The 113144-nt window shown below is 67.3% G+C and carries 100 protein-coding genes and 10 tRNA genes (1 of these 110 running past the window's edge); 64 read left to right on the forward strand and 46 right to left on the reverse strand.

What is annotated here, in order from left to right:
• The 3 genes from FHY06_RS31930 to FHY06_RS31940 form a co-directional block, all read right to left on the reverse strand.
• Nucleotides 1–1401 (reverse strand): MFS transporter (locus tag FHY06_RS31930; RefSeq protein ID WP_260310815.1); only part of this gene is annotated, 1401 nt, incomplete at its 3' end.
• Between the two features lie 62 nt (nt 1402–1463).
• Complete coding sequence (locus tag FHY06_RS31935; protein ID WP_184607414.1) at nt 1464–3104, reverse strand: GMC family oxidoreductase; 1641 nt, start codon at nt 3102–3104, stop codon at nt 1464–1466.
• 154 nt (nt 3105–3258) lie between these two features.
• Complete coding sequence (locus tag FHY06_RS31940; RefSeq protein ID WP_260310816.1) at nt 3259–4965, reverse strand: methyl-accepting chemotaxis protein; 1707 nt, start codon at nt 4963–4965, stop codon at nt 3259–3261.
• A 275-nt stretch (nt 4966–5240) separates the two neighbouring features.
• On the opposite strand from FHY06_RS31940, the gene FHY06_RS31945 reads away from it, so the two are divergent.
• From FHY06_RS31945 to FHY06_RS31955, 3 genes are all read left to right on the forward strand, one after another.
• The gene (locus FHY06_RS31945; RefSeq protein ID WP_184607415.1) at nt 5241–6062 is read left to right on the forward strand and encodes an IclR family transcriptional regulator; all 822 of its coding nucleotides are present in this window, start codon (nt 5241–5243) and stop codon (nt 6060–6062) included.
• Between the two features lie 89 nt (nt 6063–6151).
• Nucleotides 6152–7366, forward strand: a complete 1215-nt coding sequence (locus FHY06_RS31950) for a DUF2252 domain-containing protein (protein ID WP_184607416.1) — start codon at nt 6152–6154, stop codon at nt 7364–7366.
• A gap of 42 nt (nt 7367–7408) precedes the next feature.
• The gene (locus FHY06_RS31955; RefSeq protein WP_184607417.1) at nt 7409–8176 is read left to right on the forward strand and encodes a barstar family protein; all 768 of its coding nucleotides are present in this window, start codon (nt 7409–7411) and stop codon (nt 8174–8176) included.
• Here the strand turns inward: FHY06_RS31955 and FHY06_RS31960 are convergent.
• From FHY06_RS31960 to FHY06_RS31995, 8 genes are all read right to left on the reverse strand, one after another.
• On the reverse strand, nt 8160–8957 hold the full coding sequence (locus tag FHY06_RS31960) for a sulfite exporter TauE/SafE family protein (RefSeq protein WP_184607418.1): 798 nt from the start codon (nt 8955–8957) through the stop codon (nt 8160–8162). The two genes, FHY06_RS31955 and FHY06_RS31960, sit on opposite strands and share 17 nt — an antisense overlap.
• Complete coding sequence (locus FHY06_RS31965) at nt 8954–10471, reverse strand: AMP-binding protein (protein ID WP_184607419.1); 1518 nt, start codon at nt 10469–10471, stop codon at nt 8954–8956. The genes FHY06_RS31960 and FHY06_RS31965 overlap by 4 nt, the downstream gene beginning before the upstream one ends.
• A gap of 2 nt (nt 10472–10473) precedes the next feature.
• A complete protein-coding gene (gene sauS, locus FHY06_RS31970) occupies nt 10474–11919 on the reverse strand; it encodes an acylating sulfoacetaldehyde dehydrogenase (RefSeq protein WP_184607420.1) in 1446 nt (481 codons plus the stop codon).
• Nucleotides 11920–12046: 127 nt separating this feature from the next.
• The gene (locus FHY06_RS31975; RefSeq protein ID WP_132801170.1) at nt 12047–13045 is read right to left on the reverse strand and encodes a tripartite tricarboxylate transporter substrate binding protein; all 999 of its coding nucleotides are present in this window, start codon (nt 13043–13045) and stop codon (nt 12047–12049) included.
• Nucleotides 13042–13851: an IclR family transcriptional regulator gene (locus tag FHY06_RS31980; RefSeq protein ID WP_184607421.1), complete on the reverse strand. Its 810-nt coding sequence runs from the start codon at nt 13849–13851 to the stop codon at nt 13042–13044. Before FHY06_RS31980 ends, FHY06_RS31975 begins: the two co-directional genes overlap by 4 nt.
• A gap of 141 nt (nt 13852–13992) precedes the next feature.
• On the reverse strand, nt 13993–15729 hold the full coding sequence (locus FHY06_RS31985; RefSeq protein ID WP_184607422.1) for a cobaltochelatase CobT-related protein: 1737 nt from the start codon (nt 15727–15729) through the stop codon (nt 13993–13995).
• Entirely contained in the window at nt 15726–16718 is a 993-nt protein-coding gene (locus FHY06_RS31990) for an AAA family ATPase (RefSeq protein ID WP_184607423.1), read from the reverse strand. Before FHY06_RS31990 ends, FHY06_RS31985 begins: the two co-directional genes overlap by 4 nt.
• A 25-nt stretch (nt 16719–16743) precedes the next feature.
• Complete coding sequence (locus FHY06_RS31995) at nt 16744–17592, reverse strand: IclR family transcriptional regulator (protein WP_184607424.1); 849 nt, start codon at nt 17590–17592, stop codon at nt 16744–16746.
• Between the two features lie 158 nt (nt 17593–17750).
• On the opposite strand from FHY06_RS31995, the gene xsc reads away from it, so the two are divergent.
• Nucleotides 17751–19574: a sulfoacetaldehyde acetyltransferase gene (gene xsc, locus FHY06_RS32000; RefSeq protein WP_019657093.1), complete on the forward strand. Its 1824-nt coding sequence runs from the start codon at nt 17751–17753 to the stop codon at nt 19572–19574.
• Nucleotides 19575–19593: 19 nt separating this feature from the next.
• Nucleotides 19594–20796 (forward strand): acetate/propionate family kinase, encoded by a 1203-nt coding sequence (locus FHY06_RS32005; protein WP_184607425.1) that lies wholly within the window; start codon nt 19594–19596, stop codon nt 20794–20796.
• An 85-nt stretch (nt 20797–20881) separates the two neighbouring features.
• Here the strand turns inward: FHY06_RS32005 and FHY06_RS32010 are convergent, their stop codons facing one another.
• The 6 genes from FHY06_RS32010 to FHY06_RS32035 all read right to left on the reverse strand — a co-directional run bounded on the left by FHY06_RS32010 (nt 20882) and on the right by FHY06_RS32035 (nt 25480).
• Nucleotides 20882–21106 carry an acyl-CoA carboxylase biotin carboxyl carrier protein subunit gene (locus FHY06_RS32010; protein ID WP_184607426.1) on the reverse strand — a complete coding sequence of 75 codons (225 nt, stop codon included), beginning with the start codon at nt 21104–21106 and terminating at the stop codon, nt 20882–20884.
• Complete coding sequence (locus FHY06_RS32015; protein ID WP_184607427.1) at nt 21099–21260, reverse strand: hypothetical protein; 162 nt, start codon at nt 21258–21260, stop codon at nt 21099–21101. Before FHY06_RS32015 ends, FHY06_RS32010 begins: the two co-directional genes overlap by 8 nt.
• Before the next feature lie 25 nt (nt 21261–21285).
• Nucleotides 21286–22263 (reverse strand): 5-oxoprolinase subunit C family protein, encoded by a 978-nt coding sequence (locus FHY06_RS32020; protein ID WP_184607428.1) that lies wholly within the window; start codon nt 22261–22263, stop codon nt 21286–21288.
• Entirely contained in the window at nt 22260–23003 is a 744-nt protein-coding gene (pxpB, locus tag FHY06_RS32025; protein ID WP_132801189.1) for a 5-oxoprolinase subunit PxpB, read from the reverse strand. The genes FHY06_RS32020 and pxpB overlap by 4 nt, the downstream gene beginning before the upstream one ends.
• On the reverse strand, nt 23000–24394 hold the full coding sequence (locus tag FHY06_RS32030; RefSeq protein WP_184607429.1) for an acetyl-CoA carboxylase biotin carboxylase subunit: 1395 nt from the start codon (nt 24392–24394) through the stop codon (nt 23000–23002). The genes pxpB and FHY06_RS32030 overlap by 4 nt, the downstream gene beginning before the upstream one ends.
• Before the next feature lie 153 nt (nt 24395–24547).
• Nucleotides 24548–25480: a LysR family transcriptional regulator gene (locus FHY06_RS32035; protein WP_184607430.1), complete on the reverse strand. Its 933-nt coding sequence runs from the start codon at nt 25478–25480 to the stop codon at nt 24548–24550.
• 171 nt (nt 25481–25651) lie between these two features.
• Between FHY06_RS32035 and FHY06_RS32040 the strand changes: the two genes are divergently transcribed.
• Genes FHY06_RS32040 through FHY06_RS32065 form a run of 6 tightly spaced genes read left to right on the forward strand, consistent with a single transcriptional unit; the run spans nt 25652 to nt 31129 of the window.
• Nucleotides 25652–26437 carry a putative hydro-lyase gene (locus FHY06_RS32040; protein ID WP_184607431.1) on the forward strand — a complete coding sequence of 262 codons (786 nt, stop codon included), beginning with the start codon at nt 25652–25654 and terminating at the stop codon, nt 26435–26437.
• A gap of 45 nt (nt 26438–26482) precedes the next feature.
• Nucleotides 26483–27730: an ABC transporter substrate-binding protein gene (locus FHY06_RS32045; protein ID WP_019657102.1), complete on the forward strand. Its 1248-nt coding sequence runs from the start codon at nt 26483–26485 to the stop codon at nt 27728–27730.
• Nucleotides 27731–27761: 31 nt separating this feature from the next.
• The gene (locus FHY06_RS32050) at nt 27762–28643 is read left to right on the forward strand and encodes a branched-chain amino acid ABC transporter permease (protein ID WP_184607432.1); all 882 of its coding nucleotides are present in this window, start codon (nt 27762–27764) and stop codon (nt 28641–28643) included.
• The gene (locus FHY06_RS32055; RefSeq protein ID WP_019657104.1) at nt 28643–29701 is read left to right on the forward strand and encodes a branched-chain amino acid ABC transporter permease; all 1059 of its coding nucleotides are present in this window, start codon (nt 28643–28645) and stop codon (nt 29699–29701) included. Before FHY06_RS32050 ends, FHY06_RS32055 begins: the two co-directional genes overlap by 1 nt.
• Nucleotides 29698–30432: an ABC transporter ATP-binding protein gene (locus tag FHY06_RS32060; RefSeq protein WP_019657105.1), complete on the forward strand. Its 735-nt coding sequence runs from the start codon at nt 29698–29700 to the stop codon at nt 30430–30432. Before FHY06_RS32055 ends, FHY06_RS32060 begins: the two co-directional genes overlap by 4 nt.
• Nucleotides 30422–31129, forward strand: a complete 708-nt coding sequence (locus FHY06_RS32065; protein ID WP_019657106.1) for an ABC transporter ATP-binding protein — start codon at nt 30422–30424, stop codon at nt 31127–31129. Before FHY06_RS32060 ends, FHY06_RS32065 begins: the two co-directional genes overlap by 11 nt.
• Before the next feature lie 4 nt (nt 31130–31133).
• Here FHY06_RS32065 and FHY06_RS32070 read toward each other — a convergent pair whose 3' ends face one another.
• The gene (locus FHY06_RS32070) at nt 31134–32078 is read right to left on the reverse strand and encodes a LysR family transcriptional regulator (RefSeq protein ID WP_020723278.1); all 945 of its coding nucleotides are present in this window, start codon (nt 32076–32078) and stop codon (nt 31134–31136) included.
• Nucleotides 32079–32160: 82 nt separating this feature from the next.
• On the opposite strand from FHY06_RS32070, the gene FHY06_RS32075 reads away from it, so the two are divergent.
• From FHY06_RS32075 to FHY06_RS32090, 4 genes are all read left to right on the forward strand, one after another.
• On the forward strand, nt 32161–35100 hold the full coding sequence (locus FHY06_RS32075) for a molybdopterin oxidoreductase family protein (RefSeq protein WP_184607433.1): 2940 nt from the start codon (nt 32161–32163) through the stop codon (nt 35098–35100).
• Nucleotides 35097–35933 (forward strand): 4Fe-4S dicluster domain-containing protein, encoded by an 837-nt coding sequence (locus FHY06_RS32080; protein ID WP_221404473.1) that lies wholly within the window; start codon nt 35097–35099, stop codon nt 35931–35933. The genes FHY06_RS32075 and FHY06_RS32080 overlap by 4 nt, the downstream gene beginning before the upstream one ends.
• An 8-nt stretch (nt 35934–35941) precedes the next feature.
• Nucleotides 35942–36874: a dimethyl sulfoxide reductase anchor subunit family protein gene (locus FHY06_RS32085; RefSeq protein ID WP_184607434.1), complete on the forward strand. Its 933-nt coding sequence runs from the start codon at nt 35942–35944 to the stop codon at nt 36872–36874.
• Between the two features lie 118 nt (nt 36875–36992).
• Nucleotides 36993–39191, forward strand: a complete 2199-nt coding sequence (locus tag FHY06_RS32090) for a histidine phosphatase family protein (RefSeq protein WP_184607435.1) — start codon at nt 36993–36995, stop codon at nt 39189–39191.
• A gap of 46 nt (nt 39192–39237) precedes the next feature.
• Here FHY06_RS32090 and FHY06_RS32095 read toward each other — a convergent pair whose 3' ends face one another.
• The 3 genes from FHY06_RS32095 to FHY06_RS32105 form a co-directional block, all read right to left on the reverse strand.
• Nucleotides 39238–40062 (reverse strand): hypothetical protein, encoded by an 825-nt coding sequence (locus FHY06_RS32095; RefSeq protein WP_019658214.1) that lies wholly within the window; start codon nt 40060–40062, stop codon nt 39238–39240.
• Between the two features lie 172 nt (nt 40063–40234).
• Nucleotides 40235–40765 carry an Lrp/AsnC family transcriptional regulator gene (locus FHY06_RS32100; protein ID WP_019658215.1) on the reverse strand — a complete coding sequence of 177 codons (531 nt, stop codon included), beginning with the start codon at nt 40763–40765 and terminating at the stop codon, nt 40235–40237.
• A gap of 130 nt (nt 40766–40895) precedes the next feature.
• The gene (locus FHY06_RS32105; protein WP_184607436.1) at nt 40896–41684 is read right to left on the reverse strand and encodes a DeoR/GlpR family DNA-binding transcription regulator; all 789 of its coding nucleotides are present in this window, start codon (nt 41682–41684) and stop codon (nt 40896–40898) included.
• Between the two features lie 231 nt (nt 41685–41915).
• On the opposite strand from FHY06_RS32105, the gene deoC reads away from it, so the two are divergent.
• The 10 genes from deoC to FHY06_RS32155 all read left to right on the forward strand — a co-directional run bounded on the left by deoC (nt 41916) and on the right by FHY06_RS32155 (nt 56389).
• On the forward strand, nt 41916–42974 hold the full coding sequence (gene deoC / locus FHY06_RS32110) for a deoxyribose-phosphate aldolase (RefSeq protein WP_184607437.1): 1059 nt from the start codon (nt 41916–41918) through the stop codon (nt 42972–42974).
• Nucleotides 42975–42982: 8 nt separating this feature from the next.
• The gene (locus tag FHY06_RS32115) at nt 42983–45412 is read left to right on the forward strand and encodes an aldehyde dehydrogenase family protein (protein ID WP_260310821.1); all 2430 of its coding nucleotides are present in this window, start codon (nt 42983–42985) and stop codon (nt 45410–45412) included.
• Nucleotides 45413–45533: 121 nt separating this feature from the next.
• On the forward strand, nt 45534–45986 hold the full coding sequence (locus tag FHY06_RS32120) for an RbsD/FucU family protein (RefSeq protein ID WP_019658219.1): 453 nt from the start codon (nt 45534–45536) through the stop codon (nt 45984–45986).
• A gap of 5 nt (nt 45987–45991) precedes the next feature.
• Nucleotides 45992–46954, forward strand: coding sequence for a ribokinase (gene rbsK, locus FHY06_RS32125; RefSeq protein ID WP_184607439.1), 963 nt, complete (start codon nt 45992–45994; stop codon nt 46952–46954).
• Nucleotides 46955–46980: 26 nt separating this feature from the next.
• A complete protein-coding gene (locus tag FHY06_RS32130) occupies nt 46981–48033 on the forward strand; it encodes an ABC transporter permease (protein WP_019658221.1) in 1053 nt (350 codons plus the stop codon).
• A 13-nt stretch (nt 48034–48046) separates the two neighbouring features.
• Complete coding sequence (locus tag FHY06_RS32135) at nt 48047–49051, forward strand: substrate-binding domain-containing protein (protein ID WP_019658222.1); 1005 nt, start codon at nt 48047–48049, stop codon at nt 49049–49051.
• Nucleotides 49052–49064: 13 nt separating this feature from the next.
• Complete coding sequence (locus FHY06_RS32140; protein WP_019658223.1) at nt 49065–50654, forward strand: sugar ABC transporter ATP-binding protein; 1590 nt, start codon at nt 49065–49067, stop codon at nt 50652–50654.
• Nucleotides 50651–51703 (forward strand): ABC transporter permease, encoded by a 1053-nt coding sequence (locus FHY06_RS32145; RefSeq protein WP_184607440.1) that lies wholly within the window; start codon nt 50651–50653, stop codon nt 51701–51703. Before FHY06_RS32140 ends, FHY06_RS32145 begins: the two co-directional genes overlap by 4 nt.
• Nucleotides 51704–51771: 68 nt before the next feature.
• Nucleotides 51772–52623, forward strand: a complete 852-nt coding sequence (locus FHY06_RS32150) for an AraC family transcriptional regulator (protein WP_184607441.1) — start codon at nt 51772–51774, stop codon at nt 52621–52623.
• A 157-nt stretch (nt 52624–52780) separates the two neighbouring features.
• Nucleotides 52781–56389: an indolepyruvate ferredoxin oxidoreductase family protein gene (locus tag FHY06_RS32155; RefSeq protein ID WP_184607442.1), complete on the forward strand. Its 3609-nt coding sequence runs from the start codon at nt 52781–52783 to the stop codon at nt 56387–56389.
• 9 nt (nt 56390–56398) lie between these two features.
• Here the strand turns inward: FHY06_RS32155 and FHY06_RS32160 are convergent, their stop codons facing one another.
• Nucleotides 56399–57352 carry a phosphate acetyltransferase gene (locus FHY06_RS32160; protein WP_132756312.1) on the reverse strand — a complete coding sequence of 318 codons (954 nt, stop codon included), beginning with the start codon at nt 57350–57352 and terminating at the stop codon, nt 56399–56401.
• Between the two features lie 394 nt (nt 57353–57746).
• Here FHY06_RS32160 and FHY06_RS32165 point away from each other — a divergent pair, with 394 nt between their 5' ends.
• The 17 genes from FHY06_RS32165 (at nt 57747) to FHY06_RS32245 (ending at nt 70945) form a co-directional block, all read left to right on the forward strand.
• Entirely contained in the window at nt 57747–58229 is a 483-nt protein-coding gene (locus FHY06_RS32165; RefSeq protein ID WP_019658228.1) for an Hcp family type VI secretion system effector, read from the forward strand.
• Between the two features lie 75 nt (nt 58230–58304).
• On the forward strand, nt 58305–61454 hold the full coding sequence (locus FHY06_RS32170; RefSeq protein WP_184607443.1) for a type VI secretion system Vgr family protein: 3150 nt from the start codon (nt 58305–58307) through the stop codon (nt 61452–61454).
• Between the two features lie 44 nt (nt 61455–61498).
• Nucleotides 61499–61936, forward strand: a complete 438-nt coding sequence (locus tag FHY06_RS32175) for a hypothetical protein (RefSeq protein WP_132801235.1) — start codon at nt 61499–61501, stop codon at nt 61934–61936.
• A 25-nt stretch (nt 61937–61961) separates the two neighbouring features.
• Nucleotides 61962–62405: a DcrB-related protein gene (locus tag FHY06_RS32180; protein ID WP_132801238.1), complete on the forward strand. Its 444-nt coding sequence runs from the start codon at nt 61962–61964 to the stop codon at nt 62403–62405.
• A 6-nt stretch (nt 62406–62411) separates the two neighbouring features.
• A complete protein-coding gene (locus tag FHY06_RS32185) occupies nt 62412–66836 on the forward strand; it encodes an RHS repeat-associated core domain-containing protein (protein ID WP_184607444.1) in 4425 nt (1474 codons plus the stop codon).
• 12 nt (nt 66837–66848) lie between these two features.
• Nucleotides 66849–67313 (forward strand): hypothetical protein, encoded by a 465-nt coding sequence (locus FHY06_RS32190; protein ID WP_019658233.1) that lies wholly within the window; start codon nt 66849–66851, stop codon nt 67311–67313.
• Nucleotides 67310–67648: a hypothetical protein gene (locus FHY06_RS32195; protein ID WP_132756302.1), complete on the forward strand. Its 339-nt coding sequence runs from the start codon at nt 67310–67312 to the stop codon at nt 67646–67648. The genes FHY06_RS32190 and FHY06_RS32195 overlap by 4 nt, the downstream gene beginning before the upstream one ends.
• An 8-nt stretch (nt 67649–67656) precedes the next feature.
• Nucleotides 67657–67983: a hypothetical protein gene (locus FHY06_RS32200; RefSeq protein WP_132756300.1), complete on the forward strand. Its 327-nt coding sequence runs from the start codon at nt 67657–67659 to the stop codon at nt 67981–67983.
• 224 nt (nt 67984–68207) lie between these two features.
• Nucleotides 68208–68414, forward strand: coding sequence for a hypothetical protein (locus FHY06_RS32205; protein ID WP_184607445.1), 207 nt, complete (start codon nt 68208–68210; stop codon nt 68412–68414).
• A gap of 172 nt (nt 68415–68586) precedes the next feature.
• Nucleotides 68587–68663 (forward strand) — tRNA-Leu (locus tag FHY06_RS32210).
• Nucleotides 68664–68669: 6 nt separating this feature from the next.
• Nucleotides 68670–68747, forward strand: a tRNA-Pro gene (locus FHY06_RS32215).
• A 25-nt stretch (nt 68748–68772) separates the two neighbouring features.
• Nucleotides 68773–68848, forward strand: a tRNA-Trp gene (locus tag FHY06_RS32220).
• 12 nt (nt 68849–68860) lie between these two features.
• Nucleotides 68861–68936: transfer RNA gene (locus FHY06_RS32225), tRNA-Gln, on the forward strand.
• A gap of 21 nt (nt 68937–68957) precedes the next feature.
• A tRNA-Asp gene (locus FHY06_RS32230) sits at nt 68958–69033 on the forward strand.
• 236 nt (nt 69034–69269) lie between these two features.
• Nucleotides 69270–69346: transfer RNA gene (locus FHY06_RS32235), tRNA-Asn, on the forward strand.
• Between the two features lie 37 nt (nt 69347–69383).
• Complete coding sequence (locus FHY06_RS32240) at nt 69384–70094, forward strand: SIR2 family NAD-dependent protein deacylase (RefSeq protein ID WP_132801410.1); 711 nt, start codon at nt 69384–69386, stop codon at nt 70092–70094.
• Between the two features lie 368 nt (nt 70095–70462).
• Entirely contained in the window at nt 70463–70945 is a 483-nt protein-coding gene (locus tag FHY06_RS32245) for an Hcp family type VI secretion system effector (RefSeq protein WP_126183392.1), read from the forward strand.
• Between the two features lie 197 nt (nt 70946–71142).
• On the opposite strand, the gene FHY06_RS32250 is transcribed toward FHY06_RS32245, so the two are convergent.
• From FHY06_RS32250 to FHY06_RS32275, 6 genes are all read right to left on the reverse strand, one after another.
• Nucleotides 71143–71218, reverse strand: a tRNA-Thr gene (locus FHY06_RS32250).
• A gap of 24 nt (nt 71219–71242) precedes the next feature.
• Nucleotides 71243–72253, reverse strand: a complete 1011-nt coding sequence (locus FHY06_RS32255; RefSeq protein WP_019658239.1) for a class 1 fructose-bisphosphatase — start codon at nt 72251–72253, stop codon at nt 71243–71245.
• Nucleotides 72254–72386: 133 nt separating this feature from the next.
• The gene (pepN, locus tag FHY06_RS32260; RefSeq protein ID WP_184607446.1) at nt 72387–75080 is read right to left on the reverse strand and encodes an aminopeptidase N; all 2694 of its coding nucleotides are present in this window, start codon (nt 75078–75080) and stop codon (nt 72387–72389) included.
• On the reverse strand, nt 75067–75762 hold the full coding sequence (locus FHY06_RS32265) for an HAD family hydrolase (RefSeq protein WP_132756292.1): 696 nt from the start codon (nt 75760–75762) through the stop codon (nt 75067–75069). Before FHY06_RS32265 ends, pepN begins: the two co-directional genes overlap by 14 nt.
• A gap of 5 nt (nt 75763–75767) precedes the next feature.
• Nucleotides 75768–76872 (reverse strand): peptide chain release factor 2 gene (prfB, locus tag FHY06_RS32270; RefSeq protein WP_099047499.1). Its coding sequence is split into 2 segments (ribosomal slippage): nt 75768–76790 and nt 76792–76872, totalling 1104 coding nucleotides; the frame shifts between segments, so codons are not numbered across the junction.
• Between the two features lie 192 nt (nt 76873–77064).
• Complete coding sequence (locus FHY06_RS32275; protein WP_184607447.1) at nt 77065–77877, reverse strand: MetQ/NlpA family ABC transporter substrate-binding protein; 813 nt, start codon at nt 77875–77877, stop codon at nt 77065–77067.
• A 251-nt stretch (nt 77878–78128) separates the two neighbouring features.
• On the opposite strand from FHY06_RS32275, the gene FHY06_RS32280 reads away from it, so the two are divergent.
• From FHY06_RS32280 to FHY06_RS32295, 4 genes are read left to right on the forward strand one after another with little or no spacing between them, the layout of a single operon-like run.
• A complete protein-coding gene (locus FHY06_RS32280; RefSeq protein ID WP_019658243.1) occupies nt 78129–79001 on the forward strand; it encodes a methionine ABC transporter ATP-binding protein in 873 nt (290 codons plus the stop codon).
• Nucleotides 78994–79656: a methionine ABC transporter permease gene (locus FHY06_RS32285; RefSeq protein ID WP_019658244.1), complete on the forward strand. Its 663-nt coding sequence runs from the start codon at nt 78994–78996 to the stop codon at nt 79654–79656. Before FHY06_RS32280 ends, FHY06_RS32285 begins: the two co-directional genes overlap by 8 nt.
• 34 nt (nt 79657–79690) lie before the next feature.
• Nucleotides 79691–80518: a MetQ/NlpA family ABC transporter substrate-binding protein gene (locus tag FHY06_RS32290; protein WP_126183395.1), complete on the forward strand. Its 828-nt coding sequence runs from the start codon at nt 79691–79693 to the stop codon at nt 80516–80518.
• Between the two features lie 24 nt (nt 80519–80542).
• Nucleotides 80543–80893 (forward strand): cupin domain-containing protein, encoded by a 351-nt coding sequence (locus FHY06_RS32295; protein ID WP_145761717.1) that lies wholly within the window; start codon nt 80543–80545, stop codon nt 80891–80893.
• 278 nt (nt 80894–81171) lie between these two features.
• Here FHY06_RS32295 and FHY06_RS32300 read toward each other — a convergent pair whose 3' ends face one another.
• The 9 genes from FHY06_RS32300 to FHY06_RS32340 all read right to left on the reverse strand — a co-directional run bounded on the left by FHY06_RS32300 (nt 81172) and on the right by FHY06_RS32340 (nt 92345).
• Complete coding sequence (locus tag FHY06_RS32300) at nt 81172–82524, reverse strand: LLM class flavin-dependent oxidoreductase (protein WP_184607448.1); 1353 nt, start codon at nt 82522–82524, stop codon at nt 81172–81174.
• Nucleotides 82521–83354 (reverse strand): MetQ/NlpA family ABC transporter substrate-binding protein, encoded by an 834-nt coding sequence (locus FHY06_RS32305; protein ID WP_184607449.1) that lies wholly within the window; start codon nt 83352–83354, stop codon nt 82521–82523. Before FHY06_RS32305 ends, FHY06_RS32300 begins: the two co-directional genes overlap by 4 nt.
• 139 nt (nt 83355–83493) lie before the next feature.
• On the reverse strand, nt 83494–83886 hold the full coding sequence (locus FHY06_RS32310; protein ID WP_019658249.1) for a DUF4150 domain-containing protein: 393 nt from the start codon (nt 83884–83886) through the stop codon (nt 83494–83496).
• Nucleotides 83887–83927: 41 nt separating this feature from the next.
• The gene (locus tag FHY06_RS32315; protein ID WP_019658250.1) at nt 83928–84566 is read right to left on the reverse strand and encodes a DUF3540 domain-containing protein; all 639 of its coding nucleotides are present in this window, start codon (nt 84564–84566) and stop codon (nt 83928–83930) included.
• 64 nt (nt 84567–84630) lie between these two features.
• Nucleotides 84631–85680, reverse strand: a complete 1050-nt coding sequence (locus FHY06_RS32320) for a pentapeptide repeat-containing protein (protein ID WP_184607450.1) — start codon at nt 85678–85680, stop codon at nt 84631–84633.
• The gene (locus FHY06_RS32325) at nt 85677–88280 is read right to left on the reverse strand and encodes a DUF2169 family type VI secretion system accessory protein (protein WP_184607451.1); all 2604 of its coding nucleotides are present in this window, start codon (nt 88278–88280) and stop codon (nt 85677–85679) included. Before FHY06_RS32325 ends, FHY06_RS32320 begins: the two co-directional genes overlap by 4 nt.
• Entirely contained in the window at nt 88277–88741 is a 465-nt protein-coding gene (locus tag FHY06_RS32330) for a hypothetical protein (protein WP_184607452.1), read from the reverse strand. Before FHY06_RS32330 ends, FHY06_RS32325 begins: the two co-directional genes overlap by 4 nt.
• 13 nt (nt 88742–88754) lie before the next feature.
• On the reverse strand, nt 88755–91145 hold the full coding sequence (locus tag FHY06_RS32335) for a type VI secretion system Vgr family protein (protein ID WP_019658254.1): 2391 nt from the start codon (nt 91143–91145) through the stop codon (nt 88755–88757).
• Between the two features lie 273 nt (nt 91146–91418).
• Nucleotides 91419–92345: an alpha/beta fold hydrolase gene (locus FHY06_RS32340; RefSeq protein WP_184607453.1), complete on the reverse strand. Its 927-nt coding sequence runs from the start codon at nt 92343–92345 to the stop codon at nt 91419–91421.
• Nucleotides 92346–92483: 138 nt separating this feature from the next.
• On the opposite strand from FHY06_RS32340, the gene FHY06_RS32345 reads away from it, so the two are divergent.
• The gene (locus FHY06_RS32345; RefSeq protein ID WP_019658256.1) at nt 92484–93545 is read left to right on the forward strand and encodes an aldo/keto reductase; all 1062 of its coding nucleotides are present in this window, start codon (nt 92484–92486) and stop codon (nt 93543–93545) included.
• A 17-nt stretch (nt 93546–93562) separates the two neighbouring features.
• On the opposite strand, the gene FHY06_RS32350 is transcribed toward FHY06_RS32345, so the two are convergent.
• Nucleotides 93563–94216 (reverse strand): hypothetical protein, encoded by a 654-nt coding sequence (locus FHY06_RS32350; protein WP_184607454.1) that lies wholly within the window; start codon nt 94214–94216, stop codon nt 93563–93565.
• Between the two features lie 42 nt (nt 94217–94258).
• Between FHY06_RS32350 and FHY06_RS32355 the strand changes: the two genes are divergently transcribed.
• From FHY06_RS32355 to FHY06_RS32365, 3 genes are all read left to right on the forward strand, one after another.
• A complete protein-coding gene (locus FHY06_RS32355; RefSeq protein ID WP_145762105.1) occupies nt 94259–94753 on the forward strand; it encodes an aminoacyl-tRNA deacylase in 495 nt (164 codons plus the stop codon).
• Nucleotides 94754–94854: 101 nt separating this feature from the next.
• A complete protein-coding gene (gene plsY / locus FHY06_RS32360; protein ID WP_019658259.1) occupies nt 94855–95493 on the forward strand; it encodes a glycerol-3-phosphate 1-O-acyltransferase PlsY in 639 nt (212 codons plus the stop codon).
• A gap of 21 nt (nt 95494–95514) precedes the next feature.
• On the forward strand, nt 95515–95868 hold the full coding sequence (locus FHY06_RS32365) for a RidA family protein (protein ID WP_019658260.1): 354 nt from the start codon (nt 95515–95517) through the stop codon (nt 95866–95868).
• A 115-nt stretch (nt 95869–95983) separates the two neighbouring features.
• On the opposite strand, the gene FHY06_RS32370 is transcribed toward FHY06_RS32365, so the two are convergent.
• Both FHY06_RS32370 and FHY06_RS32375 read right to left on the reverse strand, forming a co-directional pair.
• Nucleotides 95984–96628, reverse strand: a complete 645-nt coding sequence (locus FHY06_RS32370; RefSeq protein ID WP_184607455.1) for a retropepsin-like aspartic protease family protein — start codon at nt 96626–96628, stop codon at nt 95984–95986.
• Nucleotides 96629–96780: 152 nt separating this feature from the next.
• Nucleotides 96781–97266, reverse strand: a complete 486-nt coding sequence (locus FHY06_RS32375; RefSeq protein ID WP_019658262.1) for a YajQ family cyclic di-GMP-binding protein — start codon at nt 97264–97266, stop codon at nt 96781–96783.
• Nucleotides 97267–97313: 47 nt separating this feature from the next.
• Between FHY06_RS32375 and murB the strand changes: the two genes are divergently transcribed.
• Nucleotides 97314–98366: a UDP-N-acetylmuramate dehydrogenase gene (murB, locus tag FHY06_RS32380; RefSeq protein ID WP_145762104.1), complete on the forward strand. Its 1053-nt coding sequence runs from the start codon at nt 97314–97316 to the stop codon at nt 98364–98366.
• Nucleotides 98367–98382: 16 nt separating this feature from the next.
• Nucleotides 98383–99231: a glycine-rich domain-containing protein gene (locus FHY06_RS32385; protein ID WP_126183408.1), complete on the forward strand. Its 849-nt coding sequence runs from the start codon at nt 98383–98385 to the stop codon at nt 99229–99231.
• A gap of 71 nt (nt 99232–99302) precedes the next feature.
• On the opposite strand, the gene argG is transcribed toward FHY06_RS32385, so the two are convergent.
• The 4 genes from argG to FHY06_RS32405 all read right to left on the reverse strand — a co-directional run bounded on the left by argG (nt 99303) and on the right by FHY06_RS32405 (nt 102278).
• Complete coding sequence (gene argG / locus FHY06_RS32390) at nt 99303–100643, reverse strand: argininosuccinate synthase (RefSeq protein WP_019658265.1); 1341 nt, start codon at nt 100641–100643, stop codon at nt 99303–99305.
• A gap of 159 nt (nt 100644–100802) precedes the next feature.
• Nucleotides 100803–101129, reverse strand: a complete 327-nt coding sequence (ppnP, locus tag FHY06_RS32395; RefSeq protein WP_019658266.1) for a pyrimidine/purine nucleoside phosphorylase — start codon at nt 101127–101129, stop codon at nt 100803–100805.
• 125 nt (nt 101130–101254) lie between these two features.
• Nucleotides 101255–101866, reverse strand: a complete 612-nt coding sequence (locus tag FHY06_RS32400; RefSeq protein WP_126183410.1) for a glycine zipper 2TM domain-containing protein — start codon at nt 101864–101866, stop codon at nt 101255–101257.
• A gap of 58 nt (nt 101867–101924) precedes the next feature.
• A complete protein-coding gene (locus FHY06_RS32405; RefSeq protein ID WP_184607456.1) occupies nt 101925–102278 on the reverse strand; it encodes an ArsC family reductase in 354 nt (117 codons plus the stop codon).
• 36 nt (nt 102279–102314) lie between these two features.
• Here FHY06_RS32405 and folC point away from each other — a divergent pair, with 36 nt between their 5' ends.
• From folC to FHY06_RS32450, 9 genes are all read left to right on the forward strand, one after another.
• Entirely contained in the window at nt 102315–103622 is a 1308-nt protein-coding gene (gene folC, locus FHY06_RS32410; protein WP_019658269.1) for a bifunctional tetrahydrofolate synthase/dihydrofolate synthase, read from the forward strand.
• A gap of 81 nt (nt 103623–103703) precedes the next feature.
• Nucleotides 103704–104579: an SPOR domain-containing protein gene (locus FHY06_RS32415; protein WP_019658270.1), complete on the forward strand. Its 876-nt coding sequence runs from the start codon at nt 103704–103706 to the stop codon at nt 104577–104579.
• 21 nt (nt 104580–104600) lie between these two features.
• Nucleotides 104601–105086 carry a CvpA family protein gene (locus FHY06_RS32420; RefSeq protein ID WP_019658271.1) on the forward strand — a complete coding sequence of 162 codons (486 nt, stop codon included), beginning with the start codon at nt 104601–104603 and terminating at the stop codon, nt 105084–105086.
• A 12-nt stretch (nt 105087–105098) separates the two neighbouring features.
• Entirely contained in the window at nt 105099–106601 is a 1503-nt protein-coding gene (gene purF, locus FHY06_RS32425) for an amidophosphoribosyltransferase (protein ID WP_019658272.1), read from the forward strand.
• Between the two features lie 11 nt (nt 106602–106612).
• A complete protein-coding gene (locus FHY06_RS32430) occupies nt 106613–107839 on the forward strand; it encodes an O-succinylhomoserine sulfhydrylase (protein ID WP_132802803.1) in 1227 nt (408 codons plus the stop codon).
• 4 nt (nt 107840–107843) lie between these two features.
• Entirely contained in the window at nt 107844–109232 is a 1389-nt protein-coding gene (gltX, locus tag FHY06_RS32435; RefSeq protein WP_184607457.1) for a glutamate--tRNA ligase, read from the forward strand.
• 35 nt (nt 109233–109267) lie between these two features.
• Nucleotides 109268–109343 (forward strand) — tRNA-Ala (locus tag FHY06_RS32440).
• Nucleotides 109344–109391: 48 nt separating this feature from the next.
• Nucleotides 109392–109467: transfer RNA gene (locus tag FHY06_RS32445), tRNA-Glu, on the forward strand.
• A 69-nt stretch (nt 109468–109536) separates the two neighbouring features.
• Nucleotides 109537–109613, forward strand: a tRNA-Asp gene (locus tag FHY06_RS32450).
• A 169-nt stretch (nt 109614–109782) separates the two neighbouring features.
• On the opposite strand, the gene FHY06_RS32455 is transcribed toward FHY06_RS32450, so the two are convergent.
• Nucleotides 109783–110016: a hypothetical protein gene (locus FHY06_RS32455; protein ID WP_221404474.1), complete on the reverse strand. Its 234-nt coding sequence runs from the start codon at nt 110014–110016 to the stop codon at nt 109783–109785.
• A gap of 254 nt (nt 110017–110270) precedes the next feature.
• Here FHY06_RS32455 and FHY06_RS32460 point away from each other — a divergent pair, with 254 nt between their 5' ends.
• The gene (locus FHY06_RS32460) at nt 110271–110648 is read left to right on the forward strand and encodes an HU family DNA-binding protein (RefSeq protein WP_132756378.1); all 378 of its coding nucleotides are present in this window, start codon (nt 110271–110273) and stop codon (nt 110646–110648) included.
• A gap of 129 nt (nt 110649–110777) precedes the next feature.
• Here FHY06_RS32460 and FHY06_RS32465 read toward each other — a convergent pair whose 3' ends face one another.
• Nucleotides 110778–110987 (reverse strand): hypothetical protein, encoded by a 210-nt coding sequence (locus tag FHY06_RS32465; RefSeq protein ID WP_019658276.1) that lies wholly within the window; start codon nt 110985–110987, stop codon nt 110778–110780.
• Nucleotides 110988–111158: 171 nt separating this feature from the next.
• Between FHY06_RS32465 and FHY06_RS32470 the strand changes: the two genes are divergently transcribed.
• A complete protein-coding gene (locus tag FHY06_RS32470) occupies nt 111159–111629 on the forward strand; it encodes a hypothetical protein (RefSeq protein ID WP_184607459.1) in 471 nt (156 codons plus the stop codon).
• Nucleotides 111630–111731: 102 nt separating this feature from the next.
• Nucleotides 111732–113144: the 5' portion of a bifunctional metallophosphatase/5'-nucleotidase gene (locus tag FHY06_RS32475; RefSeq protein WP_184607460.1), read on the forward strand. It continues 426 nt past the right edge of the window; 1413 of the gene's 1839 nt are visible here — the first part of the coding sequence; its start codon is at nt 111732–111734; its stop codon lies beyond the right edge, outside the window.

Consider the following 113144-nt stretch of genomic DNA (forward strand, 5'->3'; position numbering starts at 1 on the left):
GGGGGGGGGGGGGGGGGGGGGGGGGGGGGGGGGGGGGGGGGGGGGGGGGGGGGGGTGGGGGGGGGGGGGGGGGGCCCGGGGGGGGGGGGGGGGGGGGGGGGCCCCCCCCCCCCCCCCCCCCCCCGCCGCGCTGCGGCCGATCATCCACGCGCACGCCGCCGACACCACGCCCGCGAACAGAACGTACAGGCAGATCTGCCACGGCTCGCCGCCGCCCGACTTCAGCAGCGCGGTCGCGATGATCGGCGTGATGCCCGAGGCGAAGATGCCCGAGAACTGGTAGACGAAGCTGATGCCCGTGTAGCGCACCTTGGCGTCGAACAGGTCGCAGAAGAGGGCGGCCTCCGGCCCGTACACCGACGCATACAGGATGCCGAAGGGCACGATGATCGACAGCCATATGAGCAGCACGCTGCCGCCGCTGTGCGTCATGAGCCAGAAGCCCGGGAATGCCGAGACGGCCGTGATGAGCGAACCCCACATGTACACGCGCGGACGCCCGAGCCGGTCGGACATGCGCCCGAAGAAGGGAATCGCGAAGCACATCACCACTGCCGCGGCCATCACGCCCAGCAGCGCCTCGGTGCGGTTGATCTTGATCGTGCTCGTCAGGTAGTTGATGGAGAACACGCCGAAGATGTTGAAGAACACCCCGTCGATGTAGCGCGCGCCCATGCCCTTGAGCACGTTGCCGGGGTAGCGCCGGATCATGTCCATGAACGGAATGCGCAGCTCGGCGTTGCGGGCCTTCACGGCCGCGAACTCCGGCGTCTCCTTCACGTGCAGGCGGATGTACATGCCCACCATCACCATCGCGCCGGATATCAGGAAGGCGATGCGCCAGCCCCACGACAGGAACTGCTCGTCGGTCAGCAGCCACGACAGCAGCGCCACCACGCCCGAGGCCAGGCACAGGCCGATGGCCAGCCCGATCTGCGGCAGCGAGGCATAGAAGCCGCGCTTTTCCTTCGGCGCGTATTCATACGCCATGAGCACCGCGCCGCCCCATTCGCCGCCCAGGCCTATGCCCTGCGCCACGCGCAGCAGCAACAGCAGCAGCGGCGCCGCGATGCCGATCTGCGCATAGGTGGGCACCAGCCCGATGAGGAAGGTGGCCACGCCCATGATCATCAGTGTGATGACGAGCATGCTCTTGCGGCCGATCTTGTCGCCGAAGTGGCCGAAGATCACGCCGCCCAGTGGCCGCGTGACGAAGCCCACCGCGAAGGTGGTGTAGGCCAGCAGGGTCGACACCACCGGGTCGCTGCCCGGGAAGTAGAGCTTGTTGAACACGATGCCGGCCACCACGCCGTACAGGAAGAAGTCGTACCACTCGATGGTGGCGCCCACCAGGGCCGAAACCACCACCCTGCGAATCGCTTTCTCGTCGCTTGCACTCATGTCTGTCTCCGATGAGGTTTGTCGTGGCGGTCTCTGCGGACCGTGGGGTTCGAAACGGGAACTCAGTGCGCGGCCGCTGCCGCTCTCGCGTCCTCTCTGATCAGGTCGACGGCCTTCTCGGCCATCATCACGGCGGGTGCGTTGGTGTTGCCCGACACCAGCGTCGGCATCGCCGAGCAGTCGATCACGCGCAGCCCCGCCACGCCGTGTACGCGCAGGCGCGCATCGACCACGGCGAGAGCGTCGCTGCCCATGCGGCAGGTGCCGGTGGGGTGGAAGATGGTGGCGCCGTTGTTGCGGCAGAACTCCAGCAGGTCGGCGTCGCTCACCGCGCCTGGGCCGGGCTTCACCTCGCGCTTCACGTAGGGGCGCATCGCGGGAGAGTCGGCGATCGCGCGTGCGGCCTTCACGCCGGCCACGGTGGTCGCGCGGTCGAGTTCGGTAGAAAGATAGTTGGGCTGCATCTCGGGCGGCTCGGCCGCGTCGAGCGAGCGGATGCGCACGTGGCCGCGCGACTCGGGCCGCAGCTGGCACACCGACATCGTGAAGCCCGAGTACGGATGCACCTTGCCGCCCGCCATGTCGGCCGAGAGCGTGGCGACGTGGAACTGGATGTCGGGCGTGGCCGCCACCGGCCGGCCTTCGGCATCCTTCAGCGCGCGCATGAAGCAGCCGCCCTGGTTGATGCCCACGGCCAGCGGGCCGGTGCGGTGCAGCAGCCATTCGAGGCCCATGCCCATCTGTCCGAACCAGGAGTTGAGCTGGTCGTTGGTGGTGATGGGCTTGCTGCATTCGTAGCCCAGGCGGATCTGCAGGTGGTCCTGCAGGTTCTCGCCGACGCCGGGCAGCTCGTGCTGCACCGGGATGCCGAAGCGGTCGAGCAGCACACGCGGACCGATGCCCGAGAGCTGCAGCAGCTGCGGCGACTGCAGCGAGCCGGCCGACAGCAGCACTTCGCCGCGGCAGCGCGCGGTCTTGAGTTCCCCGCCCTGGCGGTAGGTGACGCCGGCGGCGCGCGTGCCGTCGAACAGCAGCCGCTCGGCCATGGCCTCGGTCTCGATGCGCAGGTTGGGCCGCCGCTTCACCGCTGGCGTCAGGTAGGCCTTGGCGGTGCTGCAGCGCCAGCCCCTGTGCGTGGTCAGCTGGTAGTAGCCGGCGCCTTCCTGCTCGGCGCCGTTGAAGTCGTCGGTGCGCGGCACGCCGGTCTGTCCGGCGCCCTCGATGAAGGCTTCGATCAGCTCGTGCTTCGCCGTGATGTCCGACACCTTCAGCGGCCCCTCGCCGCCATGGAAGGCGTCGCCGCCGCGCTGGTTGCCTTCGGAGCGGATGAAGTAGGGCAGCACCTCGTCGTAGCTCCAGCCGGGGTTGCCGAGCGCGGCCCAGTGGTCGTAGTCCTCGCGCTGGCCGCGGATGTAGATCAGGCCGTTGATCGAACTGGAGCCGCCCAGCGTCTTGCCGCGCGGCCAGTAGATGCGCCGGCCGTTCATGTTCGGGTCGGGGTCGGTCTCGAAGCGCCAGTTGTAGGTGGGGCTCCACATCGTCTTGCCGTAGCCGATGGGTAGGTGGATCCACAGCGACCGGTCCGCCGGGCCGGCCTCGAGCAGCAGCACCCGCGTGGCCGGGTCTTCGCTGAGCCGGCCGGCGAGCACGCAGCCGGCGGAGCCCGCGCCGACGACGATGTAGTCGAACTCTTCTTCAGGCATGCAATGGTCCCAGGGAGGTTCTGGAAAGGCGAGCGCCCTCGTTCGAACCGATCCTAGGCCATTGATTTTCGGAACGCAATGTTCCGTTTTTAACGTTTACCCGCATGCCGCACGTCGGCGGCACGGGTGCGGACTCCTTGGCGCTCGCGCCGTCTTACGCCGGACCGCTTTCGGCGGCGAGTCGAAGAGCCGGTTCCACGGCCCGCCGCGGACGCCCGCCCTGGCGCGGGTCGCCGACCCGAAAGGCCGAGACCGCATGCGCCAGCTGCTCGACCTGGAAGTTCATGCTCTGGGCAGCGGCCGCGCTCTGCTCGACCAGCGCGACGTTCTGCTGCGTGGCCTGGTCCAGCTGCATCACCGCTGCGCTGACCTGCGCGACACCGGCGCTTTGCTCCGAGCTGGCCGTACTGATCTCGCCGACGATGTTCGCGACCCGCCTGATGGAATCGACGACCTCCGCCATGGTGGCTCCCGCGCGGTCGACCAGCGCCGAGCCGGCCTCGACGCGATCGACGCTCGCGCCGATGAGGGCCTTGATCTCCTTCGCGGCATCGGCCGATCGGCCCGCGAGACTGCGCACTTCGGAGGCGACGACCGCGAAGCCCCGGCCCTTCTCCCCCGCGCGCGCGGCCTCCACGGCGGCGTTCAGCGCCAGGATGTTGGTCTGGAACGCGATGCCGTCGATCACGCCGATGATGTCGGCGATCCTCCTGCTGCTGTCGTTGATGCTCTTCATCGTCTCCACCACCTGCACGACGACCTCGCCGCCGCGCATCGCCACGCTGCTCGCGCCGTTGGCGAGCTTGTTCGCCTCGGTGGCGCTGGAGGCGTTGCGCCTGACGGTGGCGTTGAGTTGCTCCATGGAGGCGGCAGTTTCCTGCAGCGAGGACGCTTCGGCTTCGGTCCGCCGGGAAAGGTCGTGGTTGCCCTGCGCGATCTCGGAACTCGCGACCGCGATGTTGTTGGCGCAGGAGCGGACCTGACCGATCAGCCTCACCAGCTGGCGCTGCATCGCGACCATCGAGGCGAGCACGCTGCCCTGCGGCGCCTCGTGCGCGCCGTCGATCTCGCCGAGGTCGCCGTCTGCGACCTTGTGGGCCGCCACGCTGAGCATGGCCGGCTCCCCACCGAGCGCCGAGAAGAGTCGGCGCGCGATGAAGACGCCAAGCGCTACCGCCGCGAGCACCGCGAACGAACTCAGCGTGAGCAGCAACGTCAGCTGCCGCGAATAAGCGGAGGCCGAAGACTCGACATCCTTCTGCGAAATTTCCGCGTTGTAGTCGGCGTATTCGACCGAGGCGAGCAGAAGCTGCATGAGCAAGGGCCTGCACACCGTGTTCATTCTTTCGATCGCCTCCTCGCGTTTTCCGGCGGCGGCGAGCTCGACGATCGACAGGGCGACCGGCAGATATTCTTTTTCGATCCTTTCCATCTTTTCGAAGATGGCGCGTTCGCGGTCGGTGACGTCTGCGCCCGTGTCGAGCGCTTTTTTTAGTTCCTTCAACGCGGACCCCAGCTTCTCGTTGCTGCCGACCGCCATCGCCTTGGCTCGGTCTCGCTCCGCGCCCGGGGCCACCAGCACCATCTCGCGCACGCCGATGGCTCGGCGGCTTGCTGCAATGCTGATCTCGCTGGTCAGCGTCTTGCGGTGCGCGATGCCGGCGACGTAGCTGGAGAACCGATGATCGGCTGCATTCAGCGAGCGCAGGGCCAACAGGCTGACGAGCAACACCAGCAACGCGAGGATCGTGAAAGTCCCGGCGAGCAATTTCCGGGTCGAGAAAGTTTTCATAGGTCCGGTATCAGGAGTAGAAAAAAACGAGAGCGCAAGGAGCGCCGGCGGAATTGCCGATTTCTTCAATCGCGCACCAATTCCGTGCTTTTCTTTTCGGATGCAATTGCCATTTCTTGAGGTCGTGCACAGTCTTTTTTTTGATTACAAATTCTTTAAATTTGTTGGCAAATATTGCCAATTCTTTCTCCGGTGATTGCGCCGATGCGTCCCTGAGCCCTTTAAGCGGCAGATGGGAACAGCACAGGCAATGCGAGAGCCGGGCGGTGGAACAATCGCCGGTAGGCCTCCTCTCTCACGGCCATCGGTTTCTGCAACGACTTTCCTTCGCAAGGTTCATCCGCATGCCACGTTCCGCGCGCGCATCCGCCGCAGTGATTCCCACCGCAGCCCCCATTCAGGACGAAGCGGAGTCCGCCGGCCTCTCCGGTTCCTCCGCCGAGCGCAGCCTGCGCCTGCTGGCGCTGCTCGCCAGTGAAGGCCGGGCTCTCACGCTGGCCGACCTGGCCGCGCAGCTCGGCCTGCCCAAGGGCACGGCACACCGCATCTGCACCCAGCTGCTGGCCACCGGCTTCCTGGCCCGCGACGTCGACGAGCGCTCCTTCACCGTCGGCCCCGCGCTGCGGCGGCTGGCCTTCGACACGCTGAACCACGGCGTGGTGCGGGGGCTGCGGCACGAGGTGCTGTCGGCGCTGGTGCGCCAGGTCGGCGAGACCTGCAACCTCACCACCCTCGACGGCGCGCAGGTGCTCTACCTCGACCGCGTCGAGGCGCAATGGCCGCTGCGCCTGACGCTCGACGTGGGCTCGCACGTGCCGCTGCACTGCACGGCCAGCGGCAAGCTGTTCCTGGCGCAGATGCAGGCCAAGGAGCGCGATGCGTTCATCGACGGGCTGCCGCTGGAGCGCATGACGCCCAACACCATCACCAAGGCCGCGGCGCTGCGCGCCGAATGCGAGGCGATCGCGAAGCAGGGCTACTCCTGCGACCGCGAGGAATTCATCGCCGGTCTCGTGGCCGTGGCCGTGCCGGTGCGCGATACGGCCGGCGCGGTGCGCGCCGCGCTGGCCGTGCATGCGCCCACGGCACGCATGTCGATGGACGACGCGCTCGGGCGCATCGATGCACTGAAGGCGGCGGCGCAGAGGATGGCCGGGCTGCTCTGACTTCGGCTTCGGCTTCGTCAGCTTCGAGTGGGCGCGCAGCTGCAGAATCCGCCGCTCGCGACCAACGCAAGAGGAAGAAAGACGAACGCATGCCCAACGCCGCCAAGACCATCCGAAGCTTCAACGCCGGGCGCGATCCCGAAAGGCTGGCGATGAAATACGCCAACCTGCGCTTCAGCCCCTTCGTCTTCCTGCGCGGCACCTGCCACCTCTTCTACGACCGCCTGCCGGCCGGCGGGCTGTTCTCCAAGGCGCCGGCGGCATGGCTGTGCGGCGATGCGCACCTGGAGAACTTCGGCAGCTACAAGGGCGACAACCGGCTCGTCTACTTCGACCTCAACGATTTCGACGAAGCCGCGCTCGCGCCGGTGACATGGGAGCTGGTGCGCTTCCTGTCGAGCATCCTGGTGGCGGGCGAGGGCCTGTGCAAGAGCACCGCCGACGCGGACGCCCTGTGCAAGACCTTCCTCGACTCCTATGCGGGCGCGCTCGTGCTTGGCAAGGCCCGCTGGATCGAGCGCGACACCGCCGGCGGGCTCGTCAGGGACCTGCTCGACACCCTGAAGGCGCGCACCCGCCCCGCGTTCCTCGACCGGCGCAGCGACCGCAAGGGCCGCAGACGCTCCATCCGCTGCGACGGCAGGCATGCGCTGCAGGCCACCGAGGCGCAGCGCGAACGGGTCACCAGGCTCATCGACAACTTCGCCGCCTCGCAGCCCAACCCCGCCTTCTTCAGGGTGCTCGACGTGGCCCGCCGCATCGCCGGCACCGGCAGCCTGGGTGTGGAGCGCTACATCGTGCTGATCGAAGGCAAGGGCTCGCCCGACGCCAATTTCCTGCTCGACCTGAAGCAGGCGCAGCCGTCCTCGCTCGTGCCGCACCTGAAGAAGACCAGGCAGCCCGAATGGCCGTCGGAAGCGCACCGCGTGGTCGGCCTGCAGCGCCGCATGCAGGCCGTGTCGATGGCCTTCCTGCATCCCATCGTCGGCCGCAAGTCGTCGTACGTGCTGCGCGGCCTCCAACCCAGCGAAGACCGCGTGATGCTCGACGTGAACCGCACGCGCCTCGCCGACATCCGCGGCGTGATCGCCGAGATGGGCCAGCTCATGGCCTGGGCGCAACTGCGCAGCTCGGGCCGGCAGGGCTCCGCTATCGCGGATGCGCTGATCGACTTCGGCGCTTCGGCGAAATCGTGGCGCGGGGACTTGCTGGATGCGGCGCGTGAGTGTGCGGCGCAGGTTGTGGAGGATTGGGGGCTCTATTGCGAGGCGTATGACGCGGGGCTGATGGCTCCGCCGGCCTGACAATGCTGGGGAATTCAACGAGCCTACATACCGGATCACATCATGGCAAACGGCTTAAGCGCCACAGAAAAGAACTATCGGATTCGAAGTGAAGCTGATGGGGACGGCACCGTGTTGTGCTTCGATTCGGTGGAAGGATTGCCACACAAAATCATCGGTGATGAAGACGACAGCATGGATGATGTACTGATCGTTCTCGAGGGCCTGGAGGCGCCGAAGAGCCAGCCGACGTTGAAGGAGGGGACGGTTTACACAATCTCCAAGGTCATAGGAGATGTGGAGGTCGATGTGGCGGGAATCTACTGCGTGGAGTTCCTCCTCGACAAGGATTCGCGCCAGCACTATGTAGCGTCGGTAGGGCGGTCCTATGTGCCGGTGGTCCAGATTCTCGATGCATGGACGGAATGCGTTCCTGTGAGTTGGCGAGCGCTCAATCCTTCTTACGGAACTTCCTGGATCGACGCCTGCAGGGCCTTGTCCTCTCCTCGCGATTGGCGGCAGACGCTCGCTACAGACAATGTTGTGCTCGATGTACGAGGCTTGCGAACGCGTGACGAGTTCTATTGCTATATCGGGGAAGCGATTTTTGGCTATCGAGGTTATGCAGGCAGCTGCCTCGACGCATTCGACGAGGTACTGAAGTCCAACAATCCGGAGCGCATTTCTTTTCTGATTTCCGACGAGGCCGAGTTCGATGCGGTTCTGGAAAAGCTCACGGAACGTGCGGACTATGCCCACTTGTTCAAACAAATCCTCATAGAGGCCGGGGCGTCCTTGAGGGTCGAGTCACGGTCTATCCAATCCAGCTGACCACCGACCGCGTCACGCTCATCGCCGCCAACACAAGCAGCAGATTCAACACCAGCCGCCTGAACTGCTCCGGCGACACGCCCTTGAACGAGCGCTGCCCCCACCAGATGCCGGCGAGCATCGCAGGCGCCAGCCACAGCGCCCACTTGAGCGTGTCCGGCCCCAGCAGGTTGCCCGAGGCATGCGCCGACGAGGGCATCAGTGCCGCGCTGATCAGCGACACCACGTCGCTGAAGAGCAGCAGTGCGATCAGCGTGGCGCGCAGCGCGGCGGGGGCCATCTTCGCGGTGCTCAGCAGCACCGCGACCGCGATGCCGCCGATGGCCGCGACGCCGTTGATGAAGCCCGAGGCCAGGCCGGCCGCGAGGCGCAGGCCGCGCGTGGGCTCCAGCGCGACGTGTGCGCCGCCGCGCAGCAGCAATGCGGCGGCCATCAGCAGCACGCCGATCAGGAGGCGCAGCGGCGTCTCCGGCAGCCATGCGAGCAGCGCCACGCCGATGGGAATGCAGATCAGGTTGCCGAGCATCAGCCAGCCCAGCCATGCAAGGTCGACGTCGCGCGCGATGCCGCGCAACTGGCTCAGGCTGGCGAGGATCTCCAGCATGAAGATGGCGGGCACCACGAGCGCGGGCGAGATCACCAGCGACATGCCCGCGACGGTGATGGCGGAGAAGCCGAAGCCCGCGAAGCCGCGCACTATGCCGGCCGCGAACACCACGCAGAGGCTGTAGGCAAGCGTTGCCGGCGCCAGCGGCGGCACCAGCAGGTCGGCGGCCGTCATGCCTGGAAGAGCGGCAGCAGCTTCAGGCGCTGCACCTTTCCCGAAGGGCCGCGCGGGAGGTCCTGCACGAAGCGGTAGTGGCCTGGAGCCTTGTAGCGGCCGAGCACGGTGGCGGCGAACTCGCGCAGCTCTTCCTCGCTGCAGGCGCTGCCTTCGCGCAGCACGATGCACGCGCCGATCTCCTGGCCGTAGTGGCGGTCTGGCACGCCCACCGAGACGGCCTCGAGCACGGCGGGGTGCTTCAGCAGGGCCTCGTCGATCTCGCGCGGCGCGATGTTCTCGCCGCCCTTGATGATGAGTTCCTTGATGCGGCCGGTGACGAAGAAGAAGCCGTCCTCGTCGCGATGGCCCAGGTCGCCGGTGCGCAGCCAGCCGTCGGGCGTGAAGCTCGCGCGGGTGGCTTCCTCGTTCTTGTAATAGCCCAGCATCACGTTGGGCCCTCGAATGACGAGTTCTCCCGTGGTGCCATCGGGCACGGCCGCAAGCTGCGCATCCACCACGCCGGCCATGCAGCCCGAGGCGCGGCCCACCGAGCCGAGCTTGCGCGCGGCCGGGTCCATCGGATTGGAGAACGATGGCGCCGCCGTCTCGGTGAGACCCATGGTCTCGACGATGCCGATGCCGAACATCTGCTCGAACGCGCGCAGGTGCTCCGGTGGCAGCGCGGCCGAGGCCGAACGGCAGAAGCGGATCGACAGCGTCTGCGCGCGCGGCGGCCTGGGGCCTTCGAGCAGGTACGAGATCATGGTGGGCACCACGTTGATCCAGCTGCATTGCGTCTGCGTGGCCTGTTCCCAGAAGCGGCCGGCCGAGAACTTCGGCGGCATCGCGAGGCTGCCGCCGTGCGCCAGTGGCGCGAGCATGGTCACGGTGAATGCGTTGATGTGATAGAGCGGCAGCACCGCCAGCACGCGGTCGGAAGGGCGCAGCTGGTGCTCGATGCTGATGGCATGCGCGTTGGCGGCCAGGTTGCGCTGCGTGAGCATCACGCCCTTGGGATTGCCGGTGGTGCCCGATGTGTACATCAGCAGCGCGACGGCGTCGGGCGAGGGCGGCGGCACGTCGTCGGCGGCTTCTTCCTCGCCGGGCAGCGCATCGCCCTCCGGGTCGACCACCATCAGCTTCACCGGCCGGTCGAAGGCTTCGACGATGCCGCGCACGCGCGACTCCCATTCGGGCGCGACGCAGACCACGCGGCAGTCGGAGTGCGAGAGCACGTAGTGCATCTGCTCGGGCTGCGAGAGCAGGTTGACCGGGTTCACGCGGAATCCGCCGTGCATCGCTCCCAGGAGCAGCCGCAGCGTCTGCAGGCCATTGGGCATGACGACCGAGACGGTGTCGCCCGGCTGCATGCCGAGCCCGCGCAGCACCGCCGAGACGCGGCGGCATCCGCGCGCGAGATCGCCGCAGGTGATGTGCCGTTCCGATTCCGTGGCGCGCGCGTACACCGCGTGCGGCTGCTCTTGTGCCTGCCGCTCGATCAGCGCATGCACGGTGGTCGCGGCCGCCGTCATCTTCAGTTCGCGCCGTGGCTTGCGAAGAAGGCGCCGAAGATGTCTTCCTCGCTTGGCACCACCTCGGGAATCGGGCGCGACACGCGCGTGATGTTCAGGTAGTGGCGGTAGTTCATGTTGTCGGAGAAGTTGTTCCTGCCCCAGGTGCCGCAGCCCATCGACAGCGAGAAGGGCAGCCCGTTGTCGAAGCTGCCGCCGGTGGCGATGCAGTGCGCCTGGTCGACGATCACGCGCGACACCGGCAGCGTGAGGCCGAGCGTGAGCGCTCGATCGGGCACGGCGCTGTGCAGTCCCACCGAATGGCCCGCGCCTTCGTACGAATAGATGCGCGCCACAGCGGCGGCGGCCTCGTCGAAATCGCGCGCCGCGTACACCGCGAGCACGGGGCTGAGCTTCTCTCCGGAGAACGGGTGGTCGTGGCCCACGCCGTCCTCCGCCACCATGAGGATGCGCGGGTCGGCCTCGGCGATCGCCTGCCACGCGGCCCGGTTGGCGCCATCGACCTCGACCGCGCGTTCGGCGATGACGCGCGCAGACTGGCCGATGACGGCGGCAGAGAGCTTGCCCTCGGGCCACATCAGCTTCTGCAGCGTGGCCTTCTGCGCGTCGGCGAGCATGACGGCGCCGCGGTCCTTCAAGGCGGAGAGCATCTTCGCGCGCACCGCATCGACGACCACGAGGCTGTTCTCCGACGAGCAGCTGGTCGCGTTGTCGAAGGTCTTGGAGCGAACGATGCGCTCTGCGGCGGCTTCGACATCCGCCGTCTCGTCGACGATGCCTGCCACGTTGCCTGCGCCCACGCCGAAGGCCGGCGTGCCGCTCGCGTAGGCCGCGCGCACATTGGCCTGCGAGCCGGTGGCCACCACCAGGTCGCACAGCCGCATCAGCTCGGCGGTCGACTGCTTGTTGACCGGCGCCGGCAGCAGCTGCACCAGGTCGCGCGGCGCGCCGATGCGGTCGAACTGCTGGTGGATGAACTCGATGAGCCGCGCCGCCGTCGACCAGCCTTTCGGCGACGGTGCGACGATGACCGCGTTGCGCCCCTTGAGCGCATTGATGATCTTGTTGGCCGGCGTGGCGCCCGGGTTGGTCGACGGGGTGATGGCGCACACCACGCCCACGGGCCGCGCGATCTCGACGATGCCGCGCGCCGGGTCTTCGGCGATCACGCCGACCGAGCGTGCGCCGTGCAGGTCGCGCAGCAGGCCGAAGGTCTTGCGGTGGTTCTTGCGCACCTTGTCCTCGACGTTGCCCACGCCGGTGTCCTTGACCGCCAGCTCTGCCAGTTCGCGGTTGCGCGCCGGCTCGATGATGGCCCAGCCCGCCGCGACCACGGCGGTGTCGACCTGCGCCTGCGACCAGGTCTCGTAGATGCGCTGTGCGGCGCGGGCGCGCGCCACCAGCTCGGCGATTGGGGAGGGCGGAGAGGGATTCATTGAGTTGGCCATGGTTTCGTCGACTTCGATATCTCTTCATTCGGGGAACACCGCGGAACCGGCTTTGCCGGGCCGCTGGTGTTGCGCCCTGGGTAGGAGGTGGCGCAGCGACACGAAGTGCGCGCAGCCTGGGGCGAGCTCAGTCCACCTTGATGTTGGCTTCCTTGGCGAGCTTCTGCCAGCGGACCAGTTCGGCGGTCACGACCTTGCCGAGTTGATCGGGCGTTCCGCCCACGCCTTCGCTGCCCTGGGCGAGCAGCTTGTCGCGGATCTCCGGCTCCTTGACGACGGTGTTGATCACGCGGTTGAGCCTGTCGATGGCGGGCTTAGGCGTCTTGGCGGGCACGAAGACGGCGTACCAGGAGTCGACGTCGAAGTCGGCGATGCCGGCCTCCTGCATCGTCGGCACGTCGGGGAAGGCTGCGCTGCGCCTGGTGGTGGATACGGCGAGCGCCTTGAGCTTGCCGGCCTTCACGAACTGCGCGGCCGCGGGAATCGACACCCACAGCAGCGGCACCTGCCCGCCCATCACGTCGGTCACGGCCGGGCCGCCGCCGCGATACGGCACGTGCGTCATCTGCGTGCCGGTGCGCAGCTTCAGCAGCTCGCCCGCGAGATGGCCGGGCGAGCCGTTGCCCACCGAGGCGAAGGAGATGCTGTCGGGCTTGGCCTTGGCCAGCGCGACCAGCTCTGCCACGGTGTTCGCCGGAAACTGCGTGTTGGCCACCAGGATCTGCGGCAGCGAGGCGACCATGCCCACGGGCGCGAAGTCCTTCGCGGTGTCGAAGCTCAGCTTCGCGTAGATGGCCGGGTTGATGGTGTGCGACGAGAGCGTGAAGAGCACGGTGTAGCCATCCGCTGGCGCCTTCGCCACCAGCTCGGTGCCGATCGAGCCCGCCGCGCCGCCGCGGTTGTCGATGAGCACCTGCTGGCCTAGCAGTGCCGAGAAGCGCTCCTGCACGATGCGCGCGATCACGTCGGTGCCGCCGCCGGGCGGGTAGGGCACGACCAGGCGGATCGGCTTGGTGGGGTAGTCGCCGCCGCTGTCCGCCTGCGCGGCGAGGGGCGATGCAAGGGCGGCGAAGGCAGCGAGAGCCAGCATCCCGGCGCGATGCCAGGGGGCGAAGAGCAACTTCATTCGGGTCTCCTTCTCTTTATGGTGGACATCGGCGACGGTCCGGCCGCTGCAGCGCCCACGCGATAGCCCAGCGTCACGCTGGCATCGCGCGCGCAGGCCATCAGGTGGTCGGCCAGCCCGCGTGCCTGCGTGCGCGCGAAGCGGATCGAGGGCACGCTCATGCCGATGGCCGCCACGGCCTCGCCGCGTGCATTGAGCACGGGCGCGCCGAGGCCGCATACGCCGATGCGCCATTCCTCGCGGTTCTCTGCATAGCCGCGGGTGCGGGAGCGTTCCAGTTCGTTGAAAAGGGTGTCGAAGTCGGTGATGCTGTTCCTGGTGTGCGCCTCCAGCGTGCCCAGGCACTCCTGCAGCGTCGGCACGCCGAGGCCCGCCGCGGCGAGAAGCGCCTTGCCCGAGGCCACGCAGTACGCCGCCGCGCGGCCGCCGATGCGCGAGTAGGCAGCCACAGGCAAGGGGCTGTCGAACTTGTCGAGGTAGACGATCTCCGCGCCGTCGAGCACCGCGAGATGGATGGTTTCGCCCGTGGCCTGCGACAGCCGCGCGAGGTGGGGGCGCAGCAGCGAGCCGATGTCGGATGCCTCGGAGACCATCGCTCCCAGCTCGAAGAGCCTCAGGCTCGGCCGGTAGGCGCTCGTCTCCGGGTCCTGCACGGCCCAGCCGCACTCGACCAGCGTCTGCAGCGTGCGGTGCGCGTTGCTGCGCGCCATGCCGAATGCCTGGGCCAGTTCGCTGACGCGGCAGCCGCGCTGCTGGCGCACCATCCATTCGAGGGCGGCGAGGCCCTTGGCAAGCGTCGAGTCCATGGGGCTGGGGTCTTCATTGGCGTTCCAAATAATGGAACGGCGTTCTTGATTTTGAAACGCAATGATGAACCCGAAGCGCCCTTTGTCAATCGGGGACTTGGATGTAGTCCCAAAGGCTTCAGCAGGCCGCCTGTGCGGCGCTCAACGGCGGTGCCGCCCGGCCATGAGCTCGATGACTTCCCGGAAGATGGCGTTGCCGCTCGCGTTCGCGAGGTCGAGCACGTGGCTGCGGCTGTAGTAAGGGCTCAGGTCGAGGCCCACGCCGATGCCGGCGATCTCGATGTCGCCGCGCTGTTCCTGCCGTGCGATCACGTCGCGCAGGTGATGGTCCAGGTAGTGCGCGTCGTTGGCGAGGTGCGTGGCGCTGTCCATCGGCGAGCCGTCGGAGATCGCCAGCAGCAGCTTGCGCGCTTCACCTCGCTGTCGCAGCCGCGTGCAGGCCCAGTCGATGGCTTCGCCGTCGATGCCTTCGCGGAACAGGTCGGCCTTGAGCAGCGCCGCCATCGCCGGGCGCGCGCGCCGCCACGGCGTGGCCGCGGCCTTGAAGACGATGTGGCAGCGCTCGTTGAGCCGGCCCGGGTGCGGCGACCGGCCCGCGCGCACCCATTCGCGCTGCGGGCGTCCGCCGTTCCATGCGCCGGTGGTGAAGCCGAGCACCTCGCAGGCCACGCCAGCCTGCTCGAGCGCGCGCGCGAAGACGTCGACCATCATCGCGACCGACTCGGCGTGTTCCTTCATCGAGCCCGAGCAGTCGATGAGGAAGGTGACGATGCAGTCGGCGATCGGCTCCATGCGATCGATGCGGAACAGCCGGCGCTCGGTGGGCGAGGCAATGAGTTGCGCGAGGCGGCGTCCATCGACGAGCCCTTCTTCCTGCGCGCCGTCCCAGCCGTCGCGCTCGGGCTCGGCGAGCAGGGCGCGCAGTTCGCGCGCGAGGCGGGCGATGTTGACGCCCTGCGCTGCGATGCGGCGGTCGAGCTTCTCGCGATGGCCCACAAGCACTTCCTTGCGTGCGAGCGCGGCGGCGTCGTGCTCGCGGTCGTAGGCATCGGTGAAGACGCGGTAGGCTCCGCCCGCGCCCTCGAGCACCTCGCTGCGGCCCGACTCGGCGGTGGTGAAGCGCTCGACGATCTCCTGGTCCATGTCGGCCACGAGGCTGAACACGCTGCGCTTGTCGTCCACGTGCGCATCGCGCTGGGCTTCGCCGTCTTCCTCGCCGGCCTCGTGAAGCATCGCGGCGACGGTGCGCGCGATGGCGCGGGCGTGCACTGCGTAGGCGGCCTGGTCGGCGCGGTCCTTGCGCAGGCCGGCCAGCGCATGCCCGATCAGCGGCGCGAGCGCGAAGCGCGTGGCTTCGAGCATGTCCTCGGTTTCTTCCACCACCTGCTGGCCGCTGACGCGTGCACGGCAGATCTGCGCCACGGCGTACAGCAGCAGGCCGCGCGAGGTGTCGGTCAGGCCCGAGTGATGGAAGGCGAGAGACCACTGCTCGTGCCGGTGCCGAAGGTTGTGCCGCATGCCGGCCATGACGTCGGGCGCGAGCGCCTCCACGCGGAACTGCTCCAGCATCTCGAACAGCATGCGCTCGACGGGCTCCTCGGGCCGCAGGCTTTCATGCAGTGCGGCATCCGATGCGGTGAGCCGCAGCGCGAGGCCGTCCGCCACGCCGCGGAACGATGCGAAGTCGTCGGTGTCGGGCGACGGATGCAGGTGCGGCGCGAACCACGGCAGCGCCGTGCGGCCGCGGTGCAGCCGCCGTCCGCGGAAATGCAGGTCGCGCTCGCCGCTGAAGGCACGCACCACGCCCGCGCACAGCTCCGCCACGAGTTCTTCCTGCCGCACGCGGCGCTGCATCGCGCTCGCTGAGCCGCTGTTCATTCGCGCGCGTCCGACGAGAGCTGGTGCGACTCCCTCAGCTCGCGGTCGAAGCAGCGCTGGAAATACTCCGCCACCAGCGGACGCTCCGCGTCGTCGCACTTGTTGACGAAGGAAAGGCGGAAGGCCAGCGCCGGGTCCTTGAAGATCTCGACGTTCTCCGCCCATGTGATGACGGTGCGCGGCGACATCAGCGTCGAGAGGTCGCCGGCCGCGAAGCCCTTTCGCGTGAGGTCGGCCACGGCCACCATCGCTGCGACCAGCTTCGTGCCCGCCTCGTCGGCCAGCGAAGGCACGCGCGCCTGCACGATGGCGATCTCTTCCGCCGCGGGCAGGTAGTCGAGCGAGGCCACGATGTTCCAGCGGTCGATCTGCGCATGGTTGAGCCGCTGCGCGCCGTGGTACAGGCCGTTGAGGTTGCCCAGCCCCACCGTGTTGGCCGTGGCGAACAGGCGGAAGAAGGGGTGCGGCCGCAGCACCCGGTTCTGGTCCATCAGCGTGAACTTGCCGTCGCGCTCCAGGATGCGCTGGATCACGAACATCACGTCGGGCCGCCCCGCGTCGTACTCGTCGAAGATCAGCGCCACCGGCCGCTGCAGCGCCCACGGCACGATGCCTTCCTGGAACTCGGTGACCTGCTTGCCCTCGCGCAGCACCACCGCGTCCTTGCCGACGAGGTCGAGCCGGCTGATGTGGCCGTCGAGGTTCAGGCGCACGCAGGGCCAGTTCAGCCGGGCCGCCACCTGCTCGATGTGGGTCGACTTGCCGGTGCCGTGCAGGCCCTGCACCATCACGCGCCGGTCGCGCATGAAGCCCGCGAGGATGGCGAGCGTCACGTCGGGATTGAAGCGGTAGACCGCATCGACCTCGGGCACGTGGTCGTCGAAGGCTTTGGACGGGCTGAAGGCGGGCACGCGCAGGTCGGAGTCGATGCCGAACACCTCGCGCACGCTGAGCATCCGGTCGGGTCGAAGGTCGGCGGTGTCGGTCATGGCGTTTCCTGCGAAAAGGGTGTCTTCAGGCCCGAGCATGGTCGACGCGGTCGGAGGCCGCGTCGGCGTCGATGCGGCTCAGGGCCTGCGCCGCACGCTGCAGCGCGGGCAGCAGGCTCTTCGCCTTGGCGGCGTCGAGCCGCATCACCGGCGCCTGCACCGCGATGCAGAGGTTCGACGGGGCGTCGTCGCCCGAGGGCACCAGCGTGGCGATGCAAAGGAGGCCCGGCAGGAACTCCTCGTGGTCGATGGCGTAGCCGTCCTTGCGCACGCGCTGCACTTCCTTCTCCAGTGCCTCGGGGTCTGTCAGCGTCCTTTGCGTGTACGGCTCCAGCGGCGCGTGGGACAGCAGCCGGCGGCGCTGCGCCGCGCTCATCTGCGAGAGAAAGATCTTGCCGCTGGCCGAGCAGTGCACCGGCACGCGCGAACCCGAGTGCAGGTAGAAGCGCAGCGGCGCGGCGGTTTCCACGCGGTCGAGGTACACGACCTCGCTGCCCGAGAGGGCGGTGAGGTTGCAGCTCTCGCCGATCTCCTCCACCAGCTGGCGCAGCACCGTGTGGCGCGCGCCGTGCAGGCTGTCGTTGAGCAGCAGGTTCTCGGCCAGCCGCCGCAGCCGCGTGCCGATGCCGTAGTGCCGCCCGTCGCCTTCGCGCTGCAGCAGCCCCGCGCCTTCGAGCTGCTGGAGCATGCGGTGCAGCGTGGGCTTGGGCAGGCCGGTTTCTTCCACCAGGCCCTGCAGCGAATAGCGCTGGTCTTTCGCGGCCATGACTTCGAGCAGCGAGAACAGGCGCATGGTGGGCGAATCACCACCCTGGGTCGCAGGGTCCTGCGCTTCAGGCGTGAGGCCTTTGACGATCTTCATGGCGCGGATCATATGCGTTTTACAAAAAAAGAGACAAGACGTTCCGATTTTTGTAAATTGTTTGACGCGAGCCGGATGCCGTCCTATATTCCGCCGAAACGAATTCCGGAACAAGTCGTTCCGACTTTTAGAGTACAACCTCGCCCCTCATCCTCCCAGGAGACGCCCCCATGAGCCAGAAGCCAGCCGCCGCCCCCGCACGCGAAGCCGTCAAGGGCGTGCAGAAGATGACGCCCTCCGAGGCCTTCGTCGAGACCATGGTCGCCAACGGCGTGACCGACATCTTCGGCATCATGGGCTCGGCCTTCATGGACGCGATGGACATCTTCGCGCCCGCCGGCATCCGGCTGATCCCGGTGGTGCACGAGCAGGGCGGCGCCCACATGGCCGACGGCTATGCGCGCGTGTCGGGCCGCCACGGCCTGGTCATCGGCCAGAACGGCCCCGGCATCAGCAACTGCGTGACGGCCATCGCGGCCGCCTACTGGGCGCACAGCCCGGTGGTCATCGTCACGCCCGAGACCGGCACCATGGGCATGGGCCTGGGCGGCTTCCAGGAAGCCAACCAGCTGCCGATGTTCCAGGAGTTCACCAAGTACCAGGGCCACGTCAACAACCCCAAGCGCATGGCCGAGTACACGGCGCGCTGCTTCGACCGCGCCATCTCCGAGATGGGCCCGACGCAGCTGAACATTCCGCGCGACTACTTCTACGGCGAGATCCAGTGCGAGATTCCGAAGCCCATGCGCGTGGAGCGCGGCGCGGGCGGCGAGCAGAGCCTGGAGGCGGCTGTCGAGCTGCTGGCCTCCGCGAAATTCCCGGTGATCCTTTCCGGCGGCGGCGTGGTCATGGGCGACGCGGTGGAGGAGTGCAAGGCCCTTGCCGAGCGCCTGGGCGCGCCGGTGGCCAACGGCTACCTGCGCAACGACTCCTTCCCCGCGAGCCACCCGCTGTGGGCTGGCCCGCTCGGCTACCAGGGCTCCAAGGCCGCGATGAAGCTGATCGCGCAGGCCGACGTGGTGCTCGCGCTCGGCTCGCGCATGGGCCCGTTCGGCACGCTGCCGCAGCACGGCATGGACTACTGGCCGAAGGAGGCGAAGATCATCCAGGTCGAGGCCGACCACACCAACCTGGGCCTGGTGAAGAAGATCACCGTCGGCATCCACGGCGACGCCAAGGCCACCGCGAAGGAACTGCTCAAGCGCCTGCAGGGCAAGACGCTGGCCTGCGACGCCACCAAGGCCGAGCGCGCCGACAAGATCAAGGCCGAGAAGGTCGCGTGGGAGAAGGAGCTCGACGAGTGGACCCACGAGCGCGACCAGTTCAGCCTCGACGTCATCGAGGAAGCCAAGGGCGAGAAGACGCCCACCGGCGGCAGCTACTTGCATCCTCGCCAGGTGCTGCGCGAGCTCGAGAAGGCCATGCCGCCGCGCGTGATGGTCTCCACCGACATCGGCAACATCAATGCCATCGCCAACAGCTACCTGCGCTTCGAGGAACCGCGCAGCTTCTTCGCGCCGATGAGCTTCGGCAACTGCGGCTACTCGCTGCCCACCATGATCGGCGCCAAGTGCGCGGCGCCCGACCGCCCGGCCGTGGCCTATGCCGGCGACGGCGCGTGGGGCATGAGCATGGTCGAGATCATGACGGCCGTGCGCCACGACATCCCGGTGACGGCGGTGGTCTTCCACAACCGCCAGTGGGGCGCCGAGAAGAAGAACCAGGTCGACTTCTACAACCGCCGCTTCGTGGCCGGCGAGCTCGAGAGCGAGAGCTTCGCGGGCATCGCCAAGGCCATGGGCGCCGAGGGCATCGTGGTCGACAGGCTCGAGGACGTGGGCCCGGCGCTGAAGAAAGCCATCGACATGCAGATGAACGAGCGCAAGACCTGCGTGATCGAGATCATGTGCACGCGCGAGCTGGGCGACCCGTTCCGCCGCGATGCGCTGTCGAAGCCGGTACGATTCCTCGACAAGTACAAGGACTACGTCTGAACGCCACCCATTGCACCCCATGACCGGTTCGCTGCTGACGCTCAACGCGGGTTCGTCGTCGATCAAGGTCGCGCTGTTCGATGCGGCCGTCGATGGCGGCTCCGCGTTGCCGGCGGCGCGCTGGTCGGGGCAGGCCGACGGGCTGGGCGCAGGCCTGAAAGCGCGGCTTCGCATACGCGATGCCGACGGGCAGACGCTGCACGACGTGCCGCTCGAAGGCGCGCAGGCCTCGCACCAGGGGGCGCTCGCGGCGCTGCTGGACTGGCATGCGAAGCAATCGGGAGCAGGGCGCATCGCGGCAGTGGGCCATCGCATCGTGCATGGCGGCGCGGATTTCGTGGCGCCGGTGCGCATCGATGACGGCGTGCTCGAAGCGCTGGCCAAGCTCGAACCACTGGCGCCGCTGCACCAGCCGCACAACCTCGCAGGCGTGCGTGCAGCGATGGCCGCCTTCGATGGCGTCCCGCAGGTGGCGTGCTTCGACACCGCCTTCCATGCGGTGCAGCCCGAGGTCAACCGCCGCTTCGCGCTGCCGCGCGAGTTGCACGACGCAGGTGTGCGTCGCTACGGCTTCCACGGCCTTTCCTATGAATCCATCGTCGCGCAGTTCGCCGGCATCGCACCCGAACTCGCGCAGCGGCGCGTGATCGTCGCGCACCTGGGCAACGGCGCCTCGATGTGCGCGATCGCACAAGGCCGATCGGTCGCGACGACGATGACCTTCTCTCCGCTCGACGGCCTCACGATGGGCACGCGCTGCGGCCACCTCGACGCGGCCGTCGTCCTCTACCTGATGCGCGCGCGCGGCATGTCGGCCGACGAGGTCGAGGCGCTGCTGTTCCGCCGATCGGGACTGCTCGGCATCTCGGGCGTGTCCAGCGACATGCGCGTGCTGGAGGCTTCGGCCGAGCCTGCCGCCGTCGAGGCCATCGGCCACTTCGCCGAGCAGGTGGTGCAGCACATGGGCGGCCTCGCGGCTGCACTGCGCGGCGTCGATGCCATCGTGTTCACCGGTGGCATCGGCGAGAACGGGGCCGCTCTGCGCGAGCGCATCCTCGAAGATTGCGAGTGGATGGGCGTGAATGTCGACGCCGCAGCCAACCGCAGCGGGGCGGCACGGCTGACGACGGCCGAGAGTCCCGTCAGTGCGTGGGTGCTGCGTACCGACGAGGAAGCGGTGATCGCCAGGCACACGGCGCGCGTGCTGCGGGCCGCCGGCTGAAGGGCGCGCTCTCGTCTCTTCGATCTGATCGCTGCAAGGAGCGCGCCGCCCGGGAGTTCAGTGGCGCGTCATCTTGCCGACGAACTCAGGTGGAGCACAACAGGAGCAGGGCTTGGTCTTCTTCGACCATCTGGCCCTCCCGCACGAGGATGGAGGTGACCACGGCGTCTGCCGGTGCCAGCATCTCGATCTCCATCTTCATGGATTCGACGACGACGAGCGGTTGCCCGTTCTGGACCCGCTCCCCTGGCGCGACGAGCACTTTCCAGACCGATCCGGTCACGTCGGACGTCAGGGACACATCACGCATCTTGGGCTTCTTTCAGGAATGGGAGGACGAGGGAAAAAGGACCGCGGCGGCCAGGCTGCGGGTCGCGGTGGGGGAGGTCGATGCCGCCGATGGGGAAGTCGAGGGCGATGCAGGCCGAACTCGGGTGCTTCAGTGCCGCGAGTTCGACGTTCATCGTGATCTCTCCGTATTGCACTGGGCTAGGCGCGCAGCGCCTGGGCCAGGCTCGCCATGGCCGAGGCGCGGCGCTGTAGCAGCCGCTGGGCGGCTTCCAGCGCGATGCGCTCGAAGCGGATCGATTCGCCCGGCATGCGCTGGGCCAGCAAGGGCAGGTCGACGCCCGCGACCTGGGCGATGCGCGGGTAGCCGCCGCTGGTCTGGCGGTCGGCCATCAGCACGATGGGCTGGCCGTCCGGCGGAACCTGCATCGTGCCGAAGGCGACCGCCTCGGACAACATGTCGCGCGGTGCGGTGCGCTGCAGCGCGGGCCCTTCGAGCCGGTAGCCCATGCGGTCCGACTGCGAGCCGATGCGGTAGTCCTCGGACAGCAGGGTGCGGTGCGACACGTCGGTGAACTGGGGCCATTCCGGTCCCTCGACGATGCGGACCGTGGCGCCTGCCGCACCGCGCTCCAGCAAGCCGTGCAGCAGAGCGCTCGCGGTGGGCGTGACGACGGTCGGTGCGCCAGGCGTGAAGGCCGGCAGGGCAATGACATCGCCCTTGCGGAGCGCGCGTCCCTGAAAGCCGCCGAGTGCGCCGCGTAGGTAGGTGCTGCGGCTGCCCATCGCAGCCGGCAGGCCGAAGCCGCCGGCCAGCGCAAGGTAGCTGCGCAGGCCGCCGCGGCGTTTGCCGAACTGCAGCAGTGCGCCAGCCGGCACATGCACGGGCTGCAGCATCGGGATCGGCGTGGCGGCGTCGGTGCCGGCAGGCTGCAGGGTAGGGCTCAGGTCCGCGCCGGCGAGCGCGATGAGGCTGTCGCGGCCGAAGCGCAGCGAGGGCCCCATCAGCGTGATCTCGAGCGTGGCTTCTTCGGCGGTGTTGCCGGCGATCAGGTTGGCGATGCCGTGCGACAGCGGGTCCATGGCGCCGCACACCGGCATGCCGATGGCCTGCGAGCCGATGCGCCCCAGGTCCTGGAAGGTGCTCAGCAAGCCCGGCTTGACCACTTCGAGACTCATGCGGCCTCCATGGCGCGGGCGAAGCTGTCGGGGTCGATCGCCTTGAACCGGATGCGGTCGCCGGGGCGCAGCATGCATGGTTCGGCGCGCGCGGGATCGAACAGCCGCAGCGGGGTGCGACCGATCATGTGCCATCCGCCGGGTGCGGCCACCGGGTAGACCACGGTCTGCCGGTTGGCGATGCACACGGTGCCCATCGGCATGTGGGTGCGCGGCGTCGCGCGGCGGGGGATGGCCAGCGCCGGATCGAGCCGGCCCACGTAGGGGTTGCCGGGCGCGAACCCGATCATGTAGACGCGCTGCTCTTCGCTGGGGTTCTGGTGCAGGGCGATGAGTTCGTCCGGCGTCATGCCACAGGCGGCGGAGGTCTCCTCGAGGTCGGGACCGAACTCGCCGCCATAGCACACGGGGATCTCGATCAGCCGGTCGGTGGCGCCGATGGACAGCCCTTCGCGCTCGGGCAGCAAGGGCGACAGCAGGCGCAACAGCGCTGCGAAAGGGCTTTCGTTGCCATCGGTGGGAATGGCGTCGGCGCGGTAGTGCACGCCGACCACGCTGAAGGCCGGCAGCACATCGGTCACCCCCGGCAGGCGGCCGGCGGCGAGCGCGACGGCGATGCGGTCGGCCAGCGCGCAGACGCGGCGGTTGACGACAGGGTCCAGCGTGTCGCCGAGGACGATGCGCAGCGCGCTGTCGCCAAGTGGCTCGATGCGTGCTGCGGGGGCAGACAAGACGCTCATGACGTCGCCTGCGCCGCGCGGGCTTCCATGGCCTCGAGAACGGCGCCGCGTTCGCGCTCGACGAAACCGGTGTCCATCTCACCGGCCACGAAGGCGGGATGGTCGAGCAAGGCCTGGAGGAACGCCCCGTTGTGCTGGATGCCTTCGATCTCGAGCGCCTGCAGGGCGAGCCGCATGACGGCGATCGCGGTCTCGCGATCGGGGCCGTGCGAGATGAGCTTGGCGATCATCGGGTCGTAGTAGGGCGTGACGGCATCGCCCTGGCGCACGCCGCAGTCGATGCGCAATCGGGTGGATGCGGCCGGCAGCACGAGGCGCTTGAGCAGCCCGGGCGAAGGCATGAAGTTCCTGCGCGGGTTCTCGGCATAGAGCCGGCACTCGATGGCTGCTCCGCTGCCGCGGATGTCGTCTTGCTTCATGGTCGGCAACTCACCCGCGGCCAGCCGGATCTGGGCCTGCACCAGATCCCAGCCGGTGAAGGCCTCGGTCACTGCGTGCTCGACCTGGATGCGGGTGTTCATCTCCAGGAAGAAAAATTCGTGCGTGGCTGCATCGACGATGAACTCGACGGTGCCCGCGCCTGCATAGCGCTGGCTGCATGCAAGTGCGACGGCCGCATCGGCCATGGCGGTGCGCACTCCGGCGGGCAGGTGCGGCGCGGGGCATTCCTCGACGATCTTCTGGAACCGCCGCTGCACCGAGCATTCGCGCTCGAACAGATGGACGGCCCGGCCGTCGCCGTAGCCGAAGACCTGGATCTCGATGTGACGGGCGCGGGCAACGTAGCGCTCCAGGTAGACATCGGATTGCCCGAATGCCTTCTGCGCCATCGTCTGCGCCGACTCGATGGTGGCCTGCAACGCGTCGGCGCCGTCGACGCGCTTCATGCCGATGCCGCCGCCCCCGCCGACCGCTTTCACAAGCAGCGGGTACCCCACGCGTGCAGCTTCCACGTGCCAGCTTGCGGGGTCGCCCTGGGCAAGACTGCTGCTTCCGGGCAGCACCGGCACGCCGCTGTCCACGGCGATCCGGCGCGCGCGGGCCTTGTCGCCCATGTCGGTGATGGTCTGCGGATCGGGGCCGATCCAGGCCATGCCGGCCGCCAGCACCGCCCTGGCGAAGGCAGCGTTCTCCGACAGGAAGCCATAGCCGGGATGCACGGCCTGCGCGCCGTGTTCGAGGGCGGCCTGCAGCACCTTGTCCGCGTCGAGGTAGCTCTGCGAGGCCGCAGCCGCGCCGATGGGCACGGCGATGTCGGCGAGCTCCACGTGCAGTGCATCGGCGTCCGCATCAGAATGGACCGCGATGGTGGCGATGCCCAACTGGCGGCAGGCCCGGATGATGCGGCAGGCAATCTCTCCCCGGTTGGCAATGAGGATCTTCTGGAACACGTTGGCGGTCGTGAATGAAAGGAGGAGGCAGTCTAGGAATGGCCGCCTGCATTGCCAACCCAGAACTTTTGCGCCGATCCATTCAGGAATATTGAACAGGTGGCAACACGCGCCGACGCACCCCTTTGTCTGCCTGTCCGTCCCCGCCCCGGTTCAGGCCAGCAGGGTCACCCAGCGTGCATCGTGGCGCCTGCAGAAGTTGCGCGCTCCCTTGCGCAGGACCTCGGCGGTGCGCACCACCAGGGGTGCGGCATTCCATGGGTACCAGAGCGACATCTTGAAAGCCGGCAGCGGCGGAAGGTCGAGCTCGACCAGGTCGCCGCGCTCGATCTGTTCCTTCACGAAGATGCCCGGCACGAGCGCCACGCCCACGCCTTCGCGCGTCAGCGCCAGCTGGGCGGTGATGCTGGGCGCCGCCGACACCCGCAGTTCGCTCAGCGCCACGCCCTGGCGGCCCGCCATCTGCTGGATGACGTTCATCGCATCCAGGTAGGGCTGTGTGCCGCGCACCTGCGTCAGCAGCTGCTGGCGCAGCACGCTGTGCTGCAGGTCCCGCCTCGGGAGCAACCCCTTGCGGGCCACCCAGTGGACGGGCAGCATCATCAGGTCTTCCACGGTGGCGTGGGAGGGATGCACGGCACTGGATACGCGCATCACCAGGTCGAGGTTGCCCGACAGCATCTGTTCGGCGAGGTTCACGGTGAGGTCCACCTGCAGGTCGAGCTCGACGCCGGGAAGGCTGGAGCGCATGAGCTTCATCAGGTCGGGCAGGCAGGTATGCACGACCGTCTCGATGATGCCCACGCGCACGCGCCCGCCGATCTCTGCGCCGGTGTCGCGCGCGGCGGCCTCCATCTTGCGCGTGGTCTCCAGCAGCGACTCGGCGGGCTGTACCAGCCGTGCTCCCTGCTCCGTCAGGGTCATGCTCCTGCCGTCGTACAGGAACAGCGACACCCCCAGCTCCTCTTCCAGCGAGCGCAGGCGCATCGAGATGGCGCCAGGCGTGGTGTGCATGACCTCCGCGACCCGGCGGACGCTGCCGATGCGGGCCAGAAGAATGAAGGTTTCCACGAAACGGGTGTTCATCGTCGGTATTCCAAATGAGTGCGTGCAGCGCTCCGTCTTGGTGGGCCGTGTTCGATTGTTGTGCGCTGCTGTTCAAGTCTTCTGAACAGCTGCTTCGACAATTCTTCGATGGACGGTGGACCTGCACGCTTCATAAAGTAAGCAACTTCCTTGCTCACACGCCGAAACGCCATGACCGTCGCTTCTTCGCCCCTTGCCTTCAGGCAGCTCGTACGTGCCGGCCGGTTCACCGCACAGACCGCCGGGCAGTGCCCAGGCTACACCCAGGGGAACCTCGCGATCATGCCCGGCGAGTACGCCGACGAGTTCCTGCGCTTCGCTCGGCTGAACCCGAAGTCGTGCCCGGTGATCGGCATCACCAAGGTCGGCGATCCGGCCGTGCCGGAGCTCGGCGAGGACATCGACCTGCGCACCGACGTTCCTGGCTACTGCCTCTTCCGCGATGGCGAGAAGGTCGCCGAAGTGCCCCATCTGCGCGAACTCTGGCGCGATGACCTCGTCGGCTTCGTCATCGGTTGCTCGCTGTCCTTCGAGGAGGCGCTGCTGGAAGGCGGCGTGCCCGTTCGCCACATCGAGCAGAACACCACCGTTCCGATGTACGACACCAACCGCCCCAACGGTACCGCCGGACGCTTCGGCGGCATGGGCGTGGTCAGCATGCGGCCCATGACGGCGGCGCAGGCCATTCGCGCCGTGCAGATCACGTCGCGCTTTCCCAGCACGCACGGCGCGCCGGTGCACCTGGGCAATCCGGCCGAGATCGGCATCGCCGACATCGACGCGCCCGACTACGGCGAGGCCGCGGAGATCCGTCCCGGCGAGATTCCCGTCTTCTGGGCGTGCGGGGTCACGCCGCAGCAGGCGATTCGTTCGGCCCGCCTGCCCTTTGCGATCACCCACAAGCCCGGCCACATGCTGGTCACCGACGTCCGCAACAGCCACCTCGCGGTGTTCTGAAGCGGCTCTCCGATTCCGTCACCCATCCTCACCAGGAGTCATTCGATGAAACGCAGGCAAGTTCTTCTCGGCGCGGGCGCAGCGGCCGTTCTTCAGGGCGCATGGACCGAGGCGCTGGCCCAGGGCAAGGAGGTCGTCGTCGGCGCGATCTATCCGCTGACCGGTTCCAGCGCGCAGGTCGGCATCGACGCCAAGCAGGCCTTCGAGACCGCGCTGGACATCATCAACAACGCCAGTGCGCTCGACCTGCCGACCGCCAGGAATGCCGGCCTGGCCAACCTGGGCGGCGCCAAGGTGCGCGTGGTCTATGCCGACCACCAGGCCGATCCGCAGAAGGGCCGCTCGGAGGCCGAGCGCCTCATCACGCAGGACGGCGTCTGCGCCATCGTGGGCTGCTATCACTCGTCGGTGTCCACCACGGTCAGCGCGACCTGCGAGCGCTACGGCGTGCCCTTCGTCTGCGCCGATTCCTCCTCGCCCAGCCTGAGCCGCCGCAACCTGAAGTTCTTCTTCCGCACGGCGGCGCACGACGAGATGTTCTCCGAAGCGATGTTCGATTTCATGGATGCGCTCAAGGCCAAGGGCCAGAAGATCGGCTCGGTGGGACTCTTCTACGAAGACACCATCTTCGGCACTGACTCCTCCACCGTGCAGCGCAAGCTCGCCACCGATCGCGGCTACAAGATCGCCTGCGACATCAAGTACCGCAACAACTCTCCGTCGCTGACCGCGGAAGTGCAGCAGATCAAGAACGCCAATCCGGACGTGCTCATGCCATCGAGCTACACCACCGACGCAATCCTGCTGACCAACACGATGGCGTCGCTGGGCTACAAGCCGCGCAACATCGTTGCGCAGGCCGCGGGCTTCGTCGAAAAGCCGGCGCTCGACGCGGTCGGCGACAAGCTGGTCGGGATGATCAGCCGCGCGAGCTTCTCCGAGGACATGGGCGAGAAGCGCGCCTCTGCGAAGGCCGTGAATGCGATGTTCAAGGCCAAGGCCGGCCGCGACATGAACGACCAGACATCCCGCCAGTTCAGCGCCCTGATGGTGCTGGCCGAAGCGATCGACCGCGCCGGATCGGTCGACCCGCGCAAGATCCGCGATGCGCTCGCCGCCACCGACATCCCGGGCGAGAAAACCATCATGCCGTGGTCGCGCGTGAAGTTCGATGCCACCGGCCAGAACACGTTCGCCAACCCGGTGCTGATCCAGTGGACCAAGGGCCGCTTCGTCACCGTGTATCCGTTCGAGGTCGCCACTGCCAAGCTGGCGTGGCCGATGAACGCCTGAGCGCCTTGTTCGCAACGCCGCCGTTCGCACCATGACCGCTTCCGCATTGATGCAGATCCTGGCCAGCGGCCTGCTGATGGGGCTGATCTACGGCATGGTCGCCGTGGGCCTGTCTCTCATCTTCGGGCTGATGGACGTCGTGAACTTCGCCCATGGCGAATTCATGATGCTGGCCATGTACGCCACCTTCGGGTGTTTCGTCTTCTTCCACATCGACCCCGTGCTGGCCCTGCCGCTCGTGGCGGCCGTGATGTTCATCTTCGGGGCCAGCGTCTACTTCGGCGTGGTGCGCCATGCGCTGCGGGTGAAGGTCAACGCCGGCATGGTGCAGATCTTTGCCACCTTCGGCCTGGCCACGCTGATCCAGGGCGCTGCGCAGTTCTTCTTCACGCCCGACTACCGCAACATCGGCGACAACGGCTGGCTCGGCGGCAAGACGCTGGAGGTGAGCGGTCTGTTCCTGCCGTTGCCGCAGGTGTTCGGCGCGGTGGTTTCCCTGATCGCCTTCGGCGGCCTGTACCTGCTGATGAAACACTCCGACTTCGGCCGTGCGCTGGAAGCCACGCGGGAAGACAAGGGCGCCGTGGCGCTGGTCGGCATCGACAGCAACCGGGTCTTCGCGCTGGGCTGGGGCATGGGTGCGGCACTGGTCGGCGTGGCGGGCGCGGTGCTCTCCACCTTCTACTACATCCATCCGCAAGTCGGCGCCGCGTTCGGCACCATCGCCTACATCACCGTGGCGCTCGGCGGTTTCGGCAGCGTCTTCGGCGCCTTCGCGGCTGGCATCGTCGTCGGCCTGGTCGAGGCGCTGACGGCCGTCGTACTGCCGCCGGCCATGAAGTCCATGGGCATCTACGTGCTCTACCTGGCCATCATCTTCCTGCGTCCGCAGGGCCTCTTCGGAAGACTCTGATGCAACCGACGATCCTCGCTGCCACCACGGCACCCGCCGTGGCGGCTTCCACGAACGCCGCCGACGACGCGGTGCACAGCTTCGGCCGGCGCCGCCGCATGCAGCTCGTCGTTGCACTGGTGATCTTCGTACTGGCCGCGCTGTCGCCGCTGGTCGTGCAGAACGCCTATCTGCGAAACGTCATCGTGCTCACCTTGATGTACGCCGCCCTGTCGCAGGCCTGGAACATCCTCGGAGGCTACTGCGGCCAGATCTCGCTGGGGCACGCGCTGTACTTCGGAGTGGGTGCCTATGCCACCAGCAAGCTCTACGTCGGCTTCAACCTGCTGCCCTGGTTCGGCATGCTGGGCGGCGGGCTGATGGCCGCGGCATTGGCGGTGGTTCTGGGCTACGGCTGCTTCCGGCTGAAGGGGCACTACTTCTCCATCGCCACCATCGTGATCGCCGAGATGGGGCTGCTCATCGTGCACAACTGGGAATGGTTGGGCGGCGCTTCGGGCATCCAGTGGCCCTTCGGCGAGGACAGCTGGGCGACCCTTCAATTCGCCCGCGACAAGACGCCCTACATCCACTTCGCGGTCGGCCTGCTGGCGCTCACCTGGTTCATCTGCTGGCTGATCGAGGACTCGCGCTGGGGCTACTGGTGGCGTGCAGTCAAGGACAACCCCGAGGCTGCCGAGAGCCTGGGCGTGACGGTGCTCAGCTCCAAGCTGGCGGCAGCGGCCATCTCGGCCTTCCTTACCGCCGTGGGCGGGGGCTTCTACGCGGCCTTCGTTTCCTACGTCGACCCGGACAGCGTGCTGCAGTTCCGCTTCTCGCTGCTGATCGTGCTGCCGGTCGTGCTGGGCGGCATCGGCACGCTGTGGGGTCCGATGCTTGGCGCGGTCATCCTGATTCCGCTGACCGAGCTCTCGCGCAGCTACATGGGCGGCTCGGGCTCGGGCCTCGACCTGATGATCTACGGCGGCCTCGTCATGGCGGTGGCGCTGCTCAAGCCGGAGGGTCTGGTCCGCCTGTGGCCGCTGCGCCAGGGGCGCCGAAAGGAGGTCGCGCCATGAGCGGCGACATCCTCCTGCAGGCTCGCCAGGTGACGCGCCGCTTCGGCGGCCTGGTGGCCAACTCCAACGTCGATGCCCAGATCCGCAAGGGTGAGATCCTCGGCCTGATCGGCCCCAACGGGGCAGGCAAGTCGACCTTGTTCAACCTGATTGCGGGTGCCTTGCCGCCTACCTCCGGCAGCATCCACTTCGAAGGGCGGGACATCACCGCGCTGCCCGCCACGCGACGTTGCGCGCTGGGCATCGCCCGGACCTACCAGGTGCCGCGGTCCTTCGATTCGATGAGCGTGGTCGAGAACGTGATGATCGGCAGCTTCGTGCGCCATGCCGGCGCGTCGGCTGCCCGCCACGCGGCGCTGGAGATGCTCGAGTTCACCGGTCTGGCACGCCAGGCCAACACCCCGACCCACCAGCTCACCCCGCCGGAGAAACGCCGCCTCGAGGTGGCCCGCGCGCTGGCCACCAGGCCGAAGCTCCTGCTGCTGGACGAGGTGCTGACAGGCCTCACGCCCAGCGAAGCGCGGCTGGGCGTGGAGCTGATCCGCAAGGTGCGCGATGCAGGAGTCACCGTGGTCATGGTCGAGCACGTGATGGAAGTCGTCATGCCGCTGGTGGACCGGGCCCTGGTCCTGAACCTCGGGCAGGTGCTCGCCGAAGGATCGCCGCGCGACGTCGTGCGCGACCCCGCCGTCATTTCCGCCTACCTGGGAGAGCGCCACCATGCTGCTTGAAGTCCGCGGGCTCACTTCGGCCTATGCCGGGCTCGTCGCCATCTCCGACATCTCCATCTCGGTGAAGGAGGGCGAGATCGTCGTCGTCGCCGGCGCCAACGGCGCGGGCAAGTCCACGCTGCTGCAGTCGCTGATAGGCATGGTGAAGCCGCGCTCGGGCGAAGTCAGCTTCGCCGGCGAGCGCATCGAGGCGCTGCCGGGTCACCAGATCGCCGCGCGCGGGCTGGCCTTCGTGCCCGAGAGCAAGCGCCTGTTCCCGCGCCTGTCGGTGGCGGACAACCTGCGCCTGGGCAGCTACCTGCACCGCAAGAAGGCCGATCGCGAAGCGCCGCTGGAGATGGTGTTCAAGCTGTTCCCGCGCCTGAAGGAACGGCTGCCGCAGCGCGCCGAGACGCTCTCCGGCGGCGAGCAGCAGATGCTGGCCATCGGCCGTGCGTTGATGACCCGTCCGCGCCTGCTGATGCTCGACGAGCCTTCACAGGGCATCATGCCCAAGCTGGTCGACGAGATCTTCGACGCGGTCGTGGCCATCCGCGATGCCGGCGTCACCGTGTTGCTGGTCGAGCAGCGCCTGGCCGAAAGCCTGCAGATCGCCGAACGCGCGTACGTGCTGCAGACGGGGCGGGTGATCCTGTCCGGCACGGCGGCCGAGGTGCGCGACAACCCTGAAGTGCGTCGCGCCTACCTGGGCATCTAGAGGCCTAGCGAGAGGTGGAGGGGCGCGGGACCACCGCGCCGCAGTGGCGCAGGAAATCCGCCGTCGCGCGGCCCAGCAGCTTGTCACGATGCATCACCGTCGCCAGCCGCCGCATCCCGGCTGGCAGGCGCGTGCGCAGTTCCACCAGGTGCCCGTCTTCCAGCGCCTGCGCCACCGTGTAGCGCGACAGGCATGCGAGCCCGGTGCCCGAAGCCACCACGCGCTTGATGGCTTCGGTACTGCCCAGTTCGAAGCCCACGTGCACCTGCTCCAGGTTCTGGATCAGCCATGCGTCCGTCACCTGCCGCGTGCCGGAGCCATGCTCGCGCAGCACCCACGTGGCCTGCGAAAGTTGCCTGTGGGTCGCGATGCGGCCCGCCAGCTCGTGGCCGGGCGCGGCGACGATCACCAGTTCATCTTCGCGCCAGGGCCGCACCACGAGGTCGGGGTGCGTCTGCGGGCCTTCGATGAAGCCCACGTCCACGTCGAAGCCCGCCACCGCCTCGATCACGTCGTGCGTGTTCGCGATGTGCAGGTGCACCTGGCTCTGCGGATGCAGTGCCGTCCAGGTCGACACCCGCTCCGGCAAAAGGTATTCGCCGATGGTGAAGCTGGCCGCCACACGCAGCGGCGCCGCATGCTCGCCGCTGAAGAGCGCTTCGACCTCTGCAGCCTGGTCCAGCAGCGCCTGCGCCTTGGGCAGCAGGGCCCGGCCGTTCTCGTTGAGCACCAGCCGGCGCCCCAGCCGGTCGAAGAGCTGCACGCCCACCGAAGACTCCAGGTCGGCCAGCGCGCTGCTGGCCGCCGACTGCGAACGCGCGATGCGGTCGGCCGCGGCGCGGGTGCTGCCTTCGCGGGCGGTGGCGACGAACACTTCGAGCTGGCGCAGGTTCAGGCGCAGGCGGGGGCTCGATGCCGTGCCCTGCTGCTGATCAGTTTTTCCGGTCATGGTGAGCGATATTCTCTGCTTTTTCGTTTGATCGAGGCTGCATACCATCGAACGGACCCGCCTGAAAACAAAGGACCGCCAAGTGTTCAGCTTCCTGTCTCGCGAGCCCGTGCACGACCCGCTGGCAGCGCCCACGCCCACGGCCGACACCACGGTCAAGACCACCACCTGCTACATGTGCGCCTGCCGCTGCGGCATCCGGGTGCACCTGCGCGAGGGCGAGAAGGGCCCCGAGGTCCGCTACATCGACGGTAACCCGAACCACCCGCTGAACCAGGGCGTGATCTGCGCCAAGGGCTCCTCGGGGATCATGAAGCAGGTGTCCCCCGCGCGCATCACGCAGCCGCTGCTGCGCAAGGCCGGCAGCGAGCGCGGCGCGGGCGAGTTCGAGCCGATCAGCTGGGAGCGCGCCTTCGACATGCTGACCGAGAGGCTCGCGAAGATCCGTGCCACCGATCCGAAGAAATTCGCGCTCTTCACCGGGCGCGACCAGATGCAGGCGCTCACCGGCCTCTTCGCGCGGCAGTTCGGCACGCCCAACTACGCGGCGCACGGCGGCTTCTGCTCGGTCAACATGGCCGCGGGAATGATCTACACCATCGGCGGCAGCTTCTGGGAATTCGGCGGGCCCGACCTCGAGCGCGCCAGGCTCTTCGTGATGATCGGCACGGCCGAGGACCATCACAGCAACCCGATGAAGATCGCCATCAGCAAGTTCAAGCGCGCTGGCGGCCGCTTCATCTCCATCAACCCGGTGCGCACCGGCTATTCGGCCATTGCCGACGAGTGGATCCCGATCAAGCCCGGCACCGACGGCGCGCTCTTCATGGCGCTGCTGCACGAGCTGATCGGCAACGAGCTGGTGGACCACGCATTCCTCAAGCGCTTCACCAACGCGCCGCAGCTGGTGGTGCTCGACGACTGCGAGCGCGAGGGGCTGTTCGCCTTCGATCCCGAGCGCGGCCCGCCGGGCGACGGTCGCAATCCGCACAACAAGCTGGTGTGGGACAAGGCCAGCGGCAGCGTGAAGCCCGCGTACCCCGAAGGCATCGCCGATGGCTGCGACCCCGCGCTCGAAGGCCACTACACGCTGGCCGACGGCACGCGCGTCGCGCCTTCGTTCCAGCTGCTGCGCGAGCGCGTGGCGAGCTGCACGCCCGAGTGGGCGCAGGCCATCACCGGCATCGACGCGGCGCGAATCCGCAAGCTGGCGCGGGAGATGGGCGAGACGGCGCTGAAGCAGGCCTTCGAGCTGCCCATTCCGTGGACCGACGCATGGGGCAGGAAGCACGAGACCACGCAGGCGAGGCCCGTGGCCTTTCATGCGATGCGCGGACTCGCGGCGCATTCCAACGGCTTCCAGACGGTGCGTGCGCTGGCCGTGCTGATGAGCGTGCTCGGCACCATCGACGCGCCGGGCGGCTTCAGGCACAAGGCGCCGTACCCGCGCCACATCGTGCCGAACTACAGGGCCTTCAACGACCCCGGCATGATCCAGCCGAACACGCCGCTCAATGCCGCGCCGCTGGGCTTTCCGGCCAGCCCCGACGAACTGGCGATCAACCCCGACGGCTCGCCGATCCGCATCGACCATGCGTTCTCGTGGGAACACCCGCTGTCGGCGCACGGGCTCATGCACAACGTGATCACCAATGCGGTGAAGGGCGACCCGTACCGCATCGACACGCTGCTGATCTTCATGGCCAACATGGCATGGAACTCCAGCATGAACACGATGGCGGTGCGCGAGATGCTCAACCGCAAGGACGAGAAGGGCGAGCACATGATCCCCTTCCTGGTGGTGTGCGACGCCTTCCAGAGCGAGACCGTGGCCTTCGCCGACCTCGTGCTGCCCGACACCACCTACCTCGAGCGCCACGACGTGATGGGCATGCTCGACCGTCCGATCTCGGAGTTCGACGGGCCCGTCGATTCGGTCCGCATTCCAGTGGTGCCGCCCACGGGGCAGTGCAAGCCCTTCCAGGAGGTGCTGATCGAGCTGGCCTCGCGGCTGAAGTTTCCGGCCTTCACCACGCCCGAGGGCGGGCGCAAGTACAGCGGCTACCCGGACTTCATCGTCAACTTCGAGCCGCAGCCGGGCATCGGCTTCCTGATGGGCTGGCGCGGCAAGGACGGCACCGAGCACCTGCGCGGCGCGCCGAACCCGAAGCAGTGGGAGGCCTACGAGAAGAACAACTGCGTCTTCCACTACCACATGCCCGAGACCATGCACTACATGCGCAACTGGAACCGGGAGTACCTCGACTTCGCGAAGGACAAGGGCTGGCGCCAGCGCAACGACCCGGTGCAGCTGGCGCTGTACTCCGACACGCTGCAGAGCTTCAGGCTCGCGGCGCAGGGCAAGGCCGCGGGTCGGCAGCCGCCCGATGCGCTGCGCGAGCGCATCGACACGTATTTCGATCCGCTGCCCTTCTGGTATCCGCCACTGGAAGAAGCGGCGACCGATCTCGATGCGTTCCCGCTCAATGCGCTCACGCAGCGGCCGATGGCCATGTACCACTCGTGGGACTCGCAGAACGCATGGCTCAGGCAGATCCACAGCCACAACTACCTGCACGTGAACCCGGTGACCGCGCAGGCCGCGGGCATCGCCGACGGTGGCTGGTGCTGGGTCGAGAGCCGCTGGGGCAAGGTGCGCTGCATGCTGCGCCACAGCGAGGCGGTGGAGCCCGGCACCGTGTGGACCTGGAACGCCATCGGCAAGGCCGACGGCGCATGGCAGCTCGCGCCGGGCGCGGACGAGGCGCGCAAGGGTTTCCTGCTGAACCACCTGATCAGCGAGGAGCTGCCCTGTGCAGGCACCGCGAGCGGGACCATCAGCAACTCCGACCCCATCACCGGGCAGGCGGGCTGGTACGACGTGCGCGTGCGCATACGGCCGGCCGAGCCGGGTGAGCCTGAGGAGAGCTATCCGCAGGTCGCGAGCATGCCGGCCGTGCCTGGGGTGCTGGGCAAGGCGGCGAGTGTTCTGACGTACTTTGCGGGGAGGGCTCGGAAATGATGCAGTGGCTCAGGGACCTCATGACGTCCGCCCCGGTCTTGCCCCCTCCCCCTCTGGGGGAGGGCAGGGGTGGGGGCATCGGCGGAGCAACGGGAAGCCTTGTCGCATTGAAGGCCGGCGTGCCCCCACCCCAACCCTCCCTCAGAGGGGGAGGGAGTAATGCAACCCAACGCGCCGAGCAGGGCGAAACCCTCGCCAAACAGCTCGCCCTCGTCATCGACCTCAACGTCTGCGTCGGCTGCCACGCCTGCGTCACCTCGTGCAAGCAGTGGAACACCTCCGGCAGCGCTGGCCCGCTGGCCGACGAGCGGCCCTATGCGGCCAACCCCACCGGCACCTTCTTCAATCGCGTGCAGACCTACGAAGCGGGCGCCTTTCCGGCCACCGAGACCATCCACTTCCCCAAGAGCTGCCTGCACTGCGAAGACCCGCCCTGCGTGCCCGTGTGTCCCACGGGCGCGAGCTACAAGCGCAAGGAGGACGGCATCGTGCTCGTCGACTACGACAAGTGCATCGGCTGCAAGTACTGCGCATGGGCCTGCCCCTACGGCGCGCGCGAGCTGGACGAGGAGCGCCAGGTCATGACCAAGTGCACGCTGTGCGTGGACCGCATCCACGACGAGCAGCTGCCCAAGGAGGACCGCAAGCCCGCCTGCGTGAAGGCCTGCCCGACCGGCGCACGTCTCTTCGGCGACGTGAAGGACCCCGACTCCGAAGTGTCGAAGGCGATACGCGAACGCGGCGGCTACCAGCTGATGCCGGAGTGGGAGACCAACCCGGCCAACCGCTACCTGCCGCGGCGCATCACGTCGTCGACGCAAGAGCTGGAGTAGGCCGCAACATGCATCCGGCGTTCTCGATCCTTTTCTTCACCACGCTGGCCGGCGCCGCGCAGGGGCTGGTGTTCGCGCTTGCCCTGGCCGTGCTCTGCGGCCTCGAACTCGCGCCGGGCTTCCTGGGCCTTGCGCTGGGCGTGGCCGAGGTGCTGCTGGCGGCGGGACTCGCTGCATCCTTCATGCACCTGGGCCGCAAGACGCGCGCATGGCGCGCAGTGCTGATGTGGCGCACCTCGTGGATGTCGCGCGAAGTGATCGTGCTGCCGGCCTTCATCGCGCTGGTGGCGCTGTGGTGGCTGTCGCTGCGGGCGGGCCTGGGCGCGCCTTGGTCGTGGCTGCTGCCCATGCTGGCGCTGGGCGGCGCGCTGCTGCTCTGGTACTGCACCGCGATGATCTATGCCTGCCTGCGCTTCATCGAGGAATGGGCGCATCCGCTGACCATCGTCAACTTCACGCTGATCGGACTGTCGTCGGGGCTGGTGCTGGCCTGCGCGATGGCGGCGCTGGCCGGCGAGGCGCGCTTCGTGCAGGTGTTCGGGCCTTTCGCGCTGGTCGCCACGCTGGCGGCGTGGGCTGCACGCGTCACGGCGCTGCGGCGCAATGCGGGAATCCGCCACAAGTCGACGCTCCAGTCGGCCACCGGCATCCGCACGCAGAAGCTGGTGCAGAAGTCGATGGGAATGTCGGCCGGGTCGTTCAACACGCGCGAGTTCTTCCATGGCGCATCGCTCGCCGTGCTGGGCAACATGAAGCTCGGCTTTCTTCTGCTGGCCTTCGTGCTGCCCGCGTTTCTGCTGGCATGGGGCTTGACGGTCGGGGGCGCACTGCCGTGGGTGCTCGCGGCGCTGGTGCAGGCGCCGGGGCTGCTGGCCGAGCGCTGGTTCTTCTTTGCGCAGGCGCGGCATCCGCAGAACCTGTACTACCAGGTCGTTTCCTGAGTCTCGAGGCGACTGGAGGGGCGGCCCGAGCCTTGGCTGCCGAGCCAGGGTGCTCGAGCGTCATGGGCACGTCACCTGCGCATGGAAGGATTCGGGCCTTTTGTCCACGGTCCTTCCAATGCTGCCGAACCTTTCACGCAACCGCGCCCTGGCATGCCTGCCAGCTTCATCACTCGGCCTGCTCGCAGTTCTGCTGGCCTCCTGCGGCGGCGGCGGAGGTTCAGGCAACTCGTTCCTGCCGCTGCCCGCCGCTGCGACTCCTGCGCCGGCTCCAGCCCCGGCAGCGGCGCCGGCAGCAGCCAGCACCAGCGGCATGGTCGTCGGAAGCTATTTCGTCAACGCCAAGGTCTGCCTCGACACCAATGCCAACGGCCGTTGCGATGACGGCGAGCCATCCACCCGCACCGACAAGCGGGGTGCATACACGCTCGCAGGTACGGGCGCCGGCATCGTGGCCGAGATCGGCACCGACGCCACCGAACTCGACCCCGCCACCTCCACCTCGAAGCCCGTGACCTCCCGGCTTGTGCTGCGTGCGCCGAAGGAGGCGCCGGGCGTCGTCGACTTCCACTCGACCGCGGTGGTCGCCGAAATGGAAGCGGGCGGCATCGACTTCAAGGCTGCCACCGCGAAGGTGGCCATCTCCGTGGGCGTGATCGCGGCCAAGCTGCTCGGAGACTTCAACACCGAGGCCGACCCCGTGGCGAAGGCCGCGCTCAAGGCTGCCTCCGACGAAGGGCTGCAGCGCATCCGCGATGCGATCGCTGCGTCGGCCAGCGGCGACGACATCAAGGCCGTGTTGACCGCCGCAGCGCTGACCGACCGCTACTACCAGACCAAGGCTCCCTACCGCCCGCAGCAGGACGTCAGCACCTACGAAGCGCCGCCCGCGGGCTTCTCGCCGGTCTACACGCAGATGATCGCGCGCCACGGCTCGCGCGGCCTTTCCAGCCTCAAGTACGACCTGGCGGTCTACAACATGTGGGAGAAGGCGCGGGACGACGGCGCGCTCACGCCGCTGGGCCAGAAGCTGGGGGCCGACGTGCTGAAGATCATGAAGGCCAATTTCCTGCTGGGCTACGGCGTCGCGGGCATCACCAAGCCGGGCTATGGCAACGAGACGCAGGTCGGCATCAATGAGCACACGCAGCTGGCGGCCCGGCTTCTGCAGCGCCTGCCGGCCTTCTGGAAGCAGGTCGGCGACAGCGCCGGCTCGGCGCCGCGGCAGATCGTGACCGTGACTTCCGGCGTCGATCGCGCGGTCGACAGCGGCAGCTTCTTCGTGCAGTCGCTCAAGGCGACGCAGCCTGCATTGGCGCCGCTCGTCACCTATCCGCCGGCACCGGCGCCGTACCCCGACACCGGCACGGCGGCGAGCCAACCGGCCGGCACCAACCGCTTCCTGCTCTACTTCCACAAGCTCGTGAAAGCCACCGACCTGGTGAGCAAGACGGACGATCCGCTCTACCCGACCTATCGGGACAGCCAGGCCTACCAGGCCTACAAGTCCGGTGATGCCGATCTCGCCGCCAAGCAGAGCGGCCTCACGGTCACGCCGGAGGCAGCGGCGGCCGGCCGCGTGCTGCTGGAGCGGCTGTTCGCCAAGAGCTTCGTCGACAAGATCGCCGACGGCAGCTACAGCTTCGCCAACACCGGCTCCCGCAGCTTCGCGAGCGACGACGGCAAGTTCTTTTCCAGCATCGACGGCGACGGCAAGACCACGATCAAGTCCCCGGGCGATGCCGGGTCGCTGTTGTACGAGCTCTACGTGATCGCTCCAGCCATGCGCAGCGAGGCTGGCGTCGACTTCGCCGCCTACATGCCGGCGGCGCAGGCGAAGTTCTTCGCGGCGCTCAACGACGGGTCCGACTTCTACGACAAGGGCCCCGGCATGACCGAGAAGGGCGACATCACCTCGCGCATGTCGCAGATCCTGGTGGACGACATGTTCAACGAGGTCGACGCCATTGCGCGCGGCGATCGCTCCCATGCCGCCAAGCTGCGCTTCGCGCACGCCGAGATCATCATGCCCTTCGCTGTTCGCATGGGGCTGAAGGGCGTGGACCAGGGCGTGCCCGCGGCGGCCAGCTTCAGCTACGGCAGCAACCCATGGCGCGGAGAATACGTGTCGCCCATGGCCGCCAACATGCAATGGGACGTGTACGCCGACGGCAGCGGCAAGCTGCTCGTGAAGATGCTCTACAACGAGAAGGAAACCGACTTCAAGGCCGCGTGCGACGGTGCGAAGAAGGCCGGCACCGCCCACTACTACGACTATGCGGCCCTGAAGTCCTGCTACGGCCGCGTGGTGCAGTAGGCCCGCTTTCGATTCGCAGCAGGCGAAGCCGGCCGCGCGATCCCGCCTACCTGCGTGCGGGCTCGCGGATGGCGGCTCGCGCGAGCCGCCACGCTGCGAACAGGAATGCCAGCGGCAGCACCACTGTCTGCAGAACGAACAGTGCAATGAGCTTCACGATCCGCTCGGCCCAGTCGGAGGCGGACTTCAGGATCTGTTCGTAGGTGGCCTTCAGGTCCGGCAGCTTGGGCAGCCAGCGTTCGATGCGGTCGCGCCAGCCTTCCTGCGCGGCCGGTGCCTCTTTCGTTGCGTCCACCACGGCGGCGGGCGACTGCTCGATGCCCGACAGCGCGGCCTGGTAGTCGCTGGCCATGAACGTACGGTAGAGACCTTCATTGGCCACCGCGGCAAGCGGTACGGCGAAACGCACCAGCAGCAGGCCGATCAGCGCCGACTGCAGCCAGCGCGGCGAGCTGCCGCGCCGCCAGCGCCATGCGATCCAGGCCAGCGCCACGGCGCAGACCAGGTACGACATCAGATGGTGTGCGCCGATGTTCAGCAGCACCAGCTGGATGCCGAATGACACGCTGGCCGCGAGCATCACCGCCGCGAACTGCTCGATCAGTTCGTTCAGCGGCTTCAGTGCCTGACCCGGCGCGAAACTCACGCCCACGCCGCCTGGCGTGGCATCGACCTGCGTGCCCTGCGCAACCGACACCACTGCCCCGAGCGCGCGTGCTGCAGCGAAGGTGGTCAGTGCGCGCTTCAGTCCGTCGTTGACCTGGGCCCGCGCGGGCGCGTCGATCGGTGCGACCCAGCAGCCGGCGAACACCAGCACGGCGATGAGCAGGAGATAGGCGCGTTGCAGCAGAAGGGGCTTGGGCAGGGGCATGGTCGGTGTGCGATCGGGGCGGAGGATGCGGTCATTCTCCACACGACTCTCGGCACACGGTGCCGATGCCCTTGGGCGGCATCAGGGTCTGTCCACACCATTCCCGGGGGCGCGTTGGTGCCCCAACGCTCCTTGCCGCCCTTCGCGGCCCCGGAGATGGTTTGAGCAGTCCCTAGCTTCTGCGCAAACCCGCGGCGCGGGGCTTGCCTGGCGTGCCCGGCAGCAGGTGGTCCAGCGGCAGCGCGGTCTCGGACTTGATCTCGCGCAGCACGATGCTCGAGCGCACGTGCGTCACGCCGGGCAGGCTGAACAGCACCTCGTGCAGGAAGCGCTCGTAGTGCTTCATGTCGGGCACGGTCACGTTGAGGATGTAGTCGGCGGGGCCGGTGGCCGAGACGCAGCGGATGATCTGCGGGCTGGCGGCCACGGCCTCCTCGAAGCGCTGCACCATCGTCTCGCTGTGGCGGTCGAGGTTCACCTCGGCCACGGCCGAGACGTGCAGGCCGACCAGTTCAGGATCGACCAGCGTGGTGTAGCCGCGGATGACGCCCGCGGCCTCCATGTCCTTGATGCGCTTCCAGCAGGGCGTGGGCGAGAGGCCGACGGCCTCGGAGATCTGCTGCACGGTCTGGCGTCCGTCGTGCTGCAGCGCGGAGAGGATCTTGAGGCAGTGCTCGTCGAGGGAAACGGTGCCGGTGTTCATCGCGGGATCGCAGGATCGCGGGTAGTGGGTGGGGTGCGCGGACCGGATGCCGGTCCGCGCCATCGTCGCGATTCTCCTTGATCGATGCGGCGGGGCAATGTCGTGCCTTGGCCGCCGCAGGGTGCTCGTTCTACGCGTCGGCTGCGCGCGCGAATTCCAGCGGCAGGTCCTTGAACTGCTTCTTCAGCGAAGGCTCCGGCGAGCCGCCGACCACGATGCGAGCGAAGGCATCGAGCGGGCTGAAGAAGGCGGGGCGCAGCGTGCCGAGCTTGCTTTCGTCGATGACCAGGAAGCTCTGCGACGCACTGCGGATGGCCGCCTGCTTCACCGGCACCTCGTGGAAGTTGGAGCAGCTCGCGCCGCGTTCCACGTCGATGCCGCCCGCCGAGATGAAGGCCTTGTTCACGCCCAGCCTGGCGAGGTACTGCAGCCCCTCGTCGGAGAAGAAGGTGGCGGAGGAGGAGTGGTACAGCCCGCCAAGCAGCATCAGCTGCGTGTTCGGGCGGCGGCTGAGCACCTGCGCGATGTTTGTGGAGTAACACACCACGCTCAGCGGCATCTCGGGCGGCAGCGCTTCCGCGAAATGGACCATGGTGGTGCCGCAGTCGATGAACAGGCTGTCGTGCGGCTGCACGAGTTCGGCGGCGCGCTCGCAGGCCAGGCGCTTGTTGGCCGCGTGCTGGTCGCTGGCCTCGTCGAGCGAGTAGCGCTCGGCGCCCGGCAGCGTCGTCGCAAGCACATAGCCGCCGAGTGCGGAGAGCGGAGATTCGGCCGACGCCAGGTCGCGGCGGATCGTCATCTCCGTCACCTCGAGCTGCTGCGCCGCCTGCTTGATCGGCAGCGGGCCGCCGGCCTCGACGAGTTCCTGCATCCTGGCCAGGCGCACGGCCCGGGCTTCGGCTCCGGCGGTTCTTCTCATGTTCGGTTTCCTCAGGTCCACCTGCCGGAGTATCGGGCATCGCACGTGGTTTCGATGTTGTTTGAAAAACATATTGCGCGGATAAATGTTGTTGTAATAACATTTGCGCCAACACGAACACCAAGGCCCGCCGCGATCCGATTCGATGCGACGAGGCTCGGAGACAAAAGACATGCCCCTTGCCGTCCCGCCGCACCTGCGGCCCTTGCGCGCCACGGCGCCCGCCCATTCATGACTTCCACTTCCCTCGTTCGCCCCAGCGGCGCGGTGCGTTCGCGCCCGGCTTCGCCGGCGGCCGCGCCCCGGGCGCCCGCCGAGACGCCCGCGCCGACCCACACCGCTGCCGCGCGCAACTCCGCCCAGCCTTTCGATCTCGGCTGGATCGACGGCATCCGCTTCAACCTGTCCGCCGCCGAGCGCCGCGTGGCCACGCTGCCGGGCCGCCGCTCGGTCAAGAAGGACGCGCAGGCCGGCTGGCTGTTGAAGGCCATCACCTGCATCGACCTCACCACGCTCAGCGGCGACGACACCGCCGAACGCGTGAAGCGCCTCTGCGCCAAGGCCGTGACGCCGGTTCGGCCCGACCTGCTGGCCGCACTCGGTTTTGCCGATCGCAAGCTGCACACAGGCGCGGTGTGCGTCTATCACCGCTTCGTCTCCACGGCGGTCGAGGCACTGGCTGGCACCGGCATCCCGGTGGCGGCGGTGTCCACGGGCTTTCCGGCGGGGCTGATCCCGCATGAGCTCAAGCTCAAGGAGATCGAGGCCTCGGTGCGCGACGGCGCTTCGGAGATCGACATCGTCATCACCCGCGAGCACGTGCTCGCCGGCCAGTGGAAGAAGCTCTACGACGAGATGCTCGACTTCCGCCGCGCGGCGGGCGAGGCGCATGTGAAGGCGATCCTCGCGACCGGCGAGCTCAAGACGCTGCGCAACGTCGCGAAGGCCTCGATGGTCTGCATGATGGCCGGCGCCGATTTCATCAAGACCTCCACCGGCAAGGAGGGCGTGAACGCCACGCCGCTGGTCACGCTCGCGATGCTGCGGATGATCCGCCAGTACGAGGCCCGAACCGGCCTGCGCGTGGGCTACAAGCCCGCAGGCGGCGTCTCCACCGCGAAGACCGCGCTCGACTACCAGGTGCTCATGAAGGAGGAGCTGGGCCGCGACTGGCTCGAGCCCGACCTGTTCCGCATCGGCGCCTCCACGCTGCTGGCCGACATCGAGCGCCAGCTGGAGCACCACGTCACCGGCCGCTACTCGGCCTACAACCGCCACCCGATCGGATGAGCAGCCCGATGAGCAACAACAACACCAGCAGCAACGTCGCACGCTACTTCGACACCATGGACTACGGCCCCGCGCCCGAGAGCGACACCGACGCGCGCGAATGGCTCGCGCGCCATGCCGAAGGCTTCGGCCATTTCATCGACGGGCGATTCACCCCCGCATCCGAAGGCGCGCATTTCGACACGGCCGAGCCGGCCACCGGCCAGCGCCTTGCAGGCATTGCGCAAGGTTCCGCGAAGGACGTGGATGCCGCGGTGGCTGCAGCGCGTGCCGCGCAGCCTGGCTGGTTCGCGCTCGGCGGCCATGGCCGCGCGCGGCATCTGTACGCGCTTGCCCGCATGGTGCAGCGCCATGCGCGCCTGCTGGCGGTGGTCGAGGCACTCGACAACGGCAAGCCGATCCGCGAGACGCGCGACCTCGACGTGCCCCTGGCCGCGCGCCACTTCTATCACCACGCCGGCTGGGCGCAGTTGCAGGAGCGCGAGTTCGCCGACCAGGTGCCGTTGGGTGTGGTCGGCCAGATCATCCCGTGGAACTTCCCGCTGCTGATGCTCGCGTGGAAGATCGCGCCCGCGCTCGCGCTGGGCAACACCGTGGTGCTGAAGCCCGCCGAGTTCACGCCGCTGAGCGCCTTGCTGTTCGCCGAACTCGCTGCGCAGGCGGGCCTGCCGCGCGGCGTGCTCAACGTGGTGACGGGCGACGGTGCCACCGGCGCTGCGCTGGTCGCGCACGAGGGCGTGGACAAGATCGCATTCACCGGCTCTACGGAAGTGGGGCGGCTCATCCGCACCGCCACGGCCGGCACGGGCAAGTCGCTCACGCTGGAGCTGGGCGGCAAGTCGCCGTTCATCGTGTTCGACGACGCGGACATCGACGCGGCGGTGGAGGGCGTGGTCGATGCGATCTGGTTCAACCAGGGCCAGGTGTGCTGCGCCGGTTCGCGGCTGCTGCTGCAGGAAGGCATCGCCGAAGAGTTCATCGCGCGGCTCAAGCGCCGCATGCAGACCCTGCGCGTGGGCTCGCCGCTGGACAAGGCGATCGACATGGGCAGCCTGATCGACCCCACGCAGCTGGAGCGCGTGCGCTCGCTCGTGGCCACCGGCGTGCGCGAGGGCGCAAGCTGCTACCAGGCGCCGGGCGCGCTGCCGCCGGGCGGCAGCTTCTTTCCGCCGACGCTGCTGACGGGCGTGCAGCCGGCATCCACCGTCGCGACCGAGGAGATCTTCGGCCCCGTGCTGGTGACGATGACCTTTCGCACGCCCGACGAAGCCGTCGCGCTGGCCAACAACACGCGCTACGGCCTCGCAGCCAGCGTGTGGAGCGAGACCATCGGCCTCGCGCTGGGTATCGCGCCGCAGCTGCAGGCGGGCGTGGTGTGGGTCAACGCGACCAATCTGTTCGACGCGGGGGTGGGCTTCGGCGGTTATCGCGAATCGGGCTACGGCCGCGAGGGCGGAAGGGAGGGCTGCTACGAATACCTGAAGCCGCGCGCCTGGGCGCAGCGCAAGCCGCGCGCTGATGTCGATGCCGTGGCCGTCGTAGCGGCGAACGAAGCGGCAGATGCCAAGGATGAAACTCCGCTCGCATTGCCTGTCATCGACCGCACCGCCAAGCTCTTCATCGGCGGCAAGCAGGTGCGGCCCGACGGCGAACTCTCCAGCAGCGTCTTCGCCGCCAACGGCCAGCGCGCCGGCGAGGTGGGCACGGGCAACCGCAAGGATATCCGCAACGCGGTCGCCGCGGCACGCTCGGCTGCAAGCTGGTCGAGCGCGACGCCGCATCGGCGTGCGCAGGCGCTGTACTACCTCGCGGAGAACCTCTCGGCGCGCGCAGGCGAGTTCGCCGCGCGCATCGCGAGCCTGACCGGCGTTGCGGCGAAGGCCGCGCAGGCAGAGGTCGAAGCATCGGTGAGCCGCCTCTTCGCCTACGGAGCCTGGGCCGACAAGTACGAAGGCACGGTACACGTACCGCCGCTGCGCGGCGTGGCGCTGGCCACTGTCGAGGCGATCGGCGTGGTGGGCGTGGTGTGCCCCGGCGAGGCGCCGTTGCTGTCCTTCGTGAGCCTGCTGGCGCCCAATCTGGCCATGGGCAACCGCACGGTGATCGTGCCGGGCGAGAAGCACGCGCTGGTCGCCACCGACTTCTACCAGGTGCTCGAGACCTCCGACCTGCCGGGCGGCGTCGTCAACATCGTGACCGGCCCGGCCGCGAGCCTCGTGCGCACGCTGGCGGAGCACGACGACGTCGACGCGCTCTGGGTCTTCGGTGACAAGGCACTGTCGCGCGATGCCGAGCGGCTGTCGGTCGGCAACCTCAAGCGCACCCTGGTCGACCACGGCCTGGCCACCGACTGGAGCGACCCGGCATCGGGCGAAGGCCCGGCGTTCCTGCGGCACGCCACGCAGGTCAAGAACATCTGGATTCCCTATGGCGAATGAACGGGCAGCCGTCGTTCCTGTTATCGAAACCGAGGGAAATCCCCGAGAAGCAAACGTTTGCGCAAACGTTTTCTTTATCTAAGATCGCAACCGCGAAAGCCATACCAAATCAGGAGACCGCATGCTGAAGTCCATCCATCCGCTGCTCAACGCCGACGTGCTCTACGCCCTGCGCGCGATGGGTCACGGCGACGAACTGGTGCTGTGCGACGCCAATTTCCCGGCCGACTCGGTCGCCCGCCAGACCTCGCTGGGCCGGCTGCTGCGCATCGACGGCGTGGGCACCACCGAGGCGGCGCGCGCCATCCTGTCGGTGCTGCCGCTGGACAACGCGGTGGACGATCCCGCGCGGCGCATGGAGATCATGGGCGCGCCCCATGAGATTCCGCCGGTGCAGCAGGAGATGCAGCGAGAGATCGACGCGGCGGAAGGGCGCCCGCGTCCGATGGGCTCTATCGAGCGCTTCGCTTTCTATGAAGCCGCGCGCCGCGCGTACTGCGTGATCGCCACCGGCGAGCGCCGCTTCTACGGCTGCTTCGTGTTCAAGAAGGGCGTGATCGCCCCCGAGGCCTGATCGCGATGAGCGCCGTTTCCTCGCATCAGAACCAGCGTCGGCAGCACGGCGTCGCCGTGCTCGGCATCTTCGTGGCCGACCTCGCCTTCCGCGCGGCCGACCTTCCGGGCGTGGGCCAGACCATCGCAGGCTCCGGCTTCGCGATGGGGCCCGGCGGCAAGGGCTCGAACCAGTCCGTGGCCGCCGCACGCGCCGGGGCGCAGGTGACCTTCATCTCCAAGCTCGGGCAGGACGCCTTCGGCGCCAACGCGCTCGAACTGTGGGCGCAGGAAGGCATCACGCCACGCGTGCCGCAGGTGACCACACAGCCGACCGGCGCGGCTTTCATCTACGTGCACGAGGTCACGGGCGACAACGCCATCATCGTGGTGCCCGGGGCCGCGGCGCTCATCGATCCGGCCGACGTCGATGCGGCCGCCGACGCCATCAGCGGTGCGCGCGTGTTCGTCACGCAGCTGGAGCAGCCGGCCGGCGCCGCGCAGCGCGGCCTGGAGCTCGCTCGGGCCGCGGGCACGGTGACGGTGTTCAACCCCGCGCCTGCGCTGCCCTTCGACGACGCGGTGTATGCGCTGTGCGACTACATCACGCCGAACGAGCACGAGGCGGCGGCGCTCAGCGGCATTGCTGTCGAGACCGTCGACGACGCGCGGCGCGCAGGCGACTTCTTCCTCTCCAAGGGGGTCGGCTGTGCGCTCATCACGCTCGGTGAGAAGGGCGCGCTGCTGCACAGCGCGAAGGAATCGGTGCACCTGCCCGTGTTCCATGCCGGCGCGGTGAAGGAAACGGCCGGCGCGGGCGATGCCTTCAACGGCGGCTTCGCAGCCGCGCTGGCCGAGGGCGCGTCGCCGCTGGAAGCCGCACGCTTCGGCTCGGCCGTGGCCGCCATCTCCGTGACGCGCGCCGGTACCGCGCCCTCGATGCCCACGCGCGCCGAGGTCGATGCGCTGCTGAACCGCGCGGCGGCCTGAGCCGCAAGCCGCAAAGGAGCCTTTCCGTGAAATTCAGGTTTTCAGACCGCGAGCTCAACTTCCTGGTTGGCATCAACGTCGCGATCCTCGTGGTCGCCACGGTGCTGTCGAAGGGCGACTTCCTCGACGTCTACAACTTCCAGTCGATGGGCGGCCAGCTGCCCGAGCTCGGCCTGCTGGCCATGGGCGTGGCGCTGTCGATGATCTCCGGCAACGGCGGCATCGACCTCTCGGGCGTGGCGCTGGCCAATCTCTCGGGCGTGGTGGCGGCCACGCTGGCGCCGATGCTGGTCGATGCCGATGCGTCGCCGTGGCTCTACACCGGCACCTTCGCCGTGACCGCGCTCGCGGTCGGGCTCGCGGGCGGGCTGCTCAACGGCGTGCTGATCGCGCGCGCCGGCCTCACACCCATCCTGTGCACGCTGGGCACGCAGCTGCTCTACACCGGCTTCGCAGTGGTTCTCACGGGTGGCTCCAGCCTTCGCGTGGGCAACGCGGAGCCGCTCTCGGCCATCGGCAACGAGAACGTGCTGGGCGTGCCCATTCCGTTCGCGATCTTCATCGCGATGCTGCTGGCCGTGGCCTGGCTGCTCAAGCAGAGTCCCTTCGGCATCCGGCTCTTCCTGCTGGGCACCAACGCCAAGGCTGCGCGCTACGCGGGCATTCCGCAGGGGCGCATGCTGATCGCCACCTATGCGCTGTGCGGCGTGCTGGCGGCGGTGGCGGGCGTGATCATCGCGGGCCGCACGGCCAGCGTGAAGTCGGACTACGGCAACTCGTACCTGCTGATCGCCATCCTCATCACCGTGATGGCCGGCGTGCGGCCGCAGGGCGGCTACGGGCGCATGGTGTGCCTGTTCTTCTCGGCCGTGGCGCTGCAGCTGCTGTCGAGCACCTTCAACCTGCTGGGCATTTCCAACTTCTTCCGGGACTGCGCCTGGGGCCTGCTGCTGCTGTTCTTCCTGGCATCGGCCCGCCTGAGCCTGGGCGACCTGCGCAGCTTCATCTCCGTTTCGCGCACCAGCGCACCGCCGCATCAGCCCCCTCCTGGCGCGACGCAGAGAACCACCGAGGGCTAGGAGACAAACGAACATGCTGAAGAAAACCAAGATCGCCTGCACCGTGCTGGCACTGGGCACCGTGGCCTTCGCCTCGGCGCTGCATGCGCAGGGCAAGCCGCAGGACATCGTCACCGTGGTGAAGATCACCGGCATCAGCTGGTTCAACCGCATGGAAGTGGGCGTGAAGGAGTTCGGCAGCAGCACGCCGGGCGTGGCCACGCGCCAGATCGGCCCGGCCCAGTCCGACGCCGCGCAGCAGCAGCGGCTGGTGGAAGACCTGGTGGCGAAGAAGGTCGACGCGATCGCAGTGGTGTCGATGGATCCGCCCACGCTGGAGCCGGTGCTCAAGCGCGCGATGGAACGCGGCATCAAGGTCGTCACGCACGAGGCCGACAACCAGAAGAACACCATGGTCGACATCGAGGCCTTCGACAACACGGCCTACGGCGCGCGCATCAACGAGCGCCTGGCCGCCTGCATGGGCCAGCAGGGCAAGTGGACCTCGCTGGTGGGTTCGCTGGGCAGCCAGTCGCAGGTGCAGTGGGCCGACGGTGGTGCGGCCAATGCCAAGAAGTACCCCAAGATGCAGCTGGTCGATGCCAAGAACGAGTCGCTCAACGATGCCGAGAAGGCCTACGGCAAGGCCAAGGAGATGCTGCGCAAGCACCCGGACCTGAAGGGCTTCCAGGGCTCGTCGTCGCTGGACGTGCTGGGCATCGGCCGCGCGGTGGAAGAGGCCGGCCTGCAGGGCAAGATCTGCGTCTTCGGCACCGGCCTGCCGAGCGAGGCGGCCAAGTTCCTCGAGTCGGGCGCGGTCGGCGGCATCGCCTTCTGGGACCCGAAGGACGCCGGCCTCGTCATGAACAAGGCGGCCAAGATGCTGCTCGACGGCAAGACCATCACCGACGGCACCGACATGGGCGTGCCCGGCTACAACAAGGTCTCGGTGAAGAAGGGCCCGGGCGCCGGCATCATCGTCACCGGCCAGGCCTGGGTCGAGGTCGACAAGCAGAACTACAAGAAGTACTCGTTCTGACGCGACGCACGCCATGACCCTGACCGCGCCTTCCACGCAAGCAAGTCAGCCCGGCGCCCAGAGCGCGGCCGGGCGCCGGGTGTTCCTCGAGGTGCAGGACGTGCACAAGCGCTTCGCGGGCGTGCACGCGCTGCGCGGCATCGACCTCGTCATCGAGGCCGGCGAGATCTACCACCTGCTCGGCGAGAACGGCTGCGGCAAGAGCACGCTGATCAAGATCATCTCGGGCGCGCAGCCGCCGAGCCAGGGACGCATCGTGATCGACGGACAATCCCACGAATCGCTGTCACCGCTGCAGGCGCTCAGCCTGGGCATCGAGACGGTCTACCAGGACCTGTCCCTGCTGCCGAACATGAGCGTGGCGGAGAACGTCGCGCTCAGCGAGCAGCTCGTCGCCACCGGCGGCAGGCTGGCTCGCCGCTTCGACCGCAAGGCGCTGGCGGCCACGGCCGCGCGGGCTCTGGAGGCGGTGAAGCTGCCGACCGACGCGGCCTTCCTCGCGCGGCGGGTGGACGAGATGCCCATCGCCACGCGGCAGCTCGTGGCCATCGCGCGCGCGGTGGCCACGCGCGCACGCATGGTCATCATGGACGAGCCCACCACCTCGCTCACGCAGAAGGAGGTGGACAACCTCGTTCGCGTGGTGGAGGCGCTGCGCGAGCAGGGCGTGGCCGTGCTCTTCGTGAGCCACAAGCTCGACGAGTGCATGGCCATGGGCGGCCAGGCCATCGTGTTCCGCGACGGCACGAAGGTGGCGCAGGGCCCGATCCGCGATTTCACCAAGGCGCAGATCGCGCACTGGATGACCGGCAAGCACCTCGACGGCGAGCGCTACCGCCACGGCACGCACGGCGGAGACGAGCTGCTCAAGGTGGAGTCGCTCGGGCGCGGTGCGCAGTTCAGCGATGTGAGCTTCACGCTGCGCAAGGGCGAGATCCTTGGCGTGACCGGCCTGCTCGATTCCGGCCGCAACGAACTCGCGCTGGCGCTGGCCGGCGTGCAGGGCGCCGACCGCGGGCGCGTGCTGCTCGATGGCAGGCAGATCGTGCTGAAGACGCCCACCGATGGCATCCGCCAGGGCATCGGCTATGTGCCCGAAGACCGACTCAGCGAGGGCCTCTTCCTCGACAAGCCGATCCGCGACAACATCGTGACCGCAGTGCTCGACCGGCTGCGTGGGCGCTTCGGCGCGCTCGACGCCAGTCAGTGCCAGGCGCTGGCCGAGCGCACCGTGAGCGACCTGCAGATCGCCACGCCCGACGTCGACCGGCCGGTGCAGTCGCTCTCGGGCGGCAACCAGCAGCGCGTGCTCATCGGGCGCTGGCTGGCCATCGGGCCGCGCGTGCTGATATTGCACGGCCCCACCGTGGGCGTGGACGTGGGCTCCAAGGACACCATCTACCGCATCGTGCAGCGGCTGGCCGAGCAGGGCCTGGGCGTGATCCTGGTGAGCGATGACCTGCAGGAGCTGCTGCAGAACTGCGACCGCATCCTGCTGATGCGCAAGGGCCGCATCGCCAACGACTTCGACGCGCAGGGGCTCGCCGAGAGCGACCTCTACCACGCGCTGGTTTCCGACACACCTTCCCCCGCATTCTCATGACGGCTTCCACCATGCAAGCGCAGTCCGCACCGGCCGCGCCGGAATCGGCTCCGCCCCCGCCGCAGGCGCGGGTCTCGCTGCGCGCCTGGCTCGCGCAGCGCCCCTCGGTCTTCACGCTCGCACTGATCGTGCTGGCGAGCCTGGCCGTGGGCGCGATCAACCCGAGCTTCTTCCAGCTGCCGGTGCTGTTCGACATCGTGCGCGCCTGCACGGTGCTGGGCCTGTTCGCACTGGGCGTGCTGATCGTGCTGGCCGCCGGCGGCATCGACGTGTCGTTCGCGGCCATCGCCGCGCTCACGATGTACAGCATCACCAAGCTGGTGCTGAACTACTTCCCGGAAGCGCCCATCGCGCTGCTGCTGGTCGCGGGCGCCGCCAGCGGCGCGCTGCTGGGCGTGATCAACGGGCTGCTGGTGCACTGGCTCAAGGCACCGTCACTCATCGTCACCATCGGCACGCAGTACCTGTACCGCGGCATCCTGCTGACCTTCGTGGGCACCGTGTTCTTCATGAACGTGCCCGCGCCGATGGACGCCTTCGGCAAGCTGGCGCTGTGGCGCTTCGACACGCCGCAGGGCCTGCACGTGGTGCTGCCGGCCACCGTGCTGGTGCTGGTGTTCGCGGCGCTGCTGACCTGGTGGCTGCTGAACCGCACGCTGATCGGCCGGGCCGTCTATGCCATCGGCGGCAGCCTCGCGATTGCGGAGCGGCTGGGCTACAACCTGCGCACGGTGCACGTCTTCGTGTTCGCGTACGCGGGCTTCCTCTCGGGGCTGGCGGGCATCGTGCACGTGTCGAGCACGCGGCTGGCGAACCCCTTCGACCTGGTGGGCAACGAGCTGGACGTGATCGCGGCCGTGATCCTCGGCGGCGCGCGCATCACCGGCGGCAGCGGCACCGTGGGCGGCACGCTGCTGGGCGTGGTGCTGGTCACGCTCATCAACAACGTGCTGATCCTCGCGGGCGTTCCGAGCACCTGGCAGAAGGTGATCATCGGCGCCTTCATCCTGGTGGCTGGCGGCTTCTTCGCGATGCGCTCGCGCGACTGACCCTGCGGCGATGCGGCCGGTTGCCACGCTTGCGCGGCGTCGCCACGAGGCCCTGTGATCGCAATCGAATGTCCGACGCCAATGCCACTGTTCTCTGCGAGGAGCCGAGCCGGTTCGCGGGACGAGGCTTCGGCTCCGGCAGCTGCCTCCACGACCACGAACTGCACCTGATCGGAAGCGCCCCGGCGTGCCTGCGCGTCGGCAGCGGTGCGAGCGAAGAGACGCACACGCTCGCGCCCGGCGCGGTCTTGCTGCTCGGGCCCTTGCTGCCGCGCACGCTGAGGCCGGCGTATCGCGCGGAGCCGGACGATGGCCTTGTCCTGCGTTTCAGCGACGAGCCGCTGCGCCGAGGCGCGGTGATCTTTCCGGAGCTGTCGGACGTCGGGCCGCTTCTCTCGCGCGCCCGACAGGGCGTGCATTTCGTCGGCCTGGGGGCCGAGACCCTCTCCAGGCTGCGGCGCCTTTCGACACTGCACGGGCTGGCGCGATTCTCGGCATTCACCGCCGTGCTGAACGAGCTCGCGCAGTGGACCGACTACCGGCTGCTGGCCCGAACCCTCGTGCACGCCGATGCAGCGGGGCCGGGCCGCGCGATGCACGTGCAGAAGGCGCTGGATCACATCCGGGACAACTATGCGCAGCCGCTGTCGCTCTCGGAGGTCAGCGCCCTCGTGGGCACGAGCAGGACCGCGCTCTCGCGCAGCTTCCGCCGCGCGACCGGCAAGACCTTCACCGACTTCATCATCGGCCTGCGCCTCGCGAAGGCCTGCCGGCTGCTGACCTCCACGCGCCAGCACGTGAGCAGCATCTGCTACGAGGTGGGCTTCAACAATCTCTCGAACTTCAACCGCCACTTCCGGCGCCTGGAGGGCATGACGCCGGGCGAGTTCCGGGCCCGGCACGCAGGCGCTGGAAGATGAGGCAGCGCCGGGAGACGAGTGTTTTCTCGGGATCGGAAGAAAAGAAAAAGAAAATCTTCTTTTTGGATCGATTCGAAGTGGAATCTTCTTGAAACAAGGGTCTGCGCTAGTGCATTGAAGAAGCACTTACCTGCGCCGCGGCAGAACAATCCCGGGCATGAATGCCCCACTCGATGCCACCGCGATCAGACGGCCCGGCTACCAACTCTCCGACAACATCTGGGCTGAATCCGGCTCGGTTTTCCTGACCGGCACGCAGGCGCTGATCCGCGTGCTCGTGATGCAGGGCCGGCGCGATGCGCAGTGCGGCCTGCACACCCAGGGCTTCATCAGCGGCTATCGCGGTTCGCCGCTGGGCATGGTGGACCAGGCGATCTGGAAGGCCGGCGAGCGCTTCAAGCAGACGGGCATCCGCTTCGTGCCGGCCGTCAACGAGGAACTCGCGGCCACGCAGGTGCTGGGCACGCAGCGCGTGGAATCGGACCCGGAGCGCACCGTCGATGGCGTATTCGCCATGTGGTACGGCAAGGGCCCGGGCGTGGACCGCGCAGGCGATGCGCTCAAGCACGGCAACGCCTACGGCTCCTCGCCCCACGGCGGCGTGCTGGTGGTGGCGGGCGACGACCACGGCTGCGTGTCGTCGTCGATGCCGCACCAGAGCGATCACGCCTTCATGGCCTGGCGCATGCCCATCCTGCAGCCCTCCAGCGTGGCCGAGTATCTGGAGTTCGGCCTGTACGGCTACGAGCTCTCGCGCTATTCGGGCGCATGGGTCGGCATGGCGGCGCTGTCCGAGGTGGTGGAGAGCGCTGGCACCGTGGACCTCGACGCGATCAACGCCCGTGTCGACGCATGGGAAGACGCCGACGCGGTGAGCGCCGCCACCGGCCACCGCCCGCCGCCCGATGGCCTGCACTACCGCTGGCCCGACCTGCCGTCGCTGCGCATCGAGTCGCGCCTGGAAGACAAGCTCGCGGCGGTGGCCGCATTCACCCGGCGCAACAGCGTCGACCGCCACGTGATCGTCAGCGAGCACGCCAAGGTCGGCATCGTCACCTGCGGCAAGGCGCACCACGATTTGATGGAAGTGCTGCGCCGGCTCGAGCTTTCGCCGGAGCAGCTGGCCCGCGCAGGCGTGCGGCTCTACAAGATCGGCCTGAGCTTTCCGGTGGAGCAGACGCGCATCAAGGCCTTCGCGCAGGGGCTGGAAGAGATCCTCATCGTCGAGGAGAAGGGCGCGGTGGTCGAGACGCAGCTGCGCGACATCTTCTACAACGCGCCGCCCGAAGCGCGCCCCGTGCTCGTGGGCAAGCACGACCGCGAAGGCCAGCCGCTGGTGTCGGCGCTGGGCGAGCTGCGGCCATCGCGGCTCATCGAGCTGGTCGCGCACTGGCTGGCCGTTCACTTCCCCGAGAACCACGACCTGGGCGACCACCTGCAGCACGTGCGCGACTTCACGCCGCCCGAGCTGCTGGCCAACGCGAGCGACGCTGTCAAGCGCCTGCCGTACTTCTGCGCCGGCTGCCCGCACAACACCAGCACCAAGGTGCCCGAGGGATCGACGGCGCGCGCCGGCATCGGCTGCCACTTCATGGCGAACTGGATGGACCGCAGCACCGCAGGCCTCATCCAGATGGGCGGAGAGGGCGTGGACTGGATCTCGCACGCCATGTTCACGAAGACGCCGCACGTCTTCCAGAACCTGGGCGACGGCACGTACTACCACTCGGGCTACCTCGCGATCCGCCAGGCGGTGGCGGCCAAGGCCACGCTCACCTACAAGATCCTCTTCAACGACGCGGTCGCGATGACCGGCGGACAGCCGGTCGACGGCGTCATCAGCGTGGATGCGATCGCGCGGCAGGTCGAATCGGAAGGGGTGAGCAAGGTGGTGGTGGTGAGCGATGCCATCGGCAAGTACGACGCCATCAGGGACCGCTTTCCCAGCGGCACCGAGTTCCACGACCGTGCCGCGCTCGACGACGTACAGCGCCGGCTGCGCGAGATGGCGGGCGTGACGGTGCTCATCTACGAACAGACCTGCGCCGCCGAGAAGCGCCGCCGCCGCAAGAAGGGCGAACTCGCCGATCCGCCCAAGCGCCTGTTCATCAACGAGGCCGTGTGCGAAGGCTGCGGCGACTGCACCGTGCAGAGCAACTGCGTGGCCGTGCTGCCGCACGAGACGCCCATGGGCCGCAAGCGCAAGATCGACCAGACCAGCTGCAACAAGGACTACTCCTGCGCCAAGGGCTTCTGCCCCAGCTTCGTGGGCGTGACGGGCGGCAGGCTGCGCCGCAAGAGCGGGGCGCTCGCGGCGGGCCGCGATGCCTTCCTGCACCGCGTGGCCGCGCTGCCGCATCCGGCCGAACATGCATGGACCGGCCCGTACGACCTGCTCGTGACCGGCGTCGGAGGTACCGGCGTGGTGACCGTGGGTGCGGTGATCGCCATGGCCGCGCACCTCGAAGGCAAGGCCGCGAGCGTGCTCGACTTCATGGGCTTCGCGCAGAAGGGCGGCTCGGTGCTGAGCTTCGTGCGGCTGGCCGACTCGCGTGATCGCCTGCACCAGGTGCGCATCGACACGCAGCAGGCCGACGCCATCCTCGCCTGCGATGTGGTGGTGGGCGCATCGGCCGACGCGCTGCAGACCGTGCGCCACGGTCGCACCCGGGTGCTCGCGAACGTGCACGAGATTCCGGTGGCCGAGTCGCTGCGCAACCCCGATGCGGACCTGCACGTCGACCTGTTGCTGGAGAAGATGCGCTTCGTGGCCGGCGAGGAGCAGGTCGAGACCTTCGACGCGCAGAGCCTGGCCGAAGAGTTCCTCGGCGACACGCTGGCTGCCAACATCGTCGCGGCCGGCTATGCATGGCAGCGCGGGCTGGTGCCGCTGAGCCTGGAGGCGCTGATGCATGCGATCGAGCTCAACGGCGTGGCGGTGGCCGCGAACCAGTCGGCCTTCTCGCTGGGGCGGCTCGCGGCCGGCAACCCCGAGGCGCTGGACGCGCTGCGCGCGGCGCCTGCCGATGCGCAGGCTTCTTCCGTCGACGAGCGACCGCTCGACGTGCTGGTCGCCCAGGCGCGCCGGCATCTCACGGGCTACCAGAACGCCACATGGGCGGACCGCTTCGAGGCGCGCATCCGCAGCCTGCGCGAGCGCGAGGCCGCGTTGCAGGGCGGCGACCCGAGCCTGCCCTTCACGCGCAACGCGGCGCGCAGCCTGCTGAAGCTCATGAGCTACAAGGACGAGTACGAAGTGGCGCGGCTCTACACCGACGGCGCCTTCCTGCAGAAGCTCAACGAACAGTTCGAGGGCGACCTGAAGCTCGGATTCCACATGGCCCCGCCGGTGCTCTCGCGCGGCGCGCACGGCAAGGCGCCTGTCAAGATCCGCATCGGAGGCTGGTTGCTGCCCGCATTGCGCTGGCTGGCGCATGGCAAGCGGCTGCGCGGCACGGCGTTCGACATCTTCGGCCGCACCGCGGAGCGGCGCATGGAGCGCGAACTGATTTCGCACTTCGACGGCCTGCTCGAAGCGATGGCGGGTGAACTCTCGGCGGGCAACCAGGCGACGGCTGCGCGCATCGCGGCGCTGCCGCTGTCGATCCGCGGCTTCGGCCACGTCAAGCTCGCGAACTTCGAGGCCGCGAAGATGCAGGAGGCCGAGCTGCTGCACCGCTTCGCGCCGGCGCGCTATCCGAAGCCGGAGAGGGCACCGTCCGCGGGCCAGATCAGGGGGATCGCGATCGTGGCCGGCGCACGCTGAGCCCCGGGCTCAGCCCACCGCCTTGATGAGCTTGTCGCGCCCCGCCTTCGCGAGCATGGAGGCGACGGCGCACGAGGCGAGGCGGGCCGGTTCGGAGTCGGCCCGGCTCGTGAGGATCACCGGCACCTTCGTGCCCAGCACGATGCCCGCCGCATAGGCGCCGCCGAGGAAGGTCAGGCTCTTCGCGAGCATGTTGCCCGCGTCGAGGTCGGGCACGATGAGCACGTTGGCGCGACCCGCCACCGGCGAGACGATGCCCTTGATGCGCGCGGCCTCGGCGTCGATGGCGTTGTCCATCGCGAGCGGGCCGTCGAGCACCGCGCCGGTGATCTGGCCGCGATCGGCCATCTTGCACAGCACCGCGGCGTCGAGCGTGGAAGGCACCTTGGCGTTGACCGTCTCCGTCGCGGAAAGAATCGCGACGCGCACTGCCGGCATGTGCAGCGCATGCGCAAGATCGATCGCGTTCTGCACGATGTCGGCCTTCTCCTCGAGCGTGGGCGCGATGTTGATGGCCGCGTCGGAAATGATCAGCGGCTGCGCGTGGCCCGGGATGTCCATCACGAAGCAATGGCTGATGCGACGCGAGGTGCGCAGGCCGCCTTCACGGCGCACGACGGCACCCATCAGTTCGTCGGTGTGCAGGCTGCCCTTCATCAGAGCATCGACCTCGCCGCGCAGCGCCATCGCCACAGCCGCATCGGCCGCGGCGTGGCTGTGGGGCGCGTCGACGATCTCGATCCTGGACAGATCGATGCCCGCCTCTTGCGCGGCTGCCTCGATCTTCGCGCGCGGCCCCACGAGCGTCGGCACGATCAGGCCCAGCGACGCCGATGCCAGTGCAGCTTCCAGCGATGCGGCGTTGGCGGGATGCACTACCGCGACCCGCAGCGAGGGCAGGCCGCGCGCGGCGGCGATCAGGCGGTCGTAGTGCGGGTGGGCATCGGATGTGGAAGAGGCCATGCGGGTTCCTGAGGGATGGGGCGGTGCGGGGACGGTTCGCCCGCAACAGTACAGGATGTGCCTCCCGGAACCAACGGCGCAGCGGCGGTCTGTTTCATGCCGCCGGCGTCACATGCGCTTGTTTCACATCTCGCGGTTGGCGATAGGTGACGGAGCCGATCGCCTCGACGCCGGCCCCGGGTAGTTCTTTTTACGCATGTCGTTTGGCACTGGCCGCGCCGGGAGGCGTCGATTAAGGTGCGGGCGCTGAAGCCTCGTGCTTGAACAAGGCTGCCGCCGCTGTGTCACCGGTGCCGGCACCGCCTGGATGTGATTCGTTGCCGTCCTCCAGCAGGGAGGGCGGTTGGTTCCAATGTGCCCCGTCGGGCACGCAATTTCCGAGGGAGTTGATCTCATGGCAGTAGACATGTTCATGCGCGTCGAAGGCGCGAACGGCGAATCGAAGGATTCGAACCACAAGGAGTGGACCGACATCAAGTCGTTCGCCTGGGGCGCCACGCAGCCCGGCAACATGGTCAGCGGCGGCGGAGGCGGTGTCGGCAAGGCCAGCTTCAACGACCTGCAGGTGCTGGCGCGCATCGACAAGGCGGCGCCGTCGGTGCTGAAGAACTGCGCGAGCGGCAAGCACCTGGGCAAGGTGGAAGTGTCGGTGTGCAAGGCCGGCGGCTCGCAGATCGAATACACGCGCGTGACGCTCGAGGAAGTGCTGGTCACCTCGGTGCAGTACACGGCCGAGCAGGGTTCTGACGCCGTGTTCGTGCAGTACTCGTTCCAGGCCGCCAAGGTGAAGCAGCAGTACTGGGAGCAGACGGACAAGGGCGGCAAGGGCGCCGAGACGGTGCTGGGCTGGAACATCAAGGAAAACAAGGAGGCCTGAGCTCTCTTTTGCCCGGCCGGTTTGCCGCTCGCGCGGCACGCGCCGGGCTCGCATTGACCAGGGAGCTTTCCAGGAATGACCCGCAGTTTCATCGCCCACAGCGTGCTGGGCGAGCGCCTGAAGTTCCGCTCGATGACGGGACAGGAGCGCATCTCCACGCTGTTCGAGCACCGCGTCCGGCTCATCAGCGACATGCCCAACATCCAGCCCCGCAGCATGCTGGGCGAGGACATGAGCATTGAGGTGAACCTCGCCACCGAACTCGGCGGCGCCGGCAGCCGCTTCCTGAGCGGCCAGGTCACGCGCTTCGCCTACATCGGCAAGGACGACGGCGACATGTGCGTGTACGAGGCCACGCTGCGCCCCTGGCTGTGGTACGCCACCCGCCGCTCCGATTTCAGGATATTCCAGTTCAAGACCGCACCGCAGATCCTGCAGGAGGTGCTCGCGCCCTACGGCTTCGCCATCGACGCACGGCTGAGCGGCAACTACCGCACCTGGGACTACTGCGTTCAGTACTCGGAGAGCGACTTCAACTTCGCCAGCCGGCTTATGGAGCAGGAGGGCATCTACTATTTCTTCTCGCACGCGCAGGGCAGCCATCAGCTGGTGCTGTGCGACGGCGCCGATTCGCACACCGACCTGCCCAGCGGCCCGGTGAGGGTGCCTTATCACGCGGGCGTGCTCGCCGCGCAGATCCTCGAGCAGGACTTCATCGACAGCTGGAGCCATTCGGAGGACATCGCATCGGGCAACTTCGCGGCCGACGACTACGACTTCAGGAAGCCCAACGCCGAGATCGACACCGTACGCCAGCAGCCGGCCGGCCACAGCCGCGACAGCTTCGAGATCTACGACTGGCCCGGCGGCTACACCGAGCTGGCCGACGGCGAGAACTACGCACGCCTGCGGCTGGAGCAGCTCGCAGGGCGCCGCGAACTGGTGAGCGCCGAGGGCAACCTGCGCCACATGGCGCCCGGCTACCTGTTCGAGCTGGCGCGCCACCCCAACGCGCAGGAGAACCGCCGCTACCTGGTCGAGGCCGTGACCTACGACTTCCAGGAGAACGCGCTGCGCGTGGTCGGCGCGGCGGACGCGGCCTACAGCGAGTCGACCAGCAGCACCAGCTATCGCCAGAGCTTCGAGGTGCTGCCCGACAGCGCGCCGTACCGCCCCGCGCGCGTCACGCCGAAGCCGCGCACCACCGGGCCGCAGACCGCGGTGGTGGTCGGCCCTGCGGGCGAGGAGATCCACACCGACCAGTACGGCCGCATCAAGGTGCAGTTCCACTGGGACCGCTACGGCAAGCGCGACGAGAACTCCTCGTGCTGGATCCGCGTCTCGCAGACCTGGGCCGGCAGCAACTACGGCGCGATGCACATCCCGCGCATCGGCCAGGAGGTGATCGTCGACTTCCTCAACGGCGACCCCGACCATCCGATCGTCACAGGCTGCGTCTACAACGCCGCGCAGATGCCGCCATGGGAGCTGCCGCGCCACAAGACCCAGACCGGCTTCCAGACCCACTGGAGCAAGGGCGGCGGCGGCAAGCACATGCTGCGCTTCGAGGACAGCCGCGGCACCGAGCACATCGAGCTGTCGACCGACCACGGCAACACCCACCTGCACATGGGCTACCTGATGAACCAGGGCTCGGGCGTGCAGCGCAGCTACGGCTTCGAGCTGCGCACCAACGAGTGGGGCTCCATCCGCGCCGACAAGGGCCTGCTGCTGACCACCTACACGCAGGACTTCGCGCAGAAGACCTCGCGCGACAACCCCGACGGCCACGAGCAGATGGGCGCCACACTCGCGCAGAGCAACGCGCTCATGCAGGCGGCTGGGCAGGCAGTGGCCGCGACCAAATCGCTCGTGAGCGCGATGGCCCAGGGCAAGAACCAGACGCTCTCGGGTCTGGTGCAGGGCGTGCAGTCGCTCGGCGGCATGTCGCAGGCTGTCGCGGCGCTGGCGGCAGGCGGATCGCCAGAGGCCGGCGTCTCGGACGATCCCGACCCGGCCATGGCCGACGCGCAGCAGATGCTCGACCTCTCGCGCAAGATCGACAAGCCCGTGGTCTCCATCGTCAGCCCCGAGGGCCAGACGATGATCAGCCCCCGGCCCATCGTGGTGAGTTCGGGGCAGAGCGTGTCGATGCGCTCCGTCTCGGCGCTGACCATGACCACCGGCGCCCAGCTCACGCAGCTCGCCGCCAAGGGCATGCTCACGCAGGTGAGCGAGGGCGGGCAGATCAACGTGGTGTCCGATGGCGACATCGTCTCGCATGCCGGCGCTGGTGCGATCAACCTGGTGTCGAAGACCGACGCCTCCGTCACCTCCACCGCGGCCAACGCGAACCTCACCGGGCAGAAGTCGGTGGTGATCCAGGCGGCGGAGCAGGACGTGTTCGTCACCGCCAAGACCAGCATCTCGCTGATATGCGGAAAGTCGTCGATCGTCCTGCTGGCGGACGGCACGGTGCAGATCAACGGCGTGAAGGGACTGGTCAACTTCACGGACAACCTGGACCAGCGGGGCGGGAAGATCTTCCTGAATTGCGATGCGCCTGTTGGGGCCGAGAGCCCTCAAGCGGCAACCGAGGAGAATCTCGCGATGCCCGCGCCGGCCACCGCGAAGGACGCGCCGGCCTCGTCGTCCATTGCGCCGATGGGGCCCTGGAAACCAATGGGCCTGGGCGCAGGGGTAGATGGCCTGGCGGCCCGCTCGCCCACCATGCAGAAGCAGTGGGCGGCACTCAAGGACAAAGGCTGGCAGATGGTCTATGGGCCGGCCGGTGGTGGCTCGTATGTGGCCGGCCAGGTCATTGTCATCGACGGCGAAAAAGCGTCGAACCCGTACGCGGCCACAACTTCCGTGGCGCATGAACTGGGGCACGCGAGCAGCAAGATGGTCCCGGACATGTCCTCGAAGCAAGCCTTCCTCAACAGCAGGCTGGACGACGAGGGGGCTGCGGCCATGAATCAGATCCGCGCCCAACGAGAAATCTGGCTCAATACCGACAAGAAGATCAACATCATGTCCAGCGCCCCCGCGCAACAGATGAATGTCTACAACGCCGCGTTTGACAAGGCCCAGGCCGATGGCAACTGGGCGGCTGCCAATCGCAGTGCCGGCAAGTACATCGGAACGCTGCTGACCTCGACAACCAAGGAGCCATACGTGCAGTACTACGGCAACTGGTACGACAAGTCGACTGGCGGCAAATAAATGCACCGCGGATTGTTCCGGAACATCTCAACAGGAAAAAGAGCATGACTCAAGCGGCAATGACTCTCTGGCTGGCCATCGACATGCTGGTCACGCAGATTCCATTTTCCAAGGCGAAGGTCGAGAGCGCTCTCTTGACCCAGCTCTCCGATACGAAAGCACCGGGGAGCGAAGTCTTCCAGTTCTTCGAGGGAACCCCGGTGCGCTTCGAGGATGGCGTCGAGGCTTCCAAGTTCGATCTGCGAATCAAGCGCGAAGGTGCGCATCCGGGATTCCTCGTCCTTGAGGTGCAAGGGCGCTGCGTGCCGCTGGACGAGGTCAAGCGGCACTACGCCGATCTCGTCATCACGGATGTACCGCGAGGCAGGTCCATGAACGAAGCGACGAGCTACACCGCTACGCTTGGCTGGGGAAGACTCTCGTTCGGCTTCAGGGAGAAGAACCCTGGGTGTTTGGCGTTCATTGCCTTCAATCCTTCCTGACCGCGTCGATCCGAAGAGCACCCGCATGCGCTACCACCTCAACGAAGGCCAGTTCGACATCCCCGAAGACGGCCGCATCGACCGCTCGATGAACGTCCTCGCGATGCCCGACGGCTCCGGCACCACGCTCATCGTGAGCCGCGACGCGCTGCGAACGCAGGAGACCCTGGCGCAGTTCGTCACGCGGCAGATGAACGACCTGACGCGCCAGGTGAGCCAGCTCAAGGAGGTGTCGCGCACCGACATCGCCGTGGGCCCGGCCATCGCGAGCCTGCATGCCATCGAGCTCGTGACCCAGTTCAAGCAGAACGGCCAGGCATTGCACCAGCGCCAGGCCGTGTTCCTGCTGCCACAGGATCCGGGCGGCAGGAGCGTGCTGATCCTCACGGCCAGCAGCCCCGTGCCCTTCGATGCCGAGGCGATCGCGCTGTGGCGGCGCGTGCTCGAGAGTTTCCAGCCGAGGGCCTGAGGCGCCATGGCCGGCCAACCAGCTGCACGCCTGCACGACCCCATTGCCCACACCAACGCGCATGCGCGCTTCTGGGCCAAGTTCGCGGGCGGACTGATCGGCGGCATCGCCGTGGGCTTCGCAGTGGGCGTGGCGGCGGCCGCGGTGGTCGGCACCGGCGGCCTCGCTGGGCCGCTGGTGGCGGGCGCGGTGGTCGTGGGCGCGCGCATGGCCGGCGGCTACGTCGGTGCAAGCCTGGGCGAATCGATCGCCGATGCGCTGGTGCCCGAGACGCTCACGGTCACCGGGATGATCACCAGCGGATCGTCGGACGTGTTCATCGGCGGCAAGGCCCTGGGCGCAGCCCGGGCCTCGCCCGATGCTCCCATGGACACGGTGAGTTGCAAGAACGACTCGCCGCAGATTCTTCTTGCCGAGGGCGCGGAGACCGTGTTCATCAACATGGGCGTGGCCTCGCGCAAGGACGACCACACCGAGTGCGGCGCCAAGGTGAGCGACGGGGCGCCCACGGTCTTCATCGGCGGCCCGACAGCGCGCGTGCGCGATGTGGCCGACGAGGTGCCGCTCATCTCCAAGGTGCTGGTGACCATCTTCAACGTGGTCATGATCTACCGCGGCCTGCGCTGCCTGCCCAAGCTCGCGCGGCAGGGCAAGAACGCCCTGCCTTGCCTGATCGAAGGGGCGGTGGGGCTTGGCATGGGTATCCACGGCATGGTCAGCTCCTTCGGCAATCCGGTGCACGCGGCCACCGGAGGCAAGTTCCTGGGCGGCGAGAGCGAACTCGACTTCAGCCTGCCGGGGCCGCTGCCCATTGCATGGCAGCGCTTCTACAGCAGCCACGACCTGCGCCGCGACGGCCCGTTGGGGCAGGGCTGGAACCTGCCCTATTCGATGGAGCTGCGGCTGGGCAGCGACGACGAAGGCCTGCCTGTCGTCACGCTCATCGACGAGCAGGGCCGGCCGATGGTGCTGCCCGACATCGAGCCCGGCACGCGCCAGTACAGCCTGCGCGACGGGCTCGACCTGTGCCGCACCGAAGGCGGCCACTACTTCATCCACGTGCCGGGCGGGCTTTTCTTCCTGTTCGAGCCGCCGGCGGACGGCGCGGCGCGCGCGCAGACGCTGAAGCTCGCGCGGCTCGAAGACCGCAATGGCAACTTTATCGACCTGCGCCACGATGCGCAGGGCCGGCTGACAGAGCTGACCGACAGCACCGGGCGCCTGGTGGCGCTCGACTACCCGGGCGACAGCCGCCGCCTGGCTGCAGTGCGCCTGGCCGCTGGCGCACCGGGCGAGCTGCCCGGCCTGCTGGTGGCATACAGGCACGACGCCGAAGGCCGCCTGATCGACGTGACCGACCGCAACGGCGCGGTGGTGCGCCGCTTCGGCTACGAGGCCCAAGGCCTCATGAGCTTCCATGCCGACGCGGCGGGGCTGGAGTGCCATTACGAGTGGCGCGGCGAGGCTGGCGACGCGCACGTGGTCCGCCACTGGACCAACGACGGCGAGAGCTACACCGTGCGCCGCATGCCGCCTGCTGCGGACGACGAATTGGCCCTTGGCGAGACACTGGTCGTCGACCAGCTCGGCCGCGAATTCGCCTGGCACTGGAATGCCGACCGTCAGGTCACCGACTACATCGACGCGGCGGGCCGCCAGTGGCATGCGGAGTACAACGAGCTGCGCCAGCTCGTCGCCATCACCGAGCCCGGCGGTGCCACCACGCGCTGCACCTACGACCCCATGGGCTTCATGAGCAGCCGCACCGATGCGCTGGGCCGCACGCAAAGCACCGGCTGGACCGAGCTCGGCGAGCCCTGGCGCCAGACCCTGCCGGACGGCAGCACATGGACCTATGCCTACAGCGACCAGGGCAACCTGGTGCGCGAGACCGACCCGCTGGGCCACACCACCGAGTACGCCTACGACAGGCGGGGCCTGCCCATCGTCGTGACCGACGCCAAGGGCGGCACCAACCGCATGGCCTGGAACGAGTGCGCGCAGCTGCTCGCGCTGACCGACTGCTCCGGCAAGACCACGCGCTACGCCTACGACGGCTGGGGCCACCTGCAGGGCGTGACCGATGCCGCGGGCCAGCGCACCCGGTTGACGCACGACGCCATGGGGCGGCTACTGTCGATGTCGCTGCCCGACCAGAGCCACCAGTCGTTCCGCCGCGACGCGGCCGGCCGCATCGTGGCTGCCACCGACGCGCTGAGCCGCAGCACGCAGTTCGCATTCGGCCTGCGCGGCCAGCCGCTGGCGCGGCAAGACGCCGAGGGACGCCGCATCGCGTGGCACTACGACAGCGCCCAGCGCCTGCAGGCGCTCGTCAACGAGAACGGCCTGCACTTCGAGTTCGTGCGAGACACCGCCGACCGCGTGGTGGAAGAGCGGCGTGTGGGCGGCACACGCCTGCAGGTGGAATACGACGTCAACGGCTGGCCGGTGTGCATCACCCATGTGCCGGGCATTGGCGACGACGACCTCGCATTGCAAGATGGCGCCGAGCCGCATCGCCCGGCCGGCCCCCTGCGCACCGAACTGCTGCGCGACGCCGTGGGCCGCCTCGTCGAGAAACGCACCGGGAGCCACCACTACCGCTACAGCTACGACCAGCTCGACCGGCTGACCGAGGCGGTCAAGCTGGAGGCGCCGCAACCCGGCACCGGCGGCGAAGCGCGCGCGCTGCACCGCACCGTATTCGCCTACGACAAGCTCGGCCGCCTCATCGAAGAGACCGCTATCGACGAGCTCACCGGCGAGACGCACACCCTGCGCCACGCGCACGACGAACTCGGCAACCGCACGCAGACCATGCTGCCCGTCGTCGCGTCGCAGCCAGGCGTGCAGCGCGCGCTGAACTACCTGTACTACGGCTCGGGCCACCTGCACCAGGTCAACCTGTCGCAGCGGCAAGGCGATGCACCCGAGGTGCACCAGCTCATCAGCGACATCGAGCGCGACGACCTGCACCGCGAAGTGGCGCGCAGCCAGGGTGCGCTGCACACCCGATTCGCGCTGGACCCACTGGGCCGGCGGGCCGCGTCGTGGTGTCGCCCCGGCGGACTGGATTCGGCATTCACTACGCAAGACCCGAGCTGGCGCCAGGCCATCGACGCCACGGGCACCCCCGGAGCCCGCCTGCTCGACGGTCTGATGAAGGAATACAGCTACGACCCCGTGGGTGAGCTGCGGCAGAGCCGGCATTCGCTGCAGGGCACGACGGGGCACAGATACGACGCCACCGGCCGCATCGAAGAGAGCGTGCGCAGCGCGGCCAACAGCGAGCGCTTTGCCTACGACCCAGCCGGCAACCTGCTCGACGCATCAACCGCGCCCGGCTACGTGCGCGACAACCTCGTGCGCGTGTTCGAGGACAAGCGCTACAGCTACGACGGCCACGGCCGGCTGGTGCGCAAGCTGTCGGGCAGGCACACCGACCAGCGCTTCGAATGGGACGACGAAAGCCGCCTCGTGGCTGTGCACACCACGCGGCGGCCGGGCACGCCCGAAGCCACCACGCAGGTCACACGCTTCGACTACGACGCGTTGGGGCGGCGCGTGGCGAAGCACGATGCGTTCGGCAGTACGCGGTTTGTCTGGGAGGGGATGCGGCTGATCGAGGAGCGGCGCGGCTCGCAAGTGACGAGCCACGTTTACGAGCCTGGCAGTTACATGCCGCTGGCGCGGCTCGATGCCGCCGCTGGCGAGGCTGGTGCCGCTGCACCTGCGAACATCTTCCACATTCACACGGATCAGGCCGGCCTGCCTGAGGAACTGACGGATCAGGCCGGCCGGATATGCTGGCGAGCGAGCTATCGCACGTGGGGCGGCGCTGTGACCGAGCAGTGGGAGTCCACTTTGCTCGACGGCCGCGCCGCCTCCCCTGCGAACAAGGCACTGCCAAGAATCGAGCAGAACATGCGATTCCAGGGCCAGTATCTGGACCGCGACATCGGCCTGCACTACAACACCTTCCGTTTCTATGACCCCGACATTGGCCGCTTCATCAGCCCGGACCCCATCGGCCTTGCTGGCGGGAACAATCTGCACAGCTATGCGCCCAATCCTGTGTCGTGGATCGACCCGTGGGGCTGGGCGCCCAAGGCACCTTTGTCCCTGCCCGATGGCTACAGGGCAAGAATCGACCGATTCAACACGAGTACTGGTTCTTCTTTCGAGATACACGTGTACAAACCCAACGGAACCGAAGCTGGCATCTACGGGCCAGACGGCTTCTTCAACAAGCACGGTACTGTCGGCGCCGAAGTGAAGGTCACGCCGAAGGTATCCAACGTGCTGAACGGCATCGCCGTCGATGAATTGAGAAAGATAGGAAAACTGCCTGCTCTGGGAACACCCAACAGCCGCGTAGCGGCCAGAGAGTATTCGGAGCGCGTGCGCAAGAGCGGGCTTTCAGGATGTTGATCATCAAGCACCATGAAAATCATCAAGTTCAGTGAAACCAGCGACGGCTACTCCATGGATAGCTCCGCCTATCCGGCCTATGTACGGCAGGTAAGCAGCCTGGTGCCGACGGACGCTCTCGAATTCATGAGTGCAGCGTGGCACTATGAGCATCGGGACGAGCGATGCCCGCACGATGCCAGGCTGGAGCAGTTGCTCGTACGAGAGTTCGAAGACGGTGACTTCCGGGCGAATGACATCGAGATGCAACTGGCCGGAGCGCATGGGAATCGCATCACGCTGCACTATCGCGACGTGCAGTCCTATGCGGTCGAGAAAACCAAGAGCGATTGGCCCGCTGGCGACCGGTCCCACGGCGATTGGCTCATCGATGAAATGCTGGTGCTCGAGGACGGCTTTCTTAGTCACGAGATCGTCTTCACGAACTCGGTAATCAAGGTCAAGCACAAGGATCTCAAGTACGCAGTGGTGCCATGACCACAACGGCCCTCAGCAAACTGTTGGCGTACTGGACCGCGCAGCCGACCGTGATACCGCTGCAGGAAGAGCTGTGCCTGATCCGTGATCTACGCGCGCTGGACACCAACGGCATCGCGACGGATCTGGCGTCGTTCATCTCGCTCGTCGAGCTCGTCCAGCGATCGCATGCGAGCAACGGAATTTTCGAGATGACCGAGGCCGACGAAGTGCACACCGTCGGTTTTCTCCAGTGGCTCGAGAGCCTGGAAAACAAGCTTGGCGTGCCGTTGGCAACGCACGCAGATGGCCTGGGCCTGACCTGCGCCGAACTGGCGAAACGGATGCCCCGATAGAGTGCCGAATGCTGGACCTCTACTTCGTCGAATCGACCTGCAGTCACTTGCCGAAAGACCCGCGTGGCCTTGAGCATGCGGGCTCTGTCGATCTGGATGCGCATCGCGCGATCGGAGCCCTCTTGGACAGATGTGCCCAGAAGGGCGTAAACCTCGACTACTTCGACGATTCGCTGCTGCGCGCCGAGCAGGTCGTGACCATGCTCGAGGTATTCACCGTCAACGCCCCTGAAGCTGGCGCTCAACACGCGCAGATCACGGCCTTCAAGTCGATGCACGCGATCTTGACCCAAGCGAAGGCGCAGGGCATGGGGCTCGCAGCGTTCTGCGACTGACATTCAACTCCATGAGTGCATGGCGCCTGCACCGCCGTCATTGATTGCGGACGCCTTATTGAAGCCCACAGACAGTGTGCAGCTACGCGGCACTCGTCGTCGCATTGAAGGCATCGTTGTCCGCCGCTCGCAGCAACGGTGCTTGAAAAAAGTTTGTCCAAGCAGTTGACGATTGTGTAAAGACTATTTACAGTCCATCCCACTCAACGCCAACAGGACCCAACGTGAAAGCCACAACGATCCGCATCTACAGCACTTGCCCCGCATCCGGCAACGTGTTCGTGCGCGTCGCTTCGCACGATGGCCTCGGCCTGCAGCCGCTGCTGCTGCAGCAACTCAATCAACTCCCGTATCCGATGTCCATGCCGCAGGCCAATCTGTGGCCGTGCGATTACCAGGATCAGGTGCAACCGGGTGGAGGGCGCGCATAGGCGCAGACCTCCCAAGCTCTCTCTCGAAAAGAAGAGGCCCGGACACCGTGAGGTTCCGGGCCTCTTCGTTTTCATGCCATTCGTTCACGAGCAGCGATCGTGCTGCCCGCGCAAGGTTCGAACCTTGTGAGTGTTCCTTAAAAATTCGCTACAGCCAATGGTTTTCTTTTCAGCCCCGGTGACGCAACTGGTAGACGTGTCCGCCTTAGAAGCGGAATTCTGGGAGTTCGAGTCTCCCCTGGGGCACCAATTTTTCTGGGTGTAGTGTCAATCTGGTAGACGGCCTGCCTTGGAAGCAGGAGGCTGCAGGTTCAAATCCTGCCACTCAGACCATCTTTTCTCTTTCGTTTTTTCTTGTGCGTGTGTAGCTCAACTGGCAGAGCACTGGACTCCAAACCCAACGGTTGAAGGTTCGAATCCTTCCGCGCGCGCCAACCGATTTTTGCCGGCCCTTCGCCTAGTGGTCCAAGGCACCGGATTTTGATCCCGGGATCCAAGGTTCGAATCCTTGAGGGCTTGCCAGCTTTCTCTTTTCCTTCTTTCGTTCCGCTAACTCAGTGGCCAGAGTGCCTCCCTGTCCAGGAGGAAGCCAGGGGTTCGATTCCCCTGCGGAACGCCATTCGTCAAACGACTTTTGCTTTCGATGGATCGTGAGCAGCACTGGCGACTGCAGCGGGCTGTAACCCCGTCTCCTTCGGGAAAACTTCGTTCGACTCGAAGACGATCCACCAACGACGCCATCATCAGGCGTGATTCCGGCGTGATGGCAAAGCGGCAGTGCTGCGGATTGCGAATCCGTGCAGCCCGGTTCGACTCCGGATCGCCCCTCCATCCACATCCTTCAATCCACTTTCTTCCCCGGTAGCTCAGCTGGTAGATGCGGCGCACTGTTAATGCGCAGGTCACACGTTCGATCCGTGTTCGGGGAGCCACAATTCAACGGCAGCCACACAGAAGGAGCACCGAAGCATGAAACCCCAGGTCCAGCCGAACAAGATCGTCGTGCTCTCGGGTTCCGGTGTGAGTGCCGAGAGCGGCCTGCCTACGTTCCGCGACGCCAAGGGCCTGTGGAACAGCTACTCTTGGCAGGAGCTTGCGAGCCCCGAAGGCTGGCAGCAGCACCCGGAGGCGGTGCTGGCCTTCTACAACGAGCGGCGCGAGAAGGCGTGGCAGGCGCAGCCCAACGCGGCGCACATGGCGATCGCGTCGCTCGAGCAAGCCTACGAAGTCGTGATCGTCACGCAGAACGTCGATGCGCTGCATGAGCGTGCCGGGTCGCGCAACGTGGTGCACCTGCACGGGCAACTTGCCTATGCGCGGGGCACCTCCGAGCCCGAGCCGAAGCGCTATCGCATCGATGGCGATCCCATTGCCATGGGACAACTCTGTGAAGACGGCACCCAGCTGCGGCCCGACATCGTGTGGTTCGGTGAAGCGGTGCAGCACTTCGAGGAGGCCGAAGAGCACGTGGCGACTGCGGCACGCGTGCTTGTCGTCGGCACCTCGCTCACGGTCTATCCGGCGGCATCGCTCGTGCAGTATGCGGACCGCAGCGCGCAGAAGGTGCTCGTCGCACTCGACATGGAGGAGGTGCCGCGAGGCTTCACCTTCATGCAGGGCAGGGCAGCCGAGCTGGTGCCGGTGCTGGCCGCGAGGTGGTTGAGCGAGGCGGCCTCGTAGCTTCTTCGAGCGCCTGCAATCAAGGGCCCGCCATCGTTTCGATGGCGGGCCTTTTGCATTTGGCGAGAAGCGGGCGAATGAACTGCTTTGGTTCTCTGGTGCAACGCCCTGGCTGATTTCTGATTAACCCTTTTTGATTGCCTCTTCGAGGCACGTGAAAAGTGATTCGTGAGAAATGGCGCGACCAGGACAGGAATTCATCCGAGTTCAATCCACTTGTCACGGTCCGGTCCGAACATCGCAGGCGGTTGGCCCGGGAGGCGGCACGACACGAGTGCCGCCATGACCGGATTTCAATCTTGCCGCTGCAGTGGCGGCAAATCTCCACGGTGCCCGGAGGGGGCGCCACAATAAAGGAACGATCAATCATGGCAGTAGACATGTTCATGCGCGTCGAAGGCGCGAACGGCGAATCGAAGGATTCGAACCACAAGGAGTGGACCGACATCAAGTCGTTCGCATGGGGCGCCACGCAGCCCGGCAACATGGTCAGCGGCGGTGGAGGCGGTGTCGGCAAGGCCAGCTTCAACGACCTGCAGGTGCTGGCGCGCATCGACAAGGCGGCGCCCTCGGTGCTGAAGAACTGCGCGAGCGGCAAGCACCTGGGCAAGGTGGAAGTGTCGGTGTGCAAGGCCGGCGGCTCGCAGATCGAATACACGCGCGTGACGCTCGAAGAGGTGCTGGTCACCTCGGTGCAGTACACGGCCGAGCAGGGCTCCGATGCGGTGTTCGTGCAGTACTCGTTCCAGGCTGCGAAGGTGAAGCAGCAGTACTGGGAGCAGACCGACAAGGGCGGCAAGGGCGCCGAGACTGTGCTGGGCTGGAACATCAAGGAAAACAGGGAAGCCTGATCCCTCCTTGTGCGAAACGGGAGCGCGAGGCTTCCGTTTCATCGGGCCGCAGGAGGCGGCCCGTCGCACCGACTTTCGTGCGTTGATTCGAATTCCAGGAAGAGCGGGCAACCCGCATTGAGGGGCCCATCGTCTGGAAGGCTTCAGAGCCGCAAACAAAAAGCCCCGCTATCGAAAAAATAGCGGGGCTTTTGATTTGGTGCCGGAGAGATGAATCGAACACCCGACCTTCTCATTACGAATGAGCTGCTCTACCGACTGAGCTACACCGGCGAAGCCTCAGATTATAGCCAAAAATCAGGCCTTCTCGGCGTGGTACTGCGTCAAACGCTCTACTTCGTTTCTAGAACCCAACATCACGCTCACACGCTCGTGCAGTTTGGTGGGCTGCAGGTCCAGGATGCGCTGCTTGCCGTTGGTGGCGGCGCCGCCTGCCTGCTCGACCAGCCAGCTCATTGGGTTGGCCTCATACATCAGGCGCAGCTTGCCGGCCTTTTCGGGCTCGCGCTTGTCCCACGGGTACATGAAGACGCCGCCACGCATCAGGATGCGGTGCACGTCGGCGACCATGCTGGCGATCCAGCGCATGTTGAAGTCCTTGCCGCGCGGGCCTTCCTTGCCGGCCAGGCATTCGTCGATGTAGCGCTTCACGGGCTCGTCCCAGTGGCGCATGTTGCTCATGTTGATCGCGAATTCCTTGGTGTCGGGCGGGATCTGGATGTCTTCCTGCGTCAGCACGAAGCTGCCCTGTTCGCGGTCGAGGGTGAACATGGCCACGCCGTTGCCCACTGTCAGCACCAGGGTGGTCTGCGGGCCGTAGATGCAGTAGCCGGCGGCCACCTGCTGGGTGCCCGCCTGCAGGAAGTCGGCTTCCTGCACGCCGGGGTGGTCGTCGGGCTTCTTCAGCACGCTGAAGATGGTGCCGATGCTGACGTTCACGTCGATGTTGCTGCTGCCGTCGAGCGGGTCGAACATGAGCAGGTATTCGCCCTGCGGGTAGCGGTTCGGCACCACGTAGATGCTGTCCATTTCCTCGCTGGCCATGGCCGCGAGATGGCCGCCCCATTCGTTGGCCTCGATGAGCACTTCGTTGGCGATGATGTCCAGCTTCTTCTGGATCTCGCCCTGCACGTTCTCGCTCTCGGCCGTGCCGAGCACGCCGCCCAGCGCGCCCTTGTTGACGGCCTGGCTGATGCTCTTGCAGGCGCGCGCGACCACTTCGAGCAGCAGGCGCAGCTGGCCGGGAATGAGGCCGTCGGCGCGCTGCTGTTCGACGAGATAGCGGGTGAGGGAAATCTTCTGGGCCATGGGATCTGTCCTATGCAATGTTGAGGGTCTGTTCGCGAAACACCGCGGAACCGGCTTTGCCGGGCCGCAGGTGTTGCCCCCTGCAAGGGGGGTGGCGAAGCGACGCGAAGTGCGCGCAGCCTTGGGGGTGTGCTCAGTTTCCTGCCAGGGCTCGGGTCACGACTTCATGCGTGTCCTTGCTCAGGTCGGGCTTGGCCGCCACGCGGGCAATGGCTTCGCGCGCGGCGCTGCGGTACGGCTCGGCCAGCTTGCTCCAGCGGTCGAGCGCGCGTGCGAGGCGGGCGGCGACCTGCGGGTTGATGGCGTCGAGCTCGATCACGCGCTCGCTCCAGAACACGTAGCCGGCCGCGTCGGGGCGGTGGAAGGCACCGGGGTTGGCGCTGCAGTAGCTGAAGATCACGCTGCGCGCGCGGTTCGGGTTCTTCAGCGAGAAGTCGGGGTGCTTCATCAGCTGCTTCACCAGCGGCAGGATGTCGCCGCCGCGGTCGGGCGCGCCGGCCTGCAGCGAGAACCACTTGTCGATGACCAGCGCCTCGTCCTTGAAGATGGCGTGGAAGCGAGCGAGCGCCTGCGCCGCCAGCGTGTGGCCCGACGCCACCAAGGCGTTGAGCGCGTTGAAGCGGTCGGTCATGTTGCCCGCGTCCTTGAAGCGCTGCAGCGTCTTGCCCGGCCACACGACGTCGCCCGAGGAGCGCGCCGCCAGGCACAGGAAATTGAGCGCCATGCCCGCCAGCGCGCGGCGGCCCGAGGAGGTCGGATCGGGGCTGTAGGCGCCGGTGTCGTGGTTCTCCTCGTACGCCCATTGCCAGTCGGCGAAGAGGGCGGTGGCCAGCTGGGCGCGCATGGCTTCGCGCACCAGGTGCACGCGCTGCGGATCGACCACGTCGAGCTGCTCGGCGATGTAGGTTTCCGACGGCAGAGTGAGCACCAGTTCCTTGAAGGCGGCGTCGAGCTGCGGGTTGCGCAGCACGCTGCGCATGGCGTCGATGTACGCGTCGTTCAGCACTGGCGTGGTGTCGGTGGCCAGCGCGGCAATGCCGTTCAGCGCGGCGCGCAGGCCAAGGCGCTGGCCGGCTTCCCAGCGGTTGAACGGATCGGGGTCGTTGGCCAGCAGGGTCAGCAGCTGGGCATCGGTGTACTCGAAGTCGAGGATCACCGGTGCGCTGAAACCGCGCAGGATGGAGGGCACCGGCTCGGCGTCGAGGCCCACGAAGGTGATCTGCTCGCCGGCGCGCGACAGCACCAGGGTGCGGGTGCCGCGCGTCACGTCGCTTTCGCCTTCGAGCTGCAACGGCAGTTCGCGGCCGCTGGCGTCGAGCAGGCCGATGTTCACCGGAATGACGAACGGCTCCTTGGTCGGCTGGCCCGGCGTGGGCGGGCAGCTCTGCACCACGCTCAGGGTGTAGCTGCGGTTCTGCGCGTCGTACACGCCGTGGGCGGCGAGGCGCGGCGTGCCGGCCTGGCTGTACCAGCGCTTGAACTGGGGCAGCAGGCGTGCGAGTTCCGATTCAGGGTTGGCGTCGGCGATCGCCTGCGCGAAGTCGTCGCAGGTCACGGCCTGGCCGTCGTGGCGCTCGAAGTAGAGCGTGATGCCCTTCTCGAAGCCCTTGCGGCCGACCAGCGTCTGCATCATGCGCACCACCTCGGCACCCTTCTCGTAGATGGTGACGGTGTAGAAGTTGCTGATCTCGATGTAGCTGTCGGGCCGCACCGGGTGGGCCATGGGGCCTGCGTCCTCGGGGAACTGGGCGGTGCGCAGCACGCGCACGTCCTCGATGCGCTTGACGGCGCGTGCCGATGCGTCGGCGCACAGGTCCTGGCTGAATTCCTGGTCGCGGAAGACGGTGAGGCCTTCCTTCAGCGAGAGTTGGAACCAGTCGCGGCAGGTCACGCGGTCGCCGCTCCAGTTGTGGAAGTACTCGTGGCCGACCACGCTCTCGATGTTGCTGTAGTCGGCGTCGGTGGCGGTGGCCTGGTTGGCCAGAACGTACTTCGTGTTGAAGATGTTCAGGCCCTTGTTCTCCATGGCGCCCATGTTGAAGTCGCTGGTGGCGACGATCATGAAGCGGTCGAGGTCCAGCGGCAGGCCGAAGCGGGCCTCGTCCCACAGCACCGAGTTGATGAGCGAATTCATCGCGTGCTCGGTCTTGTCGAGGTCGCCGGCGCGCACGTACACCTGCAGCAGGTGTTCCTTGCCGCTGCGCGCCTTGATGCGCTGCTCGCGCGCCACCAGCTTGCCCGCCACCAGGGCGAACAGGTAGCTGGGTTTCTTGAACGGGTCGACCCACTTCGCGAAGTGGCGGCCCTCGGGCAGCTCGCCTTGTTCGACGAGGTTGCCGTTCGACAGCAGCACCGGGTACGCGGCCTTGGCGGCGCGCAGGGTGACGGTGTAGCTCGCCATCACGTCCGGACGGTCGAGGAAGTAGGTGATGCGGCGGAAGCCCTCGGCCTCGCACTGCGTGAAGAAGGTGTCCTCGCTCACGAACAGGCCCATCAGCTTGGTGTTCTTGATGGGGCAGCAGGTGGTGAAGATCTCGAGCTCGAAGCTGTCGGGCAGGCCGTCGATGACGAGCTGGTCGCCCTCCATGCGGAACGACGCGCCCTGGCCGTTGACCAGCACGCGCGCCAGGTTCAGCTCGTCGCCGTCCAGGCGCAGCGGCTGCACCGGCGCCTCGGGGTTGCGGCGCATCTGCATGCGGTTGAGCACGCGGGTCTTGGCGGGGTCGAGGTCGAAGGTCAGGTCGACGGTGTCGATCCAGTAGGCCGGAGCGGCGTAGTCTTCGCGGCGGATGGCGAGCGGTTGGCCTTGTGCGTCACGTAGCAGCATCGAGGGTCTCCAGAAATTTCGAATGGGCGAGTTCGTCGTAGTCGCGAACCGCGGCGATCACATGGGGGCCCGCCAGCTCGGCGGCGGTATGGGTGCTGCAGACGGCCACGGCGCGCATGCCGCCGCGGCGGGCGGCCTCGATGCCGAAGGGGGCGTCCTCGAAGACGATGCAGCGCTCGGGCGCAACGCCGATGCGGCGCGCGGCTTCCAGGAAGATGGCGGGCGTGGGCTTGCCGGTGAAACCCTCGTCGCCGCCCACGATGGCCAGCGGCAGCGGGTCCATCTTCAGGCGCGACATGGCGAACTCGATGTTGTGCCGGTCGCCGGCCGTGCCGACGGCCACCTTCAAGCCGCGCGCAACCGCCGCCTTGGCGAAGGCCGTGAAGCCCGCCACCTCGGTGAAGTTGTCGCTGAACATCGCGCGGTAGATCTCTTCCTTCTCGTGCACCAGTGCCAGGCACTCCTCGTCGGAGAGCTCGCGCTGGAACAGTTCGCGCATGCACTCGGCGCCGGTGCGGCCCGTGGTGCGCGCGAGGATGTCGCTCACGTCGAGCTTCAGGCCGTGGCGCGCCACGAATTCGACCCACGACCGCGCATGCCAGGGCATGGAGTCGATCATGGTGCCGTCCATGTCGAAGATGAAGGCTTCGACCTTGCCACCCTTCAGGCTTTGCAGGCTCATCGGTATCACACGCCCTGCTTGAGGGAGGCCTCGATGAACACGTCGAGGTCGCCGTCGAGCACCTTCTGCGTGGCCGAGACCTCGACGTTGGTGCGCAGGTCCTTGATGCGGCTGTTGTCCAGCACGTAGCTGCGGATCTGGTGGCCCCAGCCCACGTCGGTCTTGCTGTCTTCCAGCTTCTGCTGTTCTTCCTGGCGCTTGCGCATCTCGTGGTCGTACAGGCGCGAGCGCAGGCGCTTCCAGGCCACGTCGCGGTTGCTGTGCTGGCTGCGGCCGTCCTGGCACTGCACCACGATGCCGGTCGGGATGTGCGTCAGGCGCACGGCCGAGTCGGTCTTGTTGATGTGCTGGCCGCCGGCACCGCTCGCGCGGAAGGTGTCGGTGCGCACGTCGGCCGGGTTGATCTCGATCTCGATGGAGTCGTCGATCTCCGGGTAGACGAAGATGCTGGCGAAGCTGGTGTGGCGCCCGCCCGAGGAGTCGAAGGGCGACTTGCGCACCAGGCGGTGCACGCCGGTCTCGGTGCGCAGCAGGCCGAAGGCGTAGTCGCCTTCGACCTTGATGGTGGCGCTCTTGATGCCGGCGGTGTCGCCGGGGGTTTCGTCCTCGAGCTGGGCCTTGAAGCCCTTGCGCTCGGCGTACTTCGTGTACTGGCGCAGCAGCATGCTGGCCCAGTCGCAGGCCTCGGTGCCGCCAGCGCCGGCCTGGATGTCGATGAAGGCGTTCAGCGGGTCGGCCGGGTTGTTGAACATCCGGCGGAATTCGAGCTGCTTGATGTCGGCTTCGAGCGCGGCGGCGTCATCGGCGATGGCCTGCAGGCCGGCGATGTCGCCGTCTTCCTTCGACATCTCGTAGAGCTCGGTGTTGTCGGCCAGTCCGCTGGTGAGCCGGTCGAGCGTGACGACCACGTCGTCGAGCGACTTCTTTTCCTTGCCCAGTTCCTGGGCCTTCTTCGGGTCGTTCCAGACGTTGGGATCTTCGAGCGATGCGTTGACCGTCCTCAGGCGTTCGGCTTTGGCATCGTAGTCAAAGATACCTCCGTAAATCGACCGTCCGGGCGCTCAGGTCCGCGAGCATCGCGCCGATTTGGTTGATCTGTTCTGCGTCCATGGGGTGTCCTGACTGTGTTCGGGGGGAAACCGGGCATTTTCTCATGCTCCGGTGTTCCGCCGAGGAGGGCACCGTATTGCTCCTTTCCCCCTCTGGGGGAAGGGCGGATGGGGGGCGGGCAGAGCGTTCCATGCGAGCGCCGCTTGCCCCCACCCCGGCCCTCCCCCAGCGGGGGAGGGAGAAAGACCGGATTCAGAACGCCGGAACCAGCGATCCCTTGAACTGCGTCTCGATGAAGCTCTTCACCTCCGGCGACTGGTAGGCCGCCACGAGGCGCTTGGCCCAGGGCTTGTCCTTGTCGGCGCGGCGCACCGCGATCAGGTTGGCGTAGGGGCTCTTGGGCGATTCCTTGATCACCGCGTCCTTGTTCAGCGACAGGCCGGCCTTCTCGGCGTAGTCGTTGTTGATGGAGGCGATGGTCAGGTCGTCCAGCGAGCGCGGCAGCTGGGCGGCGTCGAGGGCCACCAGCTTCAGCTTCTTGGGGTTGGTCACCACGTCCAGCGGGGTGGCGTTGTTGTTCTTCACCGCCTCGGGCTTCAGCGTGATGAGGCCTGCCGACTGCAGCAGCAGCAGGGCGCGGTTGCCGTTGGACGGGTCGTTCTGGATGCCGACCGAGGCGCCGTCGGGCAGCTGGTCGATGGACTTGATCTTGCGCGAGTAGAAGCCCAGCGGCGCGGTGATGGTCAGGCCCACGGGCACGATGTCGAAGCCGCGCGCCTTGTTCTGGTTGTCCAGAAAGGGCTGGTGCTGGAAGGCATTGGCGTCGAGGTCGCCCGAGGCCAGGGCGGCATTGGGCAGCTGGTAGTCGTTGAACACCACGACCTGGATGTTCAGGCCCTCCTTGGCGGCGACCTTCTTGACCACCTCGAAGATCTGCTCGCCGTTGCCGACGGAGACGCCGACCTTGATCGAGTTCTTGTCCTGCGCGAATGCGCCGGAGCCTGCGAGGAGGGCGGCTGCCAGGGTGGCGAGGGCGAAGGTACGGCGGCGGAAATTGGTATGCATGTGCTTGCGCGAATCGAAAAAAAACGAAGGCGCGAATGTGGCATTGCCCGATGCCGAAGGGAACGAACCAATGCTCATATCCATATGGCCCATATGGCGACGGAAAGCGGTGTAGGGTGCGCCCTTATGTGTTTTGGTGCATAAGCAAGCGCCGATTTGTTCGTTCCCTTTCGCTGCGTTTCTTTTCATACTCGGCACCTTTTTGCGAACCTCGCGACCTGCGCCACCCGCGCGGGCCGCGCTTCTTCTCCATGACCCACCCTACGCCTGACCAGGGCCGCGGCGATCACGCGGCGCCAGTCATCCGTCTCCAATCGGTGCAGAAATCCTTCGCCTTGCCCAACGGCGAGGTGTTCGACGCCGTGCAGTCGCTGTCGCTCGACATCCAGCAGGGCGACGTGTTCGGCCTGATCGGCAAGAGCGGCGCCGGCAAGTCCACGCTGCTGCGCCTCATCAACCTGCTGGAGCGGCCCGACGCGGGCCGCGTCTTCGTCGGCGGGCGCGACCTCACCACGCTCTCGCGCAGCGAGCTGCGCGACACGCGCCAGAACATCGGCATGATCTTCCAGCAGTTCAACCTGCTGCAGAACGCCACGGTGTTCGACAACGTGGCCTTCCCGCTGAAGATCCACGGCCGCCACTCCAAGGCCGAGATCGACGCGCGCGTGCGCGAGTGCCTGGCCCTGGTCGGCCTGGCGGAGAAGATCGACACCTACCCGGCCCAGCTCTCCGGCGGCCAGAAGCAGCGCGTGGCCATCGCCCGCGCGCTGGCGCCGCGCCCGCAGGTGCTGCTGTGCGACGAGCCCACCTCGGCGCTCGACTCCGAAACCACACGCTCCCTGCTGGAGACGCTGCGCGACATCAACCAGAAGATCGGCGTGACCATCGTGATCGTCACGCACGAGCTGTCGGTGGTCGAGGTGCTGTGCCGCAACGTGGCCATTCTTGAAAAGGGTCGGCTGGTGGAGCAGTTCGCGGTCGATGCGGCCGGCGAGGCAGAACGCAAGACCGCGCTGGGCCGCGAGATCGACGAGCTGGTGCGCCGCCGCGAGCGCGATGCGCGCGAATCCCGCGCGGCGCAACCGTCCGCCCAGGCGGGCGCGCAGGAGCTGGCCTATGTTTGAGAACATCGCCCCCATCCTCCCGGAGCTCTGGGTCGCCACCGGCCAGACCTTCCTGATGCTGGCCATCGGCCTGTCGGCGGCCGTGCTGATCGGCGGTCCGCTGGGCATCCTGCTGTTCCTGCTGGGGCCGGGCCAGTCGCTGGAGAACAAGCCGGCGTTCCTGGTGCTCAACTGGCTGGTGAACACGGTGCGCTCGTTCCCCTTCATCATCCTGCTGGTGGCGCTGGTGCCGTTCACGCGGGTGATCGCGGGTACCTCGATCGGGCCGCTGGCGGCCGCGGTGCCGCTGTCGTTCGCGGCCATTCCCTACCTGGCGCGGCTGGTCGACCAGTGCCTGCGCGAAGTGCCGCGCGGCGTGATCGAGGCGGCACACGCCATGGGCGCGACCGAGCTGCAGATCGTCTGGCGCGTGCTGCTGGTCGAGGCCCGCTCGGGCCTGGTGCTGGCGCTGACCGTGCTGGCCGTGAGCTTCCTTTCCTATTCGGCCGTGGCCGGCGTGGTGGGCGGCGGCGGCATCGGCGACCTGGCCATCCGCTATGGCTACTACCGTTTCCAGACCGACGTGATGGTGCTCACCGTGGCGCTGCTCGTCGTGCTGGTACAGATCCTGCAATTCGCCGGCAACGCCACGGCACGCAGGCTCGACAAGCGTTGATCTTTCTTTCTTCCTCTCTCGTTTTTCCAATCTCATGAAGACCGTTTTCCTGCGCCGTTCCGTTCTCGCCCTGTCGCTGGCAGCCCTTTCGCTGGGCGGCCTCTCGCTGCAGGCCCATGCGCAAGACCCCGCCAAGAAGAACCTGGTGATCGGCGGCACCGCCGGCTCCAACGCCGATCAGCTCAAGCAGGGCATCGTGCCCATCCTCGAGAAGAAGGGCTACAAGGTGAAGCTGGTCGAGTTCAACGACTACGTCCAGCCCAACCTCGCGCTGGCCCAGGGTTCGCTCGACGCCAACTTCTTCCAGCATCAGGTCTACCTGAAGAAGTTCGCGGCCGACCAGAAGCTCGACCTCGCCGAACTGGTGCAGGGCCCGATCGCGCCGATGGGCGTGTACTCGACCAAGCGCAAGACGCTGGCCGACGTGAAGGAAGGCGATCGCGTGACGCTGCCGAACGACCCGAGCAACCTGGCCCGCGCGCTGGTGCTGCTGGAGCAGAACAAGCTGCTCACTCTGAAGACCGGCATCGATCCGCTGCGCGCCACCGAGAAGGACGTGGCCGAGAACCCGAAGAAGCTGAAGTTCATTCCGCTCGAAGCCGCCCAGCTGCCGCGCTCGCTCGGCGATACCGAGTACGCCATCGTCAACGGCAACTTCGCGATCTCCTCGGGCCTGAAGCTCACCGAAGCCGTGGTGCTCGAAAAGACGCCCGACTACTACCTGAATGTGGTCGCCGTGAAGACCGCCGACAAGAACACCCAATGGGCCAAGGACATCGCCGATGCCTACCGCTCGAAGGAGTTCAAGGCGGTGGTCGACAGCAAGTTCCAGGGCTACGCCAAGCCCAGCTTCCTGCAGTAATCCTCCTTTCAAGAAAGGCTCCCCATGCCCGTTCTGGCCGTATTCGATGCTCAGGGAAGCTGGCGCGACACGCATGTGTGCGACGGCTGGATCACCGAACACCTGGCCGGGCAGGGCGTGAGCTGGGGGCGCGGCAAGAAGAAGGGTCAGCGCGTGCTTGATAGCGCGGGGCTCTTCTATCTGCCCACCGACGAGGGCTACATCGGCCTGCTGCTCGAAGCCGGTGAGTGGGCTGCCATTCCAACGGGCAAGGCGCACTTCTTCGATGCGGGTGAAGCCGAATCGCTCGAAGGATTGCCGGCCTCGCTGCCGCTGTTCGAGGCCTTCGTCGAGGAAGTCCTGGCCCTCACTGGAAACGACGCCGACGAAGAGTGAGGCGAGCGGTCCGGGGCGCGTGCCCAGGCCGCCGGGTACTCCCCTCCGCGAATGTCCCCCGGGCCTGCGGCCCTGCTCCTTTATTTCGCTACTGGGAGCACCCGATGCCCTGTGCAAATGGGCGCTCTGCTGGTGCCGGCGGTTCGACTGCAGCGCTCATCGATCACGACGACGGGGTGCCTTGCGCAGCGAAACAAAGGGGGAGGCCGCAGGCCGGGGGACATTCGCGGAGCAAGGCGCCCCGTCGGTGTGATCTCTCCCTGAACAACAGGCCTTCTTCAGGCCGCCAGCCTCTGTGCCGCTCGACCCGCGGGCCGTTCCAGCCCCAGGTGATCGCGCAGCGTGCGCCCCGCGTACTCCGTGCGGAAAATCCCGCGCTTCTGGAGGATCGGCACAACGCCGTCGACGAAATCCTGCAGCCCGTGCGGCAGCGCATCGGGCATCAGGTTGAAACCGTCCGCCGCACCGGCCCTGAACCAGCGTTCGATGTCGTCCGCGATCTGCTCCGGCGTGCCCACGACCACGCGGTGCCCGCCGCCGCCCGCGAGCTCACGGATCAGCTGGCGCACCGTGTAGCCGTGCGTGCGGCCGGCCGCGACCACCGCGTTGAAGAAGGTGTGGTTGCCGTTGCCGTTGGCGGGCAGCGGCAGGTTGTCGGGCAGGCGCTCGTCGAGCTTCAGCCGGTCGAGCGTGATGCCCAGGGTGCCCGCGATGCGCGTCAGGCTGTAGTCCCACGGGATCAGGTCGACCAGTTCGTCGCGCCGGCGGACGGCCTCGGCCTCGGTGGCGCCGACGATGGTGGTCAGGCCTGCGAGCACCTTCACCGCGTCGGGGCCGCGGCCCAGCTCCGCGGCGCGGGTCTTGAGCGCTCGTGCGTATGCCAGCGATTCCTCGAAGGACTGCGAGGCGGAGAACACCGCCTCCGCATGGCGCGACGCCAGCTCGCGCCCGTCGGCCGAGGCTCCGGCCTGCACCAGCACCGGGTGCCCCTGCGGCGAGCGCGGCAGGTTCAGCGGCCCCTGTACCGCGAAGTGTTCGCCGCGATGCGCGATTGCGTGCACCTTGGCCGTGTCGATGAAGCTGCCGCTGGCCTTGTCGCCGACGAAGGCGTCGTCCTCCCAGCTGTCCCACAGCGCCTTCACGATGTCGGTGAACTCCGAGGCGCGCGCATAGCGCTTCGCATGGTCGGGCACCGCATCGAGGCCGAAGTTGCGCGCCGAGGGCAGGTCGGCCGTGGTCACCACGTTCCAGCCCGCACGGCCGCCGCTCACGTGGTCGAGCGTCGCGAAGCGGCGGGCGATGTTGTAGGGCTCGTTGTAGCTGGTCGAGGCGGTCGCGATCAGGCCGATGTGCGTGGTGGCCGCGGCCACGCAGGCCAGCAGCACCGTGGGCTCCAGCGCTGTGATCGGGCGGAAGTGGATCTGGTCGACGATGGCCGCGTTGTCCGCGAGGAACACCGCGTCGAGCTTGCCTGCCTCGGCGATCTGCGCGGTGCGGACGTAGTGCCGGATGTCGGCGAACGCCTGCGGATCGCTCTCCGGCAGGCGCCACGCCGAGGGCACGAAGCCCGAATGGAGGATGTTGACGTTGAGGTGCAGCTGCCGCGGCGCGGTCTTGTTCGAAACGCTCATTGGGAGAAGTAGTCGGGCAGCCGGTAGCCGGCCCATGCCGGGTTGGCCCTGAAGAAGCGCTGGAACTCCGCCGACTGGTAGGCCGCCGCGATGTCCTGCGCGAACTTCGCGTTCTCGTTGCTGCGCTTGACGGCGACCACGTTCACGTAGGGCAGCGTCATGCTCTCCAGCTTCAGCGCCTCGGTGAGCTTCAGGCCCGACGCGATCGCGAAGTTGCCCTGGACCGCGGCAATGTCCGCATCGGCCAGCGAGCGCGGGGCCTGCGCGGCCTCGAGCGGCACCAGCTTCAGGCGCTTGGGATTGGTGACGATGTCGCGCTCCGACACCGAGATCGGGCTCACGCCCGGCTTGAGCGTCACCCAGCCGATGCCCGCGAGGATGTTGAGCGCGCGCGCCGCATTCACCGGATCGGAGGGCAGTGTGACCGTGGCGCCGTCGGGCACCGCGTCGAGCGACTTGTGGCGCTGCGAATAGAGACCCATCGGCGGCGTCGGCACGTGCACCACCGGCACCAGGTCGAAGCCCTGCTGCTTGTTGGTGGCGTTGAGGTACAGCGTGTGCTGGAAGATGTTGGCGTCGATCTGGCCGCGCTCGACCGCGTCGTTGGGCTGAACGCCCTGGCTGAACTCGACGTACTTCACGGTATAGCCCAGCTTCTTCAGCTGGGGCTCGATGCCGTTGGTGAAGGCGTCGCGGTAAGGACCGGGCATAAAGCCCACGCGCAGGTCGGCGGCGTGGGCGGAAAGCTGCGCCGCCAGGCTCAGGGCGAATCCGCCGAGCAGGGGCGCGAAGCGGCGCAGCCAGCACGGCGCGCGCGAAGAGGAAGACATGACGACAACTCCAGGGGGACGGCGGAAAGGAGTTGGGCACTCTAGGGCGCGATGCCCGGGAGGCGAACGAAGATTTGCGCGCTTCCTTATCCGCTGGCCGGATATGGGATGCCGGCCCGGTTCCGGCGGCCCCGGGGCTTCAGGGTGAGAGGATCATCACCTTGCACTGGCTGGGCACGATGCGCATGCCCACCATGTTGCCCCGGTTCTGCGTGCTCAGGCTGGTCATGCGCGTGGCCGGCGTGCCCTTGACCAGCACGGTGAACGCACCCGTCACGTGCCGCGACTGGCTCATGAAGGTCTGCGAGACGATGCCGCCGCCCGCGCCGGTGGTGTCGCCCAGCGTGATCGGCGTGGTGGTCGCCATGTTGTGTGCGGGCATGCACATGAAGAGGATGTTCCAGGCGTTCGGCACGGCCGTGGGGCCGAACGCCATGTTGGGGTATGGGATGGGCGCCATCGCGGCGGGCGGCGTCTTGCAGACGTCGGGAAAGGCGAGGTCCATTCCCATCAGCTGGCAGTTGGCGAACATGGCGGTGCTCCTTTCGGCAATGAAGGCGGGCGGCGGATGGGTCAGCCCATGTGGATCTGCGTGGCATCGACCTTGACGAGATCGCTGGCCGTGACCACGGTGTGCCGGGCGTGCATGCGTGCCGTGCCGCCGGCTTCGCAGTCGAGATGGCCGACGCGGACCTGCTCGGTCTCGTCCACCACGCGCAGTACCCTGCGCGCCATCTGCACCACGCGGTCCGCTACCGATTCGAAGACCTGGCCGACCAGCCGCAGCCGGCCCACCGTGGCGTCGAGCGCCTGGCCCGTGAAGCGCATGTCGTCGACGCGGCACTGGCCGCTGTCGGCCTGCAGGTTCCATTGCGCGGCCCGCATCTGCAGCTCCGCCCCGCTGCTAAGCCGCAGGCCGGCCGGGCTCTCGATCGACAGCGCACCGGCCGCATCGAGCCGGCTGACCGAACTGTCGACCTGTTCGAGCACGGCGATCAGGTACACCCGCGCGCTGTCGGGGCCCGAGAGCAGCACCGTATCGCCCGCCTCGGGCCTCAGCAGGCAACTGGCCGCTCGGCGGCAGCGCCAGCTTTCCCCGTGTTCGTCTTCCACCTCGAATTCGGAATCCGGCAGCGAGGCCGTCAGCCGGCCGACGAAATGGACCGGGGTGGCGGTCGTTGCGAGGCCGGGGCGCAGTGGAACGACATTCATGGCTTATTCCTTTTCGAGGTTGGTGGATGTGTTTCTCGGAAAAGCGGGCGTTCGGAGACAGGGTTCAATGCGGGCCGGACCAGGCCTGTGCCTGGAAAAGCTCGGGCTCGTTCTCGATGATTCCGGCGCGGCTGGAAAACCGGGTGCCTTGCTGCTGCGCGCGATGCAGGCGGGTGCGCAGGAAGTGCGCGCCGCCGAGGTCGGCGCCGCTCAGGTCGGCGTACGAGAGGTCGGCATCCTGCATCGCGGCGTCGCGGAAGTTCGCGCCGGCGCAGCGTGCTCGATGGAACACGCAAAGAGGCAGGCGAGCTCCAGAGAAGTCGGTGCGCTCCAGCAGGGCCTCCACCCAGATCGACTGGTCGAAGCGTCCGCCGCTGCAGTCGGCGTCGCCAAGGTCGGCCTCAGCGAACAAGGCCTGGCACGCATCCACGTTGGAAAAGTTCGCCCGCTTCAGCGTCGCGCCCTTGAAGTTGGCCTGGGTGAGCGTGGCGCTGCCGAAGTCGGCTTCGTCCATGCGGCTGTCGGTGAACTGGCACATGGGCAGCGAAAGGCCTGCGAAGCGCTGGCCGCTCACGTCGCACTCCAGGAACATCGCGTTCATGGCCGACGCGCCCTGGAAGACGGCAGTCCTCAGGTCGAGCCGCAGGAAGGTCACGTAGGCCAGCACCGCGCCGCTGAAATCTGCCTGCCCGAGCTGCGACTCGATGAAGCTCGCTCGTTCGAAGCGGGGCGTCCCAAGCCGGCTCTCGGTCAGTTCGCAGCGAAAGAACCTGACGAGGTCGAGCCCGGCCTGCGCAAAGCTGGCCCGCGCCGCGTGGCATTCGGCGAAAGAGGCTCCTTCCAGCTCGGTAGTCTCGAAGCGCGCGGCGTCCATGCGGCTGCGGAAGAACTGCACTTCCTTCAGGCGAGCGAAGGAGAAGTCGCAGCCCGACAGCGTGCAATGCGACAGCGAGCTGCCCTCGAGGTTGGCGTGCGAGAAGTTCGCGCCGCTGAAGTCGACGTCGTCCATCATCGCGCCCGAGAGGTCGAGGCCGCTCAAGTCCCATTCCCTGCAGTCGGCGCTGCCGACCTGGATGCCGTGGCGGACCTTGTCGACGAGTTCATCGCGGGTCATTCGGCGGCGGAGGCGCGTCGCGCGGGCAAGGTTCGGGCGTGCCGCGTGTAGGCGCCGAGCAGATGCGTGGTGCCGTCGATCAGGCTTTGAGACACGTCGGTACGGAACAGGTTGGCGCCGCTCAGGTCGGCCTGCGTGAAGACCGCCTTGGAGAAGTTGGCATCGATGAGGTTGGCGCCGCGCAGAATGGCGCCGGTGAGGTCGGCCCGCACGAAGAGGCTTTCGCCGGCGATGAGCCGCTCCAGGTTGGCCTCCTGCAGCGCACATTCGGAGAAGTCGCAGTTGTCCAGGCGTGCATTAGCCAGGTCCGCGCGCGTCAGCGGCGTGGTGCGCAGCCCGCAATGCCAGAGCACGCAGCGGCGCAGCACGGCCCCGGCGAGCGTGCTGCCGTGCGCAAAGCTGCATGCGTCTAGCCGTGCGTCGGAGAAGTCGGTCGACAGGCTGCAGTCGGTGGTGACGAAGCCGCAGCGCACCAGCGACGCGTTGACGAAGCGCACGTTCGCCAGCGTGCATTCGAGCCACACCACCTGCCTGAAAGATGCTCCATCGAAGGCGATGCTGTTCATGCGCAGCTTCGTGAGGAACACCTGGTGCCAATCGGCGCCGCGGAAGTCGCACCGGCTGATCTCGCATTCGCCCAGGCGCGTCTGGGCGAACGTGGTGTTGGCCATGTTGCACGACACGAAGCGCGCCTTTTCGCAATTGGCTCCGCTCATGTCGGCGCCGGAGAAATCCGCGAACTCGCATTGCGCGCCGCCGAGGTTGGTGTTGCGCAGGGTCGCATTGGGCAGCGAGGCGCGGGCCAGCCTGGCGCGCGCCAGCACCGCGCCGTTGAAGTTGGCGTTCGCGAGCTGGGCTCCCTCGAGGTTGGCGTCCTCGAGGGCGGCGCCGGAAAAATCGGCGCCGTTCAGGTCCATGCCCGAGAGGTCGGCACCGACGAGCCGCATGTTCCGGAAATCGCGCTCGCCCGGAGCTGCCGCCGCCAATTGCCTGCGCTGCTTTGCCGAGCGGAACGAAGGCATCGGCGGCGCGGGGTCGAAGAGGTGGGCGCCGTGGAGGTAACCCTGTCTGATCTGCACCGTCATCCGCTCCCTGGTTCCGGCGGGCATGAGCGCGGGGGCCGGGTCCGGGGTGGCTGGGGAGGCGGCCGGCGTTGCGGCGAGCTGGTCGAGCTGCCGGATGAGCGCATCCGGATCGAAGCGTTGCGGCTGTTCGCGGCTCTTGTGGAGCAGGGCGGGGTCGATCTCGTTTTCCTGCCTACGGCGCATCCGCGCGCTTTCTGCCTCGAGTCTGTTTCGGGCTTCCATCATTTCTCCCTGCATGCGCTCGAAATGCTCGGGCACTTCGTCGAAGGGCAGCGGTGCGGCCGGGGGCAGGGGGGGCGGCAGGTATCTGTCTGGGTCCACGCCAAGTGCGACGAGTTCCGCGCGCCGTTTCTCGTGTTCGCGCAGCTGCCCGGCGCGAAGGTTGCGCAGCAGTGGCCGCTGCATCGGGTCGGGTGCGTCAAGGGCGCTCCAGTCGCCGAGGATCTCCTTCGGGGCGAGGTCGCTGTCGCGAAAGGCGAGCAGGCTGCCGCGGGCGGTGTCCAGCCGCTGGAGCAGCACCGACTGGTAGTGCTGGGCCGTGCGCGGCTGCCGGGACAACTCCAGCGCCGGCATGATGTGCCGCACGTCCGCCGCGTCGTCCTCGCGCACCGGCAGCACACCGTGCCAGACGAGCGCCACGCGCTCGCGATGCGGAAAGAACCAAGCGGTGGTCAGCCGCAGGGCGATTTCGCTCAGCCCGTTGCCGTCCTTCTCGAAGCTCGCGAAGCAGCGCGCGCGCCAGTCGGGAAGGGTGCCGGCGAGCACCGGCTTGTGCGGGTGCATGTTGAGGATCTCGTAAGGAGCACCGGGCGGCAGTTCCTGCAGGGCCGGCAAGCGCTGGTCTTCGGGCGCGGCGTTGAAGAAGCGCCAGTCCATGTCCGGAGCGAAGCCGGGGAAGTGACTATCCAGCCAGTGCTGCCCGTAACTGCTGCCCATGAGGGCCATGCGCTGGGGGCTGTCGATGGGCACCGGGCCGAAGCTGGCGGGCGCTACCTCCTGCCCGCGCGAGCGCACCCGACCGTGAACGGCTTCCACGTTGGGCGCGCGGCGGGTGTGCACGCCGTTGATCGTCTCGTCGAACGCCCCGATGCCTCCCGGGTTTTCCGGCACGCCCGGCCCGCCATAGGCATGCGCCCAGTCCAGCGGCATCGCCTCGAAGGGCTGCGGCTCGCTCAGACGGCCGTCGAGCCAGTAGCGGTCTCCGGATACGTGCAGGGACTTATCCAGGCCGGCGATGCGCAGGTGCACGGCGCATTCGGTCTTGTCCTGCTGGTGGCGGGTGTAGGCGTGGCCGCTCGCCAGCACTTCTGGCACGGACTTGGGCACGCCCATGTCGAACACGCCCATGCCGCCGATTTCCTCTCCGACGGTCTGCCACAACTCCTGGTCGGCCAGGAGCTTCGGTTCCGCTTCCAGGCTGGCGAGTGCCGTGACGGCTACGCCGAGCTGGTCGACGCCCTGCCAGCGATACGGCCGCGTCAGGATGCCCAGGCGCAAGGGTTTGACGGTCTTCATCGGCCTGTGGCCTCCGGTGATGGGCGAAGGCGGGTGAGGTCGTCGCCGTGGTAGCCCGGGGCGGTGCTGCGGCGCTCGAGCACGACTTCACGGCTCACCGGGTCGAAGCGCACGGCGAGGGTCTTTCCGGCCGCGTGCTCGGCCAGCTCGGGCATGGCGATGGCGGTGGTCTGGTCGACGTCGAAGGCTTGGCTGCCTGCCACGGCATGAACCCGAAGATGCAGCTTCGCGATCGCCCACGTGGTGCCTTCGCCCGAACGGCGCTGGCCGGTGTCGGAGAGGGACATCACCAGCGCCATGGCGGGCGTCCCGTTCGCGAGCATGTCGGCAGCCCTGCGCATGCGCACGAGTCGCACGGCGCGCCGGCGGCGCTCGCGCACGAGCGTGACGCATAAGGTGAACACCAGCCATGCAAGCAGCGGTGCCAGCACCCACCAGATCGTGAAGGAGACATCCGGCATCCGGTCTGAGCGCTCATCCGAAGAGCACGAAACCCTTGAGGGCGCCCCAGAAGCCGCCGGCGTGCTGTTCGGCGACGACGTTCGAGAAGCTCACCGAGCCGAAGTTGGCCTGGTGCGCGTACATGTTCATGATCTGCGCGGTGGCGTCCATCTTCTTGATGTTGCTCGTGAGCGTGAGGCCGGCGTTGCTGTTGTTCACGCCGTAGGTCGCGCTCGACAGACCGGTGGCCACCACGGCCGTGGGCGACCAGTCCCACAGCAGCACGCGGTTCACGCGCTTGACGTGGTTGCCCTCGAAGGTGAAGTCGCCGCTGGCCTTGATGTCGACGTCGCCCGCCGTGGCCTCGATGGTCACCTTCTGCGCCTTGCCGTGGTAGTTGCCGGCCGAAACGGTCGAATTGTGGTCGCCGGTCTCGATGGTTTCCTCCAGGCCGCCCTTGATGTTGTCCTTCCCGCCGCCGCCCACCACGGTGCGCTGCCAGCCGGTCTGGTAGGTTTCCTGCCGGTTGCCGGCGAGCGTCTTGAGTATCGAGTCGCCGGTGTGGATCTCCTCGTCCATGCCCTCCTTCACGTCGACCAGCAGCCCCTTGTCGAAGGTCTCGTGGCGCAGGCCCGCATTGACGACGACCTCCGACTGGCCGCTGAGCACCGTCTCCTTCGAACCGAGCCTGGTGGTGGTCTCGATGCGGTTGTCGAAGAAATGTTCGGTGAGCGCGCCCGAGACGGTGAGCTTGGAGCCGTTGCGGTACTCGGCGGTGTCCTTCTTCTTGATGATGGTGTCGCGCGTGCCGTCGACGGTGAGCGTGTCGGTCTTCAGCACGTGGCTGTTGCGGTGGCCGTCGATGGTCTCGGTCTCATCGTTCTCGACGTGGATCCTCAGGTCGTTCTCCACGTCGATCTCGAAGTCCTTCTCGGCGTGGATTCGCACCAGCTCGCAGCCCGGCGCGTCGTCGAGGATGAACTCGTTGGCGTTGGCGGCCGAGCCGTCCCTGCTGCGGCTGACGAAGCCGCTGACCGTGACGTTGGCCGGCAGTTCCAGCGGCGGCATCTGGTCGGCGTTGTAGACGCGGCCGATGATGATCGGCCGGTCGGGGTGTCCCCCAATGAAGTCGACCACCACTTCCTGGCCCCGGCGGGGATGGTTCACGGCGCCGTAGTTCGAGCCGGCCCATGCGCTGGACACGCGCACCCAGCACGAGCTGTTCTCGTCGCTCCTGCCGTAGCGGTCCCAGCGGAACTGCACCTTTACGCGGCCGTATTGGTCGACCCAGAACTCCTGCCCTGCCTTGCCCACCACGGTGGCCGTCTGGGGGCCGTTGGCCCGCGGCATGGGTGTCACGCGCGGTGCTCGGAAGGCGCAACTGGCGGGTTGCACCGCGAAGTCGAAGCTGTAGGAGGCAGCCTCGCTGCCGCTCGCATAACCTCCTTCGCGCAGCGCATAGGCGACCGACACCACGAGGTACTCGCGGTTGTCGTCTTCTCGGGGGCAGTTCTGCATGGTGAAGCGGTAGCCGGGCGCCATGCCGCGCACGTTGGTGTGGCCGGTGTCGCGCTCGGCCTGGGCCTGCGCCTCCTCGAGGCGGATGCGCGCGTAGTGCTCGCCCTGCTCCGACTCGCTGAAGCCGCCGAGCCATTCGTACATCTCGTACTGGCCATGATCGCCGCCGCGCGGCTGGTTTCGCACGTTCATGAGGTCGGCGCGCGGTTTCTTGAAATCGAAGTCGTCCACCACGTAGCTGCCCGGGCGGATTTCCTCCGTGACCTGCCATTGATCGATCACTTCCTGGAACGGCGCGAGGTCGCGGTCGGTGGCGAGGTAGCTGATCTTCGGATAGGCCGGCAGCGGCCCATGCGCGCCGATGTCGTCGGCCAGCACCAGCGTGTGCTGGCTCTTGCCGTGCTCGAAGAAGTAGTAGATGCCTTCGTGCTCCATCAGCCGGCTGACGAAGGCGAAGTCGGTCTCCTGGTACTGCACACAGTACTCCCACTGCCGGTAGCTGCAGCTGAGCCGCTTCTCGAAAGCGAAGCCGTAGTCGGCGAACACCTCCTCGAGGATCTCGACCACCGACTTGTTCTGGAAGATCTTGCAGTCGCTGCTGCGGGTGAGATACCACAGCCAGGGCCGCACGCTTGCCCGGTAGACGATGTGCCGCGAGGTGTCGCCTTCCTTGCCGATCATGGTGAAGCGGACGATCTGGCCGTTGAGGAAGCGCGGTTCCCCGGCCGTCTGTATCTCGAGCGCCAGAGGCTTGCCGAGCACTGCTTTCATGTCGATCGACATGCTCGGGCTCAGCAGGTCGACCTCGAATTCGAACAGTTGCGACAGTCCCTCCGTGCCGCTCATGGAGCGGAACATGAGCTGCTCTTCGCCCAGCGGTGTGTGGGCGCGTACGACTCTGGTCATTCGAGACTCCCTTTGGCTCAAGAACCCCCAAGACGATGCCGGCTGCACCAGCATCGACCACCGCGCGAGCACCCGCAGGCCGCGTTTGCGAACTTAGGTGTGAAACGTTTGCTCGCCCGTGCACACAAGCGCACCACGGTCTGCCTCATCGTTGTGCCAACGAAGCGACGTGAGGCTTTCTTTGCAAGTAGCAGGCCAACGGCCGCGCCGGCCGTGATGCTGCGCCGCGCGTGCGTAAAGAGGGGAGCGGGGAGCGGGCCGCTGCCCGCTTCCTCAGGCGATGAACTCTTCGATCATCCGAGCCACGATCCGCGGCTGATCGTGATGAAGCATGTGCCCCGCGTCCTCCAGCCGCTCGATGCGAACGTTGCCCACCGACTTCAGCCGCTCGTGGAATTCGTCGAGGGTGTAGCGGTTCTTCCACCAGCCGTGCAGGCTGTCGTCGGAGGCCTCCACCATCAGCAGCGGCGCGGTGATGCGCGAATAGAGGGCCAGCGTCTCGTCGACACGGAAGATGTGGGCGTTGACGATCTTGTGCGCCGCGTCGCCCAGGATCTGCCAGCGCTCGCTGCCGTCGGGCTGCGCGTGGCTCACCGACCAGTGGCTCGCGAGCCAGGTGGCCTTGTCGGGCGTGAGGCGCGGGTTGGTCTTCATGAGGCGGCGGGCCACGCCGTCCACGGCCGAGTAGCCGGCCAGCGCCATCTCGCCGCGGTGCAGGCGCTTGAGTTCGTCGATCCACTGGCCGTAGCGCGAGGGCGCCTCTTCGGGCTTGCGCGCGGGCATGCCGAAGCCTTCGAGGTTGACGAGGCGGCGGATGCGCTGCGGCCGCACGCCGGCGTAGTGCATGGCGACGTTGCCGCCCATGCTGTGGCCGACGAGGTCGACCTGCCTGGCATCGTCGCCTTCGCCCGCGTAGTGGTCGAGCAGCCATTCGAGGTCCGCCAGGTAGTCGGCCATCCAGTAGTTGTCGACGCCGCCGCCGTCAGTGAGGCCGAAGCCGCGCCAGTCGGGGGCGATGATGAAGTGCTCTTCCTCCATCGCGTCGACCACGAACTGCCATGAGGCCGCCACGTCCATCCAGCCGTGGGCCAGCACCAGCGGCGGGCGCTCGTCGGAGGGCTGGCCCCACAGGCGCACGTGGTAGCTGAGGTTGCGCACGGGCACGAATTCGCTGCGGGAGGGGCGGAGGGCTTGGTACATGGGCGCCGATGATAAGGAGGCCTTTGTACTGACGCAGTCCGGCACAGGACAGCGGCTGGGGCCGTGCACGGGCGCATCGCGCTCGGGTTTTGGCGCAGCGGCCAGCGGGCCGTGGGGCGCGGCGGTAGCATCCCGCGCATGAAAAAGATCCAACTCGGTCAAAGCGACCTGCACGTCACCCCGATCTGCCTCGGCACGATGACCTTCGGCGAACAGGTCGACGAGCCCACCTCCCATGCCATCCTGAGCCGCTCGCTGGAGCGGGGCATCGACTTCATCGACACCGCCGAGATGTACTCGGTGCCCGCGCGCAAGGAAACCTACTCCGTCACCGAGACCATCATCGGCAACTGGTTCGCTGCCAACCCCGGCGCGCGCCAGAAGCTGGTGGTCGCGACCAAGGTGGCGGGCCCCTCGCGCGGCATGCCCTGGGTGCGCGAAGGCAGCGGCATGACGGCTGCGGACATCGAGGCATCGTGCAACGGCAGCCTGAAGCGGCTGCGCACCGACGTCATCGACCTCTACCAGATCCACTGGCCCGAACGCCACGTGCCCGCCTTCGGCAACATCTACTACGACCCGTCCAAGGAAACCTCGAAGACCTCCATCCACGAGCAGCTCGAGGCGCTCGGCAAGCTGGTGAAGGCGGGCAAGGTGCGCGCCATCGGCCTGTCGAACGAAACGCCCTACGGCGTGCACGAGTTCGTGCGGCTCGCCGAACAACACGGCCTGCCGCGCGTGGCGACGGTGCAGAACGTCTACAACCTCATCAGCCGCGGCCACGAGAACGGGCTCGACGAAACGATGCACCGGCTGGGCGTGTCGCTGCTGGCCTACTCGCCGCTGGCTTTCGGCCTGCTGACCGGCAAGTACGACCAGAGTGGCATCGAAGGGCCCGATGCGCCGAAGGGTGCGCGCATCTCGAGCTACGAATCGGTGCGCAAGCAACGCTGGGGCCGCCCCGATTCGCTGCGTGCCGCGAAGCGCTACAACCAGCTGGCCCGAGACAACGGCCTGACGCCCACGCAGCTGGCGCTGGCCTTCTGCTACACCAAGTGGCAGGTCGCGAGCACGATCATCGGCGTGACTTCGCTGGCGCAGCTGGAAGAAGACCTCGACGTGTACGGCACCACGCTGTCGCCGGAAATCCTGGCCGAGATCGACAAGATCCGCTGGGACATCCGCGATCCGGCGGCCTGATCCTGGTTCCTGATCCGTCAGCGGGCGCATTCGCCGTTCGCTGCGGCCAGCGCGAGGGCAGGCAGGCTCAGCAGGCCCATGCCGCCGCCCTTGAACTCGCCCTTCCTGCAGGCGCCGCGCGCGGCGCCTGCGACGCCCGCGCCGAGCCTGGAGTCGAAGCCCGAGCGCGGGCTGCCGTCGAGGTCCTCGGCGGCCCGTTCGGCGAAGGAGCGTTCACGGCCGATGTCGCGCAGGGCGCGGCGCGTGCTTTCCGAGTGGAGGATCAGCGGCGGCGGGGACGCCTGGCTTTCGGCTTGTGACGGCGCAGCAGCGGCGACCGGTGTCTCGGGAGCGGGGATCGATCTGGCGCGAGCGGATTGCGGGGGACGCCTGACGGCAGGGCGCTGCGACGATGTGGAATGCGGCGATTGCGCCACCGCTTTTGCGGGAGGCTGTGCCCGCACCATTTCCACGACGATGCGTTCCGCCGTACCGACGATGCGTCCATGCGGCTTTGTCGCAACCACCAGCAGCCAGAGCACCGCCGCGTGCATCGCCGCGACCATCAGCACGAGCGCCGTGAGGGCAGCGCGGCGCAACGGAGGAAGCGAAATCGCGTCCGCCGGGGCTGGCGTATGCTGCATGGCTCGAGCGAGTTCGATGTGGTGCGGCAGATTCTTGCTGCGGCGCATCTGATTTTCTGAAGTGATCCTGAACCAGAAGTTGCCACCCAGATGGCCAAGAAAAGCGCCCACACCTCCGAGACACCCGCCACGCAGCTGCTGCGCGCGCACAAGATCGCCTTCACCGAGCATCCCTACGAATACGTCGAGCACGGCGGCGCCCAGCGCGGCGCCGAGATGCTGGGGCTGGACCCGTTCACCGTCATCAAGACGCTGGTGATGCAGGACCAGGACGCCAGGCCGCTGATCGTGCTGATGCACGGCAACCGCACGGTGTCGACGAAGAATCTCGCGCGCCAGATCGGCGCCAAGTCGGTCGAGCCCTGCAAGCCCGAGGTGGCGCAGCGGCACAGCGGCTACATGGTGGGCGGCACTTCGCCCTTCGGTACGCGGCGCGAGATGCCGGTGTACGTGGAGTCGAGCATCCTCGAGTTGCCGCGCATCGTGCTCAACGGCGGGCGGCGCGGCTACCTGATAGGCATCGATCCTCAGGTGTGCGTGGCGCTGCTGGGCGCGAAGCCCGTGCAATGCGCGCTGGCAGAATAGCCGCCGCCATGGCGACGTCCCTCACCCTCCAGCGATCCCTCTCGCGCATCCAGGCGGTCGTCGCCGAATAGAACAACAACCACCCTCCGCGGAGTGCCGTCTTGAGCTTCACCTTGCCTTCCATCATCGCCATCGTGGCGTCGTACCTGATCGGCTCGCTTTCCTTCGCGGTCATCGTGAGCAAGGCGCTCGGCATGGCCGATCCGCGCAGCTACGGCAGCAAGAACCCCGGCGCCACCAACGTGCTGCGTTCGGGCAACAAGGGCGCGGCGCTCGCCACGCTGCTGCTCGATGCGCTCAAGGGCTGGGTGCCGGTGTTCCTGATCCACCAGTTCGGCGCTCAGTGGGGCTTGGGCGAGGGCGTTGCCGCGGTGGCCGGCGTGGCCGCGTTCCTCGGACACCTGTACCCGGTGTTCTTCGGCTTCCAGGGCGGCAAGGGCGTGGCCACGGCGGCCGGCGTGCTGGTGGGCATCGCGCCGTGGCTGGGGCTGGCCACGGGTGCCACCTGGCTCATCATCGCGATCTTCTTCCGCTACTCGTCGCTGTCGTCGCTGGTGGCCGCCTTCTTCGCGCCGGCCTACTACCTGATCGGCGGCGGCATCGCCTGGCCGCTGGACCGCACGGCACTGGTCGCGATCATCGTCATGAGCCTGCTGCTGATCTGGCGGCACCGCGAGAACATCCGCCGGCTCGCCGCCGGCACGGAGTCGAAGCTCGGCTCCAAGAAGAAATCAACCTGAACCGTAGAAAGAACACGCTCCATGGCTTCCATCACCCGCTACCACGTCGGCCCGCGTCTTTCGGAGACGGCCGTGCACAACGGCACCGTCTACCTCGCTGGCCAGGTGCCCGACGACACCACGCAGGACATCCGCGGCCAGACCACGCAGGTGCTCGGCATGGTCGACCGCCTGCTGGCCGAGGCCGGCAGCGACAAGTCGCGCATCCTCATGACGCAGATCTTCCTGGCCGACATCAACGACATCACCGCCATGAACGAGGTGTGGGACGCCTGGATCCCGGCCGGCAACACGCCGCCGCGCGCCACCGTGCAGGCCAAGATGGCCAACACGGCCTACAAGATCGAGATCGTGGTGACGGCCGCCCAGGCCTGATCCGACACGGTTCTTTTCGCGAGGGCCGCCGCGCACGGCCGCCCGAAGCGGCCGGCCCGCCCCCGGTAGGGGGTTGGCGAAGCGCACGCAGTGCGCGCAGCCTGGGGGCGAGCAATCAATATCGCTTCTCCAGGACCATCTGGTCCGCGTCGCGGCGCATCGAGAAGCGGTTGATGAAGCTGTTGCCCAGCAGCACGTAGGGCATGCCCTGAGGCGAGACGATGGCGTCGATGTCGTATACCTCCACGTCGCCCACGCGCACCGACTGCAGGCGCAGCTTGTAGCCGGTAGCCGTGCCGTTGGCGGTGTTCATCAGCACGCGCTGGCCCTTGCTGTAGTCCAGTCCGATGCGCTGGGCGTCGTCGGCTGACAGCGCGATGGCCGTGGCGCCCGTGTCGAGCATGAAGGTGACCGGCCGGCCGTTGATGGCGCCCTGGGTCATGAAGTGCCCGCGGCTGTCGGCCGACAGCACCACGCGGCTTCCGCCGCCGCCCGAGCCCCCACTGCCGCCGATGCTCACCGGCGTGTCCATGCGCAGGTTGACGCGCTTGCCCTCCATCTCGACCACGGCCTGCTCTGCCTGCAGCGAGATCAGCTTCACGCCCTGGTAGCTCTCGCCGACCGCCACCGTCTTGGGCGGATTGCCGTTCACGATCAGGATCGCCCGGCTGCCGATGCTGCCGGTCAGGGTGACCGAGCCAGCTGCGTGCGCCACGGCGGCGGCAGCGAAGAGCTGCGCTGCGACGAGAAGATGTTTCATACGAGGCTTGCTGCTCCAAGTGCCAGATATCGGTCGTGCGACCCGAATAGACCAGGAATACCGTGGAACCGGCTCCGCCGGGCCGCCGGTATTGCCCCCGGCGAGGGGGGTGGCGGCCACACGAAGTGGGCAAGCCTGGGGGAGGACCGCTATCAGTCCCTGAAGTTGTTGAAGGTGAGGGGCATGTCCGGCACGTCCTTCTTGATCAGCGCCATGGCCGCCTGCAGGTCGTCGCGCTTGGCGCCCGTGACGCGCACCGCGTCGCCCTGGATCGCCGCCTGGACCTTGAGCTTGCTGTCCTTGATGACGCGCGTGATCTTCTTAGCCTGCTCGCTCTCGATGCCGTTCTTGATCTTGATGACCTGCTTGACCTTGTCGCCGCCCATCTTCTGGACGTCGCCCTTGTCGAGGAAGCGCACGTCGACGTTGCGCTTGGTGAGCTTGTTGCGAAGGATGTCCTCGACCTGGACGAGCTGGAACTCGGCGTCTCCGATCATCGTGATTTCCTTGTCCTTGAGCTCGACGGCCGCGGCCGTGCCTTTGAAATCGAAGCGCGTGGCGATTTCCTTGGCGGTGTTCTCGACTGCGTTCTTCACCTCGGGAAGGTTGGGTTCGCAGACGGTATCGAAGGACGGCATGGACTCTCTCCTGAATTCTTCACGGGTGCAGATGCGACAATTCTCCCATGATCGTGGAGTCCAACGTCCCGCTGCAGCCCTACAACAGCTTCGGCATCGTCGCGCGCGCACAGCATCTCGCGCGCATTGCAGGCGAGGCCGATCTGGCCGCGCTGCGCGACGATCCGGCATGGCGCGACGCGCCCCGTTTCGTGCTCGGCGGCGGCAGCAACATCGTGCTGACGGGCGACGTGAAATCGCTGGTGCTGAAGGTCGAGATCAAGGGCCTGCGCCTGCTCGACGAAACCCCGCGCGCCTGGATCGTGGAGGCTGGCGCCGGCGAAACCTGGCACGACGCCGTCGAATGGATGGTGCGCAACGGCTATCCGGGGCTCGAGAACCTGGCGCTGATCCCGGGCACGGTGGGCGGCTCGCCGGTGCAGAACATCGGCGCCTATGGCGTCGAGCTGCAAGACCGCTTCGACTCGCTCGACGCCTTCGACTGGGAAACTGGCCGCAGCTTCAGCCTCGACGCGGCCCAGTGCGCCTTCGGCTACCGCGATTCGGTCTTCAAGCATGCGCGCAGCAGCCCGAACGACTTCGGCCTGGCGGGCAGGGCGGTGATCACCCGGGTGCGCTTTCGCCTGCCCAAGCCGTGGAAACCAGTGGTCGGCTACCTCGATCTCGAGCGGAAGATGGAGGAAAGCGGCAACTTCACGCCGAGCGCGCAGGACATCTTCGACTGGATCTGTGCCATCCGCCGCGCCAAGCTGCCCGACTGGCGCGTGCTGGGCAATGCCGGCAGCTTCTTCAAGAATCCGACGGTCACGCCCGAGCAGTGCGCCGACATCATCGCGCGCGACCCGAAGATCGTTCACTACCCGATGGACGACGGCAGCATCAAGCTGGCTGCGGGCTGGCTCATCGACGCCTGCGGATGGAAAGGCAAGTCGGTGGGCAATGCCGGCGTCTACGAGCGGCAGGCTCTGGTGCTGGTCAATCGCGGCGGCCGCGAGAACCCTGTGACCGGCGGCGAGGTGATGACGCTCGCCAAGGCCATCCAGACCAGCGTGTACGAGCGTTTCGGCATCCGGCTGGAGCCGGAACCGGTGGTGGTCTGACGGATCGTCGGGCGACATGGATCTCGACTTCCTGCACCTGAATTTCCGCCGCCGCATCGGCGCCCTCGTCTGGGCTCGCCGAGCCGTGCCCGTGGTCGCACTGCTGGCGCTCTTCCTCGGAACGCGTCGCTGGGGCTCGATGGTGGCGGTGATCGTCTTCGCGCTGCTGTTCGCGGCGGTCCTCAAGTTCCTCGAGACCAGCCTGCGGCGGCAGTTCATCCGCGAGGCGCGGCTGCCGCCTTTCCTGGTCGGCAAGCTGTGCCAGGCGCATCCGCAGCTCAGCCGGCGAGACGCCGAACTGGTGCTGCGCGGCCTGCGCCAGTTCTTCATGGCGCACCTGCGCAGCGATCGCAAGTTCGTGGCAATGCCCTCGAAGGTGGTCGACACGGCCTGGCACGAGTTCATCCTGCACACGCAGGGCTACCAGAACTGGTGCAAGGCGGCCTTCGGCGGCATGCTGCATCACAGCCCGGCGGAGGTGCTGGGCCGCGACCCCAAGCGCAACGACGGCCTGCGCCGCACCTGGTACTGGGCCTGCAAGGAAGAGAGCATCGACCCGCGCAAGCCGGCGCGGCTGCCGCTCTTGTTCGCGCTGGACATCAAGTTCGCCATCGAAGGCGGTTTCCACTACGTGCCCGACTGCCGCGCGGTCGAGCGGCACATCGGCTCGGACGCCCACTGCGGCACCAGTTTCGGCGATTCGTCTTCTGACGGCGGCAGCTCGGGCGACGCCGGCGGCTTCGGCGGCAGCGAGTCGAGCAGCAGCAGCGATGGCGGCTCCAGCGACGGCGGTTCGTCCGATGGCGGAAGCGGATGCGGCGGTGGGGGTTGCGGAGGCGGCTGCGGCGGAGGCGGCGGAGACTGATCTTCTCCTCGCTTCACCCATGAAAAACGGGCCCCGAGGGGCCCGTTGTCATTGGAGCGTTCCGTTGCCGGTCAGCTCGCGTCGCCGTCGTTCGCCAGCTTCGGCAGCGATGCGCCTTCGCTGGACGACAGCAGGCCGGTGCGGGTGTAGATGCCCAGCTTCTCGCGCGTGTCGGCGATATCGAGGTTGCGCATCGTCAGCTGGCCGATGCGGTCCAGCGGCGTGAACGCGCCTTCGACCTTCTCCATGCTCAGGCGCTCGGGCTTGTACGTGAGGTTGGCCGACTCGGTGTTCATGATCGAGTAGTCGTTGCCTCGGCGCAGCTCGACCGTCACTTCGCCGGTGATGGCGCGCGCCACCCAGCGCTGGGCCGTCTCGCGCAGCATGATGGCCTGCGGGTCGAACCAGCGGCCCTGGTAGAGCAGGCGTCCGAGCTTGCGGCCGTTCTCGCGGTACTGCTCGATGGTGTCCTCGTTGTGGATGCCGGTGACCAGGCGCTCGTAGGCGATGAACAGCAGAGCCAGGCCGGGAGCCTCGTAGATGCCGCGGCTCTTGGCCTCGATGATGCGGTTCTCGATCTGGTCGCTCATGCCCAGGCCGTGGCGGCCGCCGATGCGGTTGGCTTCCAGGATCAGCTCGACCAGGTTCGAGTAGCGCACGCCGTTCAGCGCGACCGGCACGCCTTCCTCGAAGCGCACCGACACGGTCTCGCGCTTGACCTCGACCTCGTCCTTCCAGAAGGCAACGCCCATGATCGGCTGCACGATGGTGATGCCGCTGTTCAGGTGCTCCAGGTCCTTGGCCTCGTGCGTGGCGCCGAGCATGTTGGAGTCGGTGGAGTAGGCCTTCTCGGCCGACATCTTGTAGGCGAAGCCGGCCTTCTGCATGAATGCCGACATCTCGGCGCGGCCGCCCAACTCGTCGATGAAGACCTGGTCGAGCCAGGGCTTGTAGATCTTGAGGGCGGGGTTGGTCAGCAGGCCGTAGCGGTAGAAGCGCTCGATGTCGTTGCCCTTGTAGGTGCTGCCGTCACCCCAGATGTGGACGTCGTCTTCCTTCATGGCCGACACGAGCATGGTGCCGGTGACGGCGCGGCCCAGCGGCGTGGTGTTGAAGTAGGTGACGCCCGCGGTGGTGACGTGGAAGGCGCCGGCCTGCAGGGCGGCGATGCCTTCGTTGGCCAGCTGGGCGCGGCAGTCGATCAGGCGGGCGTTCTCGGCGCCGTAGAGCATCGCCTTGCGGGGGATCTCGTCGTAGTCGGGCTCGTCGGGCTGGCCGAGGTTGGCGGTGTAGGCGTAGGGAATCGCGCCCTTGTTGCGCATCCAGTGGAGCGCCGCGCTGGTGTCCAGGCCGCCGGAGAAGGCGATGCCGACCTTCTGGCCGGCGGGAACGTTTTGGAGGATGGTCGACATGATGGGAGGTCCGTTGGTGTTGGCGCGGTTCAGTGGTTCATGACATTCGTGGCGCGGCTGTGTGCCGTGGATACCGTGGAACCGGCTTCACCGGGCCACTGGCATCGCCCCCTGCAACGGGGTTGGAGAAGCGACACGAAGTGCGCGAAGCCTGGAGGTTTACCCAAAATGACAGATGTAGCTGTAGGGCTCGCCCGTCACGCGGATCTTGAAGCTCGAGTTGCCGGGCACGTTGAACTTCTGGCCGGGGCCCGAGGCGATCCAGTCGTCGGAGCCTGCGAGCTGGTATTCGCAGCTGCCGGCGGTGCCTTCCATGATCTCGGGGGCGCCGGTGTTGAAGGTGAGGGTGGACGGCAGGATCACGCCGACCGATTTCTTGGTGCCGTCCGCGAGGGTGAGGCTGTGGCTCACGCACTTGCCGTCGAAATACACATTGGCCTTGGTGGCCACTGCGGCGCTGTTCAGAGTGTCGGTAGTCGTCGTCATTGGGTGGCGCCTGGGCCTTGGCGGCCGGCGAATCGAGGACGCACCGCACCAGCGGCGCACCCGTCAAGGGTTGGAAAAGTCCTCGATTTTAGGGGCTCGGGCGCCGCACGCCGCCGGCCGGCGGATCAGCGGTGCCAGCCGCGGTAGCCGCCCCAGCCCCGATAGCCGTGGTAGTAGCCGCCCCAGCCGCGCGAATAGCCGAGGTTCAGCGAGATGCCCACGGGCGGGTAGGCGTAGGGATACGCATAGGGGTAGGTATAGGCAGGCGCCACGTAGACGGGGGCGGGCGCTGCGTACACCGGCGCCGGCTGGTAGACCGGCGCAGGGGCGCTGGAGACGACGACGCCGGGCTCGGGCACCACGTTGTCCCAGGGCGAACCGCCGGACTGCGGGGCGTAGCCGCCGCCGTTGGCCTCGACCGGATAGGGCTGCAGCTGCGGCTGCGGCGCCACCGGGGAGGTCGTGGCGCCCGTCACCCCGGTCACTCCGTAAGCGCTGGCCTGGATCGGGATGGTCGCGCCGGGCCGCGTGTTCATGCGGGTGGTGTACTGGCGGCCGTTGTATTCGTAGGTGACGTTGTAGTTGACGTCGCTGCCGGTCGTCTCGCGGATCGGGGTGGCGGAGATCACCCGGGCCTGGACCACCTGGTTCTGCTGTGCATGAACGAGGCCGGTGCCGGCGGCCAGCAAGCCGGCGACCGAAAGGCCTGCGAGAGTGCGGAAACTGCGATTTTTCATGGTGTGTCTCTCCTGCTGATCGAGATTCGACGCCCCGTGACAGACCGGGTTCCGCGATTTACACGGCGTTGACAGCCCAGGCTTCGGCGTCGAAGCCGGTCGTAACAGGTTTTTTCGGCCCCCAGTCGACCACCGGACGCTTGATCAGGCTGGGGTTGGCCAGGAGCACCGCACGGGCCGATGCGGCATCGACCACGCCCTCGCGGGTCGCGTCGTCGAGCTTGCGCCAGGTGCTGCCCTTGCGGTTGACCAGCGCCTCCCAGCCGGGCTTCTTCAGCCAGTGGTCGAGCTCGGACTCGGGCACACCCTGTTTCTTGAAATCGTGGAAGGTGTATTCCACGCCGTGTTCGTCGAGCCAGGCGCGGGCGCGCTTGACGGTGTCGCAATTCGGAATGCCGTAGAGGGTTGTCATGGCCGCGATGATGCCCCGGCCGACGGGTCGGCGACAATGCCCGCCTCCATGGAAACCCTGAACGACTGGCTCGAGCGCGCCGAGCGGCTCCATCCCAAGAACATCGAGCTCGGACTCGAACGCGCCAAAGAGATGGCGCAGCGCATCGGCCTGCGCTTCGGCTGCCCCGTGATCACGGTGGCCGGCACCAACGGCAAGGGCTCGACCTGCGCCATGCTCGAATCGATCCTGATGCATGCGGGCTATCGCACCGCTGTGTTCACCTCGCCGCACCTGGTGCACTTCGAGGAGCGCCTGCGGCTGCGGGGCGAAGCTGTTGATGCTTCCAAACTGATAGCAAGCTTCGAAGTGGTCGAAAAGGCGCGCGGCGACATGGCGTTGACCTACTTCGAATTCACCACTCTCGGCATCCTGCACTGCATGACCGAGGAAAAGCCCGACGTGGCGATCCTCGAGGTGGGCCTGGGCGGCCGGCTCGACGCGGTCAACATCGTCGACACCGACTGCGCGGTCATCACCAGCATCGACCTCGACCACATGGAATACCTGGGGCCCGACCGCGAGAGCATCGGCTTCGAGAAGGCGGGCATCATGCGCCCGGGCAAGCCCGCCATCGTGAGCGACCCGGTGCCGCCACAGAGCGTGGTGGACCATGCCAACGCGATCGGCGCCGACCTCTGGCGCTTCGGAACCGACTTCAACTTCTCGGGCGACAAGCAGCAGTGGGGCTGGTCGGGCCGCGGGCGGCGCTACAGCGGGCTGGCCTATCCGGCACTGCGCGGGGCCAACCAGCTCATCAACGCGGCCGGCGTGCTGGCGGCGCTCGAGGCGCTGCGGCCGCAACTGCCGATCACCGCGCAGGCCGTTCGCAACGGCCTCGCGATGGTCGAGCTGCCGGGGCGCTTCCAGATCGTGCCGGGCGAGCCGGCGCTGGTGCTCGACGTGGCGCACAACGCGCATGCCGTGGCGGCGCTGGCCGAGAACCTTGACGCGATGGGTTTCTACCCCACAACGCACGGTGTGTTCGGCGTGATGGCGGACAAGGATCTGGCTCCCATCCTGGCGCGCATCGGCCCGCTGATCGACCGCTGGTATTTCACCGACCTGCCCACGCCGCGCGCCGCCAAGGCGGCCGACCTGCTGGCAGCCTGGCAGGCGCAGAACACACGCACCGACGCCTCGGCCAGCGTGCACGCAGGCCCGATGGAGGCGCTGCGCGCGGCCATCGGCCAGGCAGGGCCCGCTGATAGAATCGTGGTCTTCGGATCGTTCTTCACCGTGGGTGGCGTGCTCGAAAACGGCACCCCCCGGCTGCAAGCCAAACACCTGTCGCCGGGCGGCTGATCGTCGGGCCTTACGCATCGTCTGGCACCGTCTGGCACCTTCTGGCATCACCTCGCTGCACTCCTCCAGGGATCGAACTTCATGGCGTTTTTCAAGTTCCGCACGCGCGGCCCGCAAGGCAACGAAGGACGCAGCGCCCCGGCCGCAGTCCCCGCGGAAAGTGTCGAAACCATGCGTCGGCGTGCGCGCCACCGGCTGCTCGGCGCGGCGGTGCTGGTGCTGCTCGGCGTGATCGGCTTCCCGCTGCTGTTCGATACCCAGCCGCGGCCCGTGTCGGTCGACATCCCCATCGAGATTCCCGACCGCAACAAGGTCAAGCCGCTGCCCGTTCCCGCGACGCCCGCGCCTGCCACGAGCAGCAGCACCACGCCCGCGGCGCCTGACAACGGCACTTCGCGCGTGGCATCCGCCTCGTCTTCCAGCGGCATGATCACGGAAGCCGCCGACGGCACCGAGATCGACCCCGGCAAGCCGGTCGCCAGCGCAACGCCGGCTCCGGCGCCCGAGCGCAAGCCGGACCCGAAGCCCGAGCCGAAACCGGAGCCGAAGCCCGAACCCAAGCCTGAGCACAAGCCGGAACCGAAACCGGAAGCCAAGCCGAAGCCTGAACCCAAGCCCGAAGCCAAGCCGAAGCCCGCCGCCGTCGACGATGGCGCCCGCGCCCGCGCGCTGCTGGAGGGCAAGCCCGTCACCGCGGCGGCCGCCAAGCCCGCCGCCGCCGACGAGGCCGGCCGCTTCGTGGTGCAGGTCGGCGCATTCGCCGATGCGGACAAGGCGCGCGAAGTGCGCCAGAAGCTCGAAAGGGCCGGCCTCAAGACCTACGTGCATGTGGCCAAGACGGCCGACGGCGAGCGCACGCGTGTGCGTGTCGGTCCCTTCAGCTCGCGTGCCGAGGCCGACCGTGCGGCCGAGAAGGTCAAGGGCTTGTCTTTGTCGGCCGCGATCCTCACGTTGTAAGAGTCGTCGCCAGCCGTTGCCGTGGCCTTGCTCGACTGGATCGCCGTCGCGCTCATCGGGGTGTCGATGCTTTTCGGCCTCGTGCGCGGGCTGGTGTTCGAAGTGATTTCGCTGATCGGATGGGTGGCCGCCTTCATTGCAGCCCAGTGGCTGGCGTCGGGCGTGGCGGCATGGCTGCCGTTCGGCGACCCGCAGGGGGCGTGGCGCTACCCGCTGGCCTTCGTGCTGGTGTTCGTGGCGGTGGTGTTCGGCGTGGGGCTGGTGGCAGCGCTCACGCGCAAGTTGATCACGGTCGTGGGTTTGCGGCCGGTGGACCGGATTCTGGGCGCGGCGTTCGGCGCGGCGCGGGGCGTAGTCGCCCTGCTCGTGTTCGCCGTCGTTGTCCATTTGCTGGTGTTGAGCGACAGTGCCTGGTGGCACGAATCGCGCAGCGCCATTGTTCTCGATGCGGCATTGCAGGGCCTCAAGCCCTCCCTGCCTGAAAAGTTGGCCAGCTACCTGCCCTAAGGGGAATCGTTCATGTGTGGAATCGTCGGCGTTGTCAGCAACGCACCCGTCAATCAGCTGCTCTATGACGCGCTGCTGCTCCTGCAGCACCGCGGCCAGGATGCCGCAGGCATCGTCACGCTGCAGGAACGCAAGTTCTTCATGCACAAGGCCAAGGGCATGGTCCGCGACGTGTTCCGCACGCGCAACATGCGCGCGCTACCCGGCAGCGTGGGCCTGGGCCAGGTGCGCTACCCGACCGCCGGCAATGCCTACAGCGAGGAAGAGGCGCAGCCCTTCTACGTGAACGCGCCCTTCGGCATCGTGCTGGTGCACAACGGCAACCTGACCAACGCCCACGCGCTGCGCTCGGAGCTGTTCTCCACCGACCACCGCCACACCAATACCGAGAGCGACTCCGAGGTGCTGCTCAACGTGCTGGCGCACGAACTCGAGCGCGCCTCGCGCGGCGTGCCGCTGCATCCGGCCGAGGTGTTCGCTGCCGTGAAGAGCATGCACAAGCGCCTGCGCGGCTCGTATGCCGTGGTGTCGCTGATCGCCGGCCACGGCCTGCTGGCCTTCCGCGATCCGTACGGCATCCGCCCGCTGTGCATGGGCCGCAGCGCTGACGGTACCGTGATGGTGGCGAGCGAATCGGTCGCGCTGGAAGGCTCGGGCCATACCTTCGAGCGCAACATCAACCCGGGCGAGGCTGTGTTCATCGACCTCGAGGGCAATGTGCATTCGATGCAGTGCGCCGAGTCGCCGACGCTCAACCCCTGCATCTTCGAATTCGTCTACCTGGCCCGTCCGGACTCCGTGCTCGACGGAATCTCGGTCTACCAGGCACGCCTGAACTTGGGCGAGACGCTGGCCAAGCGCGTGGTGTCCACCGTGCCGCCGAACCAGATCGACGTGATCATCCCGATCCCCGAGTCGAGCCGCCCGAGCGCCACGCAGCTGGCTCATCTGCTGGGCGTGCCGTACCGCGAGGGCTTCGTGAAGAACCGCTACGTCGGCCGCACCTTCATCATGCCGGGGCAGGGCGTGCGCAAGAAGTCGGTGCGCCAGAAGCTCAACGTGATCGCCAGCGAGTTCAAGGGCCGCAACGTGCTGCTCGTCGACGACTCCATCGTGCGCGGCACCACCAGCCGTGAAATCGTGCAGATGGCACGCGACGCCGGCGCTCGCAAGGTCTACCTGGCCAGCGCGGCGCCGCCGGTGCGCTATCCCAACGTCTACGGCATCGACATGCCGACCAAGGACGAGCTGGTGGCGCACGACCGCACGGTCGAAGAAGTGCGCGAGCTCATCGGCTGCGACGCGCTGATCTACCAGGACGTCGACGCCATGAAGCGTGCCATCGGCTCGCTCAACACCAAGCTCGACGGCTTCGATGCATCGTGCTTCGACGGCGTGTACGTGACCGGCGACATCGACACCGAGGCCATCACACGGATGAACGGCAACCGCCCGCGCATCGAAGAGACCGAAGAGGATTCTTCGCGCCTCGCGCTTCCCAATCACAGCGAGTGAGGGCAGCCGAAGTGACCGACGACGATAGAACACTGCCGCCCGGGCTGCATCCCGATACGCTCGCTCTGCGCACCGGCCTAGCACCGAGCCAGTACGGCGAGCATTCCGATGCGCTCTTCCTGACCAGCGGTTTCGTGCAGCCCGACGCCGAGACTTCGATGCGCCGTTTCGCGGGCACCGAGCCGGGCTACACCTACTCGCGCACCTCGAACCCGACGGTGACCAGCTTCGAGCAGCGCATCGCCGCGCTCGAAGGCACCGAGGCGGCCATCGGCGCATCCACCGGCATGGGCGCGATCCTCATGATGTGCATGGGCCTGCTGAAGGCCGGTGACCATGTCGTGTGCTCGCGCTCCGTGTTCGGCTCCACGCTGAACCTGTTCGGCAAGGAGTTCGCCAAGTTCGGCGTCGAAACCACCTTCGTCTCGCAGACCGACGTTGCCGAATGGCGCGCGGCTGTGAAGCCCAACACCAAGCTGTTGTTCGCCGAGACGCCGACCAATCCGCTCACCGAAGTCTGCGACATCCGCGCGCTGGCCGACGTGGCGCATGCCGCGGGCGCGCTGCTCGCGGTCGACAACTGCTTCTGCACGCCGATCCTGCAGCGTCCGGCGGCGCTGGGGGCCGACCTCGTCATCCATTCGGGCACCAAGCATCTCGACGGCCAGGGCCGCGTGATGGCGGGCGCGATCTGCGGTCCTTCCAAACTCATCGTCGACGTGTTTGGCCCCATCGTGCGCACCGCCGGCATGGCGCTGGCGCCGTTCAATGCGTGGGTCGTGCTCAAGGGCATCGAGACGCTGGGCATCCGCATGAAGGCGCATTGCGCCAATGCGATGGAGATCGCGCAGTGGCTCGAGAAGCAGCCGGGCGTCTCGCGTGTGTACTACCCCGGGCTCGCGTCGCATGCGCAGCATGAGCTGGCCATGCAACAGCAGTCGGGGCAGGGCGGCGCGGTGGTGTCGTTCGACGTGGTCGGCGACTCGCCCGAGACGGCGCGTGCGAATGCCTTCCATGTGATGGACAGCACGCGCGTGGTGAGCCGTGCCACCAACCTGGGCGACGTGAAGACCATCATCACGCACCCCGGCACCACCTCGCATGGCCGGCTGACCGAAGCGCAGCGCCAGGCCGCTGGCATCGGCCAGGGGCTGATCCGCCTCGCGGTTGGCCTGGAGCACATCGAAGACATCAAGGCCGACATCGCACGCGGCCTGAGCACACTGAATCCACGATAACGAAATGACCGGCAAAGTACGCACCCGCATCGCACCATCCCCCACGGGTTTTCTTCATCTGGGCACGGCTCGCACGGCCCTCTACTCGTGGGCTTATGCGCGCCACTACGGCGGCGAGTTCGTGCTGCGCATCGAGGACACCGACGTGGCCCGCTCCACGCAGGATTCCACCGACCAGATCCTTGCGTCGATGCACTGGCTGGGCCTCGAATACGACGAAGGTCCGATCTATCAAATGCAGCGCCTTGAGCGCTACCGTGAGGTGATCGCGCAGATGCTTGCGGCAGGCACTGCCTACTACTGCTACTGCACGCCCGCGGAGCTCGAGGAGATGCGCGAGGCGCAGCGCGCACGTGGCGAGAAGACGCTGTACGACCGCCGCTGGCGACCCGAGCCGGGCAAGGTGCTGCCGCCCGTGCCCGAAGGCGTGCCGCCCGTGGTGCGCTTCTGCAACCCGCCCGAAGGCGACGTGACTTGGAACGACCTCGTGAAGGGCGAGATCACCATCAAAAACCGCGAGATCGACGACCTCATCATCCTGCGGCCCGACGGTGTGCCGACCTACAACTTCGCGGTGGTGGTCGACGATTGGGACATGAACATCACGCACGTGTTCCGCGGCGATGAGCACATCAACAACACGCCGTGGCAGATCAACATCTTCCGCGCGCTGGGCGCGCCGCTGCCCGAGTTCGGCCACGTGCCGGTGATCCTCGGCGACGACGGACAGAAACTCTCGAAGCGCCGTGGCGCGGTGAGCGTCACTGCCTACGAGGACAACGGCTACCTGCCCGAGGCGATGCTCAACTATCTCGCGCGCCTCGGCTGGAGCCACGGTGACGACGAGCTCTTCACGCGCGAGCAGATGGTGAGCTGGTTCGACGGTTCGCACCTGTCGAAGAGCCCCGCGCAGTGGGATGCGGCCAAGCTCGCATGGGTCAACGCGCAGTACATCAAGGCGAAGACCGGCGATGAACTCGCACCGCTCGTTGCGGCGCAGCTGAAGAAGCGTGGCATCGTTGCGGACGAGCGCCTGCCGGCGATCTGCGCGCTCTTCAAGGATCGCTGCGACACCACCGTCGCGCTGGCCGACTGGGCCGCGGCGTTCTATGCGGACATCACCGTGAGCGACGCCGACCGCGCACAGCACATCACCGATGCAGTGAAGCCCGCGATCGCAACACTCGCAGAAAAAATGATGACGGTCGCATGGGATAAGGCCTCGATCGCAGTTATGATCAAGGAAGTCCTCGCGACACACGCATTGAAAATGCCAGTGTTAGCGATGCCAGTACGAGTGCTTGTGATGGGAACACCGCAAACACCGTCCTTGGATTCAGTCCTCGAAATTTTTTCTCGCGAAAAAGTTATCGAACGATTGAAAAAGGCCTGAAATTCAGCCTATAATCTGAGGCTCGACACCCACACGGGGGTATAGCTCAGCTGGGAGAGCGCTTGCATGGCATGCAAGAGGTCAGCGGTTCGATCCCGCTTACCTCCACCAGAGTGTCGAGATGGTTTGAGATGCTGATCGCAGCACGTCCAAGGTTTTGACCCTATCGTCTAGAGGCCTAGGACACCACCCTTTCACGGTGGCTACCGGGGTTCGAATCCCCGTAGGGTCGCCAGTTTCACTTCGGTGAAGCCGGCACGAGTCGTCAACACTCGGTTCCGCAAGGAGCGAACGTTGTCTACCAGGAGTGGTAGTTCAGTTGGTTAGAATACCGGCCTGTCACGCCGGGGGTCGCGGGTTCGAGTCCCGTCCACTCCGCCAGTCAGAAGCCCCTGCAGTCGAAAGCTGCAGGGGCTTTTCACTTTCTGGCTTTCTCTTCCTTTCTCTCTTCATTCAACTGAATCGCGTGTGTTCTGCTGCATCACCGCGAGACATGTCACGGTTCGGTTCCGTGACGTCGAGGGAGTAATCCGCAGGGAGGATCAGCCTGTCAAGCAGAGCTATGAGCTGGCTTCAGTGCGATCCGAAGATGCACACCTTTGCATCGGCCAACGACGCTGATGCCGTTGGAGAGCAGCGTGGTACATAGGTGCTCGATGCATAGTTTCGCAGCGACCATAGCCTTGCCGCCGATGATCTTGTGCAAGAGCGGCAATAGGTTCCGCAGACGCGACACCATCAAATTTCCTCGGCGAATCTGGGTGCGATACCAAGCTTTGCTCATCGTGACGATTTCGCTTCTCATCGGAGATGGAGGGACATTCGACATGCATCGCGCATGCAGATTCCCCCGCTACGTGTGCCCGCACGCAGGAACAACCCCCTCACGGGTGCCGAATGAGGCGAATCAACGACAGCTGGAAGCGACCGCGTTACATCTGGCCTCTCGCAGTCGAATAAACTCCCGCCCGCTTGCAGCGTGATTCGTGCTGCGCCGCCATAGGCAACATGGCGAAATCAAACTTATTAGGAACTCAGTTGAACCGCATCGAACTCGTCGAAAAAATCGCCGTCGCCCACAACCTCAGCAAGGCAGAAGCCGCGCGCGTCCTCGAGACCATCACCAGCTCGATCGTCGCTGCCGTGAAGAAGGACGACTCCGTCCAGATCGTCGGCTTCGGCACTTTCAAGCAAGTGGCGCGCGCCGCACGCTCGGGCTTCAACCCCAGCGCCGGCACCAAGATCAAGATCGCCGCACAGAAGGTGCCGAAGTTCGTGCCGGGCGCTGCCTTCAAGGCCGCCGTGGACCCCAAGGCTGCCAAGCGCAAGGCCGACAGCAAGGCTGCGACCGCCAAGCCCGCAGCAAAGAAGGCTGCCGCACCCGCCAAGAAGGCTGCGGCTGCCAAGAAGAAGTAAGAGCAGTGATGCTGGCATCCAGGCCGCGAGCCCGGGATGCTTCATGAAGAACGGCCCCTCGGGGCCGTTTTTCTTTGGTGGTTGGCGTGAGCACCACCTCGACTATTCGGTGGGCTCTAGATCATCCAGTCAGTCCGGCTGGATCACGCCTTCGCTCAGGTAGCGCTGGTATTCGGCGATCGGTATCGCGGTGGTCTGCATGCTGCCGGCATCGCCCCAGCTCAGAACGGCGCTGTCGGGTGCCAGCTGGATCTCGATAGGACCCTGGGGAATGAGGATCAGGGGGCCGTCGCCGGCCCGGTATTCGACATTTCCTGTGACTTTCGCATTGGCTGCCATGTTCGTTCCTCGGAGTGGTGGGGAATGCGGGGGACGGGGCCCAAGCGTATAGGAATCCGATCTCGCGCGGTTGCGCCGTCCCTCGCTTATCCGTGTAGGCCGAATGGCTGTCTGCCGCGGCCGCCGCCGTCACACCTTGGTCACGCGTGGTGTGGCACGCTCCCGTCCCGAATGACGAAGCGCATCTGGATCACCTGGTTGTCTGTGGCTTGCCTCGCCATTCTGGCTATCGGCGCCGCTTGGCGCCTTGCAGACGACGGCGAAGAGCACCGCCATGTGGCCGGCTCAACCCCGTCGCTCGAGATCCGCTGGCATGGCGGCGGCATCGTGTTGCAGGGGGCGGTGCGTGATGCGGCCACTCAGCAGGCGCTCGCCGCGAGCGCAGCCGCGCGCCTGGGCGGCGAGAGGGAACAGGTGATCGACTGGCTCGACATCACGCCGGCTGCACTGCCGGTCTCCGACGCCGGGGCTCTCGCCCGGCTCGTGCTCCTCGGACAGGAAGGCTGGCACCTGCAGCGCTGGCCGACGGAAGGGCGGCTCGCCGTGCAGTCGCCCGCCGACGAGCGCAGCCTGCAGGCGAAGGCACTCCTGCAAGCCGCATTCGGCCCTGGCGTCGCGATTCGCGTCGTCGGATTGCCCTGACTCGGCTGTCGATCTCCTCGCGGCGCGGCGGGGCCTTCACGGCCTCGTCATGTGCGGTGGCCAGCATCCGCTGCGTTCCCAAACAAGGAGAGAGAGGTTCCCATGCATGCATCGTTGAAGCACTTCGCCCTTGCCGGCGTGGTGGTCGCCACCCTGACCGCGTGCGGCGGCAGCGACAACTCGAACAATTTCGTTCCCTTCGTGCCGCCCCCCACGGCGAGCAGTCCGCCCGCACCGGCGCCGGCTCCGGCACCCGCCGTTCCGGGTGCCATCGACGTCAAGCTCATCGCCTTCAACGACCTGCACGGCAACCTCGAGCCGCCGAAGCTGTCGATCAACGCGCCTGCCAAGGCTGGCGGCACGGTCGCGGTGCCTGCCGGCGGCGCGGCCTACATGGCCTCCGCCATCGCCTCGCTGAAGGCGAAGAATCCGAACAACGCCGTGGTGTCGGCCGGCGACATGATCGGCGCCTCGCCGCTGGTCTCTGCGCTCTTCCTGGACGAATCGACCATCGAGGCCGTCAACGCGATGAAGATCGACTTCAACGCGGTCGGCAACCACGAGTTCGACAAGGGCCAGACCGAGCTGCTGCGCATGAAGAACGGCGGCTGCGCGAAGAACACCGCGCTCGAGCCCTGCCGCGTGAACAAGAGCTTCCCGGGGGCCAACTTCGGCTTCCTCGCGGCCAACACGGTGAAGAGCGACGGCAACACGCTGTTTCCCGCCACCGGCATGAAGAGTTTCACGAAGGACGGCGCCACAGTGAAGGTGGCCTTCATCGGCATGACGCTGAAGGGCACGCCGAACATCGTGACGCCCGCCGGCGTCGCCGGCCTGAGCTTCAAGGACGAGGCCGATACCGCCAATGCGCTGATCCCGCAGCTGAAGTCGCAGGGTGCCGACGCCATCGTCGTCGTCATCCACGAAGGCGGCACGACCACCGTGGGCTACAACGACAAGAGCTGCGCCGGCCTGAGCGGCGACATCCTGCCGATCCTGAACAAGCTCGATCCGGCCGTCGACGTGGTGATCTCGGGTCATACGCACCGCTCCTATATCTGCGACTACGCCAAGACCAACCCCGCCAGGCCCTTCCTGCTGACCAGCGCCGGCCAGTACGGCACGCTGCTGACCGACATCAACCTCACCATCGACACCAAGACCCGGAAGGTGACGGCCAAGAGCGCCGACAACGTGATCGTGCAGGGCGAGGCCTATACCAGCGGCTCGACGACCGTCGCGCTGACCGACCAGTACCCCGTCTTTGGCAAGAACCAGGAAGTGGCTGCGCTCATCAGCCAGTACATCTCCATCGCCGGACCGCTGGTGCAGCGCGTGGTGGGTTCGCTCGCCGCCACTGCCACGCGCACGCAGACCACGTCGAAGGAAAGCGTGCTGGGCAATCTGATCGCCGATGCGCAGCTTGCCGCCACCAAGCCCGCCGGCAAGGGCGAAGCGCAGATCGCCTTCATGAATCCGGGCGGCGTGCGCGCCGATCTGGCGCCTGTGGGCGAC

The sequence above is a fragment of the Variovorax atrisoli genome (assembly GCF_014195185.1).
Classification (GTDB): Bacteria; Pseudomonadota; Gammaproteobacteria; order Burkholderiales; family Burkholderiaceae_C; genus Variovorax; species Variovorax atrisoli.

Bases quoted from the DNA above. Each gene is read 5' to 3' on its own strand.
- FHY06_RS32175 (WP_132801235.1), top strand. From the start codon at position 61,499: ATGACTCAAGCGGCAATGACTCTCTGGCTGGCCATCGACATGCTGGTC.
- FHY06_RS32365 (WP_019658260.1), top strand. From the start codon at position 95,515: ATGGCTTCCATCACCCGCTACCACGTCGGCCCGCGTCTTTCGGAGACG.
- FHY06_RS32385 (WP_126183408.1), top strand. From the start codon at position 98,383: ATGGATCTCGACTTCCTGCACCTGAATTTCCGCCGCCGCATCGGCGCC.
- FHY06_RS31990 (WP_184607423.1), bottom strand. From the start codon at position 16,718: ATGACCGACACCGCCGACCTTCGACCCGACCGGATGCTCAGCGTGCGC.
- folC (WP_019658269.1), top strand. From the start codon at position 102,315: ATGCCCGCCTCCATGGAAACCCTGAACGACTGGCTCGAGCGCGCCGAG.
- FHY06_RS32240 (WP_132801410.1), top strand. From the start codon at position 69,384: ATGAAACCCCAGGTCCAGCCGAACAAGATCGTCGTGCTCTCGGGTTCC.
- FHY06_RS31980 (WP_184607421.1), bottom strand. From the start codon at position 13,851: ATGGACTCGACGCTTGCCAAGGGCCTCGCCGCCCTCGAATGGATGGTG.
- FHY06_RS32400 (WP_126183410.1), bottom strand. From the start codon at position 101,866: ATGAAAAATCGCAGTTTCCGCACTCTCGCAGGCCTTTCGGTCGCCGGC.
- FHY06_RS31945 (WP_184607415.1), top strand. From the start codon at position 5,241: ATGCCACGTTCCGCGCGCGCATCCGCCGCAGTGATTCCCACCGCAGCC.
- FHY06_RS32195 (WP_132756302.1), top strand. From the start codon at position 67,310: ATGACCACAACGGCCCTCAGCAAACTGTTGGCGTACTGGACCGCGCAG.
- FHY06_RS32405 (WP_184607456.1), bottom strand. From the start codon at position 102,278: ATGACAACCCTCTACGGCATTCCGAATTGCGACACCGTCAAGCGCGCC.
- purF (WP_019658272.1), top strand. From the start codon at position 105,099: ATGTGTGGAATCGTCGGCGTTGTCAGCAACGCACCCGTCAATCAGCTG.
- FHY06_RS32070 (WP_020723278.1), bottom strand. From the start codon at position 32,078: ATGACCGGAAAAACTGATCAGCAGCAGGGCACGGCATCGAGCCCCCGC.
- FHY06_RS32185 (WP_184607444.1), top strand. From the start codon at position 62,412: ATGGCCGGCCAACCAGCTGCACGCCTGCACGACCCCATTGCCCACACC.
- FHY06_RS32115 (WP_260310821.1), top strand. From the start codon at position 42,983: ATGAGCAACAACAACACCAGCAGCAACGTCGCACGCTACTTCGACACC.
- FHY06_RS31950 (WP_184607416.1), top strand. From the start codon at position 6,152: ATGCCCAACGCCGCCAAGACCATCCGAAGCTTCAACGCCGGGCGCGAT.
- FHY06_RS32340 (WP_184607453.1), bottom strand. From the start codon at position 92,345: ATGTACCAAGCCCTCCGCCCCTCCCGCAGCGAATTCGTGCCCGTGCGC.
- FHY06_RS32190 (WP_019658233.1), top strand. From the start codon at position 66,849: ATGAAAATCATCAAGTTCAGTGAAACCAGCGACGGCTACTCCATGGAT.
- FHY06_RS32155 (WP_184607442.1), top strand. From the start codon at position 52,781: ATGAATGCCCCACTCGATGCCACCGCGATCAGACGGCCCGGCTACCAA.
- FHY06_RS32010 (WP_184607426.1), bottom strand. From the start codon at position 21,106: ATGCGTGATGTGTCCCTGACGTCCGACGTGACCGGATCGGTCTGGAAA.
- FHY06_RS31965 (WP_184607419.1), bottom strand. From the start codon at position 10,471: ATGACGGCGGCCGCGACCACCGTGCATGCGCTGATCGAGCGGCAGGCA.
- FHY06_RS32310 (WP_019658249.1), bottom strand. From the start codon at position 83,886: ATGTTCGCCAACTGCCAGCTGATGGGAATGGACCTCGCCTTTCCCGAC.
- FHY06_RS31985 (WP_184607422.1), bottom strand. From the start codon at position 15,729: ATGAACAGCGGCTCAGCGAGCGCGATGCAGCGCCGCGTGCGGCAGGAA.
- FHY06_RS32020 (WP_184607428.1), bottom strand. From the start codon at position 22,263: ATGAGTCTCGAAGTGGTCAAGCCGGGCTTGCTGAGCACCTTCCAGGAC.
- FHY06_RS32135 (WP_019658222.1), top strand. From the start codon at position 48,047: ATGCTGAAGAAAACCAAGATCGCCTGCACCGTGCTGGCACTGGGCACC.
- sauS (WP_184607420.1), bottom strand. From the start codon at position 11,919: ATGGCCAACTCAATGAATCCCTCTCCGCCCTCCCCAATCGCCGAGCTG.
- deoC (WP_184607437.1), top strand. From the start codon at position 41,916: ATGACTTCCACTTCCCTCGTTCGCCCCAGCGGCGCGGTGCGTTCGCGC.
- FHY06_RS32045 (WP_019657102.1), top strand. From the start codon at position 26,483: ATGAAACGCAGGCAAGTTCTTCTCGGCGCGGGCGCAGCGGCCGTTCTT.
- FHY06_RS32085 (WP_184607434.1), top strand. From the start codon at position 35,942: ATGCATCCGGCGTTCTCGATCCTTTTCTTCACCACGCTGGCCGGCGCC.
- FHY06_RS32140 (WP_019658223.1), top strand. From the start codon at position 49,065: ATGACCCTGACCGCGCCTTCCACGCAAGCAAGTCAGCCCGGCGCCCAG.
- FHY06_RS32415 (WP_019658270.1), top strand. From the start codon at position 103,704: ATGGCGTTTTTCAAGTTCCGCACGCGCGGCCCGCAAGGCAACGAAGGA.
- FHY06_RS32370 (WP_184607455.1), bottom strand. From the start codon at position 96,628: ATGAAACATCTTCTCGTCGCAGCGCAGCTCTTCGCTGCCGCCGCCGTG.
- FHY06_RS32035 (WP_184607430.1), bottom strand. From the start codon at position 25,480: ATGAACACCCGTTTCGTGGAAACCTTCATTCTTCTGGCCCGCATCGGC.
- FHY06_RS32345 (WP_019658256.1), top strand. From the start codon at position 92,484: ATGAAAAAGATCCAACTCGGTCAAAGCGACCTGCACGTCACCCCGATC.
- FHY06_RS31935 (WP_184607414.1), bottom strand. From the start codon at position 3,104: ATGCCTGAAGAAGAGTTCGACTACATCGTCGTCGGCGCGGGCTCCGCC.
- FHY06_RS32255 (WP_019658239.1), bottom strand. From the start codon at position 72,253: ATGGCCCAGAAGATTTCCCTCACCCGCTATCTCGTCGAACAGCAGCGC.
- FHY06_RS32100 (WP_019658215.1), bottom strand. From the start codon at position 40,765: ATGAACACCGGCACCGTTTCCCTCGACGAGCACTGCCTCAAGATCCTC.
- FHY06_RS32245 (WP_126183392.1), top strand. From the start codon at position 70,463: ATGGCAGTAGACATGTTCATGCGCGTCGAAGGCGCGAACGGCGAATCG.
- FHY06_RS32305 (WP_184607449.1), bottom strand. From the start codon at position 83,354: ATGTCTTCCTCTTCGCGCGCGCCGTGCTGGCTGCGCCGCTTCGCGCCC.
- FHY06_RS32015 (WP_184607427.1), bottom strand. From the start codon at position 21,260: ATGAACGTCGAACTCGCGGCACTGAAGCACCCGAGTTCGGCCTGCATC.
- FHY06_RS32120 (WP_019658219.1), top strand. From the start codon at position 45,534: ATGCTGAAGTCCATCCATCCGCTGCTCAACGCCGACGTGCTCTACGCC.
- ppnP (WP_019658266.1), bottom strand. From the start codon at position 101,129: ATGACGACGACTACCGACACTCTGAACAGCGCCGCAGTGGCCACCAAG.
- FHY06_RS32355 (WP_145762105.1), top strand. From the start codon at position 94,259: ATGGCCAAGAAAAGCGCCCACACCTCCGAGACACCCGCCACGCAGCTG.
- pxpB (WP_132801189.1), bottom strand. From the start codon at position 23,003: ATGAGCGTCTTGTCTGCCCCCGCAGCACGCATCGAGCCACTTGGCGAC.
- FHY06_RS32080 (WP_221404473.1), top strand. From the start codon at position 35,097: ATGATGCAGTGGCTCAGGGACCTCATGACGTCCGCCCCGGTCTTGCCC.
- FHY06_RS32295 (WP_145761717.1), top strand. From the start codon at position 80,543: ATGCCCGTTCTGGCCGTATTCGATGCTCAGGGAAGCTGGCGCGACACG.
- FHY06_RS32165 (WP_019658228.1), top strand. From the start codon at position 57,747: ATGGCAGTAGACATGTTCATGCGCGTCGAAGGCGCGAACGGCGAATCG.
- FHY06_RS32065 (WP_019657106.1), top strand. From the start codon at position 30,422: ATGCTGCTTGAAGTCCGCGGGCTCACTTCGGCCTATGCCGGGCTCGTC.
- murB (WP_145762104.1), top strand. From the start codon at position 97,314: ATGATCGTGGAGTCCAACGTCCCGCTGCAGCCCTACAACAGCTTCGGC.
- FHY06_RS32150 (WP_184607441.1), top strand. From the start codon at position 51,772: ATGTCCGACGCCAATGCCACTGTTCTCTGCGAGGAGCCGAGCCGGTTC.
- FHY06_RS31995 (WP_184607424.1), bottom strand. From the start codon at position 17,592: ATGATCCGCGCCATGAAGATCGTCAAAGGCCTCACGCCTGAAGCGCAG.
- argG (WP_019658265.1), bottom strand. From the start codon at position 100,643: ATGTCGACCATCCTCCAAAACGTTCCCGCCGGCCAGAAGGTCGGCATC.
- FHY06_RS32040 (WP_184607431.1), top strand. From the start codon at position 25,652: ATGACCGTCGCTTCTTCGCCCCTTGCCTTCAGGCAGCTCGTACGTGCC.
- pepN (WP_184607446.1), bottom strand. From the start codon at position 75,080: ATGCTGCTACGTGACGCACAAGGCCAACCGCTCGCCATCCGCCGCGAA.
- FHY06_RS32095 (WP_019658214.1), bottom strand. From the start codon at position 40,062: ATGCCCCTGCCCAAGCCCCTTCTGCTGCAACGCGCCTATCTCCTGCTC.
- FHY06_RS32315 (WP_019658250.1), bottom strand. From the start codon at position 84,566: ATGAATGTCGTTCCACTGCGCCCCGGCCTCGCAACGACCGCCACCCCG.
- FHY06_RS32200 (WP_132756300.1), top strand. From the start codon at position 67,657: ATGCTGGACCTCTACTTCGTCGAATCGACCTGCAGTCACTTGCCGAAA.
- FHY06_RS32265 (WP_132756292.1), bottom strand. From the start codon at position 75,762: ATGAGCCTGCAAAGCCTGAAGGGTGGCAAGGTCGAAGCCTTCATCTTC.
- FHY06_RS31955 (WP_184607417.1), top strand. From the start codon at position 7,409: ATGGCAAACGGCTTAAGCGCCACAGAAAAGAACTATCGGATTCGAAGT.
- FHY06_RS32005 (WP_184607425.1), top strand. From the start codon at position 19,594: ATGACCGGTTCGCTGCTGACGCTCAACGCGGGTTCGTCGTCGATCAAG.
- FHY06_RS32465 (WP_019658276.1), bottom strand. From the start codon at position 110,987: ATGGCAGCCAATGCGAAAGTCACAGGAAATGTCGAATACCGGGCCGGC.
- FHY06_RS32300 (WP_184607448.1), bottom strand. From the start codon at position 82,524: ATGAGCGTTTCGAACAAGACCGCGCCGCGGCAGCTGCACCTCAACGTC.
- FHY06_RS32320 (WP_184607450.1), bottom strand. From the start codon at position 85,680: ATGACCCGCGATGAACTCGTCGACAAGGTCCGCCACGGCATCCAGGTC.
- FHY06_RS32330 (WP_184607452.1), bottom strand. From the start codon at position 88,741: ATGCCGGATGTCTCCTTCACGATCTGGTGGGTGCTGGCACCGCTGCTT.
- FHY06_RS32335 (WP_019658254.1), bottom strand. From the start codon at position 91,145: ATGACCAGAGTCGTACGCGCCCACACACCGCTGGGCGAAGAGCAGCTC.
- FHY06_RS32350 (WP_184607454.1), bottom strand. From the start codon at position 94,216: ATGCGCCGCAGCAAGAATCTGCCGCACCACATCGAACTCGCTCGAGCC.
- FHY06_RS32105 (WP_184607436.1), bottom strand. From the start codon at position 41,684: ATGAGAAGAACCGCCGGAGCCGAAGCCCGGGCCGTGCGCCTGGCCAGG.
- FHY06_RS32285 (WP_019658244.1), top strand. From the start codon at position 78,994: ATGTTTGAGAACATCGCCCCCATCCTCCCGGAGCTCTGGGTCGCCACC.
- FHY06_RS32455 (WP_221404474.1), bottom strand. From the start codon at position 110,016: ATGAGCAAAGCTTGGTATCGCACCCAGATTCGCCGAGGAAATTTGATG.
- xsc (WP_019657093.1), top strand. From the start codon at position 17,751: ATGAGCCAGAAGCCAGCCGCCGCCCCCGCACGCGAAGCCGTCAAGGGC.
- FHY06_RS32090 (WP_184607435.1), top strand. From the start codon at position 36,993: ATGCTGCCGAACCTTTCACGCAACCGCGCCCTGGCATGCCTGCCAGCT.
- rbsK (WP_184607439.1), top strand. From the start codon at position 45,992: ATGAGCGCCGTTTCCTCGCATCAGAACCAGCGTCGGCAGCACGGCGTC.
- FHY06_RS32170 (WP_184607443.1), top strand. From the start codon at position 58,305: ATGACCCGCAGTTTCATCGCCCACAGCGTGCTGGGCGAGCGCCTGAAG.
- FHY06_RS32050 (WP_184607432.1), top strand. From the start codon at position 27,762: ATGACCGCTTCCGCATTGATGCAGATCCTGGCCAGCGGCCTGCTGATG.
- FHY06_RS32160 (WP_132756312.1), bottom strand. From the start codon at position 57,352: ATGGCCTCTTCCACATCCGATGCCCACCCGCACTACGACCGCCTGATC.
- FHY06_RS32470 (WP_184607459.1), top strand. From the start codon at position 111,159: ATGACGAAGCGCATCTGGATCACCTGGTTGTCTGTGGCTTGCCTCGCC.
- FHY06_RS32375 (WP_019658262.1), bottom strand. From the start codon at position 97,266: ATGCCGTCCTTCGATACCGTCTGCGAACCCAACCTTCCCGAGGTGAAG.
- gltX (WP_184607457.1), top strand. From the start codon at position 107,844: ATGACCGGCAAAGTACGCACCCGCATCGCACCATCCCCCACGGGTTTT.
- FHY06_RS32180 (WP_132801238.1), top strand. From the start codon at position 61,962: ATGCGCTACCACCTCAACGAAGGCCAGTTCGACATCCCCGAAGACGGC.
- FHY06_RS32325 (WP_184607451.1), bottom strand. From the start codon at position 88,280: ATGAAGACCGTCAAACCCTTGCGCCTGGGCATCCTGACGCGGCCGTAT.
- FHY06_RS32055 (WP_019657104.1), top strand. From the start codon at position 28,643: ATGCAACCGACGATCCTCGCTGCCACCACGGCACCCGCCGTGGCGGCT.
- FHY06_RS32290 (WP_126183395.1), top strand. From the start codon at position 79,691: ATGAAGACCGTTTTCCTGCGCCGTTCCGTTCTCGCCCTGTCGCTGGCA.
- FHY06_RS32280 (WP_019658243.1), top strand. From the start codon at position 78,129: ATGACCCACCCTACGCCTGACCAGGGCCGCGGCGATCACGCGGCGCCA.
- FHY06_RS32275 (WP_184607447.1), bottom strand. From the start codon at position 77,877: ATGCATACCAATTTCCGCCGCCGTACCTTCGCCCTCGCCACCCTGGCA.
- FHY06_RS31975 (WP_132801170.1), bottom strand. From the start codon at position 13,045: ATGAAGTTGCTCTTCGCCCCCTGGCATCGCGCCGGGATGCTGGCTCTC.
- FHY06_RS31960 (WP_184607418.1), bottom strand. From the start codon at position 8,957: ATGACGGCCGCCGACCTGCTGGTGCCGCCGCTGGCGCCGGCAACGCTT.
- FHY06_RS32060 (WP_019657105.1), top strand. From the start codon at position 29,698: ATGAGCGGCGACATCCTCCTGCAGGCTCGCCAGGTGACGCGCCGCTTC.
- FHY06_RS32145 (WP_184607440.1), top strand. From the start codon at position 50,651: ATGACGGCTTCCACCATGCAAGCGCAGTCCGCACCGGCCGCGCCGGAA.